Origin of the sequence: Sphingobium xanthum (assembly GCF_019737615.1) — a bacterium.
GTDB lineage: Bacteria > Pseudomonadota > Alphaproteobacteria > Sphingomonadales > Sphingomonadaceae > Sphingobium > Sphingobium xanthum.
On record NZ_JAHKKS010000008.1, the window covers coordinates 1 to 112,085 of the forward strand.

Below are 112,085 nucleotides of genomic sequence, written 5' to 3' on the forward strand. Positions count from 1 at the left end.
GATGAAGCTGCTATACCTCGTACTCAACAAGGCCGCCGATGAATGGAAACGGCCACCGCGCGAGTGGGCCGAGGCAAAAACCCAGTTCGCCGTGATCTTCGGCGAGCGGTTCGTCATCTGATGACGACAACCGGCCTCGCGCACAAAATATCTGACAGTCCCGGGTGAACCAACGAAGCTCCGAGTGCTCATCGCACACCATTGAAGGCTCTCCAACCCATTCGGTGACAGCGAAGATATTGCAGGTCATGGGACCATGAATTTCAGGTTGAACGCCTTCGACGACCGAAAGCAAAACGAATTGTGCACCCACTAGCTCGCCGAACTCCATCCCAGCTTGCCGAAAGTGGCTACGAGCAGACAGCGCCGGATTTGCCTCGACGATGATGGCGGCCGCTGAAGCAAGGATGTGGAGCAGCACGCCTCGGCTGGGCGGAACTTCTATGGTTCGAAGGAGAGTCACGACCAAATTGAAAGGGACTTGCTGATCTGCTGGAAGTGAGGGCGTTGTCACCCTAGCAATATATGGCCAAACGCAATTTCGTTCAACATGAAAGTATTATAAGATATTGATATTATTGTCTTTGTTAGTCCGGAGCGGCGCTATCGAAAACTTTGAAGGTTAGCTATGAGATCGGCGGGATTGATCCTCTTGAGATAGAAGCGTTCAAGCTGATCGACGCTGGTACCAGCGTTCTTTGCTAAGGCGAGGACGTTCACCTCAGCACCCTTTGTGAACCGAAGCATCAATGCGGTGTGCCGAAGGCTATAAGTCGAACGCTTGTTGCCGAAGACATCTACCTTCAAGCCCAATTCGCTCACCAGACCTTCGAAAGCATCAGCCATTCTCTCTCGAGCCGTCTGACGATTGGCGTATTCTGCCTTGAACAGGTATGCCTCTGGATTTTTCCCGTTCCTCTCGGCGATCCTTTTGTAGGCGCTGACCGCCGGACCCATGGTCACCGATATCCGCTTCAACGTTTTGCTCTGGGTGATCGCTAGCTGAAGATGAGCATTTTCACCCTCCACGATCTTCACGTGCTTATGCTTAAGCGCCGGCCACTCTCCCGGCCTCAAGAATGATGCGACCATGAAGATGATGAAATCCGAAAGCTCAAACCATCCAACCGCCTCGGCAAGCTTGCCTGCTTTCTTTGCTGCCCTACCCCGGCCTCGAGCAGCCAGGTGGAGGCGCCTATACTCTTCGTGAGAGAACCACGCCCTTGGGTTATCCTTCGTCTTGACCTTGGGCATTGCCGGCACGTGGGTCAGCAGACGAGCATGGTGGGCGAATTTCAGCACGACATTGAGCAGCACAAGGTTGCGCTTGATGGTCGTGGCGGCAAGCTGACCTTTTGGGCTATTTGCCTTCTTAAACGCTAGAAAATCGTCGATCCTATCCGGCGTGATCGAATTGACGTCTGCTCGACCGAAATATGTAGCGAAGCCCGTTTTCCCAAGTGCCGATCCTTTGCAGTCGTTCAGATGACGGAGCCTCCTCTCGTCATCTCCTGCATCAGCTTCGAGCTTATTGAGCCACTGATCAACGATACGGTCGAAGCGAAGCTTTTGCTTCTGAACGGCCTGGTGGGCGGCAGGCAATGTGTCATCCTGGATGCCCTTTTGGACGAGACACTCCCCATAAAATTTTTGGGCGATCTGGCGAGCGAGCTTCTCATCCGTCGTACCGGTGCTCTTGGTATGGACGGATCGGCCAAACATGGGGAGATAGACACGAGCATACCAATTTGGGCTGCCCCTGCCCTTACTGAGAGGCTGCTTGTAGAGACTCAGCCCTCTTTGGATAAGAATTGATTCGGTTTTCCTAGAAATGGCAAGAATCTCAAGAGCTTCGCTATCCAGCGCCTGATTATAATAGTCATTATAAGAGTCGCCAAGCGCTCGGTGCGCCTGACATAATCAGCTGAAATTATTATAGAAAATGGTGCCGCTTAGGTGACTCGAACACCTGACCCTCGCATTACGAATGCGATGCTCTACCGGCTGAGCTAAAGCGGCTCCGGATCGGGACTAGCCCGTGCAGCGGCGGCGCTTATCAGCAGCGGCCTCGCCTGACAAGCCGATAGAGCCCGATCCCTAATGACGGGTTACCATAACAAGGTCTTTACCGCGCATTTACCCTTTCTGGCGCAAGATGCCGGCCGTCGAAACAGCGGATTGACGGGTCGGAACATGGATGCACAGGGGCTTAGCCAGGCTGAAGAGGCCATGATGCTCGACGAGGCCCTGGAGGCGCCGCCGATCGTGCGTTTCGATGAGCGGCGCATGCACATCCGCGCCTATAATTACTGGGCGTCCCTGCTCGGCGACCGTACGTTGCCCTGCATCGAGGATCTCAATCCCGCGGAAATCGAGGATTTCGGCTCGCACAGCGTGCTGCTCGACTTCACCAGCGGGATCGACAATCCCGCGATCGCCTTTCTGGGCACGGCGCTTGCAGCGCAATGCGACGTCACGACGAAGATCGACCGCGCCAACGAGATTCCGCCACGCACTTTGCTGTCGCGACTCACCGATCATTATCTGCAGATCATCGCCAATGCCGCGCCGATCGGCTTCGAGGCCGAGTTCACCAACCAGCGCGGCAACGAGATCATGTACCGCGGCATCATGATGCCCTTTTCCACCGACGACGACACGATCGACTTCGTCTATGGCGTCATCAACTGGAAGGAAGTCGCCAGCGACGATCTTTCGGACAGCATCGCGGCCGAAGTCGTGGCGTCCGTGCCGCCTTCCCCGGCGATTGCGGAAACCGCGCCGATCTGGGCGGATCGTCCGTCGCTCTCGGACCTGGGCTTCGGCGAGGACGAAGATGACGACGAGGATGACGCCTTCGAGTTGACGGCCGAGATGATCGCCGTCGAGCCGCCCGCCTCCTTCGCCCTTGTCGGCGCGGATGCGGACGATAATTTCGCGGACGAGGAGATCGACTCCGCGTCTGTCGCGATTTCGATCGACGATGAAACCGCGCTCGGCGATTCGCTTGCGCTTGCCCGCGAGGCGGCCGCCGTCGCCCACGCCAGCGAGGGCCGCACCCGCGCCGCGCTCTATCGCGCGATCGGCCTTGCCCATGCCTTCGCGGTGGTCGCGCAGGCCCGGCCCGATGATTATGCCGAATTGCTGGCCGACAGCGGCATCGAGGTGCAGCCCCGCAGCCCGCTGACCGCGCTCGCAAAGCTGGTCTTCGGCGTCACTTACGACAAGACGCGCCTCACCGAGTTCGTCTGCGCCATCGAGCATGGTCTCGCGCGGGACATGGCCCCCGGCGCGCTGACGGCCTATCTCAACGAAACACCGGGCGGCCTCAAGGGTCTCGTCGCCAGCGTCCGTGCCGCCAAGCGCGGCGAAACCGCGGTCGCGCCCGTCAAGCCGAATAGCCGCGCGCGCCGCAAGCTGGGCAAGGCGCGCGCCATCGAAGCGGACATGCTGGCGTTTGATGAGGCGGGCCTTGCCGTGGTCGTCATGCGCCGTGAGGCCGATGGCTCGCTCACTCTGGTCGCGGCGCTCCCGGAGGCCGACCGGCTGACCGCGCGAGTCTACACTGCAGCCTCCAAGCGGATCTGAATGTCGAACGAAGCACTTTATAAAAGTTTCTCGATCGCATAATAATATTCCGCGCCTATAGGCCGCATGCTGTTGCGGTCGGGGCAGCGGAGGTCTAACTGGGAAGAGTACGGCGCGACGCAGTGCCGGCCCTGACGCGACCATCGAGAGAGGATGGCATGAGCGCAACGCTTCAAATCGACAAACCCGTCACCCCCATCATCGCGGCTGCCCTCATCGAGGGACTGCATGGCAGCGATCGCGATGCCCTAGTCGGCTCGCTGGATGCAGCTGCTGTCTTCGTCGCGGAGGCCGCAGCGGTTCGCAAGGCAGGCGACACGGCGATCCTGGTCGATAGTGGCGGAGACGATCTGCGTGGCGAAGGCGGCGCACGGCGCCAGCGCCTTGCCATCATCAACGCGGACATGCCCTTCCTCGTCGATAGCATCGGCAATTGCCTGAGCGAGGCGGGGCTGGTCATTCACTTGCTCGCGCACCCGATCCTTTCCGTCCATCGCGACGCTGAGGGCCGCCTGATCGCGATCGGAGACGAGGACGGCGCGGAGCGCGAATCCTTCATCTATATCGAGACCGATCGTCTGGACGCGAAGGGCCGCCAGGCGCTCGCCAAAGCCCTCGACGTGGCCCTCGCCCATGTGCGCGCGGCCGTTGCCGGATGGCGCGCGATGATCGACGTCATGAATGCCGATGCCAATCGGCTCGGCTCGGCCGAAGGCGGCGACCTGCTGCGCTGGCTGCTCAAGGGCAATCTCACCCTGCTCGGCCATGAAGTGCGCGCCCGCAATGGCAAGGCGAGCCGCGCCAAGGGCATCTGCACCGTTTCCGACACGCCGATGCTCTCGCCGAATCGCATCGCCGAGGCTTTCGCCTGGTTCGACGCAGGCAATGCCGGACCGTTGATCCTCAAGTCCAACCGCCATTCGCGCGTGCATCGCAATGTGCTGATCGACCTCTTCATCGTGCCGGTGCGCGAGGGCGAAGAACTTACCGCGCTCTCGATCCATGCCGGCCTCTGGACCAGCGCGGCGCTCGCGACCCGGCCGGAGGATATTCCCGGTCTGCGCGACACGCTCTCGGGCCTGATGGCGCGGTTCGGCTATGATCCGGGCGGCCACGCCGCCAAATCGATGGTGCATGCGCTGACGACCTTGCCTCATGATCTCATGCTGGCCTTCCAGCCCGAGCATCGCGAACGCATCACGCTCACCGCCATGTCGCTTGCCGACCGGCCTCGGCCCAAGCTGGAGCTGGTGCCCGATGCACTCGGCCGCCATCTTTTCGCTTTCGCCTGGATGATGCGCGACGATCTCTCGACCAACCGCCGCGAGGCGATCGGTCATATGCTCAGTTCGGCGGCCAATGCCGGCCTGCTCGGCTGGTCGATCGCGCTGGAGGAAAGCGGCCTCGCTTTGGTGCGCTATACCTTCGACATGCGCGACGGCGGCCAGATGCCCGATGCCGCGGCGCTCGACCGGCAACTGGAGCAGATGCTGCGCGGCTGGGTGCCGGCCGTCGAGCAAGGCCTTGCCGATCTCGGCGAGGGCAATCGCGCCGCCGTGCTGGCCCAGCGCTATGCGCCTGGGCTTCCGCTAGCCTATCGTGAAAGCACTGGTGCCGCCGAAGCGAGCAAGGACATCATGGAGCTCCACAAGCTCGGTGGTCCTGGCGAGCGCAACGTGCGCTTCTACCGCGCGGACAGCGACGGCGAGCGCACGCTTCGCGTCAAGATCTACAGTCTGGAGCCGCTGATCCTGTCCGAGGCGGTGCCTGCGCTCGAGAATTTCGGCTTCCGCGCGCTGGAAGAGCGCAGCACACCGGTTTCGCCGGACGGCTCGCCCAACGGCTCGCTCGGGCATATCCAGCGCTTTTCGCTGGAGCGGCAGGATGGCGGCCTCGCCGCGCCAGTGCTGGATCGCGCCGCGACCGTGGCCGAGGCGCTTGACGCCGTGCTCGAAGGCCGGGCGGAGAATGACCGCTTCGCCGAGCTGATCGTCACAGCCGGGATCGGCCCGCGCGACATCGTCTTCCTGCGCGCCATCTTTCGCTATCTGCGCCAGACCGGCATTTCCTACGGCCTCTCGACCGTCGTGGAGGCACTGCGCCGCGAATCCGGCATCGCCCGGCAACTCCTCAATCTGTTCTTCGCGCTGCACGATCCCGAGCGCGCCAGCGACACCGGGGATGCCGACGAGATCGACAAGGCAATCGACGCCGCACTTCAGGGCGTACACAGCCTGGACGATGACCGCATCCTGCGGCTCTACCGCTCGGTCATCAAGGCGACCTTGCGCACCAACGCCTTCTCACCGGCCGCGCAGGAAGCGCTCGCCTTCAAGCTCGATTCGGCACAGGTTCCCGGCCTCCCCAAGCCGCTGCCCTGGCGCGAGATCTGGGTCTATTCGCCCCGCGTCGAGGGCATTCATCTGCGCGCCGGCCGCGTCGCGCGCGGCGGTCTGCGCTGGTCCGATCGGCGCGACGACTTCCGCACCGAGATTCTCGGCCTCATGAAGGCGCAGCGCGTCAAGAACGCCGTCATCGTGCCGACCGGCGCCAAGGGCGGCTTCTATCCCAAGCAGCTGCCGGCCGCATCCGACCGCGACGCCTGGCTGGCGGAAGGCACGGAGAGCTACCGCATCTTCATCCGCTCCCTGCTCTCGGTCACCGACAATATCGTCAAGGGCAAGGTGATCCATCCCAAGGGCGTCGTCGTGCGCGATGGCGAGGATCCCTATTTCGTGGTCGCCGCCGACAAGGGCACCGCCACCTTCTCCGACGTCGCCAATGCCATCGCCGTCGAGCGGAAATTCTGGCTGGGCGATGCCTTCGCAAGCGGCGGTTCCAACGGCTATGACCACAAGGCGATGGGCATCACGGCGCGCGGCGGCTGGATCAGCGTCCAGCGTCATTTCGCCGAGATGGGCATCGACGTGCAGAAGGAGCCGGTCCGCGTTATCGGCGTCGGCGACATGTCCGGCGACGTGTTCGGCAACGGCATGCTGCTGTCCAAGGCGATCAGGCTCGTCGCCGCTTTCGATCATCGGCACATCTTCATTGATCCCGATCCCGATCCGGCCCTGAGCTGGAAGGAGCGCGCGCGCCTCTTCAAGCTGCCGCGCTCGAGCTGGGACGATTATGACAAGAAGCTGATCTCGAAGGGCGGCGGCGTCTTCCCGCGCAGCCTCAAGTCGATCCCGCTCAGCAAGGAAATGCAGGCGATCGTCGGCACCAGCGAGACCGCCATGGAACCGGCCGCTTTCATCACGGCGCTGCTCAAGGCCGAGACCGACCTGCTGTGGTTCGGCGGCATCGGCACCTACATCAAGGCGGCCAATCAGAATAATGCCGAGGTTGGCGATGCGGCCAACGACCGTCTGCGCGTCGATGCCGAGGAACTGCGCACCAAGGTGATCGGCGAGGGCGCCAATCTTGGCGTCACGCAGGCCGGGCGTATCGCCTTCGCGCTGCGCGGCGGGCGGATCAACACGGACTTCATCGACAATTCGGCGGGCGTCGATTGCTCGGACAATGAGGTCAACATCAAGATCGCTCTCAACAAGGAGATGATCGAAGGCCGCCTGCCCGAGGATGATCGCAACGTCCTGCTGCGCGAGATGACCGACGAGGTCTCGAAGATCGTTCTGGAGGACAACCGTCTGCAGGCGCTCGGCCTCTCGATCGCGCAGTCCGGCGGCGCCGACGATCTCGCCTCCTATGTGCGCCTGATCGCGACGCTGGAAGCAGGTGGGCATCTCGATCGCCGCGTGGAGGGTCTGGCGGGCGATCAGGAGCTGTTGCGCCGGGCTGGAGACGGATTGGGCCTCACCCGGCCCGAGCTGGCCGTGCTGATCTCGACCGCCAAGCTCGCGCTTCAATCCGCGATCGAAAGCTCGAGCCTTGCCACCGACGAGGCGCTCACCGGCGATCTCATGCGCGCCTTCCCCGTGCAGATGCAGGAGCGCGAGGCCGATGCCATCGCGGCCCACCAGCTGCGCGGCGAGATCATCGCCACCAAGCTCGCCAACCGCATCGTCAACCGGCTCGGTGTCATCCTGCCGTTCACGCTGGCGGAGGAGTCGAGCAGCACGCTCGACGAAATCGCCCGCGCCTTCGTCATCGTCGAGCAGCTCTTCGATCTGCGCAAGCTCTGGGATGACATCGACGGCGCGAAGCTCAGCGAACAGGCGCGCCTCGCTCTCTATCGTCAGGTGGCCAATGCCGTTGCCGGGCATCTCGGCGACACGCATCGTTCGCTTCCGGCGAGCATGCGTCCGGCGGGCGCCATCACTGCGCTGTCGCCTGCCATGACGACGCTGATGAAGGATGTCGATAGCCTGCTCCAGCCCGAGCCGGCGCGGCGAGCGGAAGCGCTGATGGATGAGCTCACTGCGCTTGGCGTCAGCCGTGCGCTGGCTGCGCGCGTCGTCATGCTGGTCAAGATGGACGGCGCCATCGGCCTCGCCATGCTTGCCCGCGACCTCGGCCAGGACGAGATTCAGGTCGCCCGGGCCTTCACCCATCTGGGGCAGGCGCTCGGCATCGACTGGCTGCAGGGCCAGGCCGCGCGCATGAGCCCGGCCGATCCCTGGGAACGCCTGCTCATCGCGGGCAGCGCGCGCGATCTTCAGCAGATGCGCCTCGCCTTCCTGTCGGGCGCCAAATACAAGGAAGGCAATGCCTTCGTGACCGATTGGCTGGCCAAGCATGAGGCCGCGGTCGCCAAATATCGCCAGCTGGTCGCGCGGGCGCAGGCGGCCGGTCCACCGACGACGGCCATGGTCGCCGAACTGGCGGGTCAGGCACGGGCGCTGCTGGCGCGGTGAGCGCACCGGCAGTTGCCCGGAGCAACGCCAACGAAACGGAGACTGGATTATTTCCCCGGCGCGCGTGGCCGCATCAGCCAGGGCTTCACGGCACCGCTCGGCTTCGCGACGCCATCCAGCCGTACGGCTTTGATGATCTTGATCGGCTTCTTGATCATCTGGCCGAACATGACGCCGCGCCCGCAGCAGGTATCCAGCGCGAGAATGCGCTTGATGACGTCCATGCCCGCGACGACCCGGCCGAAGGCGGCATATCCCTGATAGCCTGGCCGCGCGTCCAGCGTCGGATTGGGGCCGACCTGGATCGAGAAATTGCCGGTGCCGCTGTTCGGGTCCTTATGCCGTGCCATCGAGATGACGCCGTCGAGATGCTGGATGCCGGTCTGGTTGGTCGGCTCCAGCTCAACCGTCGGGAAATAGACGCGCCGCGCCTCGGTATCGATGCCGCCCTGCACGAAGCCCAGCGCCTTGTTGTCCTTGCGCCGATAGGCCCGATAGAAGCTCGTATTGTCGAGCCGACCGTCATCGACATAGATCATGAAATTCGTGACCGTCTTGGGCGCGCGCTTGGCGTCCAGCGCCAGCACGATATTGCCGATGCTCGTCTCCAGCCGCACGCGCACATAGCCAGGCGCCGGGCGCGTCGCGGTCTGCGCGTTCACAGCGGACAGGGGCAGCAGGACGATCAGGCACGCGAAAAGCAGGCGGGAAATCAGCGACATGTCTCTCGGGATAGCGGTTTTGGACGAACGTCGCCTGAACATGTCACAGGAAGGTGAACAGATTCAACCATCAAACCCGCAAATCCACGGCAGCAGGAGACCCTCTCTTGGCAAGCCGCAAGGCGCCCTCCGAGAAATCGCCGTCCTGCACCAACTGCCCCGTGGCACGCCGGACCGAGCTCTTTCCCAGGTCCGAAAATCCCATTTCCCGCCGCCGGTGCCGAGGGCGGAGACCACGCGCGATAGTGTGACCTTAGTGTGACCTTTCGTCTCAGCCTTTGGCGACCGGACAGACAAAAGCCTGCTTTCAATGCACCTGCGCGCTCAGCATTTCCGCCGTGGCTGCCGAGAGCGTCCAGCCGAGATGGCCATGGCCGCTATTGTAGAGGATGCGCGGATGCCGCCCAGGTCCGACCTTGGGCATCATCGAGGGCGTCATCGGCCGCAAACCAGCCCAGGGCACGACCACATCGGTTTCCATGTTCGGGAAGAGCTTGCGCGACCATTCGATCAACGGGGCGATCCGATCGTTGCGGATATCGCGATTATAGCCGTTGAACTCGGCCGTGCCCGCGACGCGGAAGCGATCCGGGCCAAGGCGGCTGGTCACGATCTTGGCGCTCTCGTCGAGCAGGCTGACATGCGGCGCGGCCTTCTGGCTGGCCTCGTCGTGCAGCATCACCGTGATCGAATAGCCCTTCACCGGATAGATGTTCACCCGGTCGCCGACGCTGGACGCGAATTTGCGGCTGGCAACGCCCGCACAGACGACCAGCCGGTCGCACAGCAGCACCTCGGCTTCCGGCCCAGCGAGCGTGATGCGGACCGCGTCCGTGCCCGGCTCGATATGCTCGACATCGCAATCCTGCCGGAAGACGACGCCCAGCCGTTCGCACGCCTCGGCCAGGCCGCGCGTGAACTTGTGGATATCGCCCGTGCAATCGGACGGCGTGTAGAAGCCTGCATATAATGGCCCGGTGAGTGCCGGCTCGATCGCGCGCGCTTCCTCCGCGCTCACCGCATAGCGCTCCAGGCCTGCGGCGAGCAGCAGTTCGTTACCCTTGGCCGCAGCGCGGAAAGTGCGCTCGTCATGATAGACATGGAGGATGCCGCGGCGCTCGAGATCGAAATCGATCCCTTCCTCCTCGGCGATGCGGAAGAGATGCTGGCGCGCGGCGATGGCAAGGCGGGCCGTCTCGACCGTGTGCGCGTCATGATGCCGGATCTCGCCGCAGAATTCGGCCATCCAGCTCAGCTTGTGCCAGCTCGGCTTGGGGTTCACCAGCAGAGGCGCGGAGGGGCGCATCATCCAGCCCAGACCCTTCATCACCGTGCTCCAGCTGTTCCACACCTCGGCATTGCTGGCCGAGAGCTGGCCGCCATTGGCGAAGCTGGTTTCCATCGCGGGGTAGCGGTGCCGGTCGAGGACGGTCACATCATGCCCGGCCTTGGCCAGCGCATAGGCCGTGGTCACACCGGTGATACCGGCGCCGATGATCATCACATTTGCCAAAAACCGTCTCCCGAACTGCCCGTGACTGATCACGCTCGAAACTGCGTGAAGTCCCGTCTGTTCGGTTACCTGAGAGCGTCGATCCGCAGCGCGAACCGTTCCCCTTCGGTGGGCGCCCGGCGCGACGCCTCTCTCCAGACTGTCCTGACGATCCGGTCCCTTGTGCCTGAGAGTTTCCGGGACCGGTTGCTCCTTCGGCGTCGAGCTCACCGAGCCCGATCTCTCCCAAATCGCGTCTTAGCGGACCGTAATATTATGTCGCAGGCCGGTAATTTTGTCAATGCAGCCCACATCGGCCCCAGCTCCGTTCATCTTGAGCGCCTCTGAACTCGTCGAAGGGACGTATCGAGAACCCGCGCAGCCGGATCTTCCGCTCGCGCACCACCCTTCTACCCAATGAGGACAGACGGATATTGTCGCCCCGGTGCATCTCTTCCCTCGATGAGGCCTTGTGCGGCAGGGATGGCCGCCGCATGGGACCTTTGTCTGATTCGACAACTATGCCGCCTTGCGCGGCGATCCGGGAGGGGCAGTTTCCATGAAGGGACAATATCTTTCGCCGCCGGTCGATGATCGGCTGATCTGGGATGCGTGGCTCGCCATGCACAATCTGCCGGCCATGCTGGCGGCGGACGATATCGGCCTCTTCGATGCGCTCGTCGATGGGCCGCTGGCGCTCGACGACCTGGCCGCCAGGTGCGACGTCAATGCGCGCGCGCTCGGCATTACGAACAGCCTGCTCTGCGGCCTCGGCTTCCTCGTGCGGCGCGACGGGCGCTATGGCCTGACGCCGACCAGCCGCAACTATCTGGTCAAGACCAGTAATTTCTACTGGGGTGCGCTGCTGAGCGGTTTCCGGGCCAGCGCGCCGGGCACCGAACTGCTCCTCGCCGCGCTGGCGCCGGATGCCAAGCCCAAAGGCGGCGACAATGCGCAGGGCTGGGAAGCGGGCGACATCCCGCTCGATCGCGCGATCGGCATTGCCGCATTCATGCATGCGCACAGCTGCGCGCCCGCGATCGGCGTGGCGCAGCACCCCGTGTTCGCCGATGTTAAGCGCTTCCTCGATATCGGCGCAGGATCGGGCGTGTTCACCATCGCGGTCGCTCAGCGCTGGAAGGAGTTGCGCGGATCGGTTCTGGATCTCGGCACGATGTGTACGGCGGCGCAGAAATATATCGACGAGGGCGAAGTCGCGGACCGGGTCGATACCGTGCCGCTCGATTTCTTCCGTCAGCCTTGGCCGAGCGGCTATGACGCGCATTTCTTCTCGAACGTGTTCCACGACTGGAGCGATGAAACCTGCCTCGAGCTGGCCAGAAAATCGTTCGACGCGCTCCCCTCGGGCGGGCGCATCATGCTGCACGAGGCCCTGATCAACGACAATCTGGACGGGCCGACGACGCCGGCCTCCTTCTCGGTGCTGATGCTCTACGGCACGCAGGGACGGCAGTTCACCCTGCCCGAGTTCAAGGCGCTGCTCGGCAAGGCCGGCTTCGTCGATTGCGAGGCGACGGCCACGTGCGGCTACTACTCGCTGGTGATTGCACGGAAGCCCTGAGCGGCCGAACGACCCTCATCCGTTCGGTCCCGGACCCGATCCGGGGTTGTCGAAACGCTGTTCTTCCTTGAAAGAAGGACGGCCCCATTCGACTGCCTGCCAAGGCAGGCGCTCGGGACAGGTTTCGACAAGCTCGGGGCGAACGGTGTTGGGGAACGGGCGGCATGTCTGAGGATTGGTGGCCGTATGATGTGCTCCGCGTCCCGGCCCTGAGATAATGCTTGGCCTCTCCCCCCAGTCGCCGGAAGAACGGCGCAAGCGGCATGTTCGGTTGCGCGAGGAAATCGAGAAGAGCCGGCTCGGGTCGCGCAGCCTGATCGTCGTCAAGCGCGTCGCGGTCGGCGTCTATTCGGAGGGATTCATCCATGCCGGCAATCTGGCCTATCTGACGCTTGTCGCGCTGTTTCCCTTCTTCATCCTCGCCGCCGCGGTCGCGCAGATCCTCGGGCGCACGCAGGCGGGGCTGGAGACGGTCAACGGCTTCCTGCTGACCGTCCCGCCCGGCGTCGCCAATGTGTTGCGTCCGGCGATCGTCGACGTACTGACCGCGCGCACGGGCAATCTGCTCTGGATCGGCGCGCTGGTCGGGCTCTGGACGGTCGGAAGCCTCATCGAAACGATCCGCGACATCCTGCGCCGTGCCTATGGATCGCGCTCGACCGCGCCCTTCTGGCATTATCGCCTGCGGGCGATGGGGCTGATCATCGTCAGCGTGCTGGGCGCGCTCGTCGCGCTCTCGCTGCAGGTGCTGCTCGCAGCGGCGGAGACCTTGCTCGAGCAGCTTTTCCCGTTCGCCGACTTCGCGATCAACATTATCACGGCCACGCGGCTGGTGCCGACGGCGGTGCTGTTTCTGGCGCTTTACGGCCTGTTCTACGCGCTGACGCCGAGCGCCTATCGCAGCGATCGCTTCCCGAAATGGCCGGGCGCACTGCTCACGGCGCTGTGGTGGTATGTGACGACCCTGCTGCTCCCGGTCTTCCTGTCGAATCTCTCCGACTATAATCTCACTTATGGCGGCCTTGCAGGCGCGATGATCGCCCTCATTTTTTTCTTCATCATTGGGCTTGGCGTGGTAATTGGCGCCGAACTCAATGCGGCGCTGGCTGATTTTCCCGACGAGGAAGAGGCAGTGGACGAGACGGAGGAAGCGGCGAAATGACTGGCCTGATGGCGGGCAAAAGGGGTCTCATCATGGGGCTCGCCAATGAAAAATCACTGGCCTGGGGCATCGCGAAGGCGCTGCACGCCCAGGGTGCCGAGATGGCTTTCTCCTTCCAGGGCGAGGCGCTGGAGAAGCGCGTGCGCCCGTTGGCCGAGCAACTCGGGCAGGATTTCCTGATCGAGTGCGACGTATCGGACATGGCGGCGCTCGATGTCGCGTTCGGAACGCTGGCAGAGCGTTGGCCGACGATCGATTTCGTCGTCCATGCCATCGGCTTCTCGGACAAGAACCAGCTGCGCGGGAAGTTCTACGACACCACGCTCGACAATTTCCTGATGACCATGAACATCTCGGCCTACAGTCTGGTCGCAGTGGCGCAGCGCGCGCGGGCGATGATGCCCGATGGTGGCTCGATCCTGACGCTCACTTATTACGGCGCCGAGAAGGTCATCCCGCACTACAACGTGATGGGCGTCGCCAAGGCCGCGCTGGAAACCTCGGTCAAATATCTCGCCGTGGACCTGGGGCCGGAGAATATCCGCGTGAACGCCATCTCCGCCGGCCCGATCCAGACGCTGGCCGCGCGCGGCATCGGCGACTTCAACTATATCCTCAAGTGGAACGAGTATAACTCGCCGCTGCGTCGCAATGTGACGATCGAGGATGTCGGCGGGGCCGGCCTCTACATGCTTTCGGACCTGTCCTCCGGCGTAACCGGCGAAATCCATCATGTCGATGGCGGCTACAATGTGATCGGCATGAAGGCCGAGGACGCGCCGGACATCGCGCTCGAAAAATGATTGCGGAATGAGCTTCAACACCTTCGGTCGGGTCTTCCGGTTCACGACATGGGGCGAGAGCCACGGCCCGGCGATCGGGGCGGTGGTCGATGGGTGCCCGCCGGGCCTCGCCCTGTCCGAGAGCGACGTGCAGCCCTGGCTGGACAAGCGCCGGCCGGGCACGTCGCGCTTCACGACGCAGCGGCAGGAGCCGGATCAGGTCCGCATCCTCTCCGGCGTGTTCGAGGGGAAGACGACCGGCACGCCGATCAGCCTGATGATCGAGAATGTCGACCAGCGCTCGAAGGATTATTCGGATGTCGCCATCGCCTATCGGCCCGGCCATGCCGATTATGCCTATGACGCCAAATATGGCTTTCGCGATTATCGCGGCGGTGGACGCAGCTCGGCGCGCGAGACCGCCTCGCGCGTGGCGGCCGGGGCGGTGGCGCGGCTGGTCATCCCGCAGGTGCGCATCATCGGCTATGTGAGCGAGATTGGCGGCGACGCCATCGACGCCGCCCGTTTCGATGAAGCGCAGATCGGCCAGAACCCGTTCTTCTGCCCCGATGCGCAGGCGGCCACACGCTGGGAAGCTTTGGTGGATGGCGCGCGCAAGGATGGCTCCTCGCTTGGTGCGGTGGTCGAATGCGTGGCGACCGGCGTGCCGGCTGGCTGGGGGGCGCCGCTCTATGCCAAGCTCGACAGCGAGCTGGCCGCAGCCTGCATGAGCATCAATGCGGTCAAGGGCGTGGAGATCGGCGACGGCTTTGCGGCGGCGCGCTTGCGCGGCGAGGAGAATGCCGACCCGATGCGGCCGGGCAATGAAGACGGGCCGCGCTTCCTCGCCAATCACGCGGGCGGTATTGCGGGCGGCATCGCGACCGGCCAGCCGGTCAGGATCCGCGTCGCCTTCAAGCCGACCAGCTCGATCCTCATTCCGCAGGAGACCATCACGCGCGACGGCGCGGCGACCGAGATGTTCACCAAGGGACGGCACGACCCCTGCGTCGGCATTCGCGGCGTTCCGGTGGTCGAGGCGATGGTCGCGCTGGTACTGGCCGATCAGGCTCTGCTACACCGGGCGCAATGCGGCTGACTCATTCCTTCGCGCGGCTATTGCCGCTGCTGACTCTGGCCGGGCTTGCGGCCTGCGGCGGCCCGAAGACGGATCAGTCGGCCGAGAACAAGGCGGCCAATGCGGCGGAGATCGTGACCAATGCCGCCGTCAATGCGGTCAACGAGGTCGTACTGGATACGGCGCCCGCGCCGGTGCCTCAGAATTTCGACAGTCTCGGCAAGATCCGAATCGGCGCGACGCTGAGGGAGATGGAACACGAGGGCCTCGCCGTTGCGGGGCAGGACGAACCGCTCGACGAGGAGTCCACCTGTACCTACGCGACCTTCAAGGACATGCCCGACCTCGCCGTGATGATGGATGGCGAGCGCATCGCGCGCATCGATGTCGGCGACAAGCGGCATGAAGGCCCCGGCGGCCTTCGCGTCGGCCAGAGCGAGGCGGAGGCGCTGAAGCGGCTGGGCGGCAAGGCCAGGGTCGAGCTGCATCCCTATACCGGCCCGGAAGGTCATTATCTGGTCGTGCATGAGGATGGCGCGCCGCGCGGCCTCATCGCGGAGACCGACGGCAAGCAGGTCCAGTCCTGGCGCATCGGCCAGTGGGAGCAAGTCCAGTGGATCGAGGGCTGCGCCTGAGCGGTCATGGCTGAGCTGCGTCAGGCGACCGGCCTCATCCGGCTGCGCACACCCGGCCGGGCGATGGTCGAGTTCACCAGCGACGTTGCGTCATGGGTCGCACAGCAAGGCATGAGCGACGGGCTGCTGACGCTTTTCTGCCGTCACACATCGGCTTCGCTCACGATCCAGGAGAATGCAGCGCCGGCGGTGAAGCGCGATCTCATCGACTGGCTCGACCGGGTTGCGCCCGAGGATCATCCATATGCGCATGACGACGAAGGGCCTGATGACATGCCGGCCCATATCAAGGCGCTGCTGACGGGCGTCTCGCGCTCGGCACATGGCAGGGACTCTATCTGATCGAGCATCGCCGCGCGCCGCATGAACGGCAGGTCGCGCTTCATCTTCTCGGTAGTTGAGCGGCCGCGCTTCGTTCCTGCGGAAAGCGGCGAAGATGCCGAACGGTCGCGTCATGATGGGGACCGGTCATTGCGTCAGGTGCGCGGCTTCCACGGCTTTCTGGAACAGGTCCGCCAACGCCGCGGACATGTCGCTGTTGGTCGTCACCTTGTAGAAGAGGCCCGGCGACGCGCAGCTCTCGAGTGCCGGACTGATCTTCTCGGGCGTGTCCAGATAGGGCTTGCGCACATTTGTGATCGACCAGCTGTCGGACGCGGATTCCCAGAGATATTCGGTATACATTACCGCGAGCTTCACGCCCTTGCCCTTGATCGTATCGCACAGCGCCGTTGGCGCCGGTCCGAGCTTGCGCACCCCGGCGAGATTTTCGTCGCGCATCCCGTCCGTGATGAGGAACATGATCGCCTTGGGCGTGTCGCCGGCCTTCTTGGTGCCGTTGCCCGGGATCGGCAGCAGCAAGTTCATGGCGGTCAGCGCCGCCGTGAAATTGGTGTGCATGTCGCTGTCGCTGACACCGCAAACCCGCTGATTGTTGCGGCAGACGGTCAGCAGTTGCGCCTGCGACACTTTCGCCTTGGCGGCGCTCAGCGTCGTCGGCGTGTCCTGTATCGAATGGTAGCTCCAGTCGAAATTGCCCAGCGCCATGCGATAGGTGGCGCCGTTGGCATCGCCGGTTTCGTCCGCCAGATCGATCAGATCTTCGACTGACTGATTGACGAGGTCGTTGCGCAGCGTCAGCTTGAGATCGGTCTTCGCCAGATAGTAATAATCGACATATTTCCCGCCGACCATGTAGGTATTGCCGGGATTGGTTGCGCTGGTATCGGTCTGGTGACATGCGAAAGCGCAACCCTTGGTCGCCTTCGTCAGCGCGGTCAGCCCGGCGCTCGTGGCCGGCAGGGCCATGGAGGGTGACGTGTCGATCAGCATGTAAAAATCGATGTCGGGGGCGGTTGTGGCGCTCGCCGATGCCGTCCCGCCGATGGCGATGGTCGCGCGCGAGAGGATCGCGCCGAAGATGTTGGTGGAAGCGCCGGCATAAGTGACGGTCACGGCCCGCTTGAGCGAAGGCGACGTGGTGTCGGAGACGGAGATCGTGACGTTATTGGCATAGACCAAGCCCTCGAGCGTGGCGGCCTGGTCGTCGAAAAAGGCCTTGGCCTGCTTCTTGGCGGCGGAGTCGCTCTCGCTCATCATGGACTGGCTCACCGCGTAGAGCGCCGACGCATCGGCGATCGCATTCATCTTGGTCTGGAGCCGGGCGGCGCGCGAATAGTCGATCACCATGCCCGCGCTGAACACCAGCGGCACGATCGACAGCCCGGTGATCATGAGCACATTGCCCCGTTCATGCCTGGCCAGGCGACGCATCAATGCGGAAGGGAAAGACATGGGTTCGCTGCTCTCTCGTCAATTCCTGGCGATGGAAGAGGACCGGCGCGGCAACATGTAGATCGTGTCGGTCAGCGTCAGGGCGCGCAGCATGGAAGGCGCCACATAGGGCCGATACTCATAGGACACTTCGGCCATGATGATGCTGCTTCCGAGCTTGGCGGCACTGCTCGGGAGGTCCATTTTCGTATTCTTCGCGTAACCCTCGGAGGTGGTCTTGCCATTGTAACTGCGGCTCCAGTCGACCTTGGAGTGGCCGCCGCCGTTCGTCGTGATGTGCGTGACGATGAAGGTGCCTTCCGTGGCGTCATAGGGCGTGATGACTTTGCTTGCGCTCTTGAGCACCACGTCGATGTCGGTCGTTGAGACGGAAATATACTGGGAGGTGAGGTCGGCCAGCGAGCGGGTCGTCACGGTCACCTTGCGGGAAGCGGCGATAGCATCGGCAAGTTGGAAGCTTCCGACATAGAGCAGGATGAGAAACGGCGCGACGAGCGCGAACTCGGTCGCGGCCATGCCGCGCCGATCGTTGTGGATCGTCCACCAGATGCGCGCGATCGCACGCATCTCAAACGCTCTCGTTCTTGAACACGGAGGTCGCAATCAGCAGCCGGCGACCGTTCTTCATGTTAGCGAGGGTGAAGCCGAGCGGACCCAGCACGACTGGCGCCTGGTACATGACACGCATGATGACGATATCGCCCGTGTTGCCAGGCTTGTAGTTCCAGCTGTTGGTGACGTTGCCGAGCGCGTCGTAGCTCAGAGCGGGTGTACTGCTATTGAGAGCATCGAAGCTGTTCGCGACCTGGACATCGACCATGACGTCCTTGCAGGACATGAAGCTCGGCAAGGTGCCGCAAACCTGTGTTTTGAAAGCGGACTGATTGACACCGTTCTTCTGCACCACGCCGGTCCGGATGCCGCGCCCCGCGCTTTCGGCGGTGGTTTCCAGAACTTGCTGGGTGAACATGATCAGGGTGGTTTGGACGACGGCCAGCAGCAGCGCGATGAAGGGCGCTGCGATAATGGCGAATTCGATGGCGGCCGCGCCACGCCGGTTGTCACAGAAACGGATTGCCTGAAGCCGCCAGGCCTCGCGACGACGTGCGACGGCGATAAGTCCTTTGTCCATTCGCGATCCGATGTTCTTCGATTGTCGTCACCAGTTGTTTACCCTTTTCGCCAATGTGGGTTGATTATTGGTTAAGCATGCGGTGACCTGATTCCGCGGGGACGGACCAGCCGAGCGAAGTCATCCTCATGACCGAACATCGCGCCGGCATGCGAATGCCTGCCGGTGCAGGATTGCAGCAACGTCGCCGATGTCGATCTGCGGAGCTTTCGCTGTGATGTCGGCTTCGGAACTCCGTCAGGCGGCAACCCCTTTCTTTTCCCCGGCGCGATTTGCGTGCCGCGAGGTGCCCTGATACGCATCGCGCAGATATGCCGGCGACCAAAGCCGGCCGCGCGCGGTTCAATGGGGACGACATGGGCAAGAATCTCACCTTCCAGATCGGTATTGGCATGGCGCTCGGCCTGCTCCTCGGCGTCGTCCTCAATGCCATGCTGGGCAGTGACCCGGCCGCCGCCAAGGATGTCGCGGGCTATTTCCATCTGCTGGCCGACGTCTTCCTGCATCTCATCAAGATGATCATTGCGCCTCTGGTCTTCGCGACCCTCGTCGCCGGCATTGCGCATATGCACGACAGCGCGACGCTCGGCCGGATCGGCGGGCGCGCCATTGCATGGTTCATCCTTGCCGCCTTCATCTCGCTGTCGATCGGCATGATCTTCGCCAACGTGCTTCAGCCCGGCGCGGGCATCGGCCTCGTCGCGCAGGGCAAGGAGAGCGGCGTCGATACCACCGCGCTCAATCTGCGCGACTTCGTGCTGCACGTCTTTCCGACCTCGATGGTCGACGCCATGGCGCAGAACAGCGTGCTGCAGATCGTCGTCTTCTCGCTGTTCATCGGCGTGGCGCTCACCGCCATCGGCGAGAAGGGCAAGCCGATCGTCACGCTGGTGGAATCGATCGTCGAGCTGATGCTGCAGGTGACCGGCTATGTGATGCGCTTCGCGCCCGTCGCCGTGTTCGGCGCCATCTGCTCGGTGATCACGGAGCGGGGCCTCGGCGTGCTGCTCGATTTCGGCAAGCTGCTCGGCTCCTTCTACCTGGCGCTGTTCACGCTTTGGGTGGTGCTGGCGCTGGTCGGCTACATCTTCCTCGGCCGGCGCATGACGCATCTCATCAAGCAGATCCGCTCGCCGCTGCTGATCGCCTTTTCGACGGCCTCGTCAGAAGCGGTCTATCCCAAGATGCTGGAGCAGCTCGACCGGTTCGGCGTGCCGCGCCGTATCTCGAGCTTCGTGCTGCCGCTCGGCTACAGTTTCAATCTCGATGGATCGATGATGTATGCCGCCTTCGCGACCCTGTTCATCGCGCAGGCTTATGGTGTCGATCTCTCGATCGGCACGCAGATCACCATCCTTCTGGTGCTGATGGTCACCAGCAAGGGCATCGCCGCCGTGCCGCGCGCGAGCCTGGTGGTGGTGGCGGCCACCCTGTCCCAATTCAACCTGCCGGTGGAAGGCGTCGCCTTCATCCTCGCGGTCGATCATTTCATGGACATGGGCCGCACCATGACCAACGTGATCGGCAATGCGATTGCGACGTCGGTCGTCACCAAATGGGAAGGCATGCTGGAAGTCGAGGAGCCCGAGGAGGTCGACCTGCCGCACGCCCCTTCGCACACGGCGGCCGCGGGCAAGGCGGGCCTCGACCTCGCGCCGGACATGGTGGACGACGAACGCGGCAAGGCGTGATTCTCCGTGGCGGCGCAGATCCAGGAGATCGTCGACGAGATCGTCGCCGCCATGGCGCAGGAGTCCGAGCGCGGCGACGTCGCGACCTATATTCCCGGCCTCGCCAATGTCTCGCCCGCCCATTTCGGCATGGCGGTGATCGGCGCGGACGGCAGCGTCGCGCTGGGCGGTGACGCGGAGCAGCCCTTCTCGATCCAGTCCATTTCCAAGGTGTTCGCGCTCACCATGGCGCTCGGCAAGGTGGGCGATCAGCTCTGGCGTCGGGTGGGGCGCGAGCCGTCGGGCAATGCCTTCAACTCGATCGTCCAGCTCGAGGCGGAGCATGGCATTCCGCGCAATCCCTTCATCAATGCCGGCGCCATCGTCGTCGCGGACGTCAATCTCTCCGGCCACATGCCGCGCGAGGCGATCGGCGAGCTGATCCGCTTCATCCGCTTCCTCGCCGATGACGAGACGATCGTGGTGGACGATGCCATCGCCCGCTCGGAGACCGAGACGGGCTTCCGCAATGTCGCGCTGGCCAACTACATGCGGGCCTTCGGCAATATCCGGCATTCCGTCGAGCTGGTGACCGGCGTCTATTTCCATCAATGCGCCATTTCGATGAGCTGCCTCCAGCTCGCGCGGGCGGGGCGCTATCTGATGCTGGACGGACTGCAGCCGGAGGCGGGACGGGTCGTCTCGGCCCGCCGCGCGCGGCGCATCAATGCGCTGATGCTCACCTGCGGCCATTATGACGCGAGCGGCGATTTCGCCTTCCGCATCGGCATGCCGGGCAAGTCCGGCGTGGGCGGCGGCATCCTCGCCGTCGTGCCGGGCAAGGCCAGCATCGCGGTCTGGTCGCCCGGCCTCAATGCCAGCGGAAACTCGCAGCTTGGCACATTGGCGCTGGAGCGGCTGGCGCAGGCGACCGGCTGGAGCGTGTTCAGCGCGCGGGCCTGACGCGGGAACCCTTCATTCGTGATGGCGTTTCGAAAAAGGGGGTGCGGACAGGGAGAGAGACTATGGCCCCGACCGAACCGCGATCGTCGCACGCCGAAAGCCCCCATCATGGCGACGACCTTTCCGAAGATCTGATGCGCCTTGGCGCCCTGCTGGGCCGCCGCAAGGCCATCGGCTGGCTGTCCGGCGCGGCGACCTTCGCCTTGCTCGGCGGCTGCGGGTCCGATTCGGGCGGCGGCGGTAATGTGGTCGTGGCGCCCACGCCAAGCCCCAGTCCAAGCCCCACGCTCACGCCGACACCGGTGCCCTCGCCGACGGCAACTGCGACGCCGACGCCCGTCTGCATCGCAACCCCGTCCGAGACGCGCGGACCCTATCCGGCGGACGGCACAAATGCGACGAGCGGCTCGACCAACAATGTGTTGACCGCGAGCGGCGTGGTGCGCAGCGACATCCGGTCGAGCTTCATCGGCTCGACAACGGTCGCCGGCGGCGTGCAGCTCACGCTGACGATCACGCTTAACGCCATCAACAGCTGCACGCCCCTCGCCGGCTATGCCATCTATATCTGGCATGCCAATGCGCTGGGCCGCTACTCGCTCTACGACGTGCCGGCCGAAACTTATTTGCGCGGCGTGCAGGTCACCGATTCCAATGGCAGGGTGACCTTCACGACCATCGTGCCCGGCTGCTATGCGGGGCGCTTCCCGCATATCAATGTCCAGGTCTTCGGGTCGTTGGCGCTGGCCAATAGCGGCACCAATGCGCGGCTCGTCAGCCAGCTCATCGTGCCCACGGCGGTCTGCACGGCGGTCTATGCCGATACGACCACCTATGCAGGGTCGCAGGCCAATTTCGGCGCCGTCTCCGTCGCGAATGACAATGTGTTCGGCGACAACACGGCAGCGGAGAATGCGGGGCGCACTCTCGATGCGACGGGCAGCGTCTCCGCCGGCTATACCGCCACGGTGACACTCACCGTCAATCCGTCGGGCACGCCATAAGCAGACCGGGACCGCCCAAAGACCTCAAGCGGCGACATGAGTTGACTTGTGCAACTTTCTGTTGCTGCACTATTGTGAAGCGGCGGCTGCGCGCCTAACTGCGTTCCGATGGCACCGGTCGAAGCAGAAGAGGCGCAGAAGACGCCGCCCGCATGGGCGACGCTGCGCCGGTTCCTGCCCTATCTCTGGCCGGAGGGCGAGCCGCGACTGAAGGTCCGCATCGTCATCGCGTTGCTGCTGGTGCTGGCCGGCAAGGCTGTCATCCTCATCATGCCCTTCGCCTACAAGGGCATCATCGACAATATGGGTCCGGGCATGCAGCAGGGCGCGCAGATCGCCTTCGCGCTGGTGCTGGCCTATACGGCGGCGCGGTTCGGCGGCGTGGTGGCGGACAATCTGCGCAACGTCGCGTTCGAGCGGGTCGGCCGCAATGCCCAGCGCCTGATGGCCGAGCGCACCCTGCGCCACCTGCACGAACTCTCGCTGCGCTTCCATCTCAATCGCAAGACCGGCGGCGTCACCCGCGTGGTGGAGCGCGGCACCTCCACCATCGAGACGATGCTGCACTTCCTGCTGTTCAACATAGCGCCGACAGTGATCGAGCTGGTCGCGGTCTGCGTGATCTTCCAGATCAAGTTCGGTTTCGCGCTCGTGGCGGCGACCGTGGTGATGGTCGGTCTCTACATCTGGTTCACGCAGACAGTGACGGAATGGCGCAATGCCCTGCGCCGCGAGATGGTCGATCTCGATACCGGCGCCGTCGCCCATGCGGTCGACAGCCTGCTGAACTTCGAGACGGTCAAATATTTCAGTGCCGAGGACCGGGAAGCCGCGCGCTACAGCCGCGCCCAGTTCCGCTACATGGACGCGGCGACCAAGAGCAACAACAGCCTCGCCTTTCTCAACATCGGGCAGGCACTCATCACCAATCTGATGATGGGCGGCGCCATGGCCTTCACCGTCTGGGGCTGGAGCGTCGGCCGCTTCACGCCGGGCGACGTGGTGCTGGTCAATGCGCTGCTCATGCAGCTGTTCCGCCCGCTCGACCTGCTCGGCATGGTCTATCGCACGATCCGCCAAGGCCTCATCGACATGGAAGCGATGTTCCGCCTGATCGACACCGAGACGGAGATCAAGGACAAGCCCGGCGCCTTGCCGCTGGCCGTCGTCGCGGGCGATGTGCGGTTCGAGAATGTGGTGTTCAGCTATGAGCCGGCGCGGACCATCCTCAAGGGGGTGAGCTTCACCGTGCCGGCCGGGACGACGCTGGCGATCGTCGGCCATAGCGGCGCCGGCAAGTCGACCATCGCGCGGCTGCTCTATCGCTTCTACGATATTCAGGGCGGCCGCATTCTGGTGGACGAGCAGGATATCGCGGAGGTCCAGCAGCGCTCGCTGCGCGCCGCGATCGGCATCGTGCCGCAGGACATGGTCCTCTTCAACGAGACCATCGGCTACAATATCGGCTATGGCCGCGACGGCGCGAGCCAGGCCGAGATCGAGGCCGGCGCGCGGGGCGCGGCGATCGACCGGTTCATCGACGCCCAGCCGCTCGGCTACGAGACGCGCGTCGGCGAGCGCGGCCTCAAGCTCTCGGGCGGCGAGAAGCAGCGCGTCGCCATAGCGCGCACTTTGGTGAAGGACCCGCCAATCCTCATCCTCGACGAGGCGACCAGCGCACTCGACAGCCGCACCGAGGCCGCGATCCAAGGCGTGCTCAACAATATCGCCGCGCGCCGCACGACGATCATCGTCGCGCACCGCCTCTCGACCATCGTCCATGCCGACAAGATCCTCGTGATGGAGGACGGCCAAGTGGTCGAGCAAGGCAGCCATGCGGCGCTGCTGGCGCTGAATGGTCACTATGCCCAGATGTGGGCGCGGCAGGCAGCGGAGCGGATGAATCCCGAGGCGAGTGAGCCAGGCGACGACCCGCCGCTGGAGGATGCGGCGGAGTAGGTCTTTCCAATATCTCCGTTCGTCCTGAGTAGGGGCTGAGCGAAGCCGAAGACCCGTATCGAAGGACAACGCGCCGTGCGCAATCCTTCGATACGCCATTTCGACAGGCTCAATGGCTACTCAGGACGAACGGAGATGTTGGCAGGGGGGCTGCTACAGATCGTGCCCCGTCCGGTCGCGCTTGGTGGCCAGATAGCGCTCGTTGAACGGATTGCTCGGCAACGCCAGCGGCAAGCGCTCGACAACCTTCACGCCCTCGGCCTCAAGCCCTGCAACCTTGGCCGGATTGTTGGTGAGCAGGCGCACCTGCCCGATGCCGAGCAGATACAGCATGCGCGCCGCCACGCCGAAATCGCGCGCGTCGATCGCGAAACCGAGGCGGGTATTGGCATCCACCGTGTCGAAACCCTGGTCCTGAAGCTGATAGGCACGCAGCTTGTTGATGAGGCCGATGCCGCGCCCTTCCTGCCGCAGATAGAGCAGCACGCCCCAGCTGGCTTCGGCGATCTCGTGCATCGCGGCGTGGAGCTGCGGCCCGCAATCGCATTTGAGGCTGCCCAGCACGTCCCCGGTCAGACACTCGCTATGCAGCCGCACGACCGGCGGGGTGCCGTCGCGTTCGCCGAGGATCAGCGCGACATGCTCGCGCGGATCCTCGGTCGAGCGAAAGGCCACGATCTCCGCATCGATCTTCTCGGCCACGGGGAGGCGCGCGCGCGCGGCAATGGCGAGGCGGTCATAATCGGTGAAGGCCGTGACGTCGTCGACCGTGCAGGCCGCCTCGACCGGCGCATCCGCATTGCCGACGAAGAAGGCCGGCAGCATGCCCGCGAGCCGCGCGAGCGAGAGTGCCGCACTGGCCGCGTCGCCTTGTGCCAGCGGCAAGGCGCGAAACGGTCCCTTGAACGGCGTCGCAAGATCGCGGACGGGATCGGCAATCGCCATGGCAGCGGCAGGTCCATCGAGCCAGCGGTCTCGCGCGATCAGCACCGGCGCCTGCGTGTCGGCAGCGGCAAGCTGGTTGACCAGCTTCAGCGTGACCGCCCGGCTCGACGAGATCAGCAGGGGCGCGTTGGCATCCGGATCGAACGCGCCAAGGCTTTGCAACGTCGCACCTTCGATCGGCAGCAGCGCGAGCGCGCCGTCCGCGCCGGATATGCGGATCGGCCAGCCGCGGCGCAGCGCGTCAATCGCGCGGGCGGCCGCGCCCGCATCCATCAGAACGCGAATTCCGTGATGAGCGGGGCATGATCGGACGGCCGCGCCCAGCTCCGCGCGCTCTCCAGCACCTGATGGCTCACAGCCTGATCGGCGAGCGACGGGCTCACCCACATATGGTCGAGCCGCCGGCCGCGATCCGTCTTCGCCCAGTCGAGTGCGCGATAGCTCCACCAGGTATAGAGCCGCTCGGGCGCGGGATAGAATTTGCGGCCGATATCGACCCAGCCATGCGATTTCTGCAGCCGGTCCATCAGCTCGATCTCGACCGCCGTGTGGCTGACCACATTGACGAGCTGCTTGTGGCTCCACACGTCGCATTCGAGCGGCGCGACGTTGAAATCGCCGACCAGCAAGGTGGGGCCCGTGAGCTTGGACGACCAGTCGATCATCCGCTCGAAGAAATCGAGCTTCTGGCCGAACTTAGCGTTGATCGTGCGGTCCGGCTCCTCGCCGCCCGCTGGAATATAGACATTCTCGATGCGCAGGCCGTTGTCGAGGCGGACGCCGACATGGCGCGCTTCGCCATTGGCCTGCCAGTCGAGCCGGTCGTCGTCGCGCATCGGCACCTTGCTGATGATCGCGACGCCATGGTGCATCGGCTGGCCGTGCAGGACGAGATGATTATAGCCGAGGCGGCGGAACAGCCCTTCCGGGAAGACACCGTTGATGACCTTGGTTTCCTGAAGACAGAGAATGTCCGGCTGCTGCTCGACGAGGAAGCGCTCAACGATTTCGAGGCGGGCGCGGACGCTGTTGATGTTCCAGGAGGCGATCTTGAGAGTCTGTGTTTTGGCTTTTGTCGACATAGGCCTGTCCCTAGCCGCCCTTGGCCGTGAACCCAAGCGCCACGCGCGATAATTTTTCGGGAGACGCTTTCCGCAGCGTCACTGCCGCCAAGGCAGCAAAAACCCCCGCTCCGGGGGGCGTGGAACGGGGGTCTCGAGAGCGTTTTATCGACGCTGCATGTGACGCGGGACGAGCCGAGCAACAGGGGGGAATCTCGACTGCATTCCCGGCGCCACAAGGTCTAGATAACGCTGCTCAGATGAGCGCCGGATGAATGAAAATTGTCAGAATCATGATCGTCGATGGTAACGCGCTTTTCATCGCGCTTCACTGCGAACGGCCGACCCGGTTTGGCCGCGGGTCGCGCCAGCGGAAGGCCGTGTCCGGAATCGCCGCGCCATAAGCGAGATTGGTCAGGCGGATACTGGTGCGGCTGCCCTGTGCGTCACTGGCGACCCAGCCATACAGCTCCAGGCCCGCCGGCGCGTCCGGCTTGCGCGTGAAGATGAGGCTCAGCACGCCATATTCGGGATGGCCGGGGTCGCGCACCTCGATCGAGACGACGCGGTTGTCGCCGGTCGGCACGAGCTTGCCATATCGGGTGATGTCGCGCGTTGGATCGAGCAGCGCACCGAGTGGCGAGTTGCGGATCGGCCAGCGCTGAACCTGCGAGACCTGATAGTCGATCATATAGAGCGAGCGGCCGTCCGCCACGATGAGCAGGTCGCCAGCGCCATAATCGAAGCGGATCTTGCCGGGTTGCTTCAGCAGCAGCTTGCCGGACTGGACCTGCCCGTTGCGATCGGTCTGGGTGAAAGTGGCGCGTAGCGAGGTCGTACCGCGGATCGATCGGTTGACGGCGGAGAGATCGTCGGCGGGCGCCTGTGCCTGCAGGGCAGGGATCGTCAGCGCGCCGCCGAGCGGCAGGAGGATCGCGGCGCCGATGGCCAGCGCGCGGGCGAAGCGGGAGGTGCGTTTCGTCATGCGAGCGGAGATAGGGCGGCGGGCTTGAATGTCCACTGAACCATGCGGCCCAGTTTAACAGCACCCTATTTCGGATTCCCCATCTCATCCCGCAGGACGTCGCGGCGGCCGACATGGTTGGGCGGGCCGACAAGGCCTTCCTCTTCCATCCGCTCGATGAGGCGCGCGGCGCTGTTATAGCCGACGCGCATCTGGCGCTGCAGCCAGCTGGTCGAGGCCTTCTGGTTCTCGAAGACGAGCTGGCAGGCCTTGCGGAACAGCTTGGCATCGGCGCTGTCGTCACCCAAGTCCACGCCGTCGAGCGCGAAGCTGCCCTCTTCCGGCTCCTCGGTGACCGAGGAGATATATTCGGGCTGGCCCTTGCTGCGCCAGTGGTCGGCGATCGCGCGGACCTCGTCGTCGCTGACGAACGGGCCGTGGACGCGCTGCAGGCCCTTGCCGCTCGCCATGAACAGCATGTCGCCCTTGCCGAGTAGCTGCTCGGCGCCCTGCTCGCCCAGGATGGTTCGCGAGTCGATCTTCGACGTGACGAAGAAGCTGATGCGCGTCGGCAGATTGGCCTTGATGACGCCGGTGATGACGTCGACGGACGGCCGCTGCGTCGCGAGGATCAGGTGAATGCCGGCCGCGCGCGCCTTCTGCGCCAAGCGCTGGATCAGGAACTCGACTTCCTTGCCCGCCGTCATCATGAGGTCGGCCAGCTCGTCGACCACGACCACGATCTGCGGCAGCGGCTGATAGTCCAGCTCCTCCTCCTCGTAGATCGGCTGCCGCGTCTGCTCGTCGAACCCGGTCTGCACGCGGCGGCCGAGCGACTTGCCCTTGGCGCGGGCCGAACGGACCTTCTCGTTGTAGCCCGCCAGATTGCGCACGCCGATCGAGGCCATCATGCGGTAGCGGTCCTCCATCTGCTCGACCGCCCATTTGAGCGCGCGGATCGCCTTGGCCGGCTCGGTGACGACCGGCGAGAGCAGATGCGGGATATTGTCGTAGATGCTGAGCTCCAGCATCTTCGGGTCGATCATGATGAGGCGCAGCTCGTCCGGCGTGAGGCGGTAAAGCAGCGACAGCAGCATCGTGTTGAGGCCGACCGATTTGCCCGAACCGGTCGTGCCCGCGACGAGCAGATGCGGCATGCCGGCAAGGTCCGCGATCACCGGCTCGCCGAAGATGTTCTTGCCCAGGATGATCGGCAGCGAGGACTTGGCGTCCGCGAATTGCTGGCTGGTGATGAGCTGATGCAGCACGACCGATTCGCGGTCCGCATTGGGCAGCTCGATGCCGATCACGGTGCGGCCCGGAATGGTCGCGACGCGCGCCGAGAGTGCGGACATGTTGCGAGCGATGTCGTCGGCCAGCTGGATTACGCGGCTCGCCTTGATGCCCGGTGCCGGCTCCAGCTCGTACATGGTGACGACGGGGCCGGGGCGGACCTCGGTGATCGCGCCCTTCACATGGAAGTCGTCGAGCACGCTCTCCAGAAGCCGCGCATTGCGTTCCAGTCCCTGCCGGTCGATCTTGGTTCCGGCCTTCTCCGGGGCCGGGCTCAGCAGATCGGCCGAGGGGAGATCCTTGTTGCCGAAGAGATCGTCCTGCCCGGAGACCGGCCCAAAAGCCTTGGTGACGGCATTGGTGTTGGGCGACTGGATGGTGATCGGCTGACGCGGCGCGGTCTCGACGGCCTTGCGCGGTTCGGCCTCACGCAGCGCGGTGGCGCGCTGATCGGTCAGTGTTTCGCCCGGCGCCGAACGACGCAGGAAGGCGAGGCGCGGCAGGGCAAGGCTCGGCATCGCCGGGCGGGCGAGATGCCAGAGCGGCTTTTCGAGCGCGAGGCTGCGCACCCAGAGCCACAGGCCCGCGACGATGCTGACGGCGAGCAGCGCCCATTGCAGGATCATGTCGGCCGTCGCGCCGAGCTTGGCGGTGAGGACAGTCAGGCCATGCGCGGCCAGGAAGCCGACGACACCACCCCAGCGCGCGGGCAGGCCGACCAGCGGCTCGGGCTGGAGCAGCCACAGGCCCGTGCCGATCAAGGCCATGCCGGCGAAGCATTTGACGATCTGCGCTTTCCAGCCGCTCATGTCCTGATCGGCCCAGAGGCGGCGCGCACAGACGAGAATGAGCGGCAACACCAGCAGCGCGGGCACGCCCATCACCGTGTAGAGAATGTCGGCCGACCAGGCGCCGGCCGATCCCATCAGATTGCCGATCTGGTCGCCTGCGGCCGTGTTCAGCGCGCCGTCGCTCACCTTGTAGGAGAGCAGGGCGAGGAACAGGAACAGCGCCAGCGCATAGAGCCCGACCGCGCCGGCAAGCGTGCCGATGCGGATGAGGCTGCGGCGCAACATTGCCTGCCACTCGGGAGTCCGGTTGACCGTTGCCCGGCTTGCCATCTCGTGCGTCTCCGATGTTCGGGCGATCGAAATGACCGGATCGTGCCCGAAATGTTCCGGTTTCGGACAATCTACTTTCGCGGACTCGCCGTCAAGAGTCCTGTTTTTCTGCCGGAATCGTCCAGTTGCACCGCGCGTGGCTGCTATCTACTGTCCCGCGCATCAATGGTGCCGACACCGCATAGGAAGAGGAATGCAGAACCCATGAGCCGTCATCTGGTCGATCCCGAACTTGCCGCCATGCTCGATGTATTTCCCGGCATCGTGCTGGATACCGAGACGATCGGCGCCATGCGCGAGCAGATGCGCGGCATGGCGCAGCCGCGCGAAAATTACGCGCGCGCCAATGTGACGATCGAGGAACGGACGGTGCCGGGGCCGGATGGCGCGCCGGACGTGCCGGTGACGATCTATCGCCCGACCGACGCGACGGGCAAGCTGCCCGTGTTGCTGCATCTCCATGGCGGCGGCTATGTGCTGGGCGCGGCCGAGGGCAGTGGCGCGGGCAATACGCGCACGGCCGACGAGCTCAAATGCCTCGTCGTTTCGGTCGATTATCGCCTCGCGCCCGAGACGCAGGCTCCCGCTGCCGCCGAGGACGCCCATGCCGTGCTCGCATGGCTGAACAAGGAAGCGGCGAACCTCGGCATCGACACGGATCGTATCGCCGTGGGTGGCGAGAGCGCGGGTGGCGGCCTCGCGGCGTCCACGGCGCTGCTGGCGCGCGACAAGGGGCTCTACAAGCTCTGCTTCCAGCTGCTCATCTATCCGATGTTGGACGATCGCACGGCTGCCAACGGCGCGAAGAACCCGCATGTCGGCGACTATATCTGGCAGCATGAGCACAATGTCTTCGCCTGGGGCGCCTATCTCGGCACCGCGCCGGGCAGCGACAATGTCTCGCCCTATGCCGCCGCTGCGCGCGCGACCGACCTCTCCGGCCTGCCGCCCGCTTACATCGCCGTGGGCGCGCTCGATCTCTTCCTGGAAGAGGACATGGACTATGCCGCGCGCCTCGCCCATGCCGGCGTGCCGACCGAGCTGCATGTCTATCCGGGCGCTTATCACGGCTTCGAGTTCAATGTGGATTCGGACGTCGCCAAGCGTGCCGAGGCGGATCGGCGCCGGGCGCTCGGGCGGGCGTTCGCGGGGTAAGAGCCGCCAGCGATCACAAAGAACCACCGTTCGCCCTGAGCTTGTCGAAGGGCCGTCCTTTTCCCTGACCGTTGGAGAAGAAGGACAGCCCGCTTCGACTGCCTGCCAAGGCAGGCGCTCAGGGGCGAACGGCTCGGGAGCGCATTTCCCTCTGTCCTACACGCCGAAACCGATGCCATGCTTCGACCGGCTCTTTCTCATTCGACGGCGTGAAGGCGAGTCGCGCGATTTATTTTTCACCGCGACCCCCGAACTTTCCGAACCTTCGAAACAATATTACGCGAAAATCGGGCCGGCCGGTCAGCTTTTCTTCTTCTTTTTAACCGGTCCCCGCCGCCCGGCCTCCAGCGCCAGCGCAGCCCATTGGCGCAGGGCGTCGCCATCATCATAGACCTCGGAGGGCGCGCGGCGGTAGTTCATCGAGCCGGAGCGGCCTTCGCCCATCTCATAGGTGAAGCGCGCACAGCCGGCCTCGTCCCAGATGCCGTCGCTGACCGCGTCGGCCTTGAACCACAGCTCGCCATCGTCGAGGATCGCGAAGACGGTGCCGTCGAGATAGAGCGTCATGCCGCCCATCATGCGGCGGCTGGAGAGGCTGCCGAGATCGGCCAGCTCCTCGCCCAGCCAGTCGATCAGGCCATCATCCGCCATGCTTGGTCTCTTGGCTCGCCAGCGCCAGCAGCGCGTCCCCATCGACCCGGTTGACGGTCCATTCGTCCATCGGCCGCGCGCCGAGCGAGGTGTAGAACTCGATCGCGGGCGTGTTCCAGTCCAGCACCCACCATTCGAGCCGGGCACAGTCGCGCTCCACCGCGAGCTGGGCCAGTCGCACGAGCAGCGCCTTGCCGACGCCCTGCCCGCGTGCCTCCGGCGCGACGAACAGGTCCTCAAGATAAATGCCCGGCCGTCCCTCGAAGGTCGAGAAGTTGTGGAAGAACAGCGCGAATGCCACTGCCGCGCCGTCCAGCTCGGCGATCAGCACTTCGGCCATCGGGCGCGGGCCGAACAGATGCTTCGCCAGCACGGCCTTGTCCGTGCGCACTTCGTGGGAGAGGCGTTCATAATCGGCAAGCGCCAGGATGAAGCCGTGGATGAGGTCGATATCCTCGGGTGTCGCTTCGCGGATCGTCAGCATCAGGCAGCCTCCGGCTCGATGGTCGCATGGGGAACGCCCGGCTGCTGGCGCGCGGCCCAGAGGCAGCCGGCGATGATCATCGCGGCGCCCAGCAGGGTGGTCGGCAGCACCGACTCGCCGAACACCCACCAGCCGAGCAGGGCTGCCCAGACGAAGGCGGTATATTCGACCGAGACCAGCACCTGAGCCTCGGCGCGGGCATAGGACCAGGCGAGCAGCATGATGGCGCTCGTACCGATGACCGACGCCAGAAGGATCGTCGGCCAATGCTCCCGGCCGGGCAGATGCGGCAGCCATTGCGCGGCGACGGCGGCTGCATCGGTCGGCTGGCCGGCGGCGAGATAGAGCCGCGTCCCGGCGGGCACGAGGAAGAGGAAGATGATGGCGGCGACGACATTGAAGGACAGCGCGACTTCGATCGGCCCGGCGGCGAGCGACTGGCGGCGGCCGATGACGAGATTGACCGCATAGAGCACGGCGGCGATCAGAATGGCGATGGCCCCTTCCAGCGTGTCGCCCTTGCCGTCGGCGCCGGACTGGCCGAGCAGGATGACGATCACCCCGGCAAAGGCGATGAGCGAGCCGCTGACGGCGCGCCGCCCGACCCGCTCCTTGAGGAACATCGAGGCAAGGCCGAGCGCGATGAGCGGCGCGACGAAGGACAGCGCGATGCCCTGCGCAAGGGGCACATGGACGAGGCCCCAGAAGAAGAACAACACCGAGACCGCGCCCGAGACGCCGCGGCCGATATGCAGCATCATGGTGTGGAGATTGGGGATGCGGCGCACGAAGATCGCATGGAGCGGTGCGATCAGCGCGATGCCGGTGAGCGAGCGCCAGAGCAGCGCATTATAGGCGCCGAGCGCGATCGACAGACTCTTCAGCACCGCGTCCATGCCCGAGAAGATCGCGATGCCGAGGCAGGCGACCAGAAACGGCATCATGGGCGAGGACGGACGCGACGACATGGCCGTTCTCTAGGGGAGGAACGGCGGCGAGGCGAGGGGATGTTACGGCGCTGGCAATCCCGGGCGGGCAAACTAGGATGGCACCATGACCAGGCATCGCATCTATTCGGTCAGCGTCGCGAGCGTGTATCCGCATTATGTCGCCAAGGCGGAGAAGAAGGGTCGGACGAAGGCCGAGGTCGACCAGATCATCGGCTGGCTGACCGGGCACAGCGAAGCCTCGCTGGCCGAGACGCTGGCGAAGGGCACGACGTTCGAGGACTTCTTTGCCCAGGCTCCCCGGCTCAATCCCGCGCGGGAGCTGATCACCGGCGTGGTCTGCGGCATCCGTGTGGAGAACATCGCGGAGCCGCTGATGCGCGAGCTGCGCTATATGGACAAGCTGATCGACGAGCTCGCAAAAGGCAAGGCGATGGAGAAGATCCTGCGCGGGTAGCGCCGCGAGCGCATCCGGGGATTGTTAGCGCTGCACCGATCGCCTAGCCTCGCCCGCACAAGGGAGAGAGCCATGGCCGACACGAGTCTCGACGGACTGTTCACGCCGCTGACGATCGGCAACGTCACGTTGCGCAATCGCTTCGTCATGCCGGCCATGCAGATCGGCTTCACCGAGAATTGCGGGCCTTCGCCGCGCACCATCGATTATCTGCGCGGGCGGTCCGAAGGCGGGGCCGGGCTGATCTTCTCGGAGAGCTGCGCGCCGGATCATCCGAGTGGCTACTGGCAGGCGGCGTTCTGTGTCATGAACCCGGAGACGCGCGGGCGCTGGGAAGCACTGACGGAGGCGATCAAGGGCGCGGGCGCGGCCTTTGCGGTCCAGCTCTGGCATCCGGGCGGGCAGCGCCGGCCGATCGAGGGCTTTGCGCATGCCGATGCGCCGACGCTCAGCCCCTCCGGCCTGATCCAGGCGGAGCGCGAGGGCGGCCGGGCGATGACCGCCGCCGAGATGGACGACCTCGCTGATGCCTTCGTGCGCGCGGCGGAGGACGCGAAGGCGATCGGCGCGGACGGCGTCGAGCTGCATTGCGCGCATGGCTATCTCATGGACCAGTTCCTCTGGGCCGAGACCAATGTGCGCGAGGATGGCTATGGCGGCCCGGCCATTGCCGACCGGGCACGCTATCCGCTCGCTGTGGCCGCCGCGATCCGGCAGGCTGTCGGGCCGGACTTCCTCGTCTCCCTGCGCTTCTCGCAGTTCAAGGAAGTCGATTATGGCGCCCGCGTCTTCGAGACGCCCGAGGAACTGGCCGAGTTCGGCGCGCTGGCGAAGGCGGCAGGCGTGTCGATGCTCAACGTCTCCTCGCGCCGCTTCGGCAAGCCGGAATGGCCGGAGCAGGACGCCGCGCTCGGCATTGCCGGCTGGGCCAAGCGGCTGACCGGCCTGCCGGTCATGACGACAGGCAGCATCGGCCTCTCGACCGACATCTTCGCCGACCTGTTCGATGGCGAAGATCCGGGCCTGCGCATCGCCGCCGACCTTGCCGAGCTGGCGCGCCGCTTCAATGCTGGCGAGTTCGACATGGTCGGTGTCGGGCGGATGCACATCGCCAATGCCGACTTCGTGACCAAGGTGCGCGAAGGCCGCTTCGACGAACTGCGGCTGTACAACAAGGCGGTGGACCTCAAGCACCTGATGGAACAGGTCGTGCCTGGCGCGGTCGAGGAGCATCGCAAGACCGCCGACGTCTAGACCGGCGTCGGCTGCTGGCTCAGACCCGCGCGGCAATCCATTGCGCGGCGAGCTTGCCGGCCTGGGCCAGGGTCGCTTCGTGCTCCGCGCTGGCGCCGTTCCTGCCGGCCTCCAGAAAGCCGGTGACGAAGAAGGGTTCGGCGCGTTTCGGATGCCAGACGACCGCGATGTCGTTTGCCTTGTCGGCATAGGATGCGCCGTTCATCGTACCGGTCTTGTCGCCCGCGCGCCAGTCGGCGGGGAAGCCGCCGCGCAGGCGCTTGAGGCCGGTCTGGGTCCCGATCATCCAGCCGATCAGCAGCTCGCGCGAGGCTGGCGTCAGTACCGGGCCGGTCAGCAGGTCGCGCAGCGTGCGGGCCATCGCCGCCGCCGTGGTCGTGTCGCGCGGATCGCCGTCATGGCTGGTGTTGAGCTCGGGCTCGTAGCGGTCGAGCCGGGAGGTCCGGTCGCCGAGGCTGCGCCAGAAGGCGGTAAGCGCGGCTGGGCCGCCAACCTTGCGCAGCAGGATATTGGCCGCGCCATTGTCGCTCACCACCTGCGCCGCTTCGGCCAGCGCCAGCACGCTCATCGTCGTCTCGCCTTTATCCAGCGCCGTGCGCACGGCGGGGGCATGGCCGACCGGATCGTCCTTCGTGATCGGCAGCACGGCATCGCGCGCGATCTCGCCCGCATCGATCTTCGTCAGGATCTGCGCGGCGACCGAGAGCTTGAAGGTCGAGCACATGGTGAAGCGCTCGTCGAGACGATGGCCGGCGATCGTGCCGTCCTTCCCGTCCAGCACCGCGACGCCGATCTTGTTGCCGGAGCTTGCCTCCAGCGCGGCCAGCGCCTTGGCGATGTCGGGCAGGGCCGGCTTGGGCGCTGCGGGCGCAGTCGCCTCGGCGCAGGCGGCGAGCGGCGTGCAGACAAGGGCGAGGCCGCCGACAAGAGTGGCGCGCCGATCGATGAGCATGAGGTCGGTCCTTCAGCGGGCGGGAGGCTCGCGAAGGCAGGCTTCGATCGTGTTGCCGTCCGGGTCAAGCCTCGGGTGATCGGCCGCCGGGATTGTCGGTCAATTCTTGTCAGCAGTGTTTGTCCGGCATGGCCTTGCCGCTTTTCTGCGAGCCTGTCCCGGCCTAGAACCAGCCCATGATCGACCATATCGCCACATGCCGATGCGGACAGTTCAGCGCGACCTGCCAGGGCGATCCGGTGCGCGTCTCGGTCTGCCATTGCCTCAATTGCCAGAAGCGCTCGGGCAGTGCCTTTGCCGTGCAGGCGCGCTGGCCGGAGGACAAGGTCGCGCTTGGCGGCGCGTCCAGGGAATGGAGCTGCGTCAGTGACACCGGCAATCTGGCGCACTTCCGCTTCTGTCCGGACTGCGGATCGACCGTCGCCTTTGCCAGCGAGGGCGTGCCCGGCTTCGTCACCGTCGCGGTCGGCGCCTTTGCCGATCCGCAATTTCCGCGGCCGATGATTTCCATCTACGAGGAACGCAAGCACGACTGGGTTGCCGTGCTGGGCGATGAGGTCGAGCATTGGAGTGATGTTTAGGACCTGGTCCCCACTCCTCGGCCCGTTGATGAAGTCGATCTTGAGCTTCGCACCGGCCTTGCGGACACGGAAGACGGTGTTCTCGTTATCGACCGGGTGCGGCCATCGTGCCTTCGATCTGGGCTTGCGAGGGTGTCGATGCCAGCGCAGCAAGTAGCAAGGCTGCGCCGGGGGCCTTCACGTGGCGGTTTTTTCGTCGATCGAGGCGGGCGCGGGAATAGGTACGACCTTGATCCGCCCGACTTCCAGCTCGTCGATGCGCAGCGTGCCGATGCGGGCCTTGCCGATGCGCAGCCGGCCGATGGCGAGCGCGCCGATCGCCAGTGCGCCCATGGCAAAGGCCCCGAGCGCGACCGCGCCGAGGATCGTTGCGCCGGTTGCCGAGGCACCGGTGGCCGCAGCGCCCGTGGCTGATGCGCCGGTCGCGACGGCGCCCTGCTTGGTCCGCGTAAGGTGAATGAGCCGTTTGTGCGCAATCTTCATCATTCGGCCGCCACTGCCGTCGCCTTGCCGGCGTCGGTCGCTTCGGCTTCCAGCTTGGCGGCTTCGATCTCGGCGGCCTTGGCCTCGACCAGCGCGACGATATGGTCGATCATCGTCTCGTCCTGGATGTGATGGTCGGTCACGCCGGAGAGATAGACCATGTGCTTGCCGTTGCCGCCGCCGGTGATGCCGATGTCGGTCTCGCGCGCTTCGCCCGGTCCATTGACGACACAGCCGAGGACGGAAAGCGAAAGCGGCGTGTTGATATGCTGGAGGCGTGCTTCCAGCGCCTCGACGGTGCGGATGACGTCGAAGCCCTGGCGCGCGCAGCTCGGGCAGGAGATGACCTTGACCCCGCGCGTGCGGATGCCGAGCGACTTGAGGATCTCGTAGCCGACGCGGACTTCCTCTTCCGGCTCGGCGGAGAGCGAGACGCGGATGGTATCGCCGATGCCGGCCCAGAGCAGATTGCCGATGCCGATGGCCGACTTGACCGTGCCGCCGATCAGGCCGCCTGCCTCGGTGATGCCGAGATGCAGCGGGCAATCGACCGCGTCGGCCAGCTGCATGTAAGCGGCGACGGCAAGGAACACGTCGCTCGCCTTCACCGCGACCTTATATTCGTGGAAATCCTGATCCTGCAGCAGCTTGATATGGTCGAGCGCGGATTCGACCAGCGCCTCGGGGCAGGGCTCGCCATATTTCTCCAGCAGGTCCTTCTCGAGGGAGCCGCCATTGACGCCGATACGGATCGCGCAGCCATTGGCCTTGGCGGCGTCGACCACTTCCTTGACGCGGGCGGCCGAGCCGATGTTGCCGGGATTGATGCGCAAGCATGCGGCGCCGGCATCGGCGGCTTCGAGCGCGCGCTTATAGTGGAAGTGGATGTCGGCGATGATCGGCACCTTGGCGGCGCGGACGATCTGCTTGAGCGCGGCGGTCGATTCGACGTCCGGGCAGGAGACGCGGATGAGGTCGACGCCAGCCTCCTCGCAGCGGCGGATCTGGTCGATCGTGGCGCGCGCATCCGATGTCGGCGTGTTGGTCATGGTCTGGACGGTGACGGGCGCGCCGCCGCCGACGGGCACATTGCCGACCATGATCTGGCGGCACTCCCGCCGCGCAATATCGCGCCAGGGGCGCAGGCCGGGATTATGGTCTGACATTCGGGCTCCGGGGGAGAGACTATATTCGCGGGGCTTATAGCTCGGCGGGGGCAGCGAGGCGAGGACGGAGTTGGCGGATGCTCCGGGCGCTATCCGTCAGCCCGGGAATGGCACCTCCGGCAGGCCTGGCACATCGACCGGGAAGGAGAAGAGCGCGCCGGCATGAGGCTGCGTCGCGAGATCGGCATCCGACAGGGCGGCGCGTGCGCTGGTGACATAGGCGGTGCGCAGGTCCGGGCCGCCGAAGGCGATCATGGTCGGGCGTTTGACCGGCAGTTCGACGGTCTGGAGCAGGTCGCCCTCCGGCGACAGGCGCACGACGCGGCCACCGTCGAACAAGGCGCTCCAGTAGCAGCCCTCGGCATCGAAGGAGCCGCCATCCGGCCGTCCCTTGCCATGCTCGAAGCTGTGGATGATGCGGCGCTTCGAGAGTGTGCCGGTCGCCGGATCGACCTCATAAGCCCGCAGATCATGGCTCGGCGTGTCGGCATGGCGGAAGGCGGTGCCGTCCGCATTGAAGGCCGCGCCGTTGCACGTGAGCATGCCGCCCTCGACGAAGGCGAGCGCACCGTCGGGATCGAGCCGGTAAAGCGCGGCGTCGTGCGCGCTCTTGGTCATGTTGACCGAGCCGACCCAGAAGCGGCCGGCGGGATCGGTGCGGCCGTCATTGAAGCGCAGGTCCGGCCTGTCGGCGAAGATTTGCTCGCCAAAAGGCTTCGGTGCGGCGTCCCAATCGTCGAGCAGGGCGAAACCGTCCTTCATGGCGAGGACGAAGCCGCCCGCGGCGCGGAAAGCGAAACAGCCGACCGGTTGCTCGAAGCGGCGCACGTCGTCGAGGCCGGTTGCAGGATCGAACCGGTGCAGCTCGTTCGCGAGGATATCGACCCAGTAGAGCCGTTGCTCGCCGGCGTGCCAGCGGGGGCCTTCGCCAAGCAAGGCGCGGGTATCGAGGGCGATGGAGACGGGATGAGACATGGGGCGAGCTTGGAGCGGTGAGGGCATTTGGGCAAGGGAAAGTGGAGCGTTGCGGCTCCCCCTCCCGCCTGCGGGAGGGGGATAGGTCCTTCCTTCACGGATTCCCCGAGACCAGGGCGTAGCCGGCACCCTTGACCGTGCGCAGCATGGGCCAGTCGAAACCGCGATCGAGCTTGGCGCGCAGTCGCGAGATATGGACTTCCACCACATTGGTGCCGGGATCGAAGCCAAGCCGCCAGATGGCGCGCAGCAGCGCCTGACGCGAATGCGGATGGTCCGGCCGTCGGGCGAGGAAGTTCAGCAGCTCGAACTCGCGCTGGAGCAGCCCCAGGGTCCGCCCCTGCCGCCAGGCTTCGCGCTCGATGAGGTCGATTTCCAGCTCGCCGAGGCGCATCTGTGCGCCCGACGCGCCAGTGCCCGACTGGCCGGCGCGCGCGTGGCGTAGTGCTCGCACCAGCGCCTCGCCTTCGTCCATCCAGGGGCCGATGATGTCGAACGCGCCCGCAGCCAGGGCCTGAATGCGCGCGCGGGGATCGTCGCGCGTCTGCCAGATGAGGGCGTGGTCGGGCGGGTCGGCGGCATCCGGCGTGCAATGGCAGAGCCGCACCTTGAGACCGGCCTGACCGAGCGCATGGACGAGGCCGCTGAAACGCACGTTTCGCGCGACGCGATCTTCGCTGGCCCAGATCTCGATGAGGCGCACGGGTTCCCCGTCGCTGTGCGATCGACTGCCTTCAGGCTACGGCGAAACGTGCCGCAGCCCTAGCGTCATTGGGTCCGCATTGGAGATGGTTCAGGGCGAATCGGGCAGCGCGCGCCAGATGCGGGCAGTCGGTGCGCAGGGCAGCCTGGGCATGCGCAAAGCGCTGCGCTGGATCATCGCTGGCCGCATCCAGCGCGGCCCAGGCGGCGAGGCGCATGCGGGGATCGGGATGGGTGCCCAGGAAGTCCGTGGCGAGATCGATGCCGTTGCCCGAGCCGAAGCAGACCGAGAGGCGCAGCAGCAGCTCCGCACTGTTCGCCGTCATGCCCTGCAGGATGCGGCCTTCCTCCACATCGAACAGATATTGTCGCCGCCCGCGCTGCGCCGCCGTGAGCGGCATGACGTTGATCGAGACCGAGAGGCTCTCGGGTGGCAGCTGATCGTGAATATCGCGATTGGCGCGGTAGAGCAGCATCTTGCCTTGCGACAGCTGGCTGCGCTCGACGAAGCGCAGATCGACCTGCTCGCCCGGCAGGCCCGCTACGCTCTCCGGCTCGACCTCGTAATAGTCGGACCAGTAGCCGGGGCCGAGATAGCCGAGGGTCAGGAAATCGAACGCATGATCGTGCGGCATGCGGTAGAAGAAGCTGGCCGGGCCGCTGGTGCGCAGCACGGGGTCGCGCTCGCTCGGCCAGATGTTGGCGCGCAGGAAGAAGGGGCCGTCCGGCGCATGCAGCAGGATGACCTGCGGCGAATAATTGTTCCGCGCGAGCTGGCCGCTGCATTGCTCCTTGAGCGCATCGAGCGCCATGGCGGCAAGGAAAGCGCGGTTGTTGCCGAGCGCGCGCAGCACCGGGGCGACGGCGGCGAGGCCATCGGGACTGCCGCCGTCGAAGATGGGCGAGCGGCAGGCATCGACCAGATCGGCCAGATCGGCGACGGCATCGGTCTCATGGTCGATCACGCTGGGCATGAGAGGGTCTCCTGCTTTGCCAGCACGGCCTGAGCGGCCCCGCGCACGCCGGCATCGGGATCATGTGTGGCCATGACCTGCAGATGTGGCCACGCGGTCGCGGCATCGAGCGCGAGCAGTTCGCGCATGACGGTCCAGCGTTCGGACGGCGCGGGGCGGTCCAGCAGCCCGACCATCTCGGGCGCTGCGGCGCTGGCGCCGAGTTCGCGCAGCACGGTGAGCAGCATGGCGGAGCGGGCAAAGCCCTCGTCCGCCTGCACGGCGCCGATGAACGCGCCGTCCGGCAGCGCGTAGCGGCGCACGGGCGGCGGTGGCGTGCGTTCGATGCGCGCGCGCAGCAGCAGGATCGGGCGCGCTTGCGGCAGGATGCGCAGGGATTGCCGTCGCTCGTCGAGCGCGAGCCGCTGGCCGGGGCGCAAGGTGATCGCGCGGCTGCGGCAGCGGCGATGATCGGCCGTGACGGCGGCGAACAGCGCTTGCGTCGGCACAGGCGAAAGCAGCCGGTAGAGTGCCTGCGCGCCGGAGAAGCCGATGCTCTGGGCCGATGGTGGCGCACCGGCATCGTCGCCGCGCTCGGCTTCGCCCTCGATCAGGGTCAGCATGATGCGGGCGGGCGGGGCAGAGGCGAGCGTCAGGCTCAGCACGGGTCCATTACGGGAGGTCTGCTGGCCGATACCGGCGGAGGGATCAGCGCGGAGCGGCGCGATCATCTCGTCCGCGAGGTCGGCGAGCCAGCCGGTGTCGATGAAGAGCGGCGTCAGCCGCGCAATGGCCTCGCCCGGATCGTCCGCCGCCGCGGAATGAGCGACGGCCTCCTGCAACCGCCGTTGAGCCTGGTCGGATTGGAGGAGCACCGTCGCTGCCCGATCAGGGATTGGTGATGATCGAGATGATGATGTGATCGCTGACCAGCTGCATGGCCGTCGGGTCGATCGCCGCGTCGAACAGGGCGGCTTCGCCGTCGAGCAACGGCAGGTCTTCGATTGCGATGGTCCTGGGCATGAGATGTCCTTTCGTGCGGGGCCTGTCCCCAACGAAAGGCTAGTGGCGGCGCGCTGTTCGGCGCCAATTACAACGGTGTAATGCGCAGGATCAGGGTGAGGCCCGGCGCTTCGGGCGGCGCGGCACCGGCAGGCAGCACGAGGCGCGCAGCATCGGCGCGGGCGCGGGCGAGCAGTGCCGGAGGGACCGATCCGTCGTGGATGATCCGGTCGGCCTCGCCGAGCAGGCGCGCGGTGCGCAGGGTGAGATCGTCAGGATCGATCGAGTGCAGCCGGATCGTCTCGGTGCGATCGGGCGTGACATCGGCCGCGTTGCCGAGCCAGTCGGCCACGGCTTCCGCGGCGTGATCGGTAAAGGGATCGAGGGGGCCGCCGTCACGCAGAGCGGCGTCCAGCGCCATGCGGCGGTCGCGCGCATCGGGCCAGCGATCGCGCAAGGCAGAGCGCGCGGCAGCCAGAGCGCCGGCAAGCGCCCCCAGCCCTTGCGGCAGAAGGCGCTCGATGCGCTGGCGCACGGCCTTGGCAAGGCCCGCCGATGCGCCGCCGGTCCCGACGGCGATCAAAACCGGGTCGCGGTCCACGATAGCGGGCGTGGTGAAATCGCACAACGCGGGCTGATCGACCACGTTGACCAGCAGGCCGCGCGCCTTGAGCCGGGATGCGGCTTGGGCGCCCTCGTTGGCCAGTTCGAATGCAACGAAGGCGATGCGCGCCTCCGCATCATCCTCGCCGACCGGCATACCGCCTGCCCTTTCGATCAGTCGGCGCTTCGCTTCGGCCGCCTCGCCAGCGCCTAGCAGGATCACGGGCTGGCCAGAAAGCTTCAGGAAAAGCGGTAGGCTGTGCATGACTCCCTCCTATCCGGTCGTCCGGGACTTGTCGAAGGGTGGTCCTTGCTTAGCCCCTCCTCTTCAGAGGAGGGGAAGGGGGTGGTGGCGATGCGCAGCATCGCTCGCGCAGCGATCATTCGGTAAGTGCGATACCACCCCAACCCCTCCTCTGAAGAGGAGGGGCTAGAGACGGCTTTCTCCGACTCTCCGCCCAACCGACTCAGTCGTTCAGAAAGTCCGGCACCCGCTCGGCGGCGATGATCGCCTCGGGCAGGATGCGGTCGGCGACGACGGCGAACTTGTCGCCATCGACCATCACTTCGGGCACCAGCGCGCGGCTGTTGTAGGTGCTGGCCATGGTCGCGCCATAGGCGCCGGCGGTGCGGAAGACGGCGAGGTCGCCGCTCTTCACGACGTCGATCTCGCGTTCCATCGCGAAGGTATCCCCGCTCTCGCAGACCGGGCCGGCGATGTTGGCGACGATCCGCTCGCCGGTCGGGGCGACGGCCTCGAAATCGTGCCAGGCGTCGTACATGGCCGGGCGCGCGAGATCGTTCATGGCCGCGTCGACGATGATGAAGGGGCGGATCGCGCCCGGCTTCACCCAGATGACGCGGGTCAAGAGCACGCCGGCATTGCCGACGATGACGCGGCCTGGCTCGAAATAGAGCGTGACGTCCCAGCCCCGGGTCGCGCGCTCGACCATCGCGCCATAATCGGCTGGCGAGGGCGGCACCTTGTCGCGCTCATAGGGCACGCCGAGCCCGCCGCCGAGATCGACGCGGTCGATCGTGTGACCCACCGCGCGCAAGGTATGGACGAGATCGCCGAGCTTGCCATAGGCGGCCTCGATCGGCCCGAGATCGAAGATCTGGCTGCCGATATGCGCCGCGATGCCGCGCAGGTTGAGGCCCGGCAGGGTCGAGAGGCGCGCGAAGATGCCCGGCGCGTCGCCGATCGGCACGCCGAACTTGTTTTCCTTCTTGCCGGTCGAGATCTTGGCGTGCGTACCCGCGTCGACATCCGGATTGACGCGCAGGACGGCGTCGGCGGTCTTGCCCATCGATGCGGCGATCTCGGCAAGCGCGACGCCTTCTTCCTCCAGCTCCAGATTGAACTGGCCGACGCCCGCTTCCAGCGCCTCGCGCAGTTCGATGCGGGTTTTGCCGACGCCGGAGAAGACGATGTCCTCGCCCGGCATGCCCGCCGCCAGCGCGCGCTTCACTTCGCCGCCCGAGACGACGTCCGCGCCATAGCCTTGGCGCGCCAGCACCCGGAGCACGGCGATATTGGGATTGGCCTTGATCGCGAAGGCGATGTGCTTGCGCCCGATGCGCTGAAGACCCTCGCGGAACACGTTCGCATGTCGCTCGAGCGTCGCGCGCGAATAGACATAGACGGGCGTACCGACAGCCTCGGCAATCGCGCTCATCGGCACGTCCTCGGCGTGAAGCACGCCGTTCCTGTAAGCGAAATGGTCCATGTCGGCGGCCCCTAGAGGCTGGACGGTCCTAAGGGAACCAAGTTTTCCGAGGGCGGGGGAAAGCTTGGGGCCGATCTGGGTGCGGTTCGTCCATCCAATATCATCGTCATTCCCGCGAACGCGGGAATCCAGGGGCGCAATGGCATTGCTGCTGATTTCTGGATTCCCGCGTTCGCGGGAATGACGAAGTCGGGGTTACTCGCCGCTATTGCTGGCCGGTGGCGGCTCGTCGGGCGTGTCGTCGTTCGCATCGACCGTGTCGGGCAGGCCCTGGCGCGTCGTGTTCTTGTCCTGCGCCGTGTTTTCCGGCGGGGGAACAGCGGCGGCGGCGTCATTGGGCCGGGTCGGCGTGCGGCCGTTATTGGGGCCGGGCGGCAGGGCGAAAGGGTCGTCCTCGCGCTTGACGGACTTGGTGAGCAGGTCCGCCTGACGATCGGGCTGTGCCTGGGTCGAGGGCGTCATCAGCTCCGGCGCGGTCTCGCGGCGGTCGGCATTGGCGGCCTTAGGCACTTCGCTCATGCCCTGTTGCGGGCGCAGGCGCGTGGCCGATCCGCAGGCAGTGAGCGCGGCGAGCGCGATCAGGATCGCCAGGGGACGCATCATTGGCCGGCTTCCTTGTCGAGCGCCGCACGCGCCTCGGCGATACGCACGCGCACTTGCTCGGGCGCCGTGCCGCCATAGCTCTTGCGGCTGGCGACCGAGGCATCGACGGTGAGCACGGCATAGACGCGCTCATCGATCCGCTCGTCGATGGCCTTCAGCGTCTCGATCGGCAAGTCAGCCAAAGCCGTGCCCGCCGTCTCGGCCGCCTTGACCGCGCGGCCGGTGATGTGATGCGCCTCGCGGAACGGCACGCCCGCTTCGCGCACCAGCCAGTCGGCCAAGTCGGTCGCGGTCGAGAAGCCGCTTTCCGCCAGTGCGCGCATGCGGTCGGCGCGGAAGCGTGTCGTCTCGACCATGCCGGTCATCGCGGTGATCGAGAGGCCGAGCAGGTCATGCGCCTCGAAGAGCGGCGGCTTATCGTCCTGCATGTCCTTCGAATAAGCCAGCGGCAGGCCCTTCATGGTGACGCACAGGCTCGTCATGCAGCCCATGATGCGCCCGGCATGGCCACGCACCAGCTCGGCCGCGTCCGGGTTGCGCTTCTGCGGCATGATCGAGCTGCCGGTCGAATAGGCGTCGGGCAGACTGATGAAGCCGAAGGGCTGGCTCGCCCAGATCACGAACTCTTCCGCCAGCCGCGAGAGGTGCAGGCTGCACTGCGTCGCCGCCATCAGATAATCGAGCGCGAAATCGCGGTCCGAGACGCTGTCGAGGCTGTTGCGCGTCGGCCCGTCGAAGCCCAGCGAGGCGGCCGTCGCATGACGATCGATCGGGAAGCCGGTGCCTGCGAGCGCAGCGGCGCCGAGCGGCGAGAGGTTCATCCGCGCCCGGGCATCGGCGAAGCGCGAGCGGTCGCGGGCGATCATCTCGTGATAGGCCATGAGATGATGGCCGAGCGTCACCGGCTGGGCGCTCTGGAGATGCGTGAAGCCGGGCATCACCGTCTCGGCATGCTCGGCCGCCCGATCGACCAGCGCGCGCTGCAGCGCGTAGAGCGCGTGATCGACATCCTCGATGGCGTCGCGCACGAACAGGCGGAAATCGGTCGCGACCTGATCGTTGCGCGAGCGGGCCGTGTGCAGGCGGCCGGCGACCGGGCCGATCTTCTGCGCAAGGCGGCTCTCGGTCGCCATGTGGATGTCCTCGAGCGCGAGGTCTTCCGGCAAGTCGCCCGCGTCATATTCCGCGTGGATCGCTTCCAGACCGCCCACGATCTGCGCGGCCTCCTCGGCGCTCAGGATCCCTTGCGCGCCCAGCATGCGGGCATGCGCGATCGAGCCGGCGACATCCTGACGCCACAGCCGCTTGTCGAAGGGGAGCGAGGCATTTATCTCGCGCATGACCGCGGCCGGGCCTTCCTCGAAGCGCCCGCCCCACATGTTGTTCGCCCCCCTGTTTCCGGAGTCTGCCATGCGCTCTTTTGCTGCCCTTGCTGTCCTGATCGGCCTCTCGCTGGCCATGAGCGCGTGCGATAGGCAATCCGGGGAGGCGGCGCAAGGATCGGCCAAGGACGGCGCGGCAAGCAATGCCGCTGCGCCGGACGAAGTGACGGCGGACGAAGTGACGAGCGACGAAGTGCCGTCCGATGGCCCAAGCGGCGCGGGCGAGGCATTCAAGCACGAGGTGGACGAAAGTCACAAGGGCGAGGCCATGCCGGACAAGACGTTCACCGCCGCCGACGGCAAGCCGGCGACGCTGAAGCAGATCGCGGGCGGCAAGCCGATGCTCGTCAATCTCTGGGCGACCTGGTGCGCGCCCTGCGTCGCCGAGCTGCCGGCGCTCGACAAGGCGGCCGCTGCCGCCGCTGCCAAGGGCATCAAGGTGATCGCCGTCTCGCAGGATCAGGAGCAGAGCGTCGTGCGCCCCTTCTGGAGCGCCCGCAAACTGGCGACCTTGCAGACCTGGCTCGATCCCGAAAATGCGCTCGGCTTCCATTATGCGACAGGCACGCTGCCGACCACGATCCTCTACGACGCGCAGGGCAAGGAAGTGGTGCGGATCGTCGGCGCGCTCGAATGGGGCGGGGCCGAGGGCCAGGCGCTGATCGCGCGAATCGGGGGCTGAGTGGGCCTGTTTGCCGCTTTGCTGCGACGTTATTGATTTGTAAGCCGGCAACCCCTATCTTGCGCGTAATGCGGGCCGGGCCCCTCTGGCGATCGTTTCGGCGGTCGTGATGTCGGACCGCATCGAGTGCGCTCGATGCCGGTCATATTCTTTCGATTTTCAGGCCGGCGGAAAAGCCACTCGTTTGACAGTCAAGCAAACGAGGTTTTTTGCTATGTTTGAACAAGAGCGGGTTCTCCAGCGCAGCGGCAGGGTGCAGGATAGCGCCCTGTTCGATGCGGGCCTGCGCTCGCACATGCTGCGCATCTACAATTTCATGGCGTCCGGCGTGCTGCTCACGGGTATCGTGGCGCTGGCCGTCGCGTCCACGCCGGTCCTCGTCCAGCTCGTCTTCGGCACGCCGCTGAAGTGGGTGTTCATGTTCGCCCCGCTGGCGTTCGTGTTCTTCTTCAGCTTCCGCATCAACAAGATGAGCGCGGCGGCTGCGCAGGGCGCCTACTGGGCGTTTGCGGCGGTGATGGGCGTCTCGATGGCGTCGATCTTCCTCGTGTTCACGGGCACGAGCATTGCCCAGACCTTCTTCGTGGCGGCGGCGATGTTTACCGCGATGAGCCTCTACGGCTATACGACGAAGGCGGACCTGTCGAAGTTCGGCAGCTTCCTCATCATGGGCGTGGTCGGCATCCTGATCGCGAGCCTGGTCAACCTGTTCATGCAGTCGAGCGCGATGCAGTTCGCCATCTCGGTGCTGGGCGTGCTGATCTTCACTGGCCTGACCGCCTGGGACACGCAGCGCATCAAGGAAGACTATGCCCATAATCTCAGCCATGAGACCGAGACCAAGATGGCGGTGTTCGGCGCGCTTTCGCTGTACCTGAACTTCGTCAATATCTTCCAGTTCCTGCTGAACCTGATGGGCGAGCGCGAGTAATCGCGCTCCCCCTTTTGCAGAAAGGTTAGCCGGTCATGTTGGAAGGCCTCACCGCCCTGGCGAGCGAACCCGCCGCCTGGGTGGCTCTTGCTACGCTTGTCGCCATGGAAGTGGTGCTGGGCGTCGACAATCTCATCTTCATATCGGTGCTGTCGAACAAGCTGCCCGCCGAAACCCGCGTGAAGGCGCGGCGGATCGGCATCGGCCTCGCGCTCGGCATGCGGCTGGCGCTGCTCGCCTCCATCGCCTGGATCGTGCAGCTCACCGCGCCCATCTTCGAGGCATTCGGGCGGGCCTTCTCCTGGCGCGACCTGATCCTGATCGCGGGCGGTCTCTTCCTCGTCTGGAAGGCGACAAAGGAGATCCATCACACGATCGACCCCAAGCCGAACGCGGATCTGTTCGACACCGCAGCCGTGAGCATCGGCTTCACGGCGGCGATCGGCCAGATCATCCTGCTCGATCTTGTCTTCTCGATCGACAGCATCATCACGGCGGTCGGCATGACGGACAATATCGCGATCATGGTGATCGCGGTGGTCGTGGCGGTGGCGGTCATGATGTTCGCGGCGACACCGCTTGCCGACTTCATCGAGCGCAATCCCACGGTCGTGATGCTGGCGCTGAGCTTCCTGATGCTGATCGGCACGACCTTGATTGCCGAGGGTTTCGGCGCGCATGTGCCCAAGGGCTATGTCTATGCGGCGATGGCCTTCTCGGCGCTGGTCGAGGCGCTCAACATTCTTGCCCGCCGGCGCCAGCAGGCGCGCAAGGCAGTGCGCGAAAGCTGACAAAGGAAACGGCCGCCGACGCCCTTGCGCGTCGCGGCCGTGTCGAGCCGTTGCTCAGACCCTTGTCGGTTGGCGCCGCCCTCTGAGGGGATGGGCGGCGCTACCGTCAGGAGGTCGGGCTGGCTTAGTTCTGATTGCTCGAAGCAGGCGCGTTCGAGGCGAGTTCCGACTTGCTGTTGATCGAAGCGATCTCGGCACCCTGGGCCGTCAGTTCGGCTTCGGTGACGCAGACGCGCGCGGGGATCAGCGACGACGTGACCGGCTGCTTCACGCAATAATAGGTGTCGCCGTTCTTCTTCACGACCTTGGCTTCATACTTCTCGGCGAGAGCCGGAGCCGAAACGGTGGCGGCAGCGGCGATGATGATGGTGGCGAACTTGAACATGATAATCTCCTCACTCCTGGGGTACTTCAACAAGCGGGGATGCTTGTGCCTGTCCTAGTGCATTAAGCGTGCCAAACAGACAAACTATTGAAATATAAAGAAATATGGGGTTTTTGGAAGAAGGGTTTTCGTGCGATATATCCGACTTGTTGGGATATTTCGCCAAAGGTGTGGAATTTGTTCGATTGTGACAACGGCATGACGCAGGATCCGGGATTCCGTTACGTTAACAAGGCGAGTGAGCGCCTACATTGACGCCTCCGTCCCGGAGGCGGTACAAAAGCGCCGTGTCTATGCAGGAAATTGCCTGAACCACTGAGCATCCCCGCAAGGGAGTGATGCCGAGAACCGCCGAAGCTGGCGCGGTCCTGCCGCGTCGTGAGCCTTCGGCCGTGACCTCACGCCAGTGACAGGTTTTCCCAATGAACATTTCCAGGGGCGAACAGCGCGTGCTGCACGTGCTCGCCAAGGGCGGCTATATCCGCCACTATTTCGATGCGCGCGGGCGCATCCATCTCGTCGAATGCTATACCCATGACGGCCTCGTGCTGGCCGATTGCGATCTTGCCCTGTTCGGCAAGCTGCGCCGCAGGCGGCTGATCGAATCCTTCGCCTCCAGCCCCTATCGCATTTCCCGGCTCGGGCGCGAGGCGGTGCGGCCACAGCTCGACAATCGATGAAGAGACAAGGGCGATGAAGGACGGCGGCGGCGGGACGAGCCTGTCGCCGCCGCCTTGACTCATTCCGCGGATATGAGAACATAATAGGAACATGCTTGAGTCGAGTCGCCTTCATCCCGCCGTGACGCGGGGCTTTGCCGGTGCGGTCGCGCCGCCGGTGGCAGATATGCGACCGCTCGGCATGGATGCGATCGACCGGGTGCTGGGCGGCGGCCTGCTGCCCGGCCGGCTGCACGAAATCTTCGCGCGGGAGCGGGCGGACGAGGCGAGTGCCACGGGCCTTGCCGTTATGTTCGCGCTCGCGCTCACGTCGCCGTCCGTCCCGGTCCTCTGGCTGCGCGAGGAAAGCGCCCAACGCAAGGCGGGTCTGTATGGGCCGGGGCTGATGGATTTGGGGATCGATCCGGCGCGGCTCATCCTGGGCGTGTTGCCCGATCCCAAGGCGCTGCTCCGCGCGGCGGTGGATGCGCTGCGCTGCTGCGCGCTCGGTGTCGTCATCCTGGAACTGGGCGGCAATCCGCCGGTGCTGGATCTGACCGCGAGCCGGCGACTTGGCCTCGCCGCGGAAAGCTCCGGCGTGACGCCGCTGCTGCTGCGGCTGCGCGATGCCCGGCCGATGCCGAGCGCGGCGCAGACCCGCTGGGACGTGGCGGGGGCGCCGTCCGCACCGCTCGCCGCCGACGCGCCGGGTCATGCCGCGCTCAACCTGTCGTTGCTGCGCCAGCGGGGCGGGCCGGCCGGGTTCGACTGGACTGTGGAATGGGATCGTGATGCCGTCTGTTTCAGACCAGCGGCGCTTCCTGGCGCTCGTCTTCCCGTTTCTGGCGGCGGATATGCTCCGCCTGGCGGAGCGGACGACGGAGCCGGAGCGCAGGACTGGCGCATCGCCGTCTGACCGGGCCGGGGAACCGCCGCTCGTCTTCACCGTGAAGGAGCGTGGCGCCTACCGGCTTCATGCGCTGGACGAGCCTGCGCTGGCCATGGGGCTGGAGCCGGGAATGGCTCTGGCCGATGCGCGCGCGCGCCTGCCCGATCTGCGCGCCGTACCGCATGATGCGGAGGCCGAGGGGCGTTTCATCGAGCGGCTGGCGGACCTCTGCGATCGCTTCACGCCGATGGTGGCCATCGCTCTGCCGGAAGGGCTGGTGCTGGACATAGAGGGCTGCGTGCATCTGTTCGGCGGCGAGGTGGCGCTGGCGCGCGATGCCGTGCGGCTGATGCGAACACAGGGCCTGCGCGTCCGCTCCGCACGCGCTGGGACACCGGAAGCTGCGTTGGCACTGGCGCGGCTGGAGAATATCAATCCTCCCCCAACAGGGGGAGGGAGACCGCTGCCGCAAGCAGTGGTGGAGGGATATCCCCCTAGCACGCTCGCAACACCCCTCCGTCAGCGCAAAGCGCTGCCACCTGCCCTTGCAGGGGAGAAGCGAAAGCGAGCACTCACCGAAACCGAGCGCCTCCACCGCCTCCCCTTGCTCGCCCTGCGCGTCGATGTCGATGTCCGCCATGCCCTGCGCCGGGCCGGGTTCGTCACGATCGGCGATCTGGCGCCGCTCCCCGCCGCGCCGCTCGCCGCACGCTTCGGAGCCAGCCTCGTCGATGCCCTCGGCCGGCTGCTTGGCCGCATCGACAGCCGCATCACCCCGCGCCGCCTGCCCGCGCCGATCCGCACCGAGCGCCGCTTCGCCGAGCCGGTCGCGCATGTCGAGACGGTGATGGCCGTGCTGGGCGAGCTGCTGGCGCAGGCCTGCGAAACGCTCGCCGAGCGCCATCAGGGCGGCCGCCGCTTCGCCGCCCGGCTGTATCGCAGCGACGGGGCGACGCGCGACCTTGCCGTCGAGACCGGCCAGCCGGTGCGCGATCCGGCCGTCGTGCTGCGCCTGTTCGAGGAGCGGATCGAGGCGCTGTCCGATCCGCTCGATCCCGGCTTCGGCTTCGACATCGTGCGCCTCTCCGTGCCCATCGCGGAAGGGCGGAGCGACCCGCAAGCCAGGCTGGACGGAGACCCCGCGCGCGATGCCGATCTGGCCGCCCTGCTCGATCGCCTCAGCGTGCGTGCCGGGGCGCAGCGCTATCGCCGGCTCGTGCCGCGCGACACCCATATCCCCGAGCGCGCGACTCGGCTGGCGCGCGTGAGCGAAGCCGATCCGCCGCCTTGGGAGACCGCGGTGGCCGACGAGCCGCCGCTACGCCCGCTGACCCTGCTCGATCCGCCCGAGCGCATCGAGGTGATGGCGCAGGTGCCCGATGGCCCGCCGCGCCAGTTCCGCTGGCGCGGGAGCGTCCACCGGATCGCGCGGCAGGAAGGGCCCGAGCGGATCGCGCCGGAATGGTGGCGGCGGCGCGACGGCTATTCCACCAATCCCGGCTTCACGCGCGATTATTATCGCGTCGAGGATGAGGCCGGCCGGCGCTATTGGGTCTTCCGTCTCGGCCTCTACGAGCGCGAGACCGAGCAGCCGGATTGGTATGTCCACGGGCTCTTCGCATGAACGAAAATGGCGATCTTCCACCGCCGCCGCCCGCCTATATCGAGCTGGCCTGCACGACGGCCTACAGCTTCCTGCATGGCGCCTCGCATCCCGGCGAGATGGTGCGGCAGGCGATCGCGCTGGGCCATAACGGCATCGGCATTGCCGATCGCAACACGGTTTCCGGCGTTGTCCGCGCCAAGATCGCGATCAAGCGCATGCAGGAGGAAGGGCTCCCTGTGCCGCCCGACTTCCAGCTCGTCACCGGCGCGCGGCTGGTTTTCTCCGACGGGACCAGCGACATCATCGCCTATCCGGAGACCCGCCATGGCTGGGGCCGGCTGACGCGGCTGCTCTCAACGGGCAATCGCCGCGCCCAGAAAGGGTCATGCGATCTCCACCTCTCTGACCTGCTCGAACATATCGACGATCTGCTGCTGATCGCCCTGCCCGGCGCGACGCTCGATCTGCTGCAATGTCTGAGGAAGGCGGCGCGAGGCCGGATCTGGCTTGGCGCGGTGATGAACCGGACAGGCCGGGACGCGCGTCAGCTCGCACAGGCGCAGGCACTGGCGCGCCAGGCGAAAGTGCCGCTCATCGCTCTCAATGATGCGCTCTATGCCACGGCTGAGGATCGGCCCTTGCAGGATGTGATGACGGCCATCCGCCTGCACACGACAGTGCAGAAGGCCGGGCGATCCCTGCTTGCCCATGCCGAACGGCACCTCAAGGCTCCGGCTGAAATGAGGCGGCTGTTTGCCGCCTCTCCGGATGCGATCGAACAGACGCAGACCTTCCTCTCGCGCATCGGCTTCCGGCTGGAGCATCTGCGCTACGAATATCCGCACGAGCCGGTGCCGCCCGGCTGGGACGCGCAGGACTGGCTCGAGCATATCGTCATGGAAGCCGCGCATGAGCGCTATGGCGCCGTGCTGCCGGACAAGGTGCAGCGCCTCATCGACAAGGAATTCGCGCTCATCCGGCAGTGCAACTATCCGCATTATTTCCTGACGGTCCACGATATCGTCCGTTACGCCCGGCAGTGCGATCCGCCGATCCTCTGTCAGGGCCGAGGCAGCGCGGCGAACAGCATCGTCTGCTTCCTGCTGGGCGTGACGTCGGTCGATCCCGCGCAGCACAAGCTGCTTTTCTCGCGCTTCCTCTCGGCCGAGCGCGGCGAGCCGCCGGACATCGATGTCGACTTCGAGCATGAGCGGCGCGAGGAAGTGATCCAGTATATGTATCGCCGCTATGGCCGGCATCGCGCCGGCATCGCCGCGACCGTGATCCATTTCCGGGCACGCAGCGCGGTGCGCGAGATCGGCAAGGCGCTCGGCATCAGCGAGGACATCACCAGCCGCATGGCGAGCACGGTCTGGGGCAGCTATGCGTCGCACTATGAGCGCCAGCGCGTGGTCGAGAGCGGTTTCGATCCCGACAGTCCGGAGATTGCGCGGCTCAACGAGCTGGTGCAGCGCATCCTCGAATTGCCGCGTCATCTCTCGCAGCATGTCGGCGGTTTCGTGCTCACCCAGGGCCGGCTCGACGAGATGGTGCCCATTCACAATGCCGCGATGGACGACCGCACCTTCATCGAATGGGACAAGGACGATATCGACGCGCTCGGCCTCATGAAGGTCGATGTGCTGGCGCTCGGCATGCTCACCTGCATCGCGAAGAGCTTCGATATGATGCGCCATCACGGGCTTGGCGATCATAGCCTGGAGACCGATCTCGCGGCGGACGATCCGGCGATCTACGACATGCTCTGCAAGGGCGACAGCATCGGCGTCTTCCAGGTCGAGAGCCGCGCGCAGATCAACATGCTGCCGCATCTCAAGCCGAGAAATCTCTATGACCTCGTCGTGCAGGTCGCGATCGTCCGCCCCGGGCCGATCGAGGGCGACATGGTCCATCCCTATCTGCGCCGGCGCAATGGCGTCGAGAAGGTCGACTATCCGTCGCCTAAACCGCCCCATGATCCCAATGAACTGCGCGAGGTGCTCGGCAAGACCTTCGGCGTCCCGCTCTTCCAGGAGCAGGCGATGCAGCTCGCCATCACCGCGGCCGCCTTCACCGACGAGGAAGCCAATGGTCTGCGCCGCGCCATGGCGACGTTCCGCAATCTCGGCACGATCGACCGGTTCCGCGACAAGATGATCGGCGGCATGGTCGCGCGCGGCTACCGGCAGGATTTCGCCGAGCGCTGCTTCAGGCAGATCGAGGGCTTCGGCTCCTATGGCTTTCCCGAGAGCCATGCGCAGAGCTTCGCCCGGCTGGTCTATGTCTCGGCCTGGATCAAGTGCCATCATCCGGTGGTGTTCTGCTGTGCGCTGCTGAACTCGCAGCCCATGGGCTTTTATGCCCCGGCGCAGCTCGTGCGCGATGCGATCGAGCATGGGGTGACGGTGCGGCCCGTCGATGTGAACAGCAGCGATTGGGATAATAAGCTGGAGCCCATATCCAGCCCCTCCTCTTCAGGGGAGGGGGAAGGGGTGGGGACGATGCGCCAGCATCGCCCGGATCGCGATCATCCGCACCGTCCCAGCACCACCCCAACCCCTCCTCTGAAGAGGAGTGGCTTTCCCGTGTCCTCCGCCCATCTCGCCCTGCGCCTCGGCTTTCGCCAGATCGGCGGGTTCAAGGAGGCGTGGGGCCATGCCATCGAACGCGCGCGTGCCGTGGGCGGCCCGTTCACCACCGTTGAGCAGCTCGCCCGCCGCGCTGGCCTCCCGGCCCGCGCGCTGCATCTGCTGGCCGATGCCGATGCGATGCGCTCGCTGGGCCAGGATCGGCGCGAGGCGCTGTGGGAAGTGCGCCGCACGCCGACCGACGAACTGCCGCTCTTCGCCGCCGCCCGCGCCCGCGAGCTGGGCGAGGAACCCACGATCGACCTCAAATCCATGACCCTCGGCGAGCATGTCGCGGCCGATTACCAGACGCATCGCCTCTCGCTGAAGGCGCATCCCATGCGCGTCCTGCGCCCCTATTTCGCGGCGGAGAACGTCACGCCCAGCATCGCCTTGCCCGATGTGAAGGCCGGTGCGCAGGTCCGCGTCGGCGGCGTGGTGCTGGTCCGCCAGCGGCCCGGCAAGGGCAATGCCATCTTCATCACGCTGGAGGACGAGGACGCCATCGTGAACATCCTGCTCTGGGCGCGCAATTTCGAGCGCTACCGGCGGGACGTCATGGCCGCGCGGCTGATGATCGTGGAGGGAGAGTTGCAGCGCAGCCGCGAGGGTGTCGTCCACATCATGGCGAGCCGCATTCACGATCGCACGGAGCTGCTCGGCCGCCTTTCGGACATAGACGAACCCAGGCCCGTTCTCTCTCGCGCCGACGTCTTCCTGCACCCGGCCAATCCGCGCCATGACGCCGCGCCGCGCACATCCTCGCATCCGCGCAATGTCCGGCTACTGCCCAAGTCGCGCGACTTTCACTGACGGCGCCGGCGCCCGAAAGCACAAGCACGCCGCACCCGCGGGGCACTGCGCGCTAGCCGAACTTGAACTGTGCCGGGACGATCAGCCGAAAGCGACGGCCAGCTTGCGGCGACGCATCGAAGCGCCGACCAGCGCAAAGCCGCCGATCATCATCGCCCAGGTCGCCGGTTCGGGCACGCCGGGGGCGCCTGCAAGCTCATAGCCATGCGTGTGCGACGGCAGCTCGTTCAGCGATAAGGTCGTGTAGGACGAGCCGATCTTGTCGCCCACGTTGAAGGTGCCCAACTGGTTGAACCCCGACCCCAGGATCGTGCGGCCGCGCAGATCGGGCAGGGCGAAGGTCGTCTGGCCGTTGCCGCCGTACATCGTGCCGAGGATCGAGAACAAGGCCTGGTTCTGCGCGATCGAGAGCAGCTGGCCTTGCGCCAGCGCCCAGCCCTTGGGTGCGAAGCCGCCGGCAAAGGCGACGATCTCGCCCATATAGGGCACGTCATCCGGCACGGCGCCACTCCCGTCGCGCGGTGGGAAAACGCCCTGCAGCGCGATGATATAGTTGAGGCCGAGGCTCGGCTCATGCTGGTCGAAGGGCTGGTTGCCGCCCGTAATGTCCGTGGTCCCGCCGGTCGGCAGGCCATGATCGTGCGACGGCATCTGGCTCTGCGTCAGCGTCACTTCCGGCCTGCCCAGCACTTCGCCCAGATCGACCATTTCGAGGCCCGGGCCCTGGCCGGTACCCACGATCGTGCGACCGCGCAGATCGGGCAGGGCGAAGGTCGTCTGGCCGTCGCCGCCATAGGTCGTGCCGATGACCTGGAACAGCGTGTCGTAAGTGGCAATGTCCAGAAGCCTGCCGTCCGCGAACAGCCAGCCGCCCGGCTCGAAATTGCCGGCGAAGACGCCGATCTCGCCGATCAGCGTGTGGCCGCCGCCGCTATCTTGCGAGGGAAAGAGGCCGTCCGCCGCGATCATATAGTTGAGCGCCAGAGAGGGTTGGTAATTGTCGAACTGTTGATTGCCACCGGTCGGCGACGTCGGCATCCCCGGTGCATAGTCATGATCGTGCGCCGGCATTTGCGTTTCGGTCAGTGTAACGGTCGCCGAGCCGGCCGTCTGGCCGAGCGAGAAATGCTCCAGGCCCGGCCCTTGCCCTGCCCCGATGACCGACTGGCCGATCAGGTTGGGCAGCGCGAAGGTCACCTTGCCGTCGCCGCCATAGGTCGTGCCCAGGATCGAGAAGAGCGCCGTGTTCTGCGAGATAGGCAGCAGCTGGCCCAGCGCCGGCGGGGTACCGAACGGCCCGAAATTGCCGGCGAATGTGTGCATCATGCCGATGAAGCCGTTGGACGTGCCGCCGCCGCCGCGCGGCGGGAAGATGCCCTGAATGCCGATCGACTGGGTCAGCACCAGCGAGGGCTGATAGTTGCTGAACGGCTGGCCGCCGCCGGCCGGGTCGGTCACATAAGCGGTCGCACCCGCATTGCTGGCGGTCATCGCAAGCGCCGATGCGGCGCAGAGGGCCAGAAGTTTCATGACATCATCCCCCAGAACATCGTCACACGCTGCCGGAAAATCCCACATCCCCCGGCCAGGACGACAACTCTTTACATCATGGATGCGTCGAATCAGAGTAAATTAATGGTTAAAGCGAGACGTTGGACGCTTTGACCCAAATTGGGGCAAGCATCGTTCGGCTGTTTCGGCAAGACTGGACAAGTTCTGTCGAGATGGCGAGGACGCAAAGCTGGCGGTCGTGAAATCAAAAGGTTAAGGCATGGGCGCCTGCAATTGATCCGCCAGGGTACATGCGGGTGAGCGAGAGGATGAACATGAACGGCATGCGCGCTCGGATCGCCCGCGATCCTTGGGACGGGATCCGATAGCAAGATGGTCTGGCCGCACAGCTTCACGGATCTGCGCCGCGCCGCCCATCGCCGGCTGCCGCGCTTCCTGTTCGATTATGTCGATGGCGGCAGTTTCGCCGAGTTGGCGATCGCCCGCAATGTCGCCGCCGTGCGCGCCGTGACGCTGCGCCAGCGCGTGCTGAACGACGTCGCCCAGTCGGACCTCTCGACCACGCTCTTCGGCCAGAAGCTCGCCATGCCGCTGATGCTCGCCCCGGTCGGCATGGGCGGGATGCTGCGCCGGCGCGGCGAGATTCAGGCGATTCGCGGCGCACATGCCAATGGCGTGCCGATGGTGCTCTCGACCGTCACGCTCTGCTCGGTCGACGAGATCGCGGCGGCGACGCAGATCCCCTTCTGGTTCCAGCTCTATGTCGCCAAGGATCGCGGCTTCGTCATGGACCTGCTGGCCAAGATCAAATCGCTCGGCTGCTCTACCCTGTTCATGACGGTCGATCTGCCCGTGCCCGGCCCGCGCTGGCGCGATCAGCGCTCCGGCCTTTCCGGCCCGCCCGGCGCGCTCGGCCAGTGGCGGCGCTGGACCGAAATCCTGTCGCACCCGCGCTGGAGCTGGGATGTCGGTCTGCTCGGCCGGCCGCATACGCTCGGCAATCTGGTGCCGATCATGAACGGCAATCTGCGCATGGCGGATTTTCTGCGCTGGAGCGGGCAGAATTTCGATCCCTCGGTAAGCTGGAAGGATCTCGAGTTCATCCGCAATCACTGGGATGGCAATCTGGTGCTGAAAGGCATCATGGACCCGGAGGACGCCCAGCGCGTCGCGGATATCGGCGCGGACGGACTCGTCGTCTCCAATCATGGCGGGCGCCAGCTCGACGGCACGGTCGGCACGGCCGAGGCGCTGCCGGCCATTGCCGCCGCGGTCGGCGATCGGCTGACCGTCCTTGCCGATGGTGGCGTACGCAACGGGCTCGACGTGCTGCGCATGCTCGCGCTTGGCGCCAGAGGTGTTATGATCGGCCGACCCTGGGCTTTCGCATTGGCGGCGGGCGGCGAGGAGGCCGTCTCGCACATGCTGGCGCAATATGCACTGGAGTTGCGCGCCGGCCTCGCGCTCACCGGCTGCGACAGCATCGCCGATGTCGGACCGCACATCCTGGCTGGCAAGCCCGCCTGGGATTTTTAGGCGTCCCCGTCACCCCGGGCTTGACCCGGGGTCCCGCTGCCTTCGCCGCGCTTGCCCTACCAGTGCGCGCGGCGATTGAGTTCGTGGCCGAAGGCGAGTAGCAGCACGCCGAGGATCGTGTAGGCCGTCTCGCCCGACCAGCCATGCGGCAGGCTGAGCGCACCGGCCATGATGCCGAGGCCGAGCGCGCCGATCGCCACCGGGATCAGCATGCCATGTTCGCGAGCGCCCTGGCCGAGTGCGATCGCGCCAAGGACCATGGCGATAACGAGGCCGGCCTCGTGAATGATCGGTGCTTCGAGCAGGCCGGCGACCGAGGACAGCAGGCCGAAAGCGACCGCCGTCGCAAGGCAATGCACCGCGCACAGGCCGGACAGGCCGATGGCGAGTCCATCGAGGCGCGCAAAGCGGGGGGCGGCAAGAGTCGGCATGAGGAGAGTGTCTCTACTCCCGGGAAGATGAAGATACAACATAACATTTGGGATCGCTGCCGGCCGGTTCAAGCCATAGTGCCGCCCGGCGCGATTTTTCCCTTGTGAACGTTGGCGTCGGGCCGGTCGCATCCGCCTTGCGTCCTGCCCGTCATCGGCGCATGGGGCGGCGATGGCCGATCTTGCCCAGACCCGTTTCTCAGGCTCCGCGATAACCGGCTCGACTGCGCGCCCGGCTGCGCTCGCGCGCTGGCTGTTCGTCATTGCCGGCCTTATCCTCTTCATGGTCGCCGTCGGGGGCGTGACCCGGCTCACCGAATCGGGCCTGTCGATCACCGAGTGGAAGCCCGTGACCGGAACCCTGCCACCGCTGACGCAGGCCGACTGGGAAGCCGAGTTCGCTGCCTACAAGCAAAGCTCGCAATATGTGCTGATGAACCAGGGCATGACGCTCGCGGCCTTCAAGCAGATCTATTTCTGGGAATATGTCCATCGCCTGCTCGGCCGCCTGATCGGCCTTGCCTATGCGGTGCCTCTGGCGTGGTTCGCGTTGCGCCGGGCAATCCCCAGGGGCTTCGGTCTGCGCCTGACCGGCCTGCTATTGCTGGGCGGCGCGCAGGGCGGGGTCGGTTGGCTGATGGTGCGCAGTGGTCTCACCGATCGTACCAATGTCGAGCCGGCGATGCTCGCCGCGCATCTCGGCATGGCGCTCATCCTGCTCGCGGCGGTGGTCTGGACAGCGTGCGATTTCGCCCGACTCGCGCGCGTACCCGGCTCGGCGAAGGCGCGGCTTGGCCTGCTCGCGGCCATCGCACCGACATTGCTGTTCCTCCAGATCCTGCTCGGCGCCCTCACCGCGGGCCTGCGTGCGGGCTATGTCGCGAACACCTGGCCGCTGATGAACGATCACCTGGTGCCCGAGGGTATTGCGTGGTGGGGCTCGCTCTGGATGACGCTGACCAGCGATCCCTTCCTTGTCCATTTCCTGCATCGCTGGTGGGCCTGGGTTGCCGCCATCGCGCTCGTCTGGATGGCGGGGCGCGTCAATCGCGTCGGTGACCGGCGGCTCGCCCATGCGCTGCTCGGTGTCACCGTCGGCCAGATTCTGCTCGGCATCCTGACCGTCGTTACCGGCGTCAACATCGCGCTTGCGGTTGCGCACCAGCTCGTCGGTGCCCTGCTGCTCGGTGTCGCGGTCATGGCAACGCATCGTCTCGGGGTACGATGAGCGAGATTGTCCTGGTCTATACCCTGTTCGGCGATCGCGACGCGGCGGAGGCCGTCGCGCGTGCGATGGTCGAGCGTCGCCTTGCCGCCTGCGCCAATCTGCTGGGCGACGGCACCTCCATATATCCCTGGGAGGGCCGCATCGATCGGGCCGGCGAAGTGCCCGTGCTCTTCAAGACGGTGCCCGCGCGGCGCGACGCGCTGATGGCCGCGATCGGCGCGATGCATAATTATGACCTGCCCGCGATCCTGAGCTGGCCCGCCGTAACGACGCCGGCTTATGCGGCCTGGGTGGCCGGAGAGACGGACAGCTGATGCGTCTTGCCCTGCATCATGCCGCGTTGCTGCCGGCGCTGCTGCTCCTGCCCCAGACGCTGCGTGCCGAGACGCGCACCTTGCCTTGTCGTCTGCCCGCCGATGCGCGTCTGCTCTTCACCTTCGAGCAGCATGGCTGGGGCAATGACGGTATGCCCTGGCATCTGGGGCTGACGCGGCGGCTGCATGTGAAGCGGCAGGATCTGGGCTTTGTGCTCGTCATCGATCCGGCCCGGGCGATCGGCAAGGTCGATGATGCGCTCGAGCGCCGCATGGCCGCGGTTTATGATCCGAACGACCAGCGCGTCATGACGGTCCGGCTCGATGCGACCGGTCGCCTTCTCGCCATAGACGATCTGGCGACGCATTGGCAGGCGCATCTGGCGCGGTTCCAGCGGCTGGTTCAGTCGCTTGCGGCCGATGGCGCGGCGACACAGCGGGCGCAGGCCGCCTTCGCGAGCCTCTCCCGCGCGGATGACGCGACCAAGCTGCGGTTGCTTGCGAGTGATGTCGTGGGTCCCTGGCTGCGCCTGTGCGGACAGTCGGCGGTGCTGGAGCCGGCTGCGGACGGCACGCTCAAGACGACGGAAGCGACCGACAGCGCCGTATTGCGCGACTCCGCGCAGTATCGCGTTGATGGCGCGAGCGGTCTCATGCGCAGCATCGAGCGCAGCGTCACGCCCACGGCCCAGCCCGAGCGACCGCAGCGAACCATCTGGCGGTTCGACCCGATCCCGCAATAGGGTATCTGAATACCCGTCAGCAAAAGCCCGGTTTTGCTTGACTCTGGCGGGCGCAATCGTCATTAGCGCACCGTTGGCGGTGCCTCCAGCCTTATGGCTCGGCGCCGCTTTGTCATTTTCCGGAGGCAACAGCCATGAAGGCGCTCATGAAGACCACCAAGCCGGCGACGCCGGCAACGGTCGAAAAGAAGTGGTTGCTGATCGATGCGGACGGCCTTGTCGTCGGCCGCGTTGCGTCGATCATCGCCAATATCCTGCGCGGCAAGCACAAGCCGAGCTTCACCCCCCACGTTGATTGCGGTGATAATGTCATCGTCATCAACGCCGAGAAGGTGAAGTTCACGGGCAACAAGCTGACCGATAAGCGCTATTACAAGCACACCGGCTATGCCGGCGGCATCAAGGAAACCAGCCCGCAGAAGGTGCTGGAAGGCCGCTTCCCCGAGCGCGTTCTCGAGAAGGCCGTGGAGCGAATGATCCCGCGCGGCCCGCTTGGCCGCCAGCAGATGCGCAACCTGCGCGTCTTCGCCGGCACCGCGCATCCGCACGAAGCCCAGAACCCCGAAGTGCTCGACATTGCGTCGCGCAACCGCAAGAACAAGGTGGGTGCATAATGTCCGATACCGTCAATTCGCTGTCCGATCTGCAGGACCTCACCCAGGGTGCCGCTCCCGCAGTCGCCGCGACGGCCGCTGCGCCTGAAGCGCCGGTCTCGACTGCCCCGCTGCGTCAGCAGGAGCTGGACAAGCAGGGCCGCGCCTATGCGACCGGTCGCCGCAAGGATGCCGTTGCGCGCGTCTGGGTGAAGCCCGGCACCGGCAAGATCACGGTCAATGGCCGCGATCAGGAAACCTATTTCGCGCGTCCGACGCTGCGTCTCGTCATCAACCAGCCCTTCTCCGTCACGGCGCGTGAAGGTCAGTATGACGTGATCTGCACCGTCAAGGGCGGCGGTCTCTCGGGCCAGGCCGGCGCCGTCAAGCACGGCATCGCGCAGGCGCTGACCAAATATGAGCCGGCGCTGCGCAGCGCGGTCAAGGCCGAGGGCTTCCTGACCCGCGACAGCCGCACCGTCGAGCGCAAGAAGTACGGCCGGGCCAAGGCTCGCCGCAGCTTCCAGTTCTCGAAGCGCTGATCTTTCGGCCTTCGCCGAGTACGAGAACGGGCCGTCCTTCGGGGCGGCCCTTTTTCTTTGGGGTTCAATCTCACGCGGGGAATAGTTTCTCCGCTATGCGGCGTGACCAGAGCCGCGCCGGCTCCTCCACATGGCGATAAGTGACCCCGGCAGCCGCGATGACGAGCGCGAGCATTACCAAGGTCACGAGGTCACAGAGCAAGGGATTGCCCGCGAGCACGATGCGGCCGCTCTGCGTGACGGTGAGCGGCACCACGCCCTGCGCGGCGGCGATGAGATCGAGCAGCCGGTCCTGAATGAACTGGTGCACCATATAGATGGAGTAGCTGAGCGTCCCCAGCAGCAGCATGGGCGGGGTCAGCAGCAGGCGGCTGATATGCCCGCCCTGGGAGGCGAAGACCCAGATGAGCAGCGCGAAGGCCGGGTAGATGAGATGCGAGAAACTGCCGCCAAAGGCCCAGCAGGTGAACAGCATGAAGCCCAGCGCAGCCAGCTCGATCGCGGTCATGACAGCGGTGGACACCTTGCCGGCCGGGATCTGCCAGCCCATCCGCCGCACTTCATAGACGGCCAGCCCGATTCCGAAGCCGAGCGCGCATTTGAGCAACGACGTGACCTCCGTCGGCGGATGCAGGCCGAGCTTGCCGCCCAGGACCACCAGAACCGCGCCCGGCGCCATCAGGCAGATGGCTGCCGGCAGCAGGCGCCGTGTCGGCAGGAACACGAGCAGCAGCGCACAAGCGAGATAGGTCCAATATTCGACGCCGATCGACCAGCTTGGCTTGTTCCAGCTGAGCTCCGCCGGCACTTCCTGGAGCAGTACGATGTTCCAGAACAGCCCGTCCGGCGCGGTCAGCCCGGTGAACGGCGCGCCTTCGCGAAAGGCGCCGAGGCCGAAGACCAGTCGGATGATCTCATAGATCAGGATCACGCCGAGCATGAAGGCATGCAGCGGATAGATGCGGCCCCAGCGCAGGAACATAAACTTAGGGATCGAATAGCCCTGCGCCAGCCGGTCGCCATAGGAGGCCCCAATCACGAAGCCGCTGAGGACGAAAAAGAAGGTGACCGCGAGGAAGCCGTTCTGCACGATCGCCAGCGGCCAGCTATGCCCGTCCGACGGGAGATGGAAGATCACGACCCAGCAGGCCGCGAGTCCGCGCAGGCTGTCCAGCGCTTCATAGCGTCCGGCGCGCGCCGCCGAAGCGGGCGCGGGCGAAACCGGTTGTGCAACCGCGCTCGTGGCCAAGCTCACGTCCTCCCTGCCTAGCCTGCCGGGATAATGCACGCCGCCGTCGCTGAACAGGGCATTAGGGACGTTTGTCGCAGCGCCGCATCCGTCCGGCCTTGACGCTCCGCCGCGCGACCATAACTAGAAGCTGCGGGCCGGGCCCCTCTGGCGATCGCGCTTCATCGGCGCGTCGTGATGTCGGACCGCATCGAGTGCGCTCGGTGCCGGTTCAGACGATCCAATTTCCGCGCCAGCGCCTTCGATTCTGTTCCAGTTTCCATCGGAGGTTTCATCGTGTCTTCAGGCCACAACATGCCTTGCCCCAGCTGCGCCGTCCCGCTCGTGATGAGCGAGCGTCAGGGCGTCGAGATCGACTATTGCCCGCAATGTCGCGGCGTCTGGCTCGATCGCGGCGAGCTCGACAAGATCATCGAGCGCAGCGGCCGGGATATGGCGCCCGCGTCCCAGCAGACCCGGCAGGCGCCCCCGCCCCAGCAGAGCTATCCGCAGGATTATGCGCAGCAGGGCTATGGCCAGTCGCAGCACGGCTATCACAAGAAGCGCCGCAAATCGTTCCTGGAAGAGCTGTTCGACTGACGGGAGCCCTCAGCCAAGGCTGATCCGCTCCTCGATGCCAATGGCGTCGAGGAACGTCTCGTCATGGCTGACCACCAGCAGCGCGCCGTCATAGCCGCGCAGCGCCTCTTCCAATGTCTCGATCGCGTCGAGATCGAGATGATTGGTCGGCTCGTCGAGAATGAGCAACTGCGGCGGGCGCGGCCCGGCGGTGACGATCGCGAGTGCCGCGCGCAGCTTCTCGCCGCCACTCAACACCCCGGCGGGCCTTAGCGCATCGCGATTGCGGAAGGCGCAGCGGGCGAGCGCGGTATGTGCCTCGCCCGTCGTCATCTCCGGATGATGCGCGCGCATATTCTCGACGAGATCGCGTGCCGGATCGAGCAGGGCGGCATGCTGGTCCAGCATCGCGATCAGCCCTTCGGCGCGCGCGACGGTGCCGGCAGTCGGCTGGAGATCGCCGGTCGCGAGACGCAACAGGCTCGTCTTGCCGCTGCCGTTGCGTCCGGTGAGCGCGATCCGCTTCGGCCCGGTGACCGCGAAGTTGAGCGGCCCGAACAGCCATCCTTCGCCATGATCGAGCACGACATCCTCGAACTTGAGCAAGCTTCTGCCCGATGACAGGCCCGATGGCGGTAGATCGATCGCCAGCGGCGTCAGCACTTCCACCTGTTGCCGCGCTATATCCATCGCATCCCGCGCCTCGCCGACCAACCGCTGTGCCACCTGCCGCTCCCGCGCGCCGCCCTCCTGCGCCTGCTGGATTTTCGCGCCGATTAGGATGCGCGGCATGTCGCCTCGCGCCTGCACGGCGCGCCCGGCCTTGTCGCGGCGCGCCTTTTTCTCCGCCTGACGCTGGGCCGCCCGCTCATTCTGCGCCAGATCGCGCCGTGCCCGCTCCAGCGAGGCATCGGCGCGCTCCCGCGCAGCATCCCGCTCCACGACGAACGCGCTCCAGCCACCGCTGACGCAGAAAGTATCGACCGGCGAGAGCTGGACGATCCGGTCCATCCCATCCAGCAGCGCGCGATCATGACTCGCGATCAACGCTCCGCCCGGCCAGCGCGCCAGCAGGTCCGCGACGGCCCGGCGCCCCTCGGAATCGAGATTGTTGGTCGGCTCGTCGAGCAGCAGCAGGTCCGGTTCCTCAAGCAGCATCGCCGCGATGCCGAGCCGCGTGCGCTCGCCACCGCTCAGGGTCGCGCAGTCCCGGTCCAGCGCGACATGTGGCAGTCCGACATCGGCTAACGCCTGCGTCAGTCGTTCGGGGAGGGTCCAGTCAGCCTCGGCCATGTCGTCGACCGATCCCGCGCCCGCCTCCAGCCGCTCGAGCCGCGCCAGCGCCTCGGCCACCCCTAGTGCCTGCGCGACCGCGCTCCGACCGGGCAGGATCTGGCGCAGCATGGCGGCCCGCCCGGCAAGATGTACATTGCCCGACACCGCCACCGCCTCGCCGGCGATGATGGCGAGCAAGGTCGACTTGCCCGAGCCGTTACGCCCGACAAGGCCAATGCGCTCGCGGCCGAGGGCGAGCGTCAGATCGGAAAAGAGGATCGTCCCGTCAGGCCGGGCGGCCGTGACGGAATCGAGCGTGAGAAGAGCGGAAGCGGACATGGAACACCTGCGGCAATGGGACGGACGAACGGCGGTTCGATGTCATGTCCATGGCGTGGTGCTCCTGCGCGATTGAGCGCGGGCCTATAGCGCTTGGGAGATAAAAAGGCAAAATCGGATGGCCGGGCGAGCACTCCGCTCATCCTTTGCCTGTTCAGTCATTTGCCTTTTGCTCGACCGGCGGAGCGACCGGCGTGACGAGACTTGGGGTGGGGTCAGGAGCGCGCTCCGTCACGGCCGGCACGGCGTTCTTGACGAGTCCCTCAAGCGATCCGCCGTCGAGACCGAGTTCCTTCATCAGACCGTCAATGATCGGCGCCTGCGCCCGATAACTCAGCGCCGCGGCGAGGGCGTCACCAGCGAGGTTGCCGCTGCCGTTGGTCGCCGTCACCCCATTGCCGACATCGACGCCGCCGCGCTGGGTAAGGCCATCGACTTGCACGATCTTGATCGAATCGATCGCTCCGAGCGGTTTGGCGGATTCGCGCACAAGTTCGGGGAGCACCTTGAGCAGGGCGAGCTTGGTCTGGAGCGAGATCTGGTCTGAGGAGAGCAGGTTCGCTGCCTCGTTGATCGCGCGCTGGCCGGCGGCCTCGACCTCGAAGCGGACCTTGGCCGCGGCGGCGCGCAGCTTATCCGCGTCGGCCTGGCCCTGCGCTTCGAAGCGCACGGCCTCGGCACGATTGGAGGCGGCATCGCGCTCCGCTTCGGCCTCCACCTTCACCTTGATGGCATCGCGCTCCGCGGTTTTGGAGGCTTCGATCAACTCGATCCGCTTCTGGCGTTCCGCAATCTCGGTTTCGCGCGCTGTCGTCACCTGTTCCTCGGCCGCGACGGACAGGGCGCGGGCCGCATCGGCGTCGGCACTGGCCTGGCTTTCCTCACGGCTCTTGGTCTGGACGGCTATCTGCTGCTCCTGCCGTGCGATCTGCACTGCCTGCTCCTGGGCGATCTGCGCTTGCTGGATGGTCCTATTCGCCTCGATCTGCTGCGCGTCGATGGCGCGCTTGGCCTCGATCCGGGCCTCCTCGGCCTCCTGATTGCGTTTGGCTTGCTCGCGCGCGACCTCGGCCGCCTGCTCGGCCCGGCGCATCTCGATCTCGCGCTCCTGCTCCAGCCGCGCGAACTCGTTATCGCGCTTGATCTGCAGCGATTTCTGCTCGGCTTCGAGATTCTTGGTCTCGATCTGGACGCGCGTATCCTGCTCGATGTCGTTGCGCGCCTTCTTGCGCAGCTCAATCTGCTCGGTGAGCTTGGTCAGGCCCTCCGCGTCGAAGGCATTATTGGCGTTGAAATGCTCGATCGAAGTCTGATCAAGACCGGTCAATGAGACGGATTCCAGCTCGAGCCCGTTCATCGCGAGATCGGCGGAGGAGACCTGCTGCACCTTCTGGACGAAGTCGCTGCGCTGTTCGTGCAGCTGGTTCATCGTCATGCCGGCGGCGACCGAGCGCAGCGCATCGACGAACTTGCCCTCGACCAGATCCTTCAGCGCTTCGGGCTGCATCGTGCGCATGCCGAGCGTTTGCGCTGCCATGGCGATGGCGCCGGCATCCGGGCGGACGCGGACGTAGAATTCCGCCTTCACGTCGATGCGCAGCCGGTCGAGCGTGATCAGCGCATCGACATTCTTGCGCTCGACCGCGAGGCGAACCGTGTTCATGTTGACCGGCATGGTCTCGTGCAGGACGGGCAGGACCAGCGCTCCGCCGTTCATGACCACCTTCTCGCCGCCAAAGCCGGTGCGCACGAAGCCCACTTCCTTGGTCGCGCGTCGATAGAGCCGCGTGATCATCAGCACGAAGATCAGCACGACGAGGAAGATCGTCCCCGCCCAGATGCCGATATTGATCAACCGATCCAGTTCCATAATCCCCCTCCTCAGTATCGGCCGATGCTGATCGGTCCATTCGTCTCAACTGCGTAGAAAAGTTCGCCCTCGCGGCGCACCAGAAGCACTTCCTCGCCTTCGTCGAACGTCATGTCATCGACATGCGGCTCGACCATGACATGATGGACGACGCCGAAGCGATCCTTGACCGCCGTCCGCGCCGGGCTGCCGCGCGCGGCCGTGCCGATGACGATATGGCCGCGCCGGGCCAGCAGGCTGTCGATGTCGATCGCTGTCGTTTCGTCCTGCGGCCAGATGCGGGCGATCGGACGCGCCAGCAGGCCCGTCAACGGCAAGGCACCGACCAGCGCGATACCGCCGGCGGGCCATGCCGGCAACATATCGCCCATCAGGCCAAGCAGGATATGCTGCATGGTAAGGCCACCCAGCGCGAAACAGGCGAGCATCAGCGACAACCAGGCCATGAGCGGCAGGCGGCCGAGGCCAAGCAAGCTGGCCATGCTCTCGCCGATACTCAGATCATGGTCGCCATCCAGATCGACATGAGCGTGATCGCTCACGCCGATGCCGATGAGTTGACTGAGCGCGAGCAGGACCAGCAGGCCGAGTGCGACCATGAACGGTGTGTTTTCGGGAGCAAGGATGGTCAGCACGGTGATTCTCGGATGAAGGCTAGCAGATTCGGCCCGGCCCGCAATGAGGCGTCCAATAGATCGTTGATATTGACAACGATCGCCGCGCGTCGATATTGCCCGGGCGTGACGTCGATGCTAACCGCGCAGCATGCAAGCACCGCCCGAGATTCTTCGCGTCCATGCCCGCCGAGTCGCCTGTGACGGCTCGGGCCATGGTATTTCCGCAGCCCTTGGCCATCCGCGCGTCTTTCTGGAGATTGACGAGCATGGCTATGTCGACTGTGGCTATTGCGATCGGCGCTTCGTGCTGGAGGGCGGCCCGGCGGACACGCCCGACAATGTGACCAAGCCCGACATTTCCTCGGGCGCTAGCCTCTAGAGAGGCGAGCGAAGCGGGGAAGCGGGCGGACCAGCAGAAGAGGATCCGCCAGTGACCGACCCGATCTACGCCCCCGTCACCGACCCCGCCGCATGGACCGGGCCGCAGATCGGCGGCCGGGAAGGCTTCACGCATCGGCTCTCCCCGGCGCAGCTCGATGCCATCGATGCGCTGGTCGAGAAGACACGCGGCCGCGTTCCGCACGAGATCGCCAAGGCGGATTTCTCCTCGCCGGAGGTCGATGCGCTGATGGCCGCGGCGCGCTACCAGCTCATGCATGGCGCGGGCGCGATCATCCTCTCCGGCATCGATGCCGACCGCTACGATCTGGAGGCGCATGAGCGGCTCTATTGGGGCCTCGGCACGCATATCGGCACCGGCGTCGAGCAGAGCTCCCGGCGCGACTTCATTGCCCATGTGAAGAAGGAAGAGGGCGGGCCGGTGCGCGGCTACACGACCGACATGGAGCTGCGCTCGCACACGGATTTCCACGAAATCCTGTCGCTTTATTCGCTGCGCACCTCGCCGAGCGGCGGCGAGAGCGGCGCAGTGAGTGCGCTCGCGATCCACAACATCATGGCGGCCGAACGACCGAACCTGCTCGCGGCTCTTTACGAGGGCTATTATATGGATTGGCACCAGCGGCCCGAACCGCTTGGGGAGAAGCTGCCCTTCTTCTGGTCGATCGACGGCAAGATCAGCGGCTTCAACAATCGTGTCTTCATGCGCCATGGCCGCGAGACCGATAAGCTGCCGGAGAGATTGCACGAGGCGCTGGCGCTCTATGACGAGATCGCGCTGCGCCCCGATGTGCGTACCGATTTCCTGCTCCAACCGGGCGAGATGTTCTTCTGGCACAATTTTCTGGTGCTCCATTCGCGCCAGCAGTTTCACGACACGCCCGAGCGCAAGCGCCTGTTGCTGCGACTCTGGCTGAACGTTCCCGGCGGACGGCCCATCCATCCGGTGATGGCCCGACTGACCGCGGAGATAGACGAGTTTCACGGCCGGGTCCCGCAAGCCGCGTAGAGCGACACGACCGCGCGAGCCGGGTCACGATGCAAGGAGAGAGGCACATGACCGATGTCAGCAAGGCCGGCACATATCATCTGGGCAATCTGACCGTTAAGCGCATGGGCTACGGCGCCATGCAGCTTGCCGGTCCCGGAGTGTTCGGCCCGCCGCGCGATCGTGCCGCCTGCGTGCGCGTGCTGCGCGACGCGATCGAGGCGGGCGTGGATCATATCGACACGTGCGACTATTACGGCCCGCATATCGTGAACGAGGTTCTTCGCGAAGCGCTGCATCCTTATCCGGACAATCTCGTACTCGTGACCAAGGTCGGTGCCCTGCGCGGCAGGGACGGCTCCTGGAACCCGGCGCAAAGCCCGGCCCAGCTCGTCGAGGCTGTTCATGACAATCTGCGCAATCTTGGCATTGATGCCATCCATGGCGTCAACCTGCGCCTGATGGGCGGAGCCGATCATGGCCCGTCCGAAGAGTCGCTGGAGGAGCGCTTCACGGCCTTGCTCGAATTGCAGCAGCAGGGGCTGATCCAGGAGCTCGGCATCAGCAATGTGACGCCGACCCAGGTGGCCGAGGCGCGCAAGCTCGGCCGGCTCGCCTGTGTCCAGAATCACTATAATCTCGTCCACCGCGCCGACGAGGCGATGATCGACGATCTCGCGAGCGCGGGAATAGCCTATGTGCCCTTTTTCCCGCTCGGTGGTTTCAGGACCATCCAGACCGAGGCGCTCTCCGCCATCGCCGCCCGCATCGGCGCGACGCCCCTGCAGACGGCACTTGCCTGGTTGCTGCATCGCTCGCCGAACATTCTGCTGATTCCGGGCACGTCGCAAAGCGCGCATCTCCAGCAGAATCTGGCGGCCGCAGAGATCAGTCTCGATACCGAAACGCTGGCCGCGCTCGATGAGATTGCGGCGGCCCCGGCTGGTTAGGCCAGCGTCAGCTCCGGATATACGCCGGCCAGCACATCGTCGAAATGCGCGCGGACCTGCTCGTTGCAGCCGCAGGCCCGGCGGCGCAGGCCCTCATAGTCGGTCACCATGATGCCGCCGCGCCGTGTCCGGATCAGCCCTTCGGCCTTGAGCCGCTGGATCTGCCGGCTGGCATAGCTGCGCCCGACGCCGAGCATCGAGGCGAGCTGGTCCTGCGTCATTGTGACGTCATTCATGCCCGTCCGCTCGACCGATGCGGTGAGCCATTTGGCGGCGCGCGCATCGACCGTGTGCGTGGCGTTGCAGGCAACCGACTGGAAGACCTGGGCCAGCAGGCAATCGGCATAGCGCGAGAAGAAATGGCGCAGCGAGGGCGATCGCGCCTTGGCTTCCTCCAGATCTGCCGAGGAAATCCGCGCGAAGGCGCCGCCATGCATGGTGCAACAGCGCGCATAAGCCGCGAGGCGCCCCTGGCTGACGATGCCGCCGATCGCGCCTTCCCGCCCGACCATGGCGGTCTCGACCACGCTGCCGCTGTCCATGGGAACAAGAAAGGACGCCAGCGAGGAGCCGAGCGGGAAATAGGCAGCGGTCACGACGTCGCCCGGATCGTAAAGCACCTTGCCGGTGCGCACCTCGATGATCTCCGCCACGCGGCTCAACAGGTCGCGGTCGTCCCGGTTCATCGCGGCGATGAGATTATTGTCGGTCAAAGCCATCGATCCGCTCCTCCATCTGTGTCTTTGGGCACAAACGAGCCAATCGGGGCGAAGTTTCCCGGTTTGTGCGCTAGTGAACAGACATGGTTCCGGGGATATGCAAAACCGCACAGATGGCGAGCGTCCGGGGTGGTCGTGGCCTTAGACCAGAGAACGGGTTCGCGCTTTGCCTTCCTTACAGCCGCTGTCGCGCGATCCGGGGCATGCCCTGATCGTCGAGGATAATGTCATCATCGCTCTGGAGGTCGAGACCTTCCTTCAGGATCTCGGCGTGGCGTCCTGCTTCATCGCCGGAACGGTCGAGAATGCCCTGCATGTCCTGGATGCCCGGCAGGTGGCCTTCGCCATTGTCGATGTCGATTTGGGGAGCGAGACGAGCGAGGAGGTCGCATTGGCGTTGCAGGAGCGTGGTCTGCCCTTTCTGTTCGTGACCGGATATGGCGCAAGCGCGCCGATGGCGCGTGACTTTCCCGACGTTCCTGCCTTGATGAAGCCGTTCACGCCGGCAATGTTGCGGGCCGCGCTTAACAATCTGGGAATCGATTGACGCACGCCGGATCATGCGTCCCCCATTTCCCCCGCGCGCCTTAGCGCCTATATCGTCGGCATGACCGACACAGCTCCCCAGATCACAGACGTCCGCTCCTTCCTCTATCGCGATGGCGCGCTCGATCCTGACGGCGCGAAGCGCGTGACCGCCGAGGCGCTCGGCAATTGCGAGGATGGCGAGCTCTATCTCCAATATATGGCGAGCGAGAGCTTCGGCTTCGACGACGGGCGGCTCAAGACGGCGGACTATTCGACCGATGCCGGTTTCGGCCTGCGCGGTGTTTCCGGCGAGATGACCGGCTTTGCCCATGCCAACGACATCAGCGAAGGCGCGATCCGCCGCGCGGCGGAGACGCTGAAGCTGCTCGATCCCGGCAAGCAGGGCATGACCCCGCCGCCCCAGCGCACCAACCGGCATCTCTATACCGAGGCCAATCCGCTTGATCTCGTGCCCTTCGCCAGGAAGGTCGATCTCATGGGCAAGATCGACGCTGCCGCCCGCGCGCGCGATCCGCGCGTGGTGCAGGTCTCGGCGACGCTTGCAGGCAGCTGGTCCGTGGTCGAGATCGTCCGGGCCGACGGCTTCGTTGCGACCGACGTGCGCCCGCTCGTGCGGCTCAACGTCTCGATCATCATGGAGGAGAATGGCCGCCGCGAGACCGGCTATTTCGGCCTAGGCGGGCGCTATCTCTATGACGATCTGTTCGAGGAACCGACCTGGCAGCGCGCGATCGACGAGGCGCTGAAGCAGGCCGAGGTCAATCTCCGCTCGGTCGATGCACCGGCCGGCGAGATGACCGTGCTGCTCGGCCCCGGCTGGCCCGGCGTGCTGCTGCACGAGGCGGTCGGCCATGGCCTCGAAGGCGATTTCAACCGCAAGGGCACGAGCGCCTTCACCGGCAAGATCGGCCAGCGCGTCGCCTCGCCCGGCGTCACCGTGGTTGACGATGGCTCGATCCATTCGCGGCGCGGCTCGCTATCGATCGACGACGAGGGCACGCCGACGCAGGAGAATGTGCTGATCGAGGACGGCATCCTTCGCGGCTACATGCAGGACCGGCTGAACGCGCGCCTGATGGGCGTGCCCGCCACCGGCAATGGCCGGCGCGAGAGCTATGCCCATGCGCCGATGCCGCGCATGACCAACACCTTTGCGCGCAGCGGCGAGGACGATCCCGAAGAGCTGCTCTCGCGCATCAAGAACGGCATCTTCGCGCGCAGCTTCGGCGGCGGTCAGGTGGACATCGTCTCGGGCAAGTTCGTCTTCTCCTGCACCGAGGCCTATAAGGTCGAGAACGGCAAGCTGGGCGATCCGATCAAGGGCGCCACCCTCATCGGCGACGGACCGACCGCGCTCACCAAGATCGTCGGCATCGGCAACGACATGGCGCTCGACGAGGGCATCGGCATGTGCGGCAAGGCCGGGCAGGGCGTGCCCGCCGGCGTCGGCCAGCCGACCCTGCTGCTCGAAGGGCTGACCGTGGGCGGCACGGCGGCTTGAATGACCTGATGGTCGAATTGGGCCGCTTCGGTTGTCTCGTTCTGATCCTCGGGCTGCTCGATATTGTGTTTTTTTCACAAATCGAAATCGGCTCTGATGGGAAAGGGACTCGATCCGTCGGCGATCAAGTACCTCGACTATCCGCTTCTCGGGCCGGCCAAGAGCCTTCCACTTGCGGTGGCCGTCTTGGCAACGCTTCACACGCCCGAGATTGTGCGAGTCTTCTTCGCTCCGGTGTTTGGCGGCATTTTGATCTGGCTGGAAATGGTCCGCTATCGCGCGATGGTGCGGCAGGCTGAACGTCGCTGACGCTTCTGCTCCTCGCGCTCTCTGCGTCGAATTGAAGTCATGCGCGGCAAGGGCTAGATCTTCCCCATGTCCGAATTCTTCACCGCCATCGGCGACAAGCAGCGCGCCTTCATCGAAAAACAGCCGGTCTTCTTCGTGGCGACCGCCGCGGACGGCGCGCGGATCAATCTCAGCCCTAAGGGCATGGACAGTTTCCGCGTGCTCGGCGCCAATCTGGTCGGCTATCTCGATGTCGGCGGATCGGGCAACGAGACGCAGGCGCATCTGGCCGCCGACGGCCGCATCACCATCATGTTCTGCGCCTTCGATCAGCCGCCGCTGATCCTGCGCCTCTATGGCAAGGGCCGCGCGATCCTGCCGCAGGACAATGAGTGGGAGATCGCGGCGCGCATGTTCCACATCCTGCCCGGCACGCGGCAGATCTTCCTCGTCACGGTCGAGAGCCTGCAGGAAAGCTGCGGCTGGGGCGTGCCAGTCATGAAGCTGGAGAAGGAGCGCGAGACGCTCTCCAAATATCATGCTCAGAACGAGACGCCGGAGCGTCTTGCGCGCATCTCGACGCGCACGCAGAGCATCGATGGCCTGCCGCAGCGCGTGCAAGACCGGTTCGTGCCGCGTGAGGCCGCCAAGGTGAATGTCGATCCCGACTGGGTCCCGGCCGTGCTCAATTACTGGCTGAATGAAGTCGGGCCGAATGGCTGGTTCGACTCGAGCGAGGAGGAGGACGCGCGCTGCCTGCACCTGTTCCGCGCGCTCTGGGATGCGCAGCGCGACAATCCGGCGGTCGATTTCCTGACCGATGCCGATACCGCGCTGGCCGCGATCATCCTGTTCGACCAGTTCCCGCGGAACATGTTCCGCGGCCGACCAGAAGCCTTCGCGACCGACTCCCTGGCCCGTGACATCGCCAGCGGCGCGCTCGATCGGGGCTTCGACGAGGAATTCGTGGAGGCAGCGCGGCCCTTTTACTACATGCCCTTCATGCACAGCGAGGCGCTGGCCGATCAGGAGCGCTCCGTCGCCCTGTTCAGCCGGCCGGGCTTTGAACGCAATCTTACCTTCGCCAGGGCGCATTACGACATCATCGCGCGCTTCGGCCGCTTCCCGCATCGCAACGAGGTGCTGGGGCGCGAGACCTTGCCGGAGGAGGAGGAAGCCGTCGCGGAGGGGGCGCACTGGTAGCTCATCGCACGAAAGCGCTGTCCTACAGGTCGGGCATCGTGGCATGCCTGTGGATGGCTGTTTCTCAGAAGCGGTGATCGCTTTTCCCGATCAATCGCGCGAAAATATGGGGTCGACCTCAGAACCTTCAGAACCTTCGGGGTCTGAAATCGCCTAATTGATCGATAAGATCGATCAGTCGGGCTTCACAGCGGCACGACGCCCTTGCCTTCGAGCGTGGCGTCGCAGCCAAGCGCCTTGCCGTCATCCGTGGGGGAGAGCGCCGCAATGGTGATCCAGCCCTCGGCGCGTAGGGCATTGGCCCGCTCGGCATCATAGCCGATCGGCAGGAACAGCCTCTTGCCCGCCTCGTCGCCGAAGCCGGCGTCGATCAGCGGATCGGGATAAAGCGAGAAGCCCATGGCCGGCTCGCTGGTGCCGTCGGTGCGCGCGACCGAATAACTGCCGCCCCGGCCGATCTCGCCGATGAAGCCCTCGGCGAAAATCGAGAAGCCGAACCAGCTCTGGAATTTGAAACCATGGCGCTCGGTCGGGTCGAGCGTCAGCGTGATGTCCCAGCCGATCGGCCGAGCGATGGCGCGCAGCGCTTCGATCGTCTCGGTCAGCGCACCTTGCGCCGGGCCGGCGTTGAACGCCTCCAGCCGGTCCATCGCGGGGTGGAATTGCCCGGTCGCCTCGATCAGTGCCAGATAGGGCTGCGCGGTGGCACCAAGCTCGACCAGCGAGCCGGCATCCTTGGCGTCAAGCCGCGCGCGCACGGCTTCCACGTCCAGCGGCGCGACCGGCATTGGCCCGGCGGCCAAGGTCGGCACCAGATCGGGCAAGGTGAAATCGATGGTGAGGCCCTTCACGCCTGCGCGCTGCAGCGCTTCGATCGCGACATTGACGATCTCGACGGCGGCGGCGACGCTGTCCGATCCGATGATCTCGGCGCCCACCTGCATGCGCTCGCGCTCCGGGCGGAGCTGGTCGGCGCGCAGCTTCATAACCGGCCCGCCATAGCAGAGGCGCAGCGGGCGCGGCGTCGCGGCCATGCGCGTGGCGGCGATGCGGCCGACCTGCGCGGTCATGTCCGGGCGAATGGCGAGCGTGCGCTGCGAGACCGGATCGACTGCGCGCAGCAGATCCTCGGCGCCGGCCGATTGCAGGCGCGTCACCAGCGTCTCCTCGAACTCGGCGAGCGCGGGCATGACGCGGCGATAGCCATGCGAGGCGACCGTATCGAGCACATCGCGCACGAGGCGCGCGGAAGCTTCCGCCTTCGGGGGAAGGCGGTCGGCAAGGCCTTCGGGCAAAAGGCCGGGGGCGATCGCGTCGGTCATGGCCGGGCCTTTACCGGATTCCGGCGGCCTTGCGAGGAGAATTTGCGGCCGGGTTCCCGGTAGCTCTTGCGCGCGGCCAGCGTCGCGGCTTTGATGCGACGAGCTGATTTGGGGGACTCGGCATGACCTTGGTGTTCGACACGGCGAGCGCGCAGTTCAACAGCTATTGGGGCCTGCTGCTCCCCGCCGCGACCCTGGCGGTGATGGTGGTCACGCTCCTGCGCGGCGGGCAACGCAAATGGGTGTTCATCTTGGGAGGTGTGACGGTGTTCCTGTTCCTTGTGGCTTTCGTCCTGCCGGTTGCGGACTTCCATCATGTGAAGGCGGCGTTGACCGATGGGTCCGCCAAGACGGTCGAGGGCGTCATCAGCATGCATGAGCGCAAGACGGTCAAGACCTGGACGGGCAGTGGCGGTGGCGTCGGTGTCTCAAGTTACAATCGCTACCGATCCGACACGAGCGAGCAGTTCTACGTCGGCAACCAATGGTTCTGGCTGCGCGTGGGCGGCATGCCCTCGGGCGCCTCCTTCACCAATGCGGGCGAACCGCCGGTGGTGCTCCGAGACGGCATGCGGGCGCGCGTGACCTGGTTCGAGGATCCCTGGAATGGTGACGAGACGCGCATATTGAAGCTGGAAATCGACGAGAAATCGGCGTTGGCCCGTGCTCCCGTGCGCCCGGTGGTGATGGCCGGTGTCGCGCCGGTGGCGGCACCCGCCTCGACGGCCGCCTTGCCGGCCGACTTCGCCGCTTTCTGGAAGCGCTTCTCAACCGCCGCTGCCGCCGGTGACAAGGCCGGCGTCAAGGCGCTGACGCGCTTTCCCTTCCTGTTTGCCGGGACGCCGCTCGAGGCCGATCGCTTCGACAATATCTGGATGGGCATCTTCCCCGCGCCGCTGCGCGCCTGTTTCGGCACGGCAACGCCGATGAAGGATGGCGATGCCTGGACCGTGGGTTGCGGCGCCTATGTCTATGTGTTCAACAAAGGTTCTGCGGGCTGGCAGCTCACCGACTTCACGGCAGACCCGGAAGCGCAGGAATAAAAAATCCTCCCCAAGCTCGTCTTGGGGAGGAATTAGACGCTCAGAACTTCAGCGCGCGCACGAGACGCACGTTATGCAGCTTCTCGATCTGCTGCATCTGCTCCTGCGGCACTTCCTCATCGACCGAGAGCAGCAGCACCGCCTCGCCGCCCGCTTCGCGTCGGCCGAGGTGGAACGTGCCGATATTGATGTTGGCCGCGCCCAAGATGCCGCCGACCGCGCCGATGAAGCCCGGCGCGTCATTATTGTTGATATAGAGCATGTTGCCGTCGAGATCGGCTTCGATCTTGATGCCGAAAATCTCCACGAGCCGCGGATTGGCATTGCCGAGCAGGGTGCCGGCGACCGAGCGGGCGCCGCGCGTGGTGGCGACGGTCACGCGCAGCAGCGTGTGATAATCGCCCTCCCGCTCATGCCGCACCTCGCGCACGTCGATCCCGCGCTCCTTGGCGAGATAGGGCGCGTTCACCATGTTCACCGTGTCGGTGTAGCGGCGCATCAGGCCGGCGAGCACGGCACCCGTGATCGGCTTGATGTTGAGCTCGGCGGCCGCGCCCTCGACCTCGATGGCGATGTTGGTGAGATTGTCATGCGCAAGCTGGCCGACCAGGCTGCCCAGCTTCTCGGCGAGCGCCAGATAGGGGCGGACCTTGGGGGCTTCCTCGGCCGAGAGGCTCGGCACGTTGAGCGCATTGGTGACGCCGCCCGTCAGCAGATAGTCGCTGAGCTGATCGGCCACCTGCAGCGCGACGTTCACCTGCGCCTCATTGGTGGAAGCGCCCAGATGCGGCGTCGAGATGAAGTTGGGCGCGCCGAACAACGGGCTCTCCGTTGCCGGCTCGACCGCGAACACGTCGAGCGCCGCGCCGCCGATATGGCCGCTCTCGAGCCCGTCCTTGAGCGCCGCCTCGTCGATCAGGCCGCCGCGCGCGCAATTGATGATGCGCACGCCCTTCTTGGTCTTCGCCAGATTTTCGCGGCTCAGGATGTTGCGCGTCTGGTCGGTCAGCGGCGTGTGCAGGGTGATGAAGTCGGCGCGGGCGAGCAGCTCGTCCAGCGTCACCTTCTCCACGCCGATCTCGATGGCGCGCTCGGGCGTCAGGAACGGATCGAACGCGGCGACCTTCATCCGCAAGCCAAGCGCGCGGCTCGCGACGATCGAGCCGATATTGCCCGCGCCGATCAGGCCGAGCGTCTTGTTGGTGACTTCGACGCCCATGAAGCGGTTCTTTTCCCACTTGCCGGCCTGGGTGGAGGCGTCCGCCTCCGGCAGCTGGCGCGCGAGCGCGAACATGAGGGCGATGGCGTGCTCGGCGGTCGTGATCGAGTTGCCGAACGGCGTGTTCATCACCACGACGCCCTTGGCCGAGGCATAGGGGATATCGACATTGTCGACGCCGATGCCGGCGCGGCCGATCACCTTGAGGTTGGTGGCGGCGTCGATGATCTCCTTCGTCACCTTGGTGGAGGAGCGGATAGCGAGGCCGTCATACTCGCCGATGATCTTCTTGAGTTCATCGGGCTTGAGGCCGGTAATCTCGTCGACCTCGACGCCGCGATCGCGAAAGATCTGCGCGGCTTGCGGGTCCATCTTGTCGGAAATCAGTACTTTGGGCATGGAAAAATCCTGTCCTGAACTCCTCTCCCGTGCGGGAGAGGATAGGGAGACTTGGCGGCTTGTCCGCCTAGTCGGACTTGGAGAGGGGGCTTTTGGCCTTCGAGCGCTTCGCGCACCCCTCTCCCCGACCCTCTCCCGCAAGGGGAGAGGGAGAAAAGAGATCAGGCAGCCGCCAGCTGCGCCTTGGCCTCGGCATAGGCCCAGTCGAGCCATGGACCGAGCGTGACGATGTCGGCCGTGTCCACGGTCGCGCCGCACCAGATCCGCAGGCCCGCCGGGGCATCGCGATAGCCCGCGATGTCATAGGCAGCGCCTTCCTTCTCGAGGAACGAAGCCATTTTCTTGATCATGGCTTCGTCGGCACCCTCGACGGTGAGGCAGACGCTGGTGATCGAGCGGCTGGCGACGTCCGGTGCGAGATGACCGAGCCACGAGCGCGCCTGTACGATCGTATCGAGCGCATCGGCATTGGCCTGCGCACGGGCGATCAGGCCCGCTGCGCCGCCGACCGACTTGCCCCATTCGAGCGCCAAGATCGCGTCCTCGACGGCAAGCATGGACGGGGTGTTGATCGTCTCGCCCTTGAACACGCCCTCGGCGAGCTTGCCCTTCGAAACGAGGCGGAAGACCTTGGGCAGCGGCCAGGCCGGCGTGTAGCTTTCCAGCCGTTCGACGGCGCGCGGGCCGAGGATCAGCACGCCATGGCCGCCTTCGCCGCCCAGCACTTTCTGCCAGGAGAAGGTGGCGACGTCGATCTTGTCCCACGGCATGTCATAGGCGAACACGGCCGAGGTGGAGTCGGCAAACGAAAGTCCCTCGCGATCCGCCGGGATCCAGTCGCCATTCGGGACGCGGACGCCAGACGTGGTGCCGTTCCAGGTGAAGAGCACATCGCTCGACCAGTCGACCGTGCTCAGATCGGGCAGCTGGCCATAATCGGCGCGGATGATCGTCGGATCGAGCTTGAGCTGCTTCGCGGCATCGGTGACCCAACCTTCACCGAAGCTCTCCCAGGCGAGCGTCGTCACGGGCCTGGCGCCCAGCATGGTCCACATTGCCATTTCGAAGGCGCCGGTGTCGGAGCCCGGCACGATGCCGATGCGGTGCGTGTCGGGGAGGTTCAGCAACTCGCGCATCAGGTCGATGCAATAGCCGAGGCGATCCTTGCCGAGCTTGGAGCGGTGGGAGCGGCCGAGAACTTCGGTGGCCAGCTTCGCGGGGCTGTAACCCGGCGGCTTGGCACACGGCCCGGACGAGAAATAGGGGCGCGCGGGCTTCGAGCCCGGCTTGGTAACCTCAGTCATGTCTTGCGTCTCCTTGCAGAGAGCACGCGCGGCGTTGGGACCGCGTGGCCCGAGGGCGCCCTTAGAGACTTATCGTTTCAAGTCAATGAAAGACCGATTGTGACGCCGGGAGTCCGCTTGGTGATGCATTCGTGTCACGCGGGCGCGCAAGCGTGCTGGACATGGCGGGGCATGAAGGGCAGCTTGCGTCACGGGGGATATAAATATGCCGGACACCTATCGGGACCCGCAGCGTCTAGCGCGCATTGTCGCCATTGCGCTGGCGCTGTTCTCCTTCTGCGACGTGATGTTTACCGCTGCCGAGATCAACACGATCCGGTCTATTGATCGATATCTGGCCGGGATCGGCGACATGTCCGAACTGGAGGCAGCGGACATGTTCAGCGGCCTCACCGGACTTGGGGTGGTGATCATGATGTTGTTCGTGGTCGTCGTGCTGTGCATGTGGATTCATCGGGTCAACAAGAATGCGCAGGCGTTCGATCACCATGGCGTGATGACCGTCTCGCCGGGCTGGAATGTCGGCTATTTCTTCATTCCCTTTGCCAATCTGCTCATGCCGTTTCGCGGGCTTGCCGAGACCTACCGGGTGAGCGCGAACCCGGCCGAACCGACGGCGGTCGCGATACCCGGCCTGATGCGCCTCTGGTGGGGATGCTGGCTTGTTTCCGGCGTTCTCGGCAATATCTCGTTCCGCCTGTCGCTGAGCGCCGAGACGCTTGAGACATTCAAGCTGGCGTCGCAGATCAACGTAACCTCGTTCGTGTTCGACATGCCCGCCTTGGCGACATTGGTCTGGTTCGTGCGCAAGTTGACGGATCATCAGCAGCAAGAGCTCCTGGCCAGCGATATGAGCGAGCCTGCTCTGGGACCGACGGCCTGACGACCGACGAGAACAAGGCATGTCGGCGCGGATCGGACTCGCTTGGGCGCGGAGAGTCGGGTCTTTAACCTTTTGTTAACCATTCTTAACCAGATTCTCGGCCATGTTTGGGACGGGACTCTCGCGCATGCCGGGCCGGCTCGCCGCGTTGATCGCGGTCGCAAGCCTGGCTGCGTGCGCCGATCATAGTGTCGTTCATCAGAAGCGCGTCGCGCGCCCGGTGCCTGCCCCTCGCGTCATGCCCAATAGCGAGATTTTCCGGATGTGCGCCGCCCGGCTCGACGCCGCTCAGGTTCGCTATCAACCCCTGCCCAACGAGCAGAAGGGCGGCGGCTGTGCGGTCATCGACTCGGTGAAGCTGCTGGACATCGGCACGCCGACGGCCAATCTCGGCGCCATGACCTGCCCGCTGGCCGCGACTTTCGCCGCCTGGGCGCGCCATGCCGTGCGTCCGGCCGCGCGGCTCTATCTCGGCAGCGAGGTCGTGAAGATCGAGACCTTCGGCACCTATGCCTGCCGCGATGTGCGTGGCACCGGCGGTACGATCGCGGGCAAGCGCAGCGAGCACGCCCATGCCAATGCGGTCGACATCTCCGCCTTCGTGCTGGCCGACGGGCGCCGCATCAGCGTGCTCAATGACTGGCGCGCCGACGGCCCGACTTCCGAGTTTCTCCGGCGCATCCATGAGAGCGCCTGCAAGCGTTTCCCGACCGTGCTCAGCCCGAACTACAATGTTGCGCACAAGGACCATTTCCATTTCGATATGGGCGGTCGCGGCGGCTATTGCCGATAGGGTCGGTGCGTTGTTCCCTTGATCCGTGAAATCGTCTAGCGCGCTCCCATGGCCGATCCCCATACTGTCAGCGAAAGCAAGTTCCGCCACGCCCGCGAGGAAGCGCGCGATGCGGAGCGGACCATCCCCTCGCCCCAGACCCAGAGCAAATCCTACAAGCTGGCCTTCCAGGACACGGAATTCCTGCTGCGCGACGACTTGCGGCCGGTGCGCTTCCAGCTCGAATTGCTCAAGCCCGAGCTGCTGCTCGACGAGGCCAGGATCTCATCGACCTTCGTCTTCTACGGCTCGGCGCGCATCCCCGAGCCGGAAGCCGCGCAGGCCCGGATCGACGCGGCGCGCACGGACGCGGAACGGCTCGTGGCGCAGCGCCTCGCCGAGAAGGCCAAATATTACGAAGAGGCCCGCCGCCTCGCGCGCATCGCCGCGCAATTCCCGGTGAATGAGGAAGGCTGCCGCAATTTCGTGGTCTGCTCGGGCGGTGGCCCGTCGATCATGGAGGCGGCCAATCGCGGTGCGGCCGATGTCGGCGCCGCGACCATCGGCCTCAACATCGTGCTCCCGCACGAGCAGGCGCCCAATCCCTATGTCACGCCGGAGCTCAGCTTCCAGTTCCACTATTTCGCGCTCAGGAAGATGCACTTCACGCTGCGCGCCCGCGCGCTGGCGGTGTTCCCCGGCGGCTTCGGCACGTTCGACGAGTTTTTCGAGCTGCTGACGCTCATCCAGACCGGCAAGATGAAGCGCATCCCGATCCTCGTCTTCGGCAAGCATTTCTGGACTCGCGTCGTCAATTTCGATGCGCTGGCCGAGGAAGGCGTCATCAGCCCGCGCGATCTCGATCTCATCGACTGGTGCGAAACGGCGGAAGAGGCCTGGGCCTGCGTCGAGCGTTTTTACGCGGATACCGAAACGCCGGACTGCTGACTTATCTCTAGCCCTTCCTCTTCAGAGGCGGGCTTACAGGAAAAGAAAAAGGCGGCCCCGCAGGACCGCCTCTTCATCTCTTCGCTGAGCAAAAGCCTTACTCGGCAGCCGGAGCCTCCGCATTGGCGGCCGCCGGAGCCGCTGCATTGTCACCCTCGGCCGGCGCAGCGGCATTGGCCGCGCCTTCCGCAGCCGGCGCCGCATCGGCGGCGGGCAGTGGCAGGTTCGATCCCTGCGCATTCAGATAAGCGATGACGTTGGCGCGATCTTCCGGCTTGCTGAGCCCGGCGAAGCTCATCTTGGTGCCGTTGGCGAACTCGCGCGGGGAGGCCAACCAGTGGTCCATCGCCTCGAACGTCCAGGTACCGCCCTTGCTCTTGAGCGCGTCTGAGAAGGCGAAGCCGGCCTTGCCGGTGCCGATCGGTTCGCCCATCGTGTGATACAGATTGGGGCCGATGCCGTTGGCGCCGCCCTGATTGATCGTGTGGCAGGCGACGCACTTGGCGAAGACCTTCTCGCCGGCAGCCACGTCCGCGCTGGCCAGCAGCGTGTTCAGCGACGGGCCGGCCGCGCCGCCCTCGCCTTCTTCCTCGACACCCGCGATCGCATAGCCCATCGGCTCCGGCCGCGCGCCGTGGAACAGCTTGTTCGCGACGATTCCGCTGCCCAGCGCGATGATGCCGGCAAACAGCGTCCAGCCTGCAATAGTGTTGAAACGATCGCTCATGCCGCTCTTTGTCTCCGAATTGCCCGGCGCGCGATCCGCCGACCGCTGCGCACCGGCGCCCCTTGTGGGCGCTTCCCTTAATGACTGCGCCGCGCGGGTGCAAGTCCGGCAACGGTGCCGGGCGAGCGGCTTGCGCCCCTGCCTTGCGCGGCCGGCGTGGAGGCCCTAAGCGCTGCCGCGCAGATGGACAATTACCCGCTCCCCGCCCGGCGCCTCGTCGCCGACATGACGGACGCCGCCGCGCGCGCGCCCGATCGTGCGCTCTCCTTCCAGGGCGCGCCCGGTGCCAATTCGCATATCGCTTGCGCCGATTACGCGCCGGACGGGCTGCCTCTGCCCTGCTTCAGCTTCGAGGATGCCCTGGACGCGGTGCGCGAGGGCCGGGCCGACCGGGCGATGATCCCGATCGAGAACAGCCTGCACGGCCGCGTGGCGGACATGCACTTCCTGCTGCCCGAATCCCGGTTGCACATCATCGACGAATATTTCCTGCCGATCCGCTATGCGCTCATGAGCGTGGATGAGGCGCCTTTGGTGAGCGCGCTTTCCCATGTGCAGGCGCTTGGCCAGTGCCGCAAATATCTGCGTGCGCGCAATATCCGGCCGATCGTCTATGCCGATACGGCGGGTGCTGCGGCTCTGGTCGCCGAAGTGCGCGAGAGCGGCGCGGCGGCGATCGCCCCGGCCCTCGCCGCCGAACTTTACGGCCTGCACATTCATGATCGCAACATCGAGGACAGCGACGACAATATGACGCGCTTTGTCGTCCTCTCGCGCGAGCCGGCGGTGCCGTCGCGCGATGCGCCGGTGATGACGACCTTCCTGTTCGAGGTGAAGAACGTGCCCGCCGCGCTCTACAAGGCGATGGGCGGCTTCGCGACCAATGGCGTCAACATGACCAAGCTGGAGAGCTATCAGCGCGGCGCCAGCTTCGCGGCCACGGAATTCTATGCCGATATCGAGGGCATGCCGGGTGACCCCGCGGTCGATCGCGCGCTCGACGAATTGCGCTTCCACAGCAAATGGGTGCGCATCCTCGGCAGCTACCGCCAGGCCCGGTCCCGCTCGGTCTGAGTTCTCGACATCATCGGGCGGCGCGCAACGGGCGCCCCTGACCGTCGTCATCCCTGCCTTCGCAAGGATCACGCAGGAACGACGGAATCATGCCTTTGAAATGACTCGGCCTGCCTAAAAAACAGGCAGCCTGCACATCGTGCCCAAAATTTGTGCGCCGCAACGATGTGATGGTTCAAGTCAGGCGCTTTAACGCGTCATTAACAGATTGGCACGGTTCATGCTTGGTAGACCCCGCACACCATACAAAGGGGGTAGCATGAAACTCATCATGGCAATCATCAAGCCGTTCAAGCTGGACGAGGTGCGTGAAGCGCTTTCCAGCCTGGGGATCGCCGGCATGACGGTGAGCGAAGTGAAGGGCTTCGGTCGGCAAAAGGGCCAGACCGAAATCTATCGCGGCGCGGAATACAGCACCAACATGGTCCCGAAAATCAAGGTCGAGGTCGTCTGCGACGATGCCCTCGCGCCTCGTGTCGTCGAAGGCATTCAGCAAGCCGCGAACAGCGGCGCGATCGGCGACGGCAAGATTTTCGTTCTCGACGTCGGTCAGGCCGTGCGGATCCGCACGGGCGAGACCGGCGAAACCGCGCTGTAAGAAAGGGGGATAGAAATGACCTTCGCAAAGAAACTCTGCGGCGCGGCGGTGGCGACCAGCCTCTCGTTGTTCGCAGCATTGCCTGCTTGGGCGCAGGAAGCGGCTGCCGAAGCCGCTCCGGCCGTGCCCAATCCGGGCAACAATGCCTGGATGATGACATCGACCATCCTGGTCCTGTTGATGATCCTGCCCGGCCTCGCCCTGTTCTACGGCGGTCTGACCCGCTCGAAGAACATGATCGCCACGATGACACAGATCGGCGCTGCCGCCGCTCTGGCCATGCTGGTCTGGGTCATGTGGGGCTACGGCCTCGCCTTCGGCCCGGAAGGCAATGAGTATATCAGCTGGGGCAAGTTCTTCCTGGCCGGCATCACACCGGACTCGACCGCAGCCACGTTCACGGACGAAGTGATCTCGGAATATGTGTTCGTTTGCTTCCAGATGACCTTCGCTGCCATCACGATCGCGCTGGTCTTGGGTTCGGTTGTCGAGCGCATGAAGTTCTCCGCTATCATGGTGTTCGCGCTGGTGTGGCTCACGATCGTGTACTTCCCGATCGCCCACATGGTTTGGGAAGCTCGCGGTGTCTTCTTCGTGATGGGAGCTCTCGACTTCGCCGGCGGCACTGTGGTCCACATCAATGCGGGTGTTTCCGCATTGGTAGCGGCGCTGATCCTCGGCAAGCGCAAGGGCTATCCGAACGAGCCGATGCCGCCGCACAGCTTGACTCTGACAATGGTCGGCACCGGCCTGCTCTGGGTCGGCTGGTTCGGTTTCAACGCGGGTTCCGCGCTGGAGGCCAACGGCTCTGCGGCTCTCGCCATGATCAACACCTTCGTCGCGACTGCCTCGGCCGGCATTTTCTGGATGCTCACCGAGCGCGTCATGGGCCACAAGGGTTCGGCGCTCGGCTTCTGCTCGGGCATCATTGCCGGTCTCGTCGCGGTTACGCCTGCAGCCGGTAATTCCGGTCCGTTCGGCGCGATCGTTCTGGGCGCTGTCGCTTCGATCATCTGCTTCTTCTTCGTCTCGAAGGTGAAGCCGGCGCTCGGCTATGACGACTCGCTGGACGCCTTCGGCATCCACGGCATTGGCGGCATTGTCGGCGCTATCGGAACCGGTATCGTCTATTCACCGATTTTCGGCGGCCCTGGTGGCGAGGACTTCGCCATTGGTGGTCAGCTGGTCACGCAGATTTCGGCCGTCGTCGCGACGATCGTGGTCTCGGCCATCGGTACTGCCATCGCGATGTACATTGCGAAGGCGGTCACTGGGCTGCGTGTCAGCACGGAGGTCGAGCAGGAAGGTCTCGATCTCGGCGAACACGGCGAACGCGCCTACAACTGATCAAATTTGGGCGGGACGGCGCAGCATCGCCGCCCCGCCAACCGATGTTCCTCCTGCGAACATGCCTGGGGCCGGTGCCAAGCACCGGCCCTCCTTTCATCGGTCGATTGCACTGTCCTACAGCCGTCGGCGCGTGGCAGTGTCTGCGCTGGTGCTGAACCGGCGGCGCCTGCCGTTCCTTCTCATCGTCCAAAAAATCTGGAAGATTCCGGAGCCGCCTTGCGGCCGCGAACGGACTTTTGCCAATTCACCATGGCTCATACGTGTGAACTTGGAGAATTTAGCGAAGTAAGTCATTGATTTTTCGACAGTCTGTGAGCGGTGTCCTTCGCGCCCGGATCCAATCTTTTGGTTCCGGAGAGAATATGAGCCGTTTTCGCTTGGGCTGGCCGATCTTGAGCGCATAAGTCGGCGTCCCGGACAGAAAAGGACTGCCATGCCGATCGAACTCAAGATCCTCGCCTGGGGTTGCCTGCTCGGCCTCGTCCACATCTTCGCGGCAATCCGGGTCAAGACCTGGCAATATGGCCGCAAGTGGAACACGAGCGCGCGCGATGAGGCGCTACCGCCGCCAGAGGCGATCGTCGGGCGGCTCGCGCGGGCGCAGGCCAATTATTTCGAGACCTTCCCGATCGTCGCGGTGCTGATCCTGCTCGATCATGCCGCCGGTCTGCTGGACCGGTGGACGGCGATCGGCGCGATGCTCTGGCTCGGCGCGCGGATCGTCTATCTGCCGCTTTATGCGCTGGGCACGCCGGTGGTGCGCACGCTCGCGTTCGGCGTCAGCATGGCCGGCATCATCCTGCTGCTGCTCCCGGCGCTGGGTCTGACCTTCTGACGGATCAGCGCGTTCCGGCGGCGAGCGCGTGCATCATCTCGCGGATCGGCGCGATGTCATAGCCGGCGGCTGCGGCGATGTCGGCAATGTCGTCGGGAGCGTCGCCGGCGCGGGCGCGGGCCAGCGACCAGAGCAGGGTGCTGCGCGTGCCGGAGCGGCAATAGCAGAGCGTCTTGCCCTCGCCATTGTTGGCGAGCGCCTCATCCATGGCATCGAGCTGCCACGGCGCGAAGCCGCTGTGGGTCACGGGAATGGCGACATAGTCGAGCCCGGCCGCCCTGGCCGCGGCCTCGATGTCCGGGCCGGCAACCTGATCCGGCGACTCGCCTTCCGGTCGGTTGTTGACGATCAGCGTAACGCCGAGCGCCTTCGCTTCCGCGACCGTCTCGATGCCGATCTGCGGTGCGACGTAGATCGAGGAAGTGAGCTGCTTGAGCATGGGCCGTCTCCGGAAGTCTTCGTCGGGAAGCTGGCTTCCCTACGCCCGAAAACCGGCGCTGCGCAAGCTCAGGCGGCGATGGCCCGCGCCGCCGCCCGCACGCCACTCTTCAGCACGACCGGACGGAACACGACGCTGAGCAACAGTGCCTCGCCGGTCGGCGCGATGCCCGGCGGTGGAATGAGGAGGAAGGCGGCGTCGCCGCCCGTGCAGCGCAGCAGGCCGTTGCCGGCGTCTTCTAGGCCTTCCGGGATGACATGGGCCGGGATGCTGTCCTCGACTGCCTTGGCATCAAGGAAGGCATCCACGGGATGGAATGTCACCTCGTCGACTTGCACCCACTCGGCAATGCGACCCAGCTGGACGCCAGCGGTGAACTGCGCCGCGCCGATCGGCACGAGCGCTTGGTAATAGCCGTCGATGGTCGGGACGGCATCGACATCGACGACGACATGCTCACCAGTGGCCTTCATCAGCATGACGGGCAGCTTGATCGCGCCGACGTCGAAATCCGGCTTGCGCAGATCGAGGCCGAAGCGGCGCGAAGCGAAGATGGAGAGGTTGATCGGCAGGCCATGCTGGCGCAGCTCGCCGGGCAGATACATACGCAGCGCGTTCTTGATGTAGAAGATACCGCGCCGGCGCAGACCGCTGGCGGCCGCCTCGACATCGACGAACTTCAGCAGGTCACCGGAGCCGAGATTGACGTCATGGTCGAAGTTGCTGAGCACGGCGACTTCGCTCTCGACCGGCAGGAACAGCAGGCGCGCAAGCGAGGCGGTCGCCATGCGGCGGCGCACATCGGTGGTGTCGCTGCCGGCCGGGCGCACGACGCCCTGATTGCCGAAGCGGATGAAATCGAGGCACGCGGCCTGGACCGTATCACGCGCCGCGCTCTGCGTGGCCTTCACACCGGCCTTCTCGCGGACCGGCTGACCGTCTTGGTGATAGTCGATCACCGACCCTTGCGCGAGCGTGCAGAGCTGCTCGACGATGGCGATGGACTCGGAGAGGGCATGCAGGATCTTGAGGTCATGGTGGCGCGTATCGGCAAAGCCCGCCTTGTCGAACCCGCTCATGAAAGTCTCGCGCAGCAGCAGGTAGCGGCCGGTGGCGGTCAGGTTCATGCGGGTTGCCAGCATCGGCTCGATGAGGTTCTGCACCGATCCGTTATAGCCCAGATCGACCAGCATCACGCTGTCGCCATCCTGCACGCCGTGGCTGCACAGATGGGCAATGAGCTTGGAGGCGGCGACGCGCGACCGCTCGACGGTGCGCTGGACGTTCTGCGGCTTCAGCACATGCGCCGCAAAAGCCTTCTTCGAAAAGGTCGCCAATCGCTTGGCTTCGTTGCGGTCGTAGTGGAGATGGCGGGCAAGGACTTCCGATGAGCCGGCCTCGAGCTCGGGCAGGAGATACGCCTCGATCGCGGCCTGGTCGATCAGGCCGGCCTGCGCCGCGGTCAGGCGGCTGATCTCGACCATCGCGACCCGGTCGGCCGCGTCCGGATAGCGCGCCAGATAGGCCTGGGCCGGCAGATAGCCGTCGCGTAGCAGGAAGAGGAGCTTGGTCGGCTTCCCGGTCCGCGCTTCCTGCGCGGCGGCTTCCCCGTGCAACCACTCGGCGAACGTGCCGAAAATCGGCCCGAGCACGTCATGGCCGAGTTTGACCGCAGCATCGTCGGAGCGGCGCAGCGCGATGGCCGGGCGATGCGGCTGGCAGGCCGGCTGCGACACGCGCGTGCGCGGATCGACGATACAGGCAGCGCTTGCTTCGAGACGCAGCCTCTGTTCGCTCTCCGCGTCGAACTGCTCGAGGTGACAGCAATGGATGCCGAGCTTGGACGGTGCGACCACGTCCGCCTGATAATTATCGCCGCAATGCAGGATGGTCGCGGGCGAGACCCCGAGATCGGCCAGCACCGGCACGAACAGGCCGGCTGCCTTGGGCCTGCCATATGCGCTGGAGCAGAAGATCCGGTCGATCATCCCCGCGACATCCTCGCCGGCAGCGCGCGAGATCAACGTGCGCAGCTGCGGCTCGGAGAGATAGGTGTCCGAGACGATGATGATCTTGAGACCCTTGGCCTTCGCGGCGCGCATGAGGGCGACGGTCGGCGCGAAGCCGTAGCAATGCTGCGCCTCGGCATCGAGTTCGGCCTGCACCAGAGCGGCGCGGGCGTCGTCTGACCCTGCTGGCAACGCATGCCGGTAGATTTCCTCTATGCTGACCTCGATGCGGTCCTCGATCAGCGGGATGGTGCGGCGTGCGCGCGTCTCGGCCCAGATGCGGGCTTCCATGCCGGAGCCGGCGAGCGGCAGATCGGCGAAGACGTCGGTCGGCAGGTTGCAGTTGCGCCAGAGCAGTGTGTCGAAGCAGTCGAGCGAGAGGATGCGCACGCCCTGCGGCATCTCATCGAGAATGTTGGCGAAATCGAAAGCACGAACGGCGAATGTCATGATGATGCGTTCCCTGCGGGCATTCTGGTCCGGTCCGTTTATTGACGAACAGCGTTAGCAAAGGGTTAAGGGCGCCTCGCGCGGCGGGCCAAATCGCTTTGCCTACCGCCCGAGCTGGCGGCGCAGCCGGTCATTCTCGCGTTCGAGGTCCAGCGCCCAGCTGGCGAGGCCGAAGCGCTTCACATCGACCTGCCGCCAGTAGAGTCCGGGATCGCGCGCGAAGAGCGGCATGTGGAACAGGGCATTGGCGCATTGCGAGGCCATGTCGATGACCTCGGCCAGTTCCTTGAAATAGAATGGCAGCGGGCGCTCGGTGCCGCCCATCGCCGTTGCATGATCAGCGGCCGCGACCTGCCCGGCGACTTCCACGCCACGCTGGAAACGCGCGGTCGCGGCTTCCACATCCCTTTGCGCGAGGCACAGGCGACCCGCGAAGAAACAGGCGGCGATCGTCTTGGTCGCAAGGATCGGCGAGAAGGCGGACCATTCGTCACCGGCAGCCTTGTCGTACCAGGCGAGCGCCTGCGCACGGTCCTCGATCAGTTCGCACAGGCGGCCCGCGAGGAAAGCGAGGGACACGCGCCAGCGCACCACGTGAGGCGGACGATTGCCGCCCTGCGTCGCCGAGAAATAGTCGTCGATGAGATTGAGCACGGCCGGCGCACTGTCGCGCATGCGCAGTTCCAGCACGCGATAGCCGAGTACCGAGAGGGCCGCGCCGCGATCCGCAGAATCGGACCGGGCCTGCGCGATCACATGCTCGGCAAGCGTCGCGAGCTTGATCGGGTCGGCCAGTCGCTCGCCCATCTGTACCATCGTGCGGTAGAGCCAGGGATTGTCATAGGCCGCGCCAAAATCCACCAGCACCGGCACGGCGGCGCCCGTCTCCACGGGAAAGCCCGGATGCGTGTAGGCGTCGCGGTAGGTCGCGCCGTCGAGAGGCTCGGCCGAAGCGGTCAGGAGGAGCCAGTCGCTGTTCGGGCCTGCTAGGTCGATCGGATAGAGCGCCCTGATGCCCTCGACTTGCGCGAAGCGCTGCTCGGGCACGAAGAGCTGCCCGGCGAAGTCCGTCAGCTCTTCCCAGCTCGACGGTGCCGTCTCATCCGTTGCGCCGGCCGGCCAACCGACCATGATGCGGCCGTCGAGGCGCAGCACGCGCGCATATTCGGCCAGCGCGATCTGCCAGTTTTCGGCCGGCGGCTGGAGCGCGACAATCAGGTCGATCGAATTGTCGGCAAGGCCGTCCAGCCTGAACGGCGAATCCACCTCGACCGGCAAATCGGCCGATGCCGTGAACCGATTGCCGCGCGAGAGGGCGGCGAGAATTTCGATGCCGTGCCCCGCATCGACACCGTCGACCAGCACATGATCGCCGGGACGGACGAATTGCGTCGCGAGGGCATAGCGGGCAATCACATTGTCGGCTGGAGCACCACTCGACCGGAGCGGTCCGGCCGAGGCCGACGCTTTGGTACACTGATAATAGCTGGTCTGCGGCAGGCGCCAGTCGTTCCATTCGCCGGACTGACCGATCAGCATGCCGGCCGCGTGGCGGCGCCACCCTGCGGCGAAGAGCGCGCTGTCGATTGTGGCGCGCTCATGCTCGCCCGCGCGCAGCACGAGCGTGTCGAAGGCGGCGATGGATCGCAGGTCCGCAATGGGCCAATCCGCAAGCAGGGCGCCGCCGTCCGGCCTGTCGCCAAGATCGCGCACCTCCATGCCGATCAGCGCCAGTTCCTGCGCGAGCGGCTCGTATATCGTGCGGTCGAGCGTGATGCGGCCGGGGCCCAGGCGCTTGGCGATATCCTGTGCATATTGAATCGACATGACGGTCCCTTCGGGAGCGTTCTTGGTCCCACGTCGCTTATTGAAGAACAGGGTTAGCAAAAGGTTAAAGCCGGCGACCGGGCGAGCGCCGCGTGATCGAGACGCCCGTTACGCAATTGACTTCATGCTGCGCCGCGACATCACGCGCCGGCCCGATCTGATGCCGTTCGTGCGCGACGACATGGGCAAGGCCGTTTGAGCGAATACCGCTCAGCCGATCGCCTTCTCGTAGATCACGTAGCTCCTGTTTATGCGGCTGTCGATTGCCGTGGCGATGGCGTTCATCCCCTGATTGTCCTCAAGGATCCAGCCGATCTCGCCGCGGCTGGATCCGAATTTCTCGACCGCGTCGCGGCGGATATATTCGATCATCATGAAGGCGAGCTGGCTTGCCAGACGGGATGATTGCAGCCGCTGGACGACCCCCATCAGCGGTACGCGCATCGTGCGACACTTGGGCGCGCGCAGCCACCAGAGCAGCTTGGCCCAGTTGAACGGGAAGAGCGAGCCGTTCATGCCCTTGAGCGGTTCGTTGAGGTCCGGCAGCGTCATCATGAAGGCGACCGGTTCGCCGTCCAGCTCCGCGATGCGGATCAGATCCTCGAACACGATGGGCTTGAGCTTCTTGCCCGTGAAGGCGACTTCGCTGTCGGTGATCGGCACGAAGCCCCAATTCTTGCCCCAGGCGTCGTTGAGGATGCCGAGGATGATCGCGGCCTCCTCGTCGAATTTCGACTTGTCGACGCGGCGGACATTGATCCGTTCGTTCTTCTCGCCCGATTGTACGATGCGCTGGATCAGAGGCGGAAATTCCTGCGTGATGTCGAGCTCATAGGTGTTGAGCGTCTTGACCGGCTGGTAGCCCGCCTGCTCGATCCAGCCTTTATAGGCCGGGCTATTGTGCCCCATCATGACCGTCGGCGGATGATCGAAGCCCTTGACCAGCAGGCCGGGCTCTTCCCAGATGGAGAGCGAGATGGGGCCAATCACGCGCGTCACGCCGCGATTGTGCAGCCAGCCCTCGGCGGCATTGATGAGCGCCCGCGCAGCCGTGGCGTCTTTCGCCTCGAACAGGCCGAAATTGCCGGTGCCTGGGCCGAAGCCCTGCTCAGCCGGCATGCCGACGGCGAGATGATCGATATGCGCGCTGATCCGTCCGACGACCTCCTGGCCGCGCCGGGCAAGGAAATATTGATGATCGGCATGCTCGTGGAACGGGTTCTTGCCCGGCGTCAGCAGGCCGTGGACTTCGTCCTTCAGCGGCGGCACCCAATTGGCGTCGTCGGCGTAAATCGCCCAGGGAAGATCGACGAACGCCTTCAGGTCGGCCTTGCCCGACACCGGCGTGATCACTAGATCGGCAGCTGTCACGGCTTCGCCCTTGCTCCGCGCTGGATGGATGGTCAGCACAGAGGAGCTTGGCGTCGACTTGTCAAGCTGCGGCTAGCGGTCGGACGAAATCACATTGCTGCCATGATGTGCGCGCATTTGCGCGCAAGGAAGAGAGCATGAACGCGATCAACAAGAATATTGGCGAGCCTGTCGCCACGAAGGGCAAGGCGCTGGCCGCAACGCCCGACGACACTGCGATGCTGCGCGCCGCCGTCGAGCTGACGCGCGATCTCGTCGTTGCACGCCCGGCCGTTTACTGGGCCGATTTCCTGATTTCCGCCTTGCTTGGCTATGTCGCGCTTGCCGCCGCGATCGTCGCGGACGAGGCTTGGCAGGTCCTGCTGGCGGGGCTGGTCTCGGCGCTGGCTTTCTATCGTGCGACCAGCTTCATCCATGAGCTGACGCATATCCGGCAGGGCGCGCTGCCGGGCTTTCGCTTCGTGTGGAATCTTGTCGCCGGCATTCCGCTGCTCTTCCCGTCCTTCCTCTACGAGGGCGTGCACACCCAGCATCACGCCAAGACGCGGTACGGCACGATCGATGATCCCGAATATCTGCCGCTGGCGCTGATGAAGCCATGGTCGCTGCCGTTGTTCATCCTGGTTGCGGCGCTTGCGCCAGTGGCACTGATTTTCCGCTTTGCCGTGTTGACACCGCTCGGTCTCGCCCTGCCGCCGCTGCGCCGCTTCGTGGTCGAGCGCTATTCCGCGCTGTCGATCAACCCCGATTATCGCCGTCGCGCCCCGGACGGTGATATCAGGCGCATGTGGCTATGGCAGGAAGCCGGGGCGTGCCTCTGGTCGGTCGCGCTGGTCGCGAGCGTCTTTGCGTTCGGCTGGCGCCCTTTGCTGACCTTTCTGATCGTGCTGTCACTGGCAATGGTCATCAACCAGCTGCGCACCCTCGTTGCACATCTCTGGGAAAATGAAGGCGATCCCATGACCGTGACGGGCCAGTTCCTGGATTCGGTCAACGTGCCGCCCCCCTCGCCCTTCGCCGAGATCTGGGCACCGGTCGGCCTGCGCTATCATGCGCTGCATCATCTTCTGCCGAGCATGCCCTATCATTCGCTGCCCGAGGCGCATCGCAGGCTGGTGGCGCATTTGGGCGAGGACTCGACCTATCAGCGTTCCAACTATGATGGGATGATCCCGCTCGTCGCGCGGATTGCCCGGAGTACGATGATCGCGCGCTGAGCTTCGCTACTCTTCCGTCGTGATCAGCACGGACTCGCCCACCAGCAGGAACAGCAGGAACGGCGCCCAGGCAGCGAGGATCGGCGGATAGACGCCGAGATTGCCCATCGACAGCGCGAAATTGTCGGCGACGAAGTAAGCGAAACCAAGCGCCATACCGATGACGGCGCGCACGAACAGCTTGCCCGAGCGCGCAATACCGAAGGCGGCGACCGAGCCGAGCAGCGGCATCAGCAGCGCCGAGAGCGGCCCGGTGATCTTGTGCCAGAGCGACCCCTCAAGCGCGGCAACCGGACGGCCGGACTCGCGCAGCGTGTCGATCGCGTCGCTCAGTTCCGAGAAAGAGAGACCGTCCGGATCGACTGACGACAAGGTGAACTGATCGGGCCGGATGTCCTCACCCACGGTCATCGAGGCGACCGTGCGGCTGCTGCCACGGATCACGTCGAAGATGCGGATATCCTCCAGTCGCCAGTTGGTGCCGGTGAAGTGTCCGCGCTTGGCGTTGATGACGGAGATCAGCCGATCGCCGTGACGATCGTAAATGTCGATATTCTGAATCTTCACGTTCCGTCCGGCGCCGGTGATCGTGCCCGCGCGGATGAGATCCTCGCCGTCGCGCACCCAGATGTTGGACTTGATGCCACGGTCGTCCGGGATGGGGCCAAAATCGGCGGCTTCCCAGGCGGTCAGCGTCGCCGTCGCGCGCGCCACGACCCGCTCGTTGAAGACGAAGCTGATCGCCGCGACGCCGAGGCTCGCGAGCATGAGCGGCGCCAGAATTTGGTGCGCCGACAGCCCGCCCGATTTCATCGCGACCACCTCGCTGTTGGCATTCAGCGTCGCGAGCATCACCAGCGTGCCAAGCAGGACCGAGAAGGGCAGGAAGCGCGCGATGATCTGCGGCATGCGCAGGCTCATATAGCGCCATAGCTCGCCGTCGCCATTGCCCGGATAAGCCAGCACATTGCCGGCCTCGCTGAGCAGGTCGAGCATCTGCAGCACCAGCACCAGCATCGCCAGCATGGCGAAGCAACGCCAAAGGAAGGTCTTGCCGAGATAGAGCGCGAGGGAGCGGGACGGGAAGAAGTTGAGCAGCATCGCCTAGGTCTCCGATGTCCTGCGGTGCCGGCGACTGCTCGCCCAGCGGAATATCGACTTGAGCAGGCTCAGCACCTTGGCGAATTGCCGCTCCAGCGCGCCGATCGGCTGGCCGCCGGGCACATAGGCGGTCTGATAATACATCCACCAGATCAGGCCGCCGAACAGCAGGAACGGCCCCCAGAGCGCCAGGAACGGATCGATCTTACCGAGCGAGCCGACCGATTGCGCGTACTGATTGATCTTGTGATAGGTCACGATGAACACGATCGAGAGGAACACGCCGAGCGCCGAGGTCGAGCGCTTGGGCGGGATCGCGAAGGCGACGGCCGCGAGCGGCAGCAGGAACATCATCGCCACTTCGACCACGCGGAAATTGAAGTTGGCCCAGGCCTGTGCCCGGCCGAGCGGCGTGGTCTTGCTGGAGATGCCGGCCTTGAACAGCTCGGGCAGGCTGAGCTCGACATCGCCGTCGCCACGCCCGCGGAACTGCTCGATCTTCGGCAGATCGATCGGCAGGTCATGGCTGGAGAAGGAGAGGATGCGCGGCTCGCTGAAATTGGGCGCGTTATGGACCAGCACGCCCTCCGAGAGGCGCAGGATGATCGTGTCGGGATCATCCGTGGCGAGAAACTGCCCGCGCGCTGCCGTCACGGCAAGCGACTGGCCCGTCTGGCTCTGCATGCGCGCGAAAATGCCGGTCAGGCGGCGCCCCTCGTCGGCGCTCTGCTCGATGCGGATGGTGAAGTCGCCGCCCAGATTGGTGAACTCGCCGACCTTGATCGAGGCGCCGAGCGCGCCGGAGCGCAGTTCGAAGCGCAACCGCTCATAGGCATATTTGCTGTGGGGCTGGATGAAGCCCACGATCGCGAGATTGAGCGCCGCCAGCACGATCGCGAACATGTACGGTACCTTGAGCAGGCGCGTATAGCTCAGGCCGACGCCGCGCAAGATGTCCAGTTCGGACGAGAGCGCTAGGCGGCGGAAGGCAAGCAGGATGCCGAGCATCAGGCCGATCGGGATGCCGAGACCGAGATATTCCGGCAGCAGATTGGCGAGCATGCGCCACACGACGCTGACCGGCCCGCCTTCCGTAGCGACGAACACGAACAGGCGCTGCATGCGGTCCAGGACCAGCAGCATGGCGGCGATGCAGAGGCTGGCGATCAGCGGCACCGCGATCAGCCGCGCCATGTAGCGATCCAGGGAACTCAACATTGGCGGTCTCGCGACGGTCCTTTGGGCGCGTGTCGACCGGGCGGCCCGACAATCATAAGGTCTCCGGGATCAACTCTTCGGCCGTAAGGCGGTTGCGCCAGAGCCGCAACCTTTGAGTGGCGATCGGCGGTCCGTCTCGGCGGCGCGTGCGATCAATGATCCCGTCCTAGACGGCCGTCGATGCAGCGCGTCGGGTCGCCAGTGCCTCACCAATCGCGTCGGCGAGCTGGCTGACCGTGAATGGCTTGCGCAAGATGGGGAAGCCGGCGATCTGCGCCGCGAGGCCCTTGTCGCCGGCGAAGCCGGTCACGAAGATGACGGGCAGGCCGGTGACGGCGGCGCCGAGCGCCTCGATCATTTCGGGGCCGGACATGTCCGGCATCAGCACGTCCGAGAGGATGAGCGCGATGTCCGGACGACTGGCCAGCAGGTCGGCGGCCTTGGCGGGGTGATTGCAGTCAAGGCCGATATGGCCGAGCGCGGCGAGCGCGGCCATCGTCGAGCGCAGCACACGCGGATCATCCTCCACCACCAGGATGGTGAGTGAGGGCTGGCTACCCTCCAGCAGCGCATCGTCATTGGCGACCGGACCGGCGGCGACGGGCGTCTCGCGAATGGTCGCGAAATCCTGATCGCGGACCATGCGCGGCAGGAGCAGGCGGATGCTGGTACCCTCGCCGGGCGCGCTCCTGATGTCGATCGCACCACGGCACTGGCTGACGAAGCCGAAAATCTGGCTCATGCCGAGGCCGGTGCCCTTGCCGACGGCCTTGGTCGTGAAGAAGGGCTCGAACACCCGTTCCAGCACGTCCGGCGTCATGCCACTGCCGGTATCGGCGACCGTCAGGCAGACATAGTCCCCGGCACTGCACTGGCCGATCTCGCGCTCGGCCAAGGTCATGCACCGGGTGCTGATCGTCAGCGTGCCGCGTCCGTCCATGGCGTCGCGCGCATTGATGGCCATGTTGACCAGCGCACTTTCCAGTTGTGCCCGATCGACCCAGATAGCCCATTCGCCGGCGTCCAGCGCGAGCTCGACCTTGATGCTCGTGCCGATGGCGCGGGCGATCAGATCCTCCATGCCGGCGATCAGCGCGTCGATATCCAGCCGGTTCGGCAGCAGCGGCTCGGCGCGGGCGAAGGCGAGCAGCCGCTCGATCAGCGCGGCAGCATGATTGGCGCCCTCGATGGCGCTGTCGAGATGCGTCGCGGCCTTGGTCGGGTTCCTCGCCAGCGTCCGCCGCGCGACGTCGATACCGCCGATCACGACGGCGAGCATGTTGTTGAAGTCGTGCGCAATGCCGCCGGTGAGCTTGCCGAGCGCTTCCATCTTCTGGAGCTGGCGCAAGCTTTGCTCGGCCTGGAGCCGTTCCTCCATTTCGCGCTGAAGCCTGGCATTGGCTTCGCGCAGCTGCTCGGTCCGCTGCAACACGGCGACTTCGAGATCGTCGACACGGGCCGCCTCGGCAGCGGCGAGGCGGCGCGCGAAGATACGTTCGTTGAGCGCGCTGTTGGCGAACCAGAGCGCCGCGGCAGCGGCGGCCAGCATGCCGAGGCCGATGATCCCGTAGCTGTCGTTCAGCCGATCGACGCGATATTCCGAACTCTCGACCTGAAGATTGTGCCGCGCCCGCTCCCGTTCGGCGAGATCGACAATCGCCTTCAGCGCGTCGGCGATGCCGCGCACCGAGGCTTCCTTGCGCGTCGCCTCAAGCTGGCCGAGCGCGCCCAGCGCCTGATCGTAGCGGACGCGCAGCGCAATCTCGGTGAGCGTGGCGCCGCGCTCGGTCATGGCGGCGCGCAGCTCGGCGACGGCGTTGCGCTGCTGGGCGTTGTTGCGTGTCGAGCGCTCGAGCGCGACGAGCTCGCGTTGTGCCGTCGCCCACTCGTCCTGGAACTGCCGGCCGACCGCGGCCTCATGGCTCAACACATAGCGGGCGAGCAGGGTCTCGGCATTGCCTATCTTGGCCTCGACCGTCTTGGCCTGCAGCATCACCTGATAGCTGTGGCGCTGGAGCGCGATGGCGCGGTCGCGCTGCTCCGATGCGTTATCGGCCAGATAGATGAGGAAGCCGAGCGCCGCTGCGAAGATGATGGCCAGCACAAACGGCACGAACCGCCGCCAGCGCGGCAGATCGTCTGCTGCGTCGTCGAGGCCTGCTGCGTCCTCTGCCATGTCACTTGCCGGTCTAGACCAAGGGCCCACCAGGGGGAAATCCTAAATGACAGACTTTCACATGCTGACGGGTCTGGTTCGGCTCATCCGGGAATGACACCGGTCGATCGTCCGGCGGCCGCGAAGATGTCGAGGATCTGGCCGACCTGCTCGCTCGAATGCTCGGCGCAGAGCGAGCAGCGCAGCAGGAACCAGCCGGCGGGCGTTGCGGGCGGGCGGGCCATGTTTACATAGAGGCCGAGTTCGAGGAGCGCCTGCCACATCGCCACGGCCTGGGTCTGGTCGGTGAGGATGACGGAGATGATCGCCGATTGCGCCGTCTCCGTGCCGAGATTGAAGCCCATGTCCCGCAGCCCCTTGTGCAGGCGGCGGCTGTTCTCCCAGAGATGCGCCCGCTTCTCGCCGGCATGCATGAGCTTGCGGATCGAGGTGGCGGCGGTCGCCACCACGCTGGGCGGCAGCGATGCGGTGAAGATATAGGGCCGGGCCGCGAAGCGCATCACCTCGAATTTCGGATGGTCCGAGACACAGAAGCCACCGACCGTGCCGACCGACTTGGAGAAGGTGCCGACGACGAAATCGATCTCCTTCTCGACGCCCTGCTCCTCATAGACGCCGCGGCCATGCTTGCCGAAGAAGCCCATGCCGTGCGCCTCGTCGACGAGGATCATGCAATTGGGGTGCTTGCGCACCGCCGCGACCATGTCCGGCAGGGGGGCGACGTCGCCCAGCATTGAATAGACGCCTTCCAGCACGACGAGCTTCTGCGCCTCGGCGGGCAGGCGGCCGAGGCGCTTGTCCAGATCCTCCACGCTGTTGTGGCGGAAGCGGACGATCTCGGCATTGCCGAGGAAGCAGCCGTCATAGATGGAGGCGTGGCTGTCCGCGTCGATGATCACATAGTCGCCCTTGCCGGCGAGCGTGGAGATCATGCCCAGATTGGCCTGATAGCCGGTCGAGAAGACCATGGCGCTGCGGGTTCCGTAGAACTCCTTGAGCGCATCCTCGCATTCCTTGTGGCCCTGATAGGTGCCGTTGAGCACGCGCGAGCCGGTCGTGCCGGAGCCGAACTCGTCGAGCGCATCCTTGCCGGCCTGCACGACGTCCGGATCGAAGGTCATGCCCATATAATTGTAGGTGCCGAGCAGGATCGTGTCCTTGCCGTTGATGACGGCGAGGGTCGGCGACTTCACTTCGCTCATGACGATCGCATAGGGATCGCGCACGCCCGTCGCGAGCAAAGCGGCGCGCTCGGCCAGGATGCCGTCGAACTTGGAGAAGAGGTCCGTTTCCGCGCCCGCATCCCGCATCGTGGTGGCGCTCTGCTCGATCACCTCGCCCATCGTCTCAGCCCTCCGCGCGCAGCTTGAGTACCGCATCGACCAACTGGCCGATCGTCTCGATCTCCGCCTGCATGTTCATGGTGATGATGATGTCGAACTCGTCCTCGATGGCGGCCACGAAATCCATCACGGTCAGGCTGTCCCACTCCAGATCCTTGGCGAAGCTGGTGCCATCTGCCAGCGTGACGCCCTTCTTGTTGAAGGGCTCGATCTGCGCGGCAACCTGCGCGAAAACGTCCTGACGGTCCGACATCATGTCTCTTTCTGTGATGGCCTGGGGGCTTTCCGATGCGGAATGCCCCCACCGGCCGCCACATGGCAAGGGAATAAGGCGGGATTCGGGCATGATTGCGGACGAGCCGCCGATTTGGGACGCACATGAAAACGCCTCGACCGTTTCCGGCCGGGGCGCTCCTCATCAATTAAGGGACTGGCTGGCGTCAGACGAAGCTGACGGCCGTCTTGCGGCGGCGCATTTGCATGCCGACCAGGCCGAGACCGCCGACCATCATCGCCCAGGTCGCCGGCTCCGGCACCGGCGGGGTCGAAGGGGTGTAGGTGTAGAACAGGAGATCCTGCTTACCCTCGACCCACTTCTTGTGCTTGCCCGAGCGCTGATAGTAGCCGTCGCTTGTGGCGACGAAGAACTCGTAGGTGCCGTGCGTCAGAGCCTCGCTGCTGTTGAACAGCGAGTTGGCGGTGTTGATGTAGCTGTCCAGGCCGTAGGAGGTGACCTTGAAGTCGTCATGCTTCAGATCGAAGATGTCGCCCAGAGTCTCGTAACGCAGCTCCCAGATGGCGAGCTGGAGTGCGACCTCGGTCGAAAGATTGCCCGAGCCGCCATGCGTGCCGAGCAGGTTCGAGATCAGATCGGTGCGGGTTTGCGCGCTGGAGCCGTAGAAGCCGCCGAGATAGTCCTTGAGCGAAACGACGTCGAACAGGCCGGTGCCCGAGCGTTCGGTCAGTTCGATGCAATAAGCGAGGAAGCTGGTGTCGACACCGTCGAGCTCGCCCGTGACCTGCTGCGGCGCCAGGTGGGCGCTGTAGCTGTTTGAATCATTCTTTACGGTGCCCGAAGGCGAACCGGCGAGCGTGGAAATGCTCGTGATTTGCAGAACGCTGGCGGCATTCGCGCCAGTGACGGCACTCATTGCGGCAGCGCCAGCAGCGATGGAAAGAAAAACTTTTCTCATGGTTTTCCCACTTCGTTAAATTGATAATTTGTTCTGGTGGGATATTGTGAAATATAAAACGGGATTAACCTTATAATCCAAGCGTTAACCTCGAAAATTCGGGCAATTTCAAGGAGCTTACTAAAAAATGTGGTAAATTATCTTGGTTAATTCGTCTTTTGGCCCTCGTGAGGGCTTCCCGCCGGCGCTAATGCTTGTCGCGGGCAGGCCGAGTCGCACCCGCCTTATCCGTGCGGGGCGTGGACGGCATGGATCATCGCCGATTGTTCTTCTGGTTTGCCGGAAAGCGAACTTCCCTGATCCGCCGCACTTGATATGTCGGAGCGGCTGCGCGATGCGACGCGGCCCTGCTTCGAGCGTGATGCGCCAATGACCGAGACGTCCGAACCCGCTTCTCCCTTCAGCCTGCCGCTGTTCCGGTCGGTGTGGATCGCCAGCCTTGCCTCCAATTTCGGCGGGCTCATCCAGTCGGTCGGCGCCTCCTGGACGATGACCGGCATGGGCGCGTCCGCCGAGATGATCGCGCTGGTGCAGTCCTCCATCAGCCTGCCGATCGTGCTGCTCTCGGTCTGGGCAGGCGCGGTGGCCGACAATCTCGACCGCCGCAAGGTGATGCTCTGCGCGCAGGGTTTCATGCTGCTGACCTCGCTGGCGCTGGCCGCGGCGGCCTATGCCGGGATCCTGACGCCCTGGACGCTGCTGATGTTCACCTTCCTCATCGGCTGTGGCACGGCGGTGAACGGCCCGGCCTGGCAGGCGTCCGTCGGGGACATGGTGCCGCGCCCGATGCTGCCCGAGGCTGTGGCGCTGAACAGCATGGGCTTCAACATCGCGCGGAGCGTCGGCCCCGCTATCGGCGGCGCGATCGTCGCCGCGTTCGGCGCGTCGATCGCCTTCCTCACCAATGCGATCACCTATACCGGCCTGATCTTCGTGCTTGGTCGCTGGAAGCCCAACCTGCCGCCGCGCACCTTGCCGCGCGAGCGGATCGGCCTCGCGATGCTCGCGGGCGTGCGCTACGTCCGGCTCTCACCCTCGATCCGCAACGTGCTGGTGCGCTCGATCGTCTTCTGCGTGCCGGCCGCCGCCGTGCCCGCGATGATGCCGCTGGTGGCGCGCGATCTTATCGGCGGTGGACCGCTCACCTTCGGCCTGCTGCTCGGCGGCTTCGGCATCGGCGCGGTCTGCGGTGCGCTCAGCAGCCGGCATCTGCGGCGCACCCTGTCGACCGAGCAGATCGTGCGGATGGCCTCCGCCGCGCTGGCGGTGGGCGCGACGGCGACCGGGCTGCTCGGCTATCTCATCCCTACGCTGATCGCGCTCGCCGTGGCCGGTGCCGGCTGGGTGCTGGCGCTCTCCACCTTCAACGTGGAAGTGCAAATGGCCTCGCCGCGCTGGGTGGTGGCGCGCGCCCTTGCGCTCGCGCAGATGGCGGCATTCGGCGGCCTCGCGACGGGGAGCTGGCTGTTTGGCGTGATTGCCGATCAGCAGGGCGTCACGGTCTCGCTCTGCATTGCGGGCGGCGTCTCGCTCATCTGCATCGCCGTCGGCTTCGTCTCGCCCCTGCCGACGGTGGAGGATCTCGATCTCGCGCCGTTCGAGGGCTGGAGCGAGCCGGACACAGCGATCCCGGTCGAGCCGCGCAGCGGGCCGATCGTCATCACCATCGAGCATCGCGTGCCGGAGGCGAACATCCCGCTCTTCCTCATCGCCATGAACGAGCGCAAGCGCATCCGGGGCCGCGACGGCGCCAGCGCCTGGACGCTGATGCGCGATCTCGGCGATCCGCAGCTCTGGGTCGAGCGCTATCATGTGGCGACCTGGCTCGACTATATCCGCCACAACAAGAGGCGCACCAATGCCGATCAGGCGAACAGTGCGGAGCTGCGCCGGCTACGGGTTGAGGGCTATGAGCCGGTCGTCCATCGCCGGCTGGAGCGGCAGACCAGCTCCATCCCGACGACGCGCGGCCCCGATCCGCGCGAGCTCGACGCGATGACCGACCCGACGCGCTCGACCTGAGTTTAGCGGAGCAGACCCTTGGCGCGGTAGGCAGCGGCTGTGGAGGCGAGGCCCTCCTCGGTCGCGATCGCCGGGGACCAGAGCGCCGCCGGAGGCTGGAGCGCGGTGCTGGAGACCCAGTCCTCATGACAGAAATAGGCGGCGCGATCGGGCGTCAGGCGCGCCTTGTCGCCGCGCAGCAGCCGGTCGATCCGGGCGCCGAGGCGGACCAGCGGCGAGGGCATGGCAAAGGTGCGCACAGAGCGGCGGCCGACCGCGCGGCCGATCGCCTGCGCGAACTCGACATGGCTCCAGCCGGTCGGGCGGGTATCGTCCACCTCATAGGTGGCCTGGTATGTTTCGCCGCCTTCGCGCTCGGCCAGGAGCATTAGAAAAGCCGCAAGATCATCGACATGGATGACCGAAAGGCGTCCGCCCGGCGGCAACAGCACCAAGCCGCGCGCCGCCATCTGGAACAGCTCCAGCAGCTCGGCATCGCCGGGGCCGTAAATGGCCGGCGGACGGACCATCGTCCAGTCGAGCGGGCTGACCGACACATGGCGCTCGGCTTCCGCCTTTGACCAGCCATAATCGGAGAGCAGCGGCTCGCGCGCGGCGAGGGACGACACATGGACGAGGCGCCAGATGCCTGCGCCAACGGTCGCGGAAACGAGATTGGCCGTCCCTGTCGCGTTACCCGCTTCGAACGCGGCACGATTGGGCGCGTTGACCATCCCGGCGATGTGGATGACAGCATCAGCGTCGCCGACGAGGCGGTCCAGCGCGGCGTGATCCTCAAGCGATCCGGCGATCCATTCGATGCCGTCACGGGCTGGCTGCGGGCGGCGGGCGAGCGCGCGGACCCGATGTCCTGCGGCGAGCGCCTTCTCCAGCAACGCCTTGCCGACGAAGCCGGTACCGCCGGTGATCGCGAGGAGGCTCAGAGCAGCACCATATAGTCGCGGTGGACCATGGCGACGCGGGGCGAGCCCCCGAGCACAGCCGCGACCTCGTCGCTGCGCTTGCCGATGATCCGCTCGGCATCGCTGCTGTCATATTGGGCAAGGCCGCGCGCGATCAGGACGCCGTCCGCATCGCTGATGTTGATGACGTCGCCCCGCGCATAGATGCCGCTGGTGCCGGTGATGCCGGCGGGGAGCAGGCTGCGCCCCTGCTTCAGGGCATTGGCCGCTCCCGCATCGACCACGAGAAGGCCCTTCACGGTCAGCCGCCCGGCGAGCCAGCCCTTGCGCCCGCCGCGTCGTTTGGCTGCGCGAAACAGCGTGCCCCGCCCGCTCGATTGCCAGGCGCCGAGGGGCGCGTCGACCTTGCCCGAGATGATGGCGAGATGCGCGCCCGCGCCGGTCGCGATCTGCGCCGCCTGCAGCTTGGAGATCATGCCGCCGGATCCCATGCCGGAGGCGGAATTGCCGTCCGCCATGCCCATGACATGCGCGTCGATCTTCTCGACCACGGGCACGATCGTCGCATCGGGGTCGCTATGCGGATTGGCCGTGTAGAGCCCGTCAATGTCGGAGAGCAGCACCACCGCGTCCGCCCGCGCCGCCTGGCCGATCCGCGCGGCGAGCCGGTCATTGTCGCCGAAGCGGATTTCCTCGGTCGCGACGCTGTCATTCTCGTTGACCACCGGCACGACGCCGAGGCCGATCAGGCGATCGAGCGTGGCGGAGGCATTGAGATAGCGGCGGCGGTCCTCGAGATCGCCCAATGTCACCAGCATCTGCGCCGCGGCGATATTGTGCGTGGCGAGCAGGTCCGCCCAGACCTGACTGAGCGCGATCTGGCCGACGGCGGCGGCCGCTTGCGCATCCTCCAGCGTCGCGCGCCCACCCTTCGGCAATCCCAGCCGCCGCGCGCCCAGCGCGATCGCGCCCGATGAGACGACGACGATCTGCTGCCCCGCCGCGCGCCGTGCCGCAATCTCGGCGACGAGGCTCTCGATCCAGCCACGATGCACGGAACCGTCCGGCGCCACCAGCAGCGCGGAGCCGACCTTGACGATGATGCGGCGTGTGGTGGTGGGGGGAAAACCGGTGAGGGAGTCGGTCATGGCGATTAGCCCCTCCTCTTCAGAGCAGGGGTTGGGGTGGTGTATGGACGGTGCGAGTGATCGCTGCACGAGCGATGCTGCCGCATCGCCACCACCCCCTGCCCCTCCTCTGAAGAGGAGGGGGGTATGCGGATCATCAAATCGGCGACCATGGCTTGTCCCCCGCCGCGCCGTCCTCTTCGTCCTCGTCGTCCGCTGCGGCGGCCTCGCCCAGCAAAGGAATGATCGCATCGAGCAGCTTGCCGACGCCCTCGCCGGTCGCGCCCGAGATGATGAACGCCTTGCCCGCCCCGGCCTTCTTGAGGTCCTTGGCGATGTCCTTCATCAACTCGTCGCCGAGCAGGTCGCCCTTGTTGAGCGCGATGATCTGCGGCTTCTCGTCGAGGCCCTCCCCATAGGCTTCCAGCTCGCCCTGCACGATGCGCCAGGCCTCGACTGGATCGTCGGCCGTCGCGTCGATCAGGTGGATGAGCACGCGGCAGCGCTCGATATGGCCGAGGAACCGGTCGCCGATGCCGGCGCCTTCCGCTGCGCCTTCGATCAGCCCCGGAATGTCGGCGAGCACGAACTCGCGATGCTTGTGCAGCACCACGCCGAGCTGGGGCTTGGTGGTGGTGAAGGCATAGGCGCCGACCTTCGCCTTGGTGTTGGTCACCTGATTGATGAAGGTCGACTTGCCCGCGTTCGGCATGCCGACGAGGCCGACATCGGCGAGCAGCTTCAGCCGCAGCCAGACCCAGCGCTCCTCGCCCGGCCAGCCGGTGCCGTGCTGGCGCGGCGCGCGGTTGGTCGATGTCTTGTAGCTCGCATTGCCGCGCCCGCCGTCGCCGCCGCGCAGCAGGGTGATGCGCTGGCCGACCTCGGTGAAGTCGGCGAGGACGTCGCTATAGCCCTCCTCGTCGGGGTCCGAGATCACCTGCGTGCCGACCGGCACCTTGATGACGAGATCCTCCCCACCCGCGCCGGTGCGATCGCCGCCCTCGCCATGGCCGCCGCGCGGTGCCTTGAAATGCTGCGTGTAGCGGAAGTCGATGAGCGTGTTCAGCCCGGCGACCGCCTCGAAGATGATGTCGCCGCCCTTGCCGCCATTGCCGCCATTGGGTCCGCCATATTGGATGTATTTTTCGCGCCGGAAGCTGACAGCCCCCGGCCCGCCCGCGCCCGAGCGAATGAAAATCTTGGCCTGATCGAGAAAATGCATGGCGGCCACATAGGGATTTTGCCGGGAAAGGTGAAGTGCGGCGTCCCGTGCCTCGGTTTTCTTGGCCGGACCGTCATGCTAGGGCGCTGACGATCTGGACGGAGGCTGGTCTTTGACGGTCATTGCAGCACGGCGATACAAGGGCGGCACGGCGGTCGAGGATGTCGACATTCACGGCGCCTGTCCGCCGCCGGCGACGGGCGAGTTCGTCTGGATCGGCCTGCAGGAGCCGACGCCGGAAGAGCTCGAGACGGTCGGCCGGTGCTTCGGCCTCCACCCGCTGGCACTCGAGGATGCGCGCCGGGCCATCCAGCTCCCCAAGGTGGAGCAATATGGCGACCAGCTCTTCCTCATCCTGCGCACCGCGCATCTGGAGGGTGAGCATATCGCTTATGGCGAGACCTCGATCTTTATGGGGCGCGGCTTCATCGTCACCGTCCGGCACGGATCGGCGCGCGCGCACAGCGAGCTCCGCGCGAAGCTGGAGAGCGCGCCCGCCGCGCTGGCGCACGGGCCGGACTATGTGCTCCACTCGATCCTCGATTTCATCGTCGACGGCTATTATCCGATCGTCGAGACTCTCGAGGAGCAGGCGCTGGCGATGGAAGCCCATGCCGGCGACAGCTTCCTCGACCGGGCGATGATCCGCCGCATCTTCGCCATCCGGCGGGAAGTGGTCCGCTTCCAGCGCATCCTGGGCGTCATGACGGACGTGGCCTCGCGGCTGGTCAACGTGACCTTGCCGCACCTCGATGCCGACATGATTCCCTATTTCCGCGACGTGCAGGACCATGTCCGGCGCGCCGAATATCGGCTCTCGGGCCTGCGCGAGATTCTGACCTCGGTGGCGGAGACGAGCAGCCTGCTCGAGCAGCAGCGACAGGGCGACATCACCCGGCAGCTCGCCGCATGGGCCGCGATCCTCGCCGTGCCGACGGCGGTCGCCGGCATCTATGGCATGAACTTCGACTTCATGCCGGAACTGCGGTGGAAATATGGCTATTTCTTCATCGTCAGTGTCATGGCCTCGGTCTGCATCGGGCTCTATGTGCGTTTCCGGCGCGCGGGCTGGTTGTGATCCCATGAGCATTGCCCCGATCATCGAAACCGAGCGTCTGCGCCTGCGCCCGCATGTCCGCGCCGATTATGCGGCGATGAAGGCACTCTGGCAGCATCCGGCCACGTTCCGGTTCATCGGCGGCGTCGCGCAGGACGATCAGGCGATCTGGTTCCGCTTGCTGCGTTATGGCGGCATGTGGCCGCTGCTCGGCTTCGGCTTCTGGGCATTCGAGGACAAGGCGAGCCGTGCCTATCTGGGCGAGGGCGGCCTGCTCGACGCGGCACGCGGCGTCGAGGCGCTGGAGCATATGCCCGAGGCGGGATGGGCGCTGGCGCCGGACGCGCATGGCAAGGGCCTGGCGACCGAGGCGATGCAGGCCATTCTCGCCTGGACCGATGCCAATCTCCACGTCACCCGAACCGGCTGCCTCATCAATCCGGGCAATGATGCCTCGTTCCGCGTTGCGGCCAAGCTGGGCTATGAGGAGGCCGAGCGATTCGACTATCAGGGCAAGCCGAACGTGCTGCTGTGCCGGGAGCGCCGGGGCTAGGCGCTCAGGCGGCCATCACGCTGGCGTCGCGATACAGCTCGTCCGCCACGTCCGGTCGCATGTCGATCTCGCCGCTGTCCTCGAAGACGACCGTGAGGACGTCTTGCCCGCGCGCCGCGCTGTGGACACGAACGAAATCGCCGGTCGGGCGAAAGCCGAGCTTGCGCAGGACGCGGGCCGAGGCCGGATTGTCCACGGCATGGCGCGCCAGGATCTGGCGGTGGCCCATGGCCCGCGCGGCATGGACGAGCGCGCGGGTCGCCTCGGTCGCGAAGCCGAGACCCCAATAGGGGCGCGCGACCCAATAGCCGAGCTCGACGCCGCCATCCTCGCCGGGTTGCAGGCCGCAGCCGCCGATCAGCCGCGGCGTGCCACGGGTGCGCAGGAAGCTCAGCAGATGCGGATGCCGGGGATCGATCGGCATGGCGAGAAACTGCTCGGCATCGGCAACCGCATAAGGGTGCGGCACGCGCGCGAGATTGCGCGCGACATCATGGTCATTGAGCGCGGCGCTGAGCGCCGCGGCGTCGTCCTGCCAGCCGGGACGCAGCAACAGTCTGGAAGTGCGGGCAAACATCTTGAAGTCTCTCCTGTACGCCCGGCTCGTGCCGTGCGTTGATGACGATTTGGCGACAGGCTTCAGACCCCCGGCCCTTGCTGACGCAATTTCGAGCCGGATGGAGTCATCCAGCTGCTCGGAAATCGCGGCAACACATTTTCAGGCTCTTTCCGGTTCCATCGGAACCGGGACTTGCCTGTTGGCAAAACGGGTTTCAGCCGGTCTGGATCCAGGGGAGACAATAAAAAAAAGGGAGGAGGGGCGATCCCTTCTCCCTTGGTGTCAGGTGAGCCGGCGAACCGGCTACCCAAGGGATCGTCCCGCTGGACGATCCCCGTGACCGTCCGATTATTCCGCGGCTTCCGCCATCATGTCTACCGACACATATTTGCGGCCGAGCTTGCCATCGTGGAACACGACGCGGCCTTCGCTCAGCGCGAACAGCGTGTGGTCCTTGCCGATGCCGACATTGCGGCCGGGGTAGAAACGGGTGCCGCGCTGACGGACGAGAATATTGCCGCCGAGCACCGTCTGGCCGCCGAACTTCTTCACGCCAAGGCGCTTCGATTCAGAATCGCGACCGTTGCGCGACGAACCGCCAGCTTTCTTATGTGCCATGGTCTATACTCCTCGAATTCTTGCTAGCGGCTCAGGCTTCGGCTTCAGCCGGTGCAGCCTCGGCCTTCTTGGCGGCAGCCTTCTTCTTCGGCGCTTCGCCGCCGATCGACAGGATCTTGAGGATCGTGTGCTGCTGGCGGTGGCCGTTGCGACGGCGATAATTGTGGCGGCGACGCTTCTTGAAGACGATGACCTTCTCGCCCTTCGCCTGTGCGATGATCTCGGCCGAGACGGCAAGACCCTTGCTGTCCTTGATCTCGGAGCCTTCGCCCGCGAGCAGGACGTCGTCCAGCGTGATGGTGTCGCCGGCTGCGCCAGCGAGCTTCTCGACGACGATCTTGTCTCCGGCGGCGACGCGATACTGCTTGCCGCCCGTACGCACGATAGCGAACATGGGCCTAACTCTTCTGTTCAAATGCTTGGCGCAAGCGATATGGCACAGCCAGAGCTGCCCGCGCGGGAAAGTGGCCCCTTAGTGAGGCTCTGCGATTCTGTCAACGACGCAAATCCGGCTTTTCCGCCTGAAAAGCGACTCAGTCGGTTGCGGGCACCGGTCCCTCATAGCGCCCGCGCGGCCGGATGAGCGAGCCGGTCGTCACCTGCTCGATGGCGTGGGCGACCCAGCCGATGCTGCGGGCAAGCGCGAAGAGGATGAAGGGGGCGTCCGCCGGCAGGCCGAGGTGGCGGGTCAGGGTGCAGAGCGCGAAGTCGATGTTCGGTGCCCGGCCGGTCGCGTCCAGCGCGGCCGCGCGCAAGTCGCTCATCAACGGATCGACCGGGACATGCTCCAGCAGCGCAAGGCCGCGCGCGTCGCCTTGCGGATAGAGCGGGTGACCGAAGCCTTGCAGCGATTGGCCGGATGCCAGCCAGCGGGCGAGGGCTGCTTCGGCGCCGTCGATCTGCGCCTGCCGGATGAGCATGGCGAGCGAGGCGGCCGCGCCGCCATGATGCGGGCCGGAGAGGGTGGCGAGGCCGGCGAGCAGGCAGGCGGGAATCGAGGCGCCGGTCGAGGCGGCGACGCGCACCGCAAAAGTGGAAGCATTGAGCTCATGATCAGCAAGCAGGACCATCGCGCGGCGTAGCAGATCGTCGGCGGGCGCATCGACCGCCCAATGCGCGGCGAGGCGCGCATGCAGCGGCCTGTCGTCATTGGCGAGGCCGAAGCCGGTGGCTAGCCGGGCGACGGCCTTTGCGCCATCGGTGCCGAGCTGCGCGGGTGAGCGCCCAAGGCTTGCCGGGCTGCTCTGTGCGCTTGGAGCAAGCGCCATGAAGGGGCCGGCGGGCGGCAGCGACGGCGCATCGTCGCGAAAGCGTGGCGGCGCCGGCAGATCCCAGAGCAGGGCGGCAATCTCTTCGAGCGAAGCAGTCTCCGCCAGCAGTTGGGCATCTTTCCCCCGAAAGATGAGACGCTCGCGCGCGACGGTAGAAATCCGGGTAGGCAGCGATGGCTCGCCCCAGGCGATCGCGCTCGCCGCAATGGCGCCTGCCTTGCGGCCACGCCGTCGGCGGTCCGTCAACCGCTCGATGTCCGCCGCCGCATAGAGGCTGCGGCGTGGATCGGCCTCGTCCGGCCGGGCACCGATCAGGCCCCGGCTCACATAGGCATAGAGCGTCTGCGCGCGCACGCCGAGGCGCTCCAATGCCTCGGCCCGGCCGATCCACTGGCTCATGATTGATTATATTGATCAAGATTGATGAACATCCTTCCCTGCATCATGTCGGCGGCCGTCAACGTCAAGAAGGAAGTGGCCATGAGCAGTGGACTGGACGATGTGATCGCGGCGGATACGCGACTGTCTGATGTGGACGGCGCAGCGGGGCGGCTGGTGATCCGCGGCCATAGCCTGGCCGATCTGGCGGGCCGCTGGAGCTGCGAGCGGGTGATTGCGCTGTTGTTCGCGGACTTCTTCGATGACCTGCCGGGTGAGGCGGCGTTGCGGGCGCGGCTCGGCGAGGCACGGCGCGACGTGCAGGCGCGCCTGTCCGGCCTGCTGCCGGAGCTCGCCTCGCACGGCGCCTGTGATGGCCTGCGCGCCGGCATCGCCTTGTTGCCCGATGGTCATGGGCTGGACGATGCGTTGCGACTGGTGGCGGCGCCAGCTGTGCTCATCCCCGCCATCCTGCGTCTGCGGGCCGGGGAGAGGCCGCTGGCGCCCGATGCCAGCCTGCCGCACGCGGCGGACATGCTGCGCATGCTCTCGGGCGAGATCTCGGTGGCCAAGGCATCGGCCCTGGAGACCTATCTCGCCGTCGTCTGCGATCATGGCCTCAACGCCTCGACTTTCGCGACGCGCGTCGTCGCCTCGACCGGTGCAGGGCTCACCTCCAGCGTGCTGGCCGGTCTCGGCGCCCTCAAGGGTCCACTCCATGGCGGCGCGCCCGGGCCGGTGATCGAGATGCTCGATGCCATTGCGGACCATGGCGATGCCCGCGCCTGGCTCGGCGATCTGGTCCGCTCCGGCGAGCGCATCATGGGCTTCGGCCATCGTATTTACCGGGTGCGCGATCCGCGCGCCGATGCGCTCAAGGCGGCCGTGCGGCGGCTTGCCGGGAATGGCGATAATGCGCGGCTG

General features: G+C 65.5%; 102 protein-coding genes, 1 tRNA gene, 3 pseudogenes and 2 riboswitches (1 of these 108 running past the window's edge). Of the genes and pseudogenes, 50 read left to right on the forward strand and 56 right to left on the reverse strand.

The genetic code is table 11. The features are described 5' to 3' along the window. Nucleotides 1-603 precede the first annotated feature (603 nt). Both KM135_RS13250 and KM135_RS13255 read right to left on the reverse strand, forming a co-directional pair. Nucleotides 604-1,722, reverse strand: coding sequence for a tyrosine-type recombinase/integrase (locus KM135_RS13250; protein ID WP_221714505.1), 1,119 nt, complete (start codon nt 1,720-1,722; stop codon nt 604-606). A gap of 221 nt (nt 1,723-1,943) precedes the next feature. Next, a tRNA-Thr gene (locus KM135_RS13255) sits at nt 1,944-2,019 on the reverse strand. Between the two features lie 210 nt (nt 2,020-2,229). On the opposite strand from KM135_RS13255, the gene KM135_RS13260 reads away from it, so the two are divergent. Both KM135_RS13260 and KM135_RS13265 read left to right on the forward strand, forming a co-directional pair. Continuing rightward, complete coding sequence (locus KM135_RS13260) at nt 2,230-3,588, forward strand: PAS domain-containing protein (protein ID WP_246606095.1); 1,359 nt, start codon at nt 2,230-2,232, stop codon at nt 3,586-3,588. Nucleotides 3,589-3,746: 158 nt separating this feature from the next. Beyond that, nucleotides 3,747-8,408, forward strand: a complete 4,662-nt coding sequence (locus tag KM135_RS13265) for an NAD-glutamate dehydrogenase (protein WP_221714506.1) — start codon at nt 3,747-3,749, stop codon at nt 8,406-8,408. A gap of 47 nt (nt 8,409-8,455) precedes the next feature. Here KM135_RS13265 and KM135_RS13270 read toward each other — a convergent pair whose 3' ends face one another. Both KM135_RS13270 and KM135_RS13275 read right to left on the reverse strand, forming a co-directional pair. Next, nucleotides 8,456-9,130: a peptidylprolyl isomerase gene (locus tag KM135_RS13270; protein ID WP_221714507.1), complete on the reverse strand. Its 675-nt coding sequence runs from the start codon at nt 9,128-9,130 to the stop codon at nt 8,456-8,458. Between the two features lie 307 nt (nt 9,131-9,437). Beyond that, the gene (locus KM135_RS13275) at nt 9,438-10,634 is read right to left on the reverse strand and encodes a D-amino acid dehydrogenase (protein ID WP_343228199.1); all 1,197 of its coding nucleotides are present in this window, start codon (nt 10,632-10,634) and stop codon (nt 9,438-9,440) included. A gap of 62 nt (nt 10,635-10,696) precedes the next feature. Then, a riboswitch (glycine riboswitch) is annotated at nt 10,697-10,785 on the reverse strand. A gap of 1 nt (nt 10,786) precedes the next feature. After that, a riboswitch (glycine riboswitch) is annotated at nt 10,787-10,881 on the reverse strand. 300 nt (nt 10,882-11,181) lie between these two features. On the opposite strand from KM135_RS13275, the gene KM135_RS13280 reads away from it, so the two are divergent. The 6 genes and pseudogenes from KM135_RS13280 to KM135_RS13305 all read left to right on the forward strand — a co-directional run bounded on the left by KM135_RS13280 (nt 11,182) and on the right by KM135_RS13305 (nt 16,262). Next, nucleotides 11,182-12,204 carry a methyltransferase gene (locus tag KM135_RS13280; RefSeq protein WP_221714509.1) on the forward strand — a complete coding sequence of 341 codons (1,023 nt, stop codon included), beginning with the start codon at nt 11,182-11,184 and terminating at the stop codon, nt 12,202-12,204. Nucleotides 12,205-12,421: 217 nt separating this feature from the next. Beyond that, the gene (locus tag KM135_RS13285; RefSeq protein WP_221714510.1) at nt 12,422-13,366 is read left to right on the forward strand and encodes a YihY/virulence factor BrkB family protein; all 945 of its coding nucleotides are present in this window, start codon (nt 12,422-12,424) and stop codon (nt 13,364-13,366) included. Beyond that, entirely contained in the window at nt 13,363-14,169 is an 807-nt protein-coding gene (gene fabI, locus KM135_RS13290) for an enoyl-ACP reductase FabI (protein ID WP_221714511.1), read from the forward strand. Before KM135_RS13285 ends, fabI begins: the two co-directional genes overlap by 4 nt. Before the next feature lie 7 nt (nt 14,170-14,176). Beyond that, nucleotides 14,177-15,247 carry a chorismate synthase gene (gene aroC, locus KM135_RS13295; protein ID WP_221714512.1) on the forward strand — a complete coding sequence of 357 codons (1,071 nt, stop codon included), beginning with the start codon at nt 14,177-14,179 and terminating at the stop codon, nt 15,245-15,247. Then, entirely contained in the window at nt 15,238-15,861 is a 624-nt protein-coding gene (locus KM135_RS13300; RefSeq protein ID WP_221714513.1) for a hypothetical protein, read from the forward strand. Before aroC ends, KM135_RS13300 begins: the two co-directional genes overlap by 10 nt. A gap of 15 nt (nt 15,862-15,876) precedes the next feature. Further along, nucleotides 15,877-16,262 (forward strand): annotated as a pseudogene (locus tag KM135_RS13305) (secondary thiamine-phosphate synthase enzyme YjbQ). A 67-nt stretch (nt 16,263-16,329) separates the two neighbouring features. Here the strand turns inward: KM135_RS13305 and KM135_RS13310 are convergent. Genes KM135_RS13310 through KM135_RS13320 form a run of 3 tightly spaced genes read right to left on the reverse strand, consistent with a single transcriptional unit; the run spans nt 16,330 to nt 18,787 of the window. Further along, a complete protein-coding gene (locus tag KM135_RS13310) occupies nt 16,330-17,655 on the reverse strand; it encodes a TadE/TadG family type IV pilus assembly protein (protein WP_221714514.1) in 1,326 nt (441 codons plus the stop codon). A gap of 18 nt (nt 17,656-17,673) precedes the next feature. Next, nucleotides 17,674-18,222 carry a TadE/TadG family type IV pilus assembly protein gene (locus KM135_RS13315; protein ID WP_221714515.1) on the reverse strand — a complete coding sequence of 183 codons (549 nt, stop codon included), beginning with the start codon at nt 18,220-18,222 and terminating at the stop codon, nt 17,674-17,676. 1 nt (nt 18,223) lies between these two features. Next, nucleotides 18,224-18,787, reverse strand: a complete 564-nt coding sequence (locus KM135_RS13320) for a TadE/TadG family type IV pilus assembly protein (protein ID WP_221714516.1) — start codon at nt 18,785-18,787, stop codon at nt 18,224-18,226. A 356-nt stretch (nt 18,788-19,143) separates the two neighbouring features. On the opposite strand from KM135_RS13320, the gene KM135_RS13325 reads away from it, so the two are divergent. The 4 genes from KM135_RS13325 to KM135_RS13340 all read left to right on the forward strand — a co-directional run bounded on the left by KM135_RS13325 (nt 19,144) and on the right by KM135_RS13340 (nt 24,383). Then, entirely contained in the window at nt 19,144-20,478 is a 1,335-nt protein-coding gene (locus tag KM135_RS13325; protein WP_221714688.1) for a dicarboxylate/amino acid:cation symporter, read from the forward strand. A 6-nt stretch (nt 20,479-20,484) separates the two neighbouring features. Further along, nucleotides 20,485-21,420 (forward strand): glutaminase, encoded by a 936-nt coding sequence (locus tag KM135_RS13330; protein ID WP_221714517.1) that lies wholly within the window; start codon nt 20,485-20,487, stop codon nt 21,418-21,420. A 62-nt stretch (nt 21,421-21,482) separates the two neighbouring features. Continuing rightward, on the forward strand, nt 21,483-22,424 hold the full coding sequence (locus tag KM135_RS13335; protein WP_221714518.1) for a dioxygenase family protein: 942 nt from the start codon (nt 21,483-21,485) through the stop codon (nt 22,422-22,424). 108 nt (nt 22,425-22,532) lie between these two features. Continuing rightward, complete coding sequence (locus KM135_RS13340) at nt 22,533-24,383, forward strand: ABCB family ABC transporter ATP-binding protein/permease (RefSeq protein WP_221714519.1); 1,851 nt, start codon at nt 22,533-22,535, stop codon at nt 24,381-24,383. Between the two features lie 153 nt (nt 24,384-24,536). Here the strand turns inward: KM135_RS13340 and ribA are convergent, their stop codons facing one another. The 4 genes from ribA to KM135_RS13360 all read right to left on the reverse strand — a co-directional run bounded on the left by ribA (nt 24,537) and on the right by KM135_RS13360 (nt 29,767). Next, on the reverse strand, nt 24,537-25,601 hold the full coding sequence (gene ribA / locus KM135_RS13345; protein WP_221714520.1) for a GTP cyclohydrolase II: 1,065 nt from the start codon (nt 25,599-25,601) through the stop codon (nt 24,537-24,539). Then, a complete protein-coding gene (locus KM135_RS13350) occupies nt 25,601-26,410 on the reverse strand; it encodes an exodeoxyribonuclease III (protein WP_221714521.1) in 810 nt (269 codons plus the stop codon). The genes ribA and KM135_RS13350 overlap by 1 nt, the downstream gene beginning before the upstream one ends. A 307-nt stretch (nt 26,411-26,717) precedes the next feature. Then, nucleotides 26,718-27,374 (reverse strand): LolA family protein, encoded by a 657-nt coding sequence (locus KM135_RS13355; RefSeq protein ID WP_221714522.1) that lies wholly within the window; start codon nt 27,372-27,374, stop codon nt 26,718-26,720. A 65-nt stretch (nt 27,375-27,439) separates the two neighbouring features. Next, nucleotides 27,440-29,767 carry an FtsK/SpoIIIE family DNA translocase gene (locus KM135_RS13360; RefSeq protein ID WP_221714523.1) on the reverse strand — a complete coding sequence of 776 codons (2,328 nt, stop codon included), beginning with the start codon at nt 29,765-29,767 and terminating at the stop codon, nt 27,440-27,442. Nucleotides 29,768-29,971: 204 nt separating this feature from the next. On the opposite strand from KM135_RS13360, the gene KM135_RS13365 reads away from it, so the two are divergent. Further along, a complete protein-coding gene (locus tag KM135_RS13365; RefSeq protein ID WP_221714524.1) occupies nt 29,972-30,922 on the forward strand; it encodes an alpha/beta hydrolase in 951 nt (316 codons plus the stop codon). Between the two features lie 300 nt (nt 30,923-31,222). Here KM135_RS13365 and KM135_RS13370 read toward each other — a convergent pair whose 3' ends face one another. The 3 genes from KM135_RS13370 to KM135_RS13380 are packed head-to-tail and all read right to left on the reverse strand — an operon-like array spanning nt 31,223 to nt 33,025. Next, nucleotides 31,223-31,573: a TfoX/Sxy family protein gene (locus KM135_RS13370; RefSeq protein WP_221714525.1), complete on the reverse strand. Its 351-nt coding sequence runs from the start codon at nt 31,571-31,573 to the stop codon at nt 31,223-31,225. Continuing rightward, on the reverse strand, nt 31,563-32,060 hold the full coding sequence (locus KM135_RS13375) for a GNAT family N-acetyltransferase (RefSeq protein ID WP_221714689.1): 498 nt from the start codon (nt 32,058-32,060) through the stop codon (nt 31,563-31,565). Before KM135_RS13375 ends, KM135_RS13370 begins: the two co-directional genes overlap by 11 nt. Next, nucleotides 32,057-33,025 carry a DMT family transporter gene (locus KM135_RS13380; RefSeq protein WP_221714526.1) on the reverse strand — a complete coding sequence of 323 codons (969 nt, stop codon included), beginning with the start codon at nt 33,023-33,025 and terminating at the stop codon, nt 32,057-32,059. The genes KM135_RS13375 and KM135_RS13380 overlap by 4 nt, the downstream gene beginning before the upstream one ends. A gap of 85 nt (nt 33,026-33,110) precedes the next feature. Between KM135_RS13380 and KM135_RS13385 the strand changes: the two genes are divergently transcribed. Beyond that, a complete protein-coding gene (locus tag KM135_RS13385) occupies nt 33,111-33,461 on the forward strand; it encodes a DUF2200 domain-containing protein (RefSeq protein WP_221714527.1) in 351 nt (116 codons plus the stop codon). A 72-nt stretch (nt 33,462-33,533) separates the two neighbouring features. Then, the gene (locus KM135_RS13390) at nt 33,534-34,715 is read left to right on the forward strand and encodes an oxidoreductase (protein ID WP_221714528.1); all 1,182 of its coding nucleotides are present in this window, start codon (nt 33,534-33,536) and stop codon (nt 34,713-34,715) included. A 19-nt stretch (nt 34,716-34,734) separates the two neighbouring features. Here KM135_RS13390 and bla read toward each other — a convergent pair whose 3' ends face one another. Further along, on the reverse strand, nt 34,735-35,667 hold the full coding sequence (bla, locus tag KM135_RS13395; protein ID WP_221714529.1) for a class A beta-lactamase: 933 nt from the start codon (nt 35,665-35,667) through the stop codon (nt 34,735-34,737). Between the two features lie 176 nt (nt 35,668-35,843). Between bla and KM135_RS13400 the strand changes: the two genes are divergently transcribed. After that, nucleotides 35,844-36,248 carry a GFA family protein gene (locus KM135_RS13400; protein WP_221714530.1) on the forward strand — a complete coding sequence of 135 codons (405 nt, stop codon included), beginning with the start codon at nt 35,844-35,846 and terminating at the stop codon, nt 36,246-36,248. Between the two features lie 177 nt (nt 36,249-36,425). On the opposite strand, the gene KM135_RS13405 is transcribed toward KM135_RS13400, so the two are convergent. The 11 genes from KM135_RS13405 to argH form a co-directional block, all read right to left on the reverse strand. Continuing rightward, nucleotides 36,426-36,734: a hypothetical protein gene (locus tag KM135_RS13405; RefSeq protein ID WP_246606096.1), complete on the reverse strand. Its 309-nt coding sequence runs from the start codon at nt 36,732-36,734 to the stop codon at nt 36,426-36,428. After that, nucleotides 36,731-37,897, reverse strand: a complete 1,167-nt coding sequence (ispG, locus tag KM135_RS13410; RefSeq protein ID WP_221714531.1) for a flavodoxin-dependent (E)-4-hydroxy-3-methylbut-2-enyl-diphosphate synthase — start codon at nt 37,895-37,897, stop codon at nt 36,731-36,733. The genes KM135_RS13405 and ispG overlap by 4 nt, the downstream gene beginning before the upstream one ends. A gap of 96 nt (nt 37,898-37,993) precedes the next feature. Further along, nucleotides 37,994-38,872, reverse strand: a complete 879-nt coding sequence (locus KM135_RS13415; RefSeq protein ID WP_221714532.1) for an SMP-30/gluconolactonase/LRE family protein — start codon at nt 38,870-38,872, stop codon at nt 37,994-37,996. A 94-nt stretch (nt 38,873-38,966) separates the two neighbouring features. Beyond that, entirely contained in the window at nt 38,967-39,575 is a 609-nt protein-coding gene (locus tag KM135_RS20155; RefSeq protein ID WP_343228192.1) for a winged helix-turn-helix domain-containing protein, read from the reverse strand. 31 nt (nt 39,576-39,606) lie between these two features. Further along, nucleotides 39,607-40,548, reverse strand: coding sequence for a transposase (locus KM135_RS13425; RefSeq protein ID WP_221714533.1), 942 nt, complete (start codon nt 40,546-40,548; stop codon nt 39,607-39,609). Continuing rightward, a complete protein-coding gene (locus tag KM135_RS13430) occupies nt 40,536-41,402 on the reverse strand; it encodes a HEAT repeat domain-containing protein (RefSeq protein ID WP_221714534.1) in 867 nt (288 codons plus the stop codon). The genes KM135_RS13425 and KM135_RS13430 overlap by 13 nt, the downstream gene beginning before the upstream one ends. A 13-nt stretch (nt 41,403-41,415) precedes the next feature. Continuing rightward, nucleotides 41,416-41,550, reverse strand: a complete 135-nt coding sequence (locus KM135_RS20035) for a hypothetical protein (protein WP_281422179.1) — start codon at nt 41,548-41,550, stop codon at nt 41,416-41,418. Between the two features lie 67 nt (nt 41,551-41,617). After that, nucleotides 41,618-42,397 (reverse strand): precorrin-2 dehydrogenase/sirohydrochlorin ferrochelatase family protein, encoded by a 780-nt coding sequence (locus KM135_RS13435; RefSeq protein ID WP_221714535.1) that lies wholly within the window; start codon nt 42,395-42,397, stop codon nt 41,618-41,620. Nucleotides 42,398-42,599: 202 nt separating this feature from the next. Next, entirely contained in the window at nt 42,600-43,862 is a 1,263-nt protein-coding gene (gene lysA, locus KM135_RS13440) for a diaminopimelate decarboxylase (RefSeq protein ID WP_221714536.1), read from the reverse strand. Nucleotides 43,863-44,057: 195 nt separating this feature from the next. Further along, nucleotides 44,058-44,465, reverse strand: coding sequence for a hypothetical protein (locus KM135_RS13445; RefSeq protein WP_221714537.1), 408 nt, complete (start codon nt 44,463-44,465; stop codon nt 44,058-44,060). Continuing rightward, on the reverse strand, nt 44,462-45,844 hold the full coding sequence (argH, locus tag KM135_RS13450) for an argininosuccinate lyase (protein ID WP_221714692.1): 1,383 nt from the start codon (nt 45,842-45,844) through the stop codon (nt 44,462-44,464). Before argH ends, KM135_RS13445 begins: the two co-directional genes overlap by 4 nt. A gap of 31 nt (nt 45,845-45,875) precedes the next feature. Between argH and KM135_RS13455 the strand changes: the two genes are divergently transcribed. The 3 genes from KM135_RS13455 to KM135_RS13465 all read left to right on the forward strand — a co-directional run bounded on the left by KM135_RS13455 (nt 45,876) and on the right by KM135_RS13465 (nt 48,251). After that, a complete protein-coding gene (locus KM135_RS13455; RefSeq protein ID WP_246606098.1) occupies nt 45,876-46,529 on the forward strand; it encodes a TlpA family protein disulfide reductase in 654 nt (217 codons plus the stop codon). Nucleotides 46,530-46,743: 214 nt separating this feature from the next. Next, nucleotides 46,744-47,460 carry a Bax inhibitor-1/YccA family protein gene (locus KM135_RS13460; protein ID WP_221714539.1) on the forward strand — a complete coding sequence of 239 codons (717 nt, stop codon included), beginning with the start codon at nt 46,744-46,746 and terminating at the stop codon, nt 47,458-47,460. A gap of 35 nt (nt 47,461-47,495) precedes the next feature. Next, the gene (locus KM135_RS13465; protein WP_221714540.1) at nt 47,496-48,251 is read left to right on the forward strand and encodes a TerC family protein; all 756 of its coding nucleotides are present in this window, start codon (nt 47,496-47,498) and stop codon (nt 48,249-48,251) included. 124 nt (nt 48,252-48,375) lie between these two features. Here the strand turns inward: KM135_RS13465 and KM135_RS13470 are convergent, their stop codons facing one another. Beyond that, nucleotides 48,376-48,636, reverse strand: coding sequence for a hypothetical protein (locus tag KM135_RS13470; RefSeq protein ID WP_221714541.1), 261 nt, complete (start codon nt 48,634-48,636; stop codon nt 48,376-48,378). A gap of 422 nt (nt 48,637-49,058) precedes the next feature. On the opposite strand from KM135_RS13470, the gene KM135_RS13475 reads away from it, so the two are divergent. From KM135_RS13475 to KM135_RS13485, 4 genes are all read left to right on the forward strand, one after another. Beyond that, nucleotides 49,059-49,316 carry a YjhX family toxin gene (locus KM135_RS13475; protein WP_221714542.1) on the forward strand — a complete coding sequence of 86 codons (258 nt, stop codon included), beginning with the start codon at nt 49,059-49,061 and terminating at the stop codon, nt 49,314-49,316. Between the two features lie 91 nt (nt 49,317-49,407). Beyond that, nucleotides 49,408-50,211, forward strand: a complete 804-nt coding sequence (locus tag KM135_RS19815; RefSeq protein ID WP_246606099.1) for an ImuA family protein — start codon at nt 49,408-49,410, stop codon at nt 50,209-50,211. Beyond that, nucleotides 50,150-51,808: a Y-family DNA polymerase gene (locus KM135_RS13480; protein WP_246606123.1), complete on the forward strand. Its 1,659-nt coding sequence runs from the start codon at nt 50,150-50,152 to the stop codon at nt 51,806-51,808. Before KM135_RS19815 ends, KM135_RS13480 begins: the two co-directional genes overlap by 62 nt. After that, nucleotides 51,805-55,230 (forward strand): error-prone DNA polymerase, encoded by a 3,426-nt coding sequence (locus tag KM135_RS13485; protein WP_221714544.1) that lies wholly within the window; start codon nt 51,805-51,807, stop codon nt 55,228-55,230. The genes KM135_RS13480 and KM135_RS13485 overlap by 4 nt, the downstream gene beginning before the upstream one ends. An 81-nt stretch (nt 55,231-55,311) precedes the next feature. Here the strand turns inward: KM135_RS13485 and KM135_RS20220 are convergent. Beyond that, nucleotides 55,312-55,413: pseudogene (locus tag KM135_RS20220) on the reverse strand (PEPxxWA-CTERM sorting domain-containing protein); the annotation flags it as partial. 135 nt (nt 55,414-55,548) lie between these two features. Beyond that, a pseudogene (locus tag KM135_RS13490) lies at nt 55,549-56,808 on the reverse strand (phage tail protein); the annotation flags it as partial. 306 nt (nt 56,809-57,114) lie between these two features. Here KM135_RS13490 and KM135_RS13495 point away from each other — a divergent pair. After that, a complete protein-coding gene (locus KM135_RS13495) occupies nt 57,115-58,278 on the forward strand; it encodes an L-lactate dehydrogenase (protein ID WP_221714546.1) in 1,164 nt (387 codons plus the stop codon). Nucleotides 58,279-58,334: 56 nt separating this feature from the next. Here the strand turns inward: KM135_RS13495 and KM135_RS13500 are convergent, their stop codons facing one another. Beyond that, nucleotides 58,335-58,709, reverse strand: coding sequence for a MerC domain-containing protein (locus KM135_RS13500; RefSeq protein WP_221714547.1), 375 nt, complete (start codon nt 58,707-58,709; stop codon nt 58,335-58,337). A 172-nt stretch (nt 58,710-58,881) separates the two neighbouring features. On the opposite strand from KM135_RS13500, the gene KM135_RS13505 reads away from it, so the two are divergent. From KM135_RS13505 to rpsI, 5 genes are all read left to right on the forward strand, one after another. Beyond that, nucleotides 58,882-59,937, forward strand: a complete 1,056-nt coding sequence (locus KM135_RS13505) for a COX15/CtaA family protein (protein ID WP_221714548.1) — start codon at nt 58,882-58,884, stop codon at nt 59,935-59,937. Then, nucleotides 59,934-60,251 (forward strand): divalent-cation tolerance protein CutA, encoded by a 318-nt coding sequence (cutA, locus tag KM135_RS13510; RefSeq protein ID WP_221714549.1) that lies wholly within the window; start codon nt 59,934-59,936, stop codon nt 60,249-60,251. The genes KM135_RS13505 and cutA overlap by 4 nt, the downstream gene beginning before the upstream one ends. Then, on the forward strand, nt 60,251-60,994 hold the full coding sequence (locus KM135_RS13515; protein WP_221714550.1) for a hypothetical protein: 744 nt from the start codon (nt 60,251-60,253) through the stop codon (nt 60,992-60,994). Before cutA ends, KM135_RS13515 begins: the two co-directional genes overlap by 1 nt. 134 nt (nt 60,995-61,128) lie before the next feature. Then, on the forward strand, nt 61,129-61,608 hold the full coding sequence (gene rplM / locus KM135_RS13520; RefSeq protein ID WP_221714551.1) for a 50S ribosomal protein L13: 480 nt from the start codon (nt 61,129-61,131) through the stop codon (nt 61,606-61,608). Then, nucleotides 61,608-62,129: a 30S ribosomal protein S9 gene (gene rpsI, locus KM135_RS13525; RefSeq protein ID WP_221714552.1), complete on the forward strand. Its 522-nt coding sequence runs from the start codon at nt 61,608-61,610 to the stop codon at nt 62,127-62,129. Before rplM ends, rpsI begins: the two co-directional genes overlap by 1 nt. Before the next feature lie 70 nt (nt 62,130-62,199). Here the strand turns inward: rpsI and KM135_RS13530 are convergent, their stop codons facing one another. Further along, nucleotides 62,200-63,384, reverse strand: a complete 1,185-nt coding sequence (locus KM135_RS13530) for an acyltransferase family protein (RefSeq protein ID WP_221714553.1) — start codon at nt 63,382-63,384, stop codon at nt 62,200-62,202. 321 nt (nt 63,385-63,705) lie between these two features. Between KM135_RS13530 and KM135_RS13535 the strand changes: the two genes are divergently transcribed. Further along, a complete protein-coding gene (locus KM135_RS13535; RefSeq protein ID WP_246606100.1) occupies nt 63,706-63,957 on the forward strand; it encodes a TFIIB-type zinc ribbon-containing protein in 252 nt (83 codons plus the stop codon). Between the two features lie 9 nt (nt 63,958-63,966). Here the strand turns inward: KM135_RS13535 and KM135_RS13540 are convergent, their stop codons facing one another. The 3 genes from KM135_RS13540 to KM135_RS13550 all read right to left on the reverse strand — a co-directional run bounded on the left by KM135_RS13540 (nt 63,967) and on the right by KM135_RS13550 (nt 68,055). Next, a complete protein-coding gene (locus KM135_RS13540) occupies nt 63,967-65,550 on the reverse strand; it encodes an ABC-F family ATP-binding cassette domain-containing protein (RefSeq protein ID WP_221714554.1) in 1,584 nt (527 codons plus the stop codon). Nucleotides 65,551-65,704: 154 nt separating this feature from the next. Next, nucleotides 65,705-67,420 (reverse strand): flotillin family protein, encoded by a 1,716-nt coding sequence (locus tag KM135_RS13545; RefSeq protein ID WP_221714555.1) that lies wholly within the window; start codon nt 67,418-67,420, stop codon nt 65,705-65,707. 11 nt (nt 67,421-67,431) lie between these two features. Further along, nucleotides 67,432-68,055 carry an OB-fold-containig protein gene (locus tag KM135_RS13550; RefSeq protein WP_343228193.1) on the reverse strand — a complete coding sequence of 208 codons (624 nt, stop codon included), beginning with the start codon at nt 68,053-68,055 and terminating at the stop codon, nt 67,432-67,434. A gap of 130 nt (nt 68,056-68,185) precedes the next feature. Here KM135_RS13550 and KM135_RS13555 point away from each other — a divergent pair, with 130 nt between their 5' ends. Genes KM135_RS13555 through KM135_RS13565 form a run of 3 tightly spaced genes read left to right on the forward strand, consistent with a single transcriptional unit; the run spans nt 68,186 to nt 70,374 of the window. Then, a complete protein-coding gene (locus KM135_RS13555) occupies nt 68,186-68,416 on the forward strand; it encodes a zinc-finger domain-containing protein (RefSeq protein WP_221714556.1) in 231 nt (76 codons plus the stop codon). A gap of 51 nt (nt 68,417-68,467) precedes the next feature. Beyond that, complete coding sequence (locus tag KM135_RS13560) at nt 68,468-69,445, forward strand: TauD/TfdA family dioxygenase (protein ID WP_221714557.1); 978 nt, start codon at nt 68,468-68,470, stop codon at nt 69,443-69,445. A gap of 47 nt (nt 69,446-69,492) precedes the next feature. Continuing rightward, nucleotides 69,493-70,374, forward strand: a complete 882-nt coding sequence (locus KM135_RS13565; RefSeq protein ID WP_221714558.1) for an oxidoreductase — start codon at nt 69,493-69,495, stop codon at nt 70,372-70,374. Here KM135_RS13565 and KM135_RS13570 read toward each other — a convergent pair. Continuing rightward, complete coding sequence (locus KM135_RS13570) at nt 70,371-71,093, reverse strand: Crp/Fnr family transcriptional regulator (RefSeq protein WP_221714559.1); 723 nt, start codon at nt 71,091-71,093, stop codon at nt 70,371-70,373. The two genes, KM135_RS13565 and KM135_RS13570, sit on opposite strands and share 4 nt — an antisense overlap. A gap of 166 nt (nt 71,094-71,259) precedes the next feature. Here KM135_RS13570 and KM135_RS13575 point away from each other — a divergent pair, with 166 nt between their 5' ends. From KM135_RS13575 to KM135_RS20160, 4 genes are all read left to right on the forward strand, one after another. Next, nucleotides 71,260-71,640: a response regulator gene (locus tag KM135_RS13575; protein ID WP_221714560.1), complete on the forward strand. Its 381-nt coding sequence runs from the start codon at nt 71,260-71,262 to the stop codon at nt 71,638-71,640. 60 nt (nt 71,641-71,700) lie between these two features. After that, on the forward strand, nt 71,701-73,143 hold the full coding sequence (gene tldD / locus KM135_RS13580) for a metalloprotease TldD (RefSeq protein WP_221714561.1): 1,443 nt from the start codon (nt 71,701-71,703) through the stop codon (nt 73,141-73,143). A 96-nt stretch (nt 73,144-73,239) separates the two neighbouring features. Continuing rightward, nucleotides 73,240-73,452: a hypothetical protein gene (locus KM135_RS13585; RefSeq protein WP_221714562.1), complete on the forward strand. Its 213-nt coding sequence runs from the start codon at nt 73,240-73,242 to the stop codon at nt 73,450-73,452. Between the two features lie 66 nt (nt 73,453-73,518). Then, on the forward strand, nt 73,519-74,634 hold the full coding sequence (locus KM135_RS20160; RefSeq protein WP_343228194.1) for a DUF924 family protein: 1,116 nt from the start codon (nt 73,519-73,521) through the stop codon (nt 74,632-74,634). Between the two features lie 185 nt (nt 74,635-74,819). Here KM135_RS20160 and KM135_RS13600 read toward each other — a convergent pair whose 3' ends face one another. Next, a complete protein-coding gene (locus KM135_RS13600; RefSeq protein ID WP_221714563.1) occupies nt 74,820-75,956 on the reverse strand; it encodes an ATP phosphoribosyltransferase regulatory subunit in 1,137 nt (378 codons plus the stop codon). Nucleotides 75,957-76,078: 122 nt separating this feature from the next. Here KM135_RS13600 and KM135_RS13605 point away from each other — a divergent pair, with 122 nt between their 5' ends. Then, nucleotides 76,079-76,999, forward strand: coding sequence for a hypothetical protein (locus KM135_RS13605; RefSeq protein ID WP_221714564.1), 921 nt, complete (start codon nt 76,079-76,081; stop codon nt 76,997-76,999). A 40-nt stretch (nt 77,000-77,039) separates the two neighbouring features. On the opposite strand, the gene serA is transcribed toward KM135_RS13605, so the two are convergent. Continuing rightward, nucleotides 77,040-78,617, reverse strand: a complete 1,578-nt coding sequence (gene serA, locus KM135_RS13610) for a phosphoglycerate dehydrogenase (RefSeq protein WP_221714565.1) — start codon at nt 78,615-78,617, stop codon at nt 77,040-77,042. A 161-nt stretch (nt 78,618-78,778) separates the two neighbouring features. Beyond that, complete coding sequence (locus KM135_RS13615; RefSeq protein WP_221714566.1) at nt 78,779-79,921, reverse strand: phosphoserine transaminase; 1,143 nt, start codon at nt 79,919-79,921, stop codon at nt 78,779-78,781. Between the two features lie 205 nt (nt 79,922-80,126). Here KM135_RS13615 and KM135_RS13620 point away from each other — a divergent pair, with 205 nt between their 5' ends. The 3 genes from KM135_RS13620 (at nt 80,127) to KM135_RS13630 (ending at nt 82,524) form a co-directional block, all read left to right on the forward strand. Next, a complete protein-coding gene (locus KM135_RS13620; protein ID WP_221714567.1) occupies nt 80,127-80,804 on the forward strand; it encodes a DUF4328 domain-containing protein in 678 nt (225 codons plus the stop codon). Nucleotides 80,805-80,907: 103 nt separating this feature from the next. After that, nucleotides 80,908-81,597: an extensin family protein gene (locus KM135_RS13625; RefSeq protein ID WP_221714568.1), complete on the forward strand. Its 690-nt coding sequence runs from the start codon at nt 80,908-80,910 to the stop codon at nt 81,595-81,597. A 48-nt stretch (nt 81,598-81,645) separates the two neighbouring features. Next, nucleotides 81,646-82,524 carry an LOG family protein gene (locus KM135_RS13630; RefSeq protein ID WP_221714569.1) on the forward strand — a complete coding sequence of 293 codons (879 nt, stop codon included), beginning with the start codon at nt 81,646-81,648 and terminating at the stop codon, nt 82,522-82,524. A gap of 97 nt (nt 82,525-82,621) precedes the next feature. Here KM135_RS13630 and KM135_RS13635 read toward each other — a convergent pair whose 3' ends face one another. After that, a complete protein-coding gene (locus KM135_RS13635; protein ID WP_221714570.1) occupies nt 82,622-83,251 on the reverse strand; it encodes a c-type cytochrome in 630 nt (209 codons plus the stop codon). A 183-nt stretch (nt 83,252-83,434) separates the two neighbouring features. Between KM135_RS13635 and KM135_RS13640 the strand changes: the two genes are divergently transcribed. From KM135_RS13640 to KM135_RS13655, 4 genes are all read left to right on the forward strand, one after another. After that, nucleotides 83,435-84,325 (forward strand): prephenate dehydratase, encoded by an 891-nt coding sequence (locus KM135_RS13640; protein ID WP_221714696.1) that lies wholly within the window; start codon nt 83,435-83,437, stop codon nt 84,323-84,325. Nucleotides 84,326-84,584: 259 nt separating this feature from the next. Then, the gene (locus KM135_RS13645; RefSeq protein ID WP_221714571.1) at nt 84,585-84,923 is read left to right on the forward strand and encodes a P-II family nitrogen regulator; all 339 of its coding nucleotides are present in this window, start codon (nt 84,585-84,587) and stop codon (nt 84,921-84,923) included. Between the two features lie 15 nt (nt 84,924-84,938). Continuing rightward, nucleotides 84,939-86,270, forward strand: coding sequence for an ammonium transporter (locus tag KM135_RS13650; protein WP_221714572.1), 1,332 nt, complete (start codon nt 84,939-84,941; stop codon nt 86,268-86,270). Between the two features lie 436 nt (nt 86,271-86,706). After that, entirely contained in the window at nt 86,707-87,108 is a 402-nt protein-coding gene (locus KM135_RS13655; RefSeq protein ID WP_221714573.1) for an MAPEG family protein, read from the forward strand. Nucleotides 87,109-87,112: 4 nt separating this feature from the next. On the opposite strand, the gene KM135_RS13660 is transcribed toward KM135_RS13655, so the two are convergent. The 4 genes from KM135_RS13660 to KM135_RS13675 form a co-directional block, all read right to left on the reverse strand. After that, nucleotides 87,113-87,547 (reverse strand): protein tyrosine phosphatase family protein, encoded by a 435-nt coding sequence (locus tag KM135_RS13660; RefSeq protein WP_221714574.1) that lies wholly within the window; start codon nt 87,545-87,547, stop codon nt 87,113-87,115. A 68-nt stretch (nt 87,548-87,615) separates the two neighbouring features. Then, nucleotides 87,616-90,006 (reverse strand): hydrolase, encoded by a 2,391-nt coding sequence (locus KM135_RS13665; RefSeq protein ID WP_221714575.1) that lies wholly within the window; start codon nt 90,004-90,006, stop codon nt 87,616-87,618. Between the two features lie 102 nt (nt 90,007-90,108). Then, on the reverse strand, nt 90,109-91,833 hold the full coding sequence (locus tag KM135_RS13670) for a hypothetical protein (RefSeq protein ID WP_221714576.1): 1,725 nt from the start codon (nt 91,831-91,833) through the stop codon (nt 90,109-90,111). Between the two features lie 210 nt (nt 91,834-92,043). After that, nucleotides 92,044-93,243: an N-acetyltransferase gene (locus tag KM135_RS13675; protein WP_425517041.1), complete on the reverse strand. Its 1,200-nt coding sequence runs from the start codon at nt 93,241-93,243 to the stop codon at nt 92,044-92,046. A 98-nt stretch (nt 93,244-93,341) separates the two neighbouring features. Here KM135_RS13675 and KM135_RS13680 point away from each other — a divergent pair, with 98 nt between their 5' ends. Beyond that, nucleotides 93,342-94,421, forward strand: a complete 1,080-nt coding sequence (locus tag KM135_RS13680; RefSeq protein ID WP_221714577.1) for a fatty acid desaturase family protein — start codon at nt 93,342-93,344, stop codon at nt 94,419-94,421. A gap of 6 nt (nt 94,422-94,427) precedes the next feature. On the opposite strand, the gene lptG is transcribed toward KM135_RS13680, so the two are convergent. The 6 genes from lptG to KM135_RS13710 form a co-directional block, all read right to left on the reverse strand. Continuing rightward, nucleotides 94,428-95,522 carry an LPS export ABC transporter permease LptG gene (gene lptG / locus KM135_RS13685; protein ID WP_221714578.1) on the reverse strand — a complete coding sequence of 365 codons (1,095 nt, stop codon included), beginning with the start codon at nt 95,520-95,522 and terminating at the stop codon, nt 94,428-94,430. Between the two features lie 3 nt (nt 95,523-95,525). Continuing rightward, on the reverse strand, nt 95,526-96,740 hold the full coding sequence (gene lptF, locus KM135_RS13690; protein WP_221714579.1) for an LPS export ABC transporter permease LptF: 1,215 nt from the start codon (nt 96,738-96,740) through the stop codon (nt 95,526-95,528). A gap of 166 nt (nt 96,741-96,906) precedes the next feature. Continuing rightward, nucleotides 96,907-98,916 carry an ATP-binding protein gene (locus tag KM135_RS13695; protein ID WP_221714580.1) on the reverse strand — a complete coding sequence of 670 codons (2,010 nt, stop codon included), beginning with the start codon at nt 98,914-98,916 and terminating at the stop codon, nt 96,907-96,909. 83 nt (nt 98,917-98,999) lie between these two features. After that, a complete protein-coding gene (gene spt, locus KM135_RS13700; RefSeq protein ID WP_221714698.1) occupies nt 99,000-100,226 on the reverse strand; it encodes a serine palmitoyltransferase in 1,227 nt (408 codons plus the stop codon). Nucleotides 100,227-100,263: 37 nt separating this feature from the next. Beyond that, nucleotides 100,264-100,512: an acyl carrier protein gene (locus KM135_RS13705; protein ID WP_221714699.1), complete on the reverse strand. Its 249-nt coding sequence runs from the start codon at nt 100,510-100,512 to the stop codon at nt 100,264-100,266. A 187-nt stretch (nt 100,513-100,699) separates the two neighbouring features. After that, a complete protein-coding gene (locus KM135_RS13710) occupies nt 100,700-101,410 on the reverse strand; it encodes a PEPxxWA-CTERM sorting domain-containing protein (RefSeq protein ID WP_221714581.1) in 711 nt (236 codons plus the stop codon). Nucleotides 101,411-101,821: 411 nt separating this feature from the next. Between KM135_RS13710 and KM135_RS13715 the strand changes: the two genes are divergently transcribed. Next, entirely contained in the window at nt 101,822-103,474 is a 1,653-nt protein-coding gene (locus tag KM135_RS13715; RefSeq protein ID WP_221714582.1) for an MFS transporter, read from the forward strand. 2 nt (nt 103,475-103,476) lie between these two features. Here the strand turns inward: KM135_RS13715 and KM135_RS13720 are convergent, their stop codons facing one another. From KM135_RS13720 to obgE, 3 genes are all read right to left on the reverse strand, one after another. Then, on the reverse strand, nt 103,477-104,397 hold the full coding sequence (locus KM135_RS13720; RefSeq protein ID WP_221714700.1) for an NAD-dependent epimerase/dehydratase family protein: 921 nt from the start codon (nt 104,395-104,397) through the stop codon (nt 103,477-103,479). After that, a complete protein-coding gene (gene proB / locus KM135_RS13725; protein ID WP_221714583.1) occupies nt 104,394-105,524 on the reverse strand; it encodes a glutamate 5-kinase in 1,131 nt (376 codons plus the stop codon). The genes KM135_RS13720 and proB overlap by 4 nt, the downstream gene beginning before the upstream one ends. 136 nt (nt 105,525-105,660) lie before the next feature. Next, nucleotides 105,661-106,725, reverse strand: coding sequence for a GTPase ObgE (obgE, locus tag KM135_RS13730; protein WP_221714584.1), 1,065 nt, complete (start codon nt 106,723-106,725; stop codon nt 105,661-105,663). Between the two features lie 112 nt (nt 106,726-106,837). On the opposite strand from obgE, the gene KM135_RS13735 reads away from it, so the two are divergent. Together KM135_RS13735 and KM135_RS13740 are read left to right on the forward strand one after the other, a co-directional pair. After that, nucleotides 106,838-107,803 carry a magnesium and cobalt transport protein CorA gene (locus tag KM135_RS13735; protein ID WP_221714585.1) on the forward strand — a complete coding sequence of 322 codons (966 nt, stop codon included), beginning with the start codon at nt 106,838-106,840 and terminating at the stop codon, nt 107,801-107,803. 4 nt (nt 107,804-107,807) lie between these two features. Beyond that, nucleotides 107,808-108,335: a GNAT family N-acetyltransferase gene (locus tag KM135_RS13740; protein WP_221714586.1), complete on the forward strand. Its 528-nt coding sequence runs from the start codon at nt 107,808-107,810 to the stop codon at nt 108,333-108,335. A 4-nt stretch (nt 108,336-108,339) separates the two neighbouring features. On the opposite strand, the gene KM135_RS13745 is transcribed toward KM135_RS13740, so the two are convergent. From KM135_RS13745 to KM135_RS13760, 4 genes are all read right to left on the reverse strand, one after another. Then, nucleotides 108,340-108,912 (reverse strand): GNAT family N-acetyltransferase, encoded by a 573-nt coding sequence (locus tag KM135_RS13745; protein ID WP_221714587.1) that lies wholly within the window; start codon nt 108,910-108,912, stop codon nt 108,340-108,342. 330 nt (nt 108,913-109,242) lie between these two features. Next, entirely contained in the window at nt 109,243-109,512 is a 270-nt protein-coding gene (gene rpmA / locus KM135_RS13750) for a 50S ribosomal protein L27 (protein WP_221714588.1), read from the reverse strand. A 31-nt stretch (nt 109,513-109,543) separates the two neighbouring features. Further along, entirely contained in the window at nt 109,544-109,906 is a 363-nt protein-coding gene (gene rplU, locus KM135_RS13755; RefSeq protein ID WP_221714589.1) for a 50S ribosomal protein L21, read from the reverse strand. Between the two features lie 139 nt (nt 109,907-110,045). Next, the gene (locus KM135_RS13760) at nt 110,046-111,182 is read right to left on the reverse strand and encodes a citrate/2-methylcitrate synthase (RefSeq protein ID WP_221714590.1); all 1,137 of its coding nucleotides are present in this window, start codon (nt 111,180-111,182) and stop codon (nt 110,046-110,048) included. A gap of 24 nt (nt 111,183-111,206) precedes the next feature. Here KM135_RS13760 and KM135_RS13765 point away from each other — a divergent pair, with 24 nt between their 5' ends. Next, on the forward strand, nt 111,207-112,085 hold the 5' portion of the coding sequence (locus KM135_RS13765) for a citrate synthase/methylcitrate synthase (RefSeq protein ID WP_221714591.1). It continues 261 nt past the right edge of the window; the window shows 879 of its 1,140 coding nt (coding positions 1-879); its start codon is at nt 111,207-111,209; its stop codon lies off the right edge, out of view.

What these genes read in the sequence shown, in the direction of transcription:
- lptG (WP_221714578.1), bottom strand. Translation starts at nt 95,522, where the DNA reads ATGCTGCTCAACTTCTTCCCGTCCCGCTCCCTCGCGCTCTATCTCGGC.
- KM135_RS13505 (WP_221714548.1), top strand. Translation starts at nt 58,882, where the DNA reads ATGGCCGATCTTGCCCAGACCCGTTTCTCAGGCTCCGCGATAACCGGC.
- KM135_RS13540 (WP_221714554.1), bottom strand. Translation starts at nt 65,550, where the DNA reads ATGTCCGCTTCCGCTCTTCTCACGCTCGATTCCGTCACGGCCGCCCGG.
- KM135_RS13545 (WP_221714555.1), bottom strand. Translation starts at nt 67,420, where the DNA reads ATGGAACTGGATCGGTTGATCAATATCGGCATCTGGGCGGGGACGATC.
- KM135_RS13585 (WP_221714562.1), top strand. Translation starts at nt 73,240, where the DNA reads ATGGGAAAGGGACTCGATCCGTCGGCGATCAAGTACCTCGACTATCCG.
- fabI (WP_221714511.1), top strand. Translation starts at nt 13,363, where the DNA reads ATGACTGGCCTGATGGCGGGCAAAAGGGGTCTCATCATGGGGCTCGCC.
- KM135_RS13425 (WP_221714533.1), bottom strand. Translation starts at nt 40,548, where the DNA reads ATGCCCAGCGTGATCGACCATGAGACCGATGCCGTCGCCGATCTGGCC.
- KM135_RS13315 (WP_221714515.1), bottom strand. Translation starts at nt 18,222, where the DNA reads ATGCGTGCGATCGCGCGCATCTGGTGGACGATCCACAACGATCGGCGC.
- KM135_RS13665 (WP_221714575.1), bottom strand. Translation starts at nt 90,006, where the DNA reads ATGACATTCGCCGTTCGTGCTTTCGATTTCGCCAACATTCTCGATGAG.
- KM135_RS13760 (WP_221714590.1), bottom strand. Translation starts at nt 111,182, where the DNA reads ATGAGCCAGTGGATCGGCCGGGCCGAGGCATTGGAGCGCCTCGGCGTG.
- KM135_RS13280 (WP_221714509.1), top strand. Translation starts at nt 11,182, where the DNA reads ATGAAGGGACAATATCTTTCGCCGCCGGTCGATGATCGGCTGATCTGG.
- KM135_RS13640 (WP_221714696.1), top strand. Translation starts at nt 83,435, where the DNA reads ATGGACAATTACCCGCTCCCCGCCCGGCGCCTCGTCGCCGACATGACG.
- KM135_RS13630 (WP_221714569.1), top strand. Translation starts at nt 81,646, where the DNA reads ATGGCCGATCCCCATACTGTCAGCGAAAGCAAGTTCCGCCACGCCCGC.
- aroC (WP_221714512.1), top strand. Translation starts at nt 14,177, where the DNA reads ATGAGCTTCAACACCTTCGGTCGGGTCTTCCGGTTCACGACATGGGGC.
- KM135_RS13660 (WP_221714574.1), bottom strand. Translation starts at nt 87,547, where the DNA reads ATGCTCAAGCAGCTCACTTCCTCGATCTACGTCGCACCGCAGATCGGC.
- KM135_RS13470 (WP_221714541.1), bottom strand. Translation starts at nt 48,636, where the DNA reads ATGTTCAAGTTCGCCACCATCATCATCGCCGCTGCCGCCACCGTTTCG.
- KM135_RS13570 (WP_221714559.1), bottom strand. Translation starts at nt 71,093, where the DNA reads ATGGCTTTGACCGACAATAATCTCATCGCCGCGATGAACCGGGACGAC.
- argH (WP_221714692.1), bottom strand. Translation starts at nt 45,844, where the DNA reads ATGTGGGGCGGGCGCTTCGAGGAAGGCCCGGCCGCGGTCATGCGCGAG.
- KM135_RS13740 (WP_221714586.1), top strand. Translation starts at nt 107,808, where the DNA reads ATGAGCATTGCCCCGATCATCGAAACCGAGCGTCTGCGCCTGCGCCCG.
- KM135_RS13415 (WP_221714532.1), bottom strand. Translation starts at nt 38,872, where the DNA reads ATGTCTCATCCCGTCTCCATCGCCCTCGATACCCGCGCCTTGCTTGGC.
- ribA (WP_221714520.1), bottom strand. Translation starts at nt 25,601, where the DNA reads ATGGATGCGGGCGCGGCCGCCCGCGCGATTGACGCGCTGCGCCGCGGC.
- KM135_RS13260 (WP_246606095.1), top strand. Translation starts at nt 2,230, where the DNA reads ATGATGCTCGACGAGGCCCTGGAGGCGCCGCCGATCGTGCGTTTCGAT.
- KM135_RS13445 (WP_221714537.1), bottom strand. Translation starts at nt 44,465, where the DNA reads ATGATGCGTCCCCTGGCGATCCTGATCGCGCTCGCCGCGCTCACTGCC.
- KM135_RS13400 (WP_221714530.1), top strand. Translation starts at nt 35,844, where the DNA reads ATGATCGACCATATCGCCACATGCCGATGCGGACAGTTCAGCGCGACC.
- lptF (WP_221714579.1), bottom strand. Translation starts at nt 96,740, where the DNA reads ATGTTGAGTTCCCTGGATCGCTACATGGCGCGGCTGATCGCGGTGCCG.
- KM135_RS13615 (WP_221714566.1), bottom strand. Translation starts at nt 79,921, where the DNA reads ATGACTGAGGTTACCAAGCCGGGCTCGAAGCCCGCGCGCCCCTATTTC.
- tldD (WP_221714561.1), top strand. Translation starts at nt 71,701, where the DNA reads ATGACCGACACAGCTCCCCAGATCACAGACGTCCGCTCCTTCCTCTAT.
- KM135_RS13670 (WP_221714576.1), bottom strand. Translation starts at nt 91,833, where the DNA reads ATGTCGATTCAATATGCACAGGATATCGCCAAGCGCCTGGGCCCCGGC.
- KM135_RS13620 (WP_221714567.1), top strand. Translation starts at nt 80,127, where the DNA reads ATGCCGGACACCTATCGGGACCCGCAGCGTCTAGCGCGCATTGTCGCC.
- KM135_RS13310 (WP_221714514.1), bottom strand. Translation starts at nt 17,655, where the DNA reads ATGTCTTTCCCTTCCGCATTGATGCGTCGCCTGGCCAGGCATGAACGG.
- KM135_RS13565 (WP_221714558.1), top strand. Translation starts at nt 69,493, where the DNA reads ATGACCGATGTCAGCAAGGCCGGCACATATCATCTGGGCAATCTGACC.
- KM135_RS13625 (WP_221714568.1), top strand. Translation starts at nt 80,908, where the DNA reads ATGTTTGGGACGGGACTCTCGCGCATGCCGGGCCGGCTCGCCGCGTTG.
- rplU (WP_221714589.1), bottom strand. Translation starts at nt 109,906, where the DNA reads ATGTTCGCTATCGTGCGTACGGGCGGCAAGCAGTATCGCGTCGCCGCC.
- ispG (WP_221714531.1), bottom strand. Translation starts at nt 37,897, where the DNA reads ATGTCAGACCATAATCCCGGCCTGCGCCCCTGGCGCGATATTGCGCGG.
- KM135_RS13405 (WP_246606096.1), bottom strand. Translation starts at nt 36,734, where the DNA reads ATGATGAAGATTGCGCACAAACGGCTCATTCACCTTACGCGGACCAAG.
- KM135_RS13495 (WP_221714546.1), top strand. Translation starts at nt 57,115, where the DNA reads ATGGTCTGGCCGCACAGCTTCACGGATCTGCGCCGCGCCGCCCATCGC.
- KM135_RS13710 (WP_221714581.1), bottom strand. Translation starts at nt 101,410, where the DNA reads ATGAGTGCCGTCACTGGCGCGAATGCCGCCAGCGTTCTGCAAATCACG.
- KM135_RS13705 (WP_221714699.1), bottom strand. Translation starts at nt 100,512, where the DNA reads ATGTCGGACCGTCAGGACGTTTTCGCGCAGGTTGCCGCGCAGATCGAG.
- obgE (WP_221714584.1), bottom strand. Translation starts at nt 106,725, where the DNA reads ATGCATTTTCTCGATCAGGCCAAGATTTTCATTCGCTCGGGCGCGGGC.
- KM135_RS13360 (WP_221714523.1), bottom strand. Translation starts at nt 29,767, where the DNA reads ATGGCAAGCCGGGCAACGGTCAACCGGACTCCCGAGTGGCAGGCAATG.
- KM135_RS13535 (WP_246606100.1), top strand. Translation starts at nt 63,706, where the DNA reads ATGAGCGAGCGTCAGGGCGTCGAGATCGACTATTGCCCGCAATGTCGC.
- serA (WP_221714565.1), bottom strand. Translation starts at nt 78,617, where the DNA reads ATGCCCAAAGTACTGATTTCCGACAAGATGGACCCGCAAGCCGCGCAG.
- KM135_RS13485 (WP_221714544.1), top strand. Translation starts at nt 51,805, where the DNA reads ATGAACGAAAATGGCGATCTTCCACCGCCGCCGCCCGCCTATATCGAG.
- KM135_RS13435 (WP_221714535.1), bottom strand. Translation starts at nt 42,397, where the DNA reads ATGCACAGCCTACCGCTTTTCCTGAAGCTTTCTGGCCAGCCCGTGATC.
- KM135_RS20160 (WP_343228194.1), top strand. Translation starts at nt 73,519, where the DNA reads ATGTCCGAATTCTTCACCGCCATCGGCGACAAGCAGCGCGCCTTCATC.
- lysA (WP_221714536.1), bottom strand. Translation starts at nt 43,862, where the DNA reads ATGGACCATTTCGCTTACAGGAACGGCGTGCTTCACGCCGAGGACGTG.
- KM135_RS13350 (WP_221714521.1), bottom strand. Translation starts at nt 26,410, where the DNA reads ATGTCGACAAAAGCCAAAACACAGACTCTCAAGATCGCCTCCTGGAAC.
- KM135_RS13555 (WP_221714556.1), top strand. Translation starts at nt 68,186, where the DNA reads ATGCAAGCACCGCCCGAGATTCTTCGCGTCCATGCCCGCCGAGTCGCC.
- KM135_RS13265 (WP_221714506.1), top strand. Translation starts at nt 3,747, where the DNA reads ATGAGCGCAACGCTTCAAATCGACAAACCCGTCACCCCCATCATCGCG.
- KM135_RS20035 (WP_281422179.1), bottom strand. Translation starts at nt 41,550, where the DNA reads ATGCCCAGGACCATCGCAATCGAAGACCTGCCGTTGCTCGACGGCGAA.
- KM135_RS13515 (WP_221714550.1), top strand. Translation starts at nt 60,251, where the DNA reads ATGCGTCTTGCCCTGCATCATGCCGCGTTGCTGCCGGCGCTGCTGCTC.
- KM135_RS13365 (WP_221714524.1), top strand. Translation starts at nt 29,972, where the DNA reads ATGAGCCGTCATCTGGTCGATCCCGAACTTGCCGCCATGCTCGATGTA.
- KM135_RS13460 (WP_221714539.1), top strand. Translation starts at nt 46,744, where the DNA reads ATGTTTGAACAAGAGCGGGTTCTCCAGCGCAGCGGCAGGGTGCAGGAT.
- cutA (WP_221714549.1), top strand. Translation starts at nt 59,934, where the DNA reads ATGAGCGAGATTGTCCTGGTCTATACCCTGTTCGGCGATCGCGACGCG.
- KM135_RS13300 (WP_221714513.1), top strand. Translation starts at nt 15,238, where the DNA reads ATGCGGCTGACTCATTCCTTCGCGCGGCTATTGCCGCTGCTGACTCTG.
- KM135_RS13270 (WP_221714507.1), bottom strand. Translation starts at nt 9,130, where the DNA reads ATGTCGCTGATTTCCCGCCTGCTTTTCGCGTGCCTGATCGTCCTGCTG.
- KM135_RS13715 (WP_221714582.1), top strand. Translation starts at nt 101,822, where the DNA reads ATGACCGAGACGTCCGAACCCGCTTCTCCCTTCAGCCTGCCGCTGTTC.
- KM135_RS13380 (WP_221714526.1), bottom strand. Translation starts at nt 33,025, where the DNA reads ATGTCGTCGCGTCCGTCCTCGCCCATGATGCCGTTTCTGGTCGCCTGC.
- KM135_RS13500 (WP_221714547.1), bottom strand. Translation starts at nt 58,709, where the DNA reads ATGCCGACTCTTGCCGCCCCCCGCTTTGCGCGCCTCGATGGACTCGCC.
- KM135_RS13635 (WP_221714570.1), bottom strand. Translation starts at nt 83,251, where the DNA reads ATGAGCGATCGTTTCAACACTATTGCAGGCTGGACGCTGTTTGCCGGC.
- KM135_RS13340 (WP_221714519.1), top strand. Translation starts at nt 22,533, where the DNA reads ATGGCACCGGTCGAAGCAGAAGAGGCGCAGAAGACGCCGCCCGCATGG.
- KM135_RS13250 (WP_221714505.1), bottom strand. Translation starts at nt 1,722, where the DNA reads ATGTTTGGCCGATCCGTCCATACCAAGAGCACCGGTACGACGGATGAG.
- spt (WP_221714698.1), bottom strand. Translation starts at nt 100,226, where the DNA reads ATGCGGGATGCGGGCGCGGAAACGGACCTCTTCTCCAAGTTCGACGGC.
- KM135_RS13645 (WP_221714571.1), top strand. Translation starts at nt 84,585, where the DNA reads ATGAAACTCATCATGGCAATCATCAAGCCGTTCAAGCTGGACGAGGTG.
- KM135_RS13650 (WP_221714572.1), top strand. Translation starts at nt 84,939, where the DNA reads ATGACCTTCGCAAAGAAACTCTGCGGCGCGGCGGTGGCGACCAGCCTC.
- KM135_RS13320 (WP_221714516.1), bottom strand. Translation starts at nt 18,787, where the DNA reads ATGGACAAAGGACTTATCGCCGTCGCACGTCGTCGCGAGGCCTGGCGG.
- KM135_RS13370 (WP_221714525.1), bottom strand. Translation starts at nt 31,573, where the DNA reads ATGGCGGATGATGGCCTGATCGACTGGCTGGGCGAGGAGCTGGCCGAT.
- KM135_RS13475 (WP_221714542.1), top strand. Translation starts at nt 49,059, where the DNA reads ATGAACATTTCCAGGGGCGAACAGCGCGTGCTGCACGTGCTCGCCAAG.
- KM135_RS13680 (WP_221714577.1), top strand. Translation starts at nt 93,342, where the DNA reads ATGAACGCGATCAACAAGAATATTGGCGAGCCTGTCGCCACGAAGGGC.
- KM135_RS13480 (WP_246606123.1), top strand. Translation starts at nt 50,150, where the DNA reads ATGCTCCGCCTGGCGGAGCGGACGACGGAGCCGGAGCGCAGGACTGGC.
- KM135_RS13695 (WP_221714580.1), bottom strand. Translation starts at nt 98,916, where the DNA reads ATGGCAGAGGACGCAGCAGGCCTCGACGACGCAGCAGACGATCTGCCG.
- KM135_RS13385 (WP_221714527.1), top strand. Translation starts at nt 33,111, where the DNA reads ATGACCAGGCATCGCATCTATTCGGTCAGCGTCGCGAGCGTGTATCCG.
- rpsI (WP_221714552.1), top strand. Translation starts at nt 61,608, where the DNA reads ATGTCCGATACCGTCAATTCGCTGTCCGATCTGCAGGACCTCACCCAG.
- KM135_RS13455 (WP_246606098.1), top strand. Translation starts at nt 45,876, where the DNA reads ATGCGCTCTTTTGCTGCCCTTGCTGTCCTGATCGGCCTCTCGCTGGCC.
- KM135_RS13335 (WP_221714518.1), top strand. Translation starts at nt 21,483, where the DNA reads ATGGCCCCGACCGAACCGCGATCGTCGCACGCCGAAAGCCCCCATCAT.
- KM135_RS13390 (WP_221714528.1), top strand. Translation starts at nt 33,534, where the DNA reads ATGGCCGACACGAGTCTCGACGGACTGTTCACGCCGCTGACGATCGGC.
- KM135_RS13605 (WP_221714564.1), top strand. Translation starts at nt 76,079, where the DNA reads ATGACCTTGGTGTTCGACACGGCGAGCGCGCAGTTCAACAGCTATTGG.
- KM135_RS19815 (WP_246606099.1), top strand. Translation starts at nt 49,408, where the DNA reads ATGCTTGAGTCGAGTCGCCTTCATCCCGCCGTGACGCGGGGCTTTGCC.
- rplM (WP_221714551.1), top strand. Translation starts at nt 61,129, where the DNA reads ATGAAGGCGCTCATGAAGACCACCAAGCCGGCGACGCCGGCAACGGTC.
- KM135_RS13355 (WP_221714522.1), bottom strand. Translation starts at nt 27,374, where the DNA reads ATGACGAAACGCACCTCCCGCTTCGCCCGCGCGCTGGCCATCGGCGCC.
- KM135_RS13285 (WP_221714510.1), top strand. Translation starts at nt 12,422, where the DNA reads ATGCTTGGCCTCTCCCCCCAGTCGCCGGAAGAACGGCGCAAGCGGCAT.
- proB (WP_221714583.1), bottom strand. Translation starts at nt 105,524, where the DNA reads ATGACCGACTCCCTCACCGGTTTTCCCCCCACCACCACACGCCGCATC.
- bla (WP_221714529.1), bottom strand. Translation starts at nt 35,667, where the DNA reads ATGCTCATCGATCGGCGCGCCACTCTTGTCGGCGGCCTCGCCCTTGTC.
- KM135_RS13655 (WP_221714573.1), top strand. Translation starts at nt 86,707, where the DNA reads ATGCCGATCGAACTCAAGATCCTCGCCTGGGGTTGCCTGCTCGGCCTC.
- KM135_RS13325 (WP_221714688.1), top strand. Translation starts at nt 19,144, where the DNA reads ATGGGCAAGAATCTCACCTTCCAGATCGGTATTGGCATGGCGCTCGGC.
- KM135_RS13600 (WP_221714563.1), bottom strand. Translation starts at nt 75,956, where the DNA reads ATGACCGACGCGATCGCCCCCGGCCTTTTGCCCGAAGGCCTTGCCGAC.
- KM135_RS13745 (WP_221714587.1), bottom strand. Translation starts at nt 108,912, where the DNA reads ATGTTTGCCCGCACTTCCAGACTGTTGCTGCGTCCCGGCTGGCAGGAC.
- KM135_RS13465 (WP_221714540.1), top strand. Translation starts at nt 47,496, where the DNA reads ATGTTGGAAGGCCTCACCGCCCTGGCGAGCGAACCCGCCGCCTGGGTG.
- rpmA (WP_221714588.1), bottom strand. Translation starts at nt 109,512, where the DNA reads ATGGCACATAAGAAAGCTGGCGGTTCGTCGCGCAACGGTCGCGATTCT.